Origin of the sequence: Liquorilactobacillus mali KCTC 3596 = DSM 20444 (genome assembly GCF_000260415.1) — a bacterium.
Classification (GTDB): Bacteria; Bacillota; Bacilli; order Lactobacillales; family Lactobacillaceae; genus Liquorilactobacillus; species Liquorilactobacillus mali.
Map to the genome: position 1 here is coordinate 1 of NZ_BACP01000037.1, position 113,137 is coordinate 113,137.

The 113,137-nt window shown below is 35.7% G+C and carries 101 protein-coding genes, 2 tRNA genes and 3 pseudogenes; 35 read left to right on the plus strand and 71 right to left on the minus strand.

Translation table 11 applies throughout. From position 1 onward, the window contains the following. Positions 1–513 precede the first annotated feature (513 nt). Positions 514–693 (minus strand): hypothetical protein, encoded by a 180-nt coding sequence (locus tag GSM_RS06860; protein ID WP_029327386.1) that lies wholly within the window; start codon positions 691–693, stop codon positions 514–516. Between the two features lie 506 nt (positions 694–1,199). Then, the gene (locus GSM_RS06875; RefSeq protein ID WP_315971704.1) at positions 1,200–1,430 is read right to left on the minus strand and encodes an ABC transporter permease; all 231 of its coding nucleotides are present in this window, start codon (positions 1,428–1,430) and stop codon (positions 1,200–1,202) included. 364 nt (positions 1,431–1,794) lie between these two features. On the opposite strand from GSM_RS06875, the gene GSM_RS06880 reads away from it, so the two are divergent. Continuing rightward, positions 1,795–2,301 (plus strand): GNAT family N-acetyltransferase, encoded by a 507-nt coding sequence (locus GSM_RS06880; RefSeq protein ID WP_003690786.1) that lies wholly within the window; start codon positions 1,795–1,797, stop codon positions 2,299–2,301. A gap of 482 nt (positions 2,302–2,783) precedes the next feature. Here GSM_RS06880 and mnmG read toward each other — a convergent pair whose 3' ends face one another. Both mnmG and mnmE read right to left on the minus strand, forming a co-directional pair. Further along, entirely contained in the window at positions 2,784–4,688 is a 1,905-nt protein-coding gene (mnmG, locus tag GSM_RS06885; RefSeq protein ID WP_003690788.1) for a tRNA uridine-5-carboxymethylaminomethyl(34) synthesis enzyme MnmG, read from the minus strand. 29 nt (positions 4,689–4,717) lie between these two features. Continuing rightward, entirely contained in the window at positions 4,718–6,112 is a 1,395-nt protein-coding gene (mnmE, locus tag GSM_RS06890) for a tRNA uridine-5-carboxymethylaminomethyl(34) synthesis GTPase MnmE (protein ID WP_003690789.1), read from the minus strand. Between the two features lie 603 nt (positions 6,113–6,715). On the opposite strand from mnmE, the gene GSM_RS06895 reads away from it, so the two are divergent. The 3 genes from GSM_RS06895 to GSM_RS06905 are packed head-to-tail and all read left to right on the plus strand — an operon-like array spanning position 6,716 to position 9,835. Beyond that, entirely contained in the window at positions 6,716–7,762 is a 1,047-nt protein-coding gene (locus GSM_RS06895) for a branched-chain amino acid aminotransferase (RefSeq protein WP_003690791.1), read from the plus strand. A gap of 40 nt (positions 7,763–7,802) precedes the next feature. Further along, positions 7,803–8,888 (plus strand): PTS sugar transporter subunit IIC, encoded by a 1,086-nt coding sequence (locus GSM_RS06900; RefSeq protein WP_003690792.1) that lies wholly within the window; start codon positions 7,803–7,805, stop codon positions 8,886–8,888. Between the two features lie 29 nt (positions 8,889–8,917). Then, positions 8,918–9,835, plus strand: coding sequence for an L-lactate dehydrogenase (locus GSM_RS06905; RefSeq protein WP_003690794.1), 918 nt, complete (start codon positions 8,918–8,920; stop codon positions 9,833–9,835). 177 nt (positions 9,836–10,012) lie between these two features. Here GSM_RS06905 and GSM_RS06910 read toward each other — a convergent pair whose 3' ends face one another. The 5 genes from GSM_RS06910 to GSM_RS06930 all read right to left on the minus strand — a co-directional run bounded on the left by GSM_RS06910 (position 10,013) and on the right by GSM_RS06930 (position 14,315). After that, positions 10,013–10,471, minus strand: coding sequence for a universal stress protein (locus GSM_RS06910; protein WP_003690795.1), 459 nt, complete (start codon positions 10,469–10,471; stop codon positions 10,013–10,015). A gap of 102 nt (positions 10,472–10,573) precedes the next feature. Beyond that, on the minus strand, positions 10,574–11,518 hold the full coding sequence (locus GSM_RS06915) for a CPBP family intramembrane glutamic endopeptidase (RefSeq protein ID WP_003690797.1): 945 nt from the start codon (positions 11,516–11,518) through the stop codon (positions 10,574–10,576). Between the two features lie 157 nt (positions 11,519–11,675). Beyond that, positions 11,676–12,413: a deoxynucleoside kinase gene (locus GSM_RS06920; protein WP_003690798.1), complete on the minus strand. Its 738-nt coding sequence runs from the start codon at positions 12,411–12,413 to the stop codon at positions 11,676–11,678. Positions 12,414–12,559: 146 nt separating this feature from the next. Next, positions 12,560–13,696: a DUF3114 domain-containing protein gene (locus GSM_RS06925; RefSeq protein ID WP_003690800.1), complete on the minus strand. Its 1,137-nt coding sequence runs from the start codon at positions 13,694–13,696 to the stop codon at positions 12,560–12,562. Positions 13,697–13,727: 31 nt separating this feature from the next. Then, entirely contained in the window at positions 13,728–14,315 is a 588-nt protein-coding gene (locus tag GSM_RS06930; RefSeq protein WP_003690801.1) for a maltose acetyltransferase domain-containing protein, read from the minus strand. 62 nt (positions 14,316–14,377) lie between these two features. Here GSM_RS06930 and GSM_RS06935 point away from each other — a divergent pair, with 62 nt between their 5' ends. After that, positions 14,378–14,950, plus strand: coding sequence for a sugar O-acetyltransferase (locus GSM_RS06935; RefSeq protein WP_003690803.1), 573 nt, complete (start codon positions 14,378–14,380; stop codon positions 14,948–14,950). Here GSM_RS06935 and pepI read toward each other — a convergent pair. Continuing rightward, a complete protein-coding gene (gene pepI / locus GSM_RS06940; protein WP_003690804.1) occupies positions 14,947–15,837 on the minus strand; it encodes a proline iminopeptidase in 891 nt (296 codons plus the stop codon). The two genes, GSM_RS06935 and pepI, sit on opposite strands and share 4 nt — an antisense overlap. A 245-nt stretch (positions 15,838–16,082) precedes the next feature. Between pepI and GSM_RS06945 the strand changes: the two genes are divergently transcribed. Beyond that, the gene (locus GSM_RS06945; protein ID WP_003690806.1) at positions 16,083–17,417 is read left to right on the plus strand and encodes a hypothetical protein; all 1,335 of its coding nucleotides are present in this window, start codon (positions 16,083–16,085) and stop codon (positions 17,415–17,417) included. 224 nt (positions 17,418–17,641) lie between these two features. Here the strand turns inward: GSM_RS06945 and GSM_RS06950 are convergent, their stop codons facing one another. The 3 genes from GSM_RS06950 to GSM_RS06960 all read right to left on the minus strand — a co-directional run bounded on the left by GSM_RS06950 (position 17,642) and on the right by GSM_RS06960 (position 22,244). Then, positions 17,642–19,426, minus strand: coding sequence for an ABC transporter ATP-binding protein (locus GSM_RS06950; protein ID WP_003690808.1), 1,785 nt, complete (start codon positions 19,424–19,426; stop codon positions 17,642–17,644). Beyond that, entirely contained in the window at positions 19,395–21,143 is a 1,749-nt protein-coding gene (locus GSM_RS06955) for an ABC transporter ATP-binding protein (protein ID WP_003690810.1), read from the minus strand. The genes GSM_RS06950 and GSM_RS06955 overlap by 32 nt, the downstream gene beginning before the upstream one ends. Before the next feature lie 234 nt (positions 21,144–21,377). Continuing rightward, positions 21,378–22,244 (minus strand): LysR family transcriptional regulator, encoded by an 867-nt coding sequence (locus GSM_RS06960; protein ID WP_003690811.1) that lies wholly within the window; start codon positions 22,242–22,244, stop codon positions 21,378–21,380. A 175-nt stretch (positions 22,245–22,419) separates the two neighbouring features. On the opposite strand from GSM_RS06960, the gene GSM_RS06965 reads away from it, so the two are divergent. The 4 genes and pseudogenes from GSM_RS06965 (at position 22,420) to GSM_RS06980 (ending at position 27,998) form a co-directional block, all read left to right on the plus strand. Beyond that, the gene (locus tag GSM_RS06965; protein WP_003690812.1) at positions 22,420–23,646 is read left to right on the plus strand and encodes a hypothetical protein; all 1,227 of its coding nucleotides are present in this window, start codon (positions 22,420–22,422) and stop codon (positions 23,644–23,646) included. Continuing rightward, a pseudogene (locus GSM_RS15595) lies at positions 23,646–24,886 on the plus strand (neutral/alkaline non-lysosomal ceramidase N-terminal domain-containing protein). Before GSM_RS06965 ends, GSM_RS15595 begins: the two are co-directional and overlap by 1 nt. 100 nt (positions 24,887–24,986) lie before the next feature. Continuing rightward, entirely contained in the window at positions 24,987–26,945 is a 1,959-nt protein-coding gene (locus GSM_RS06975; RefSeq protein WP_003690815.1) for a beta-glucoside-specific PTS transporter subunit IIABC, read from the plus strand. 27 nt (positions 26,946–26,972) lie between these two features. Then, a complete protein-coding gene (locus tag GSM_RS06980; RefSeq protein ID WP_003690817.1) occupies positions 26,973–27,998 on the plus strand; it encodes an amidohydrolase family protein in 1,026 nt (341 codons plus the stop codon). 264 nt (positions 27,999–28,262) lie between these two features. Here GSM_RS06980 and GSM_RS06985 read toward each other — a convergent pair whose 3' ends face one another. The 9 genes from GSM_RS06985 to yycF all read right to left on the minus strand — a co-directional run bounded on the left by GSM_RS06985 (position 28,263) and on the right by yycF (position 39,452). Next, positions 28,263–29,084, minus strand: coding sequence for a transporter substrate-binding domain-containing protein (locus GSM_RS06985; protein ID WP_034542090.1), 822 nt, complete (start codon positions 29,082–29,084; stop codon positions 28,263–28,265). Between the two features lie 167 nt (positions 29,085–29,251). Beyond that, positions 29,252–30,271: an ornithine cyclodeaminase family protein gene (locus GSM_RS06990; protein ID WP_003690820.1), complete on the minus strand. Its 1,020-nt coding sequence runs from the start codon at positions 30,269–30,271 to the stop codon at positions 29,252–29,254. A 1,174-nt stretch (positions 30,272–31,445) separates the two neighbouring features. After that, positions 31,446–31,925 (minus strand): 23S rRNA (pseudouridine(1915)-N(3))-methyltransferase RlmH, encoded by a 480-nt coding sequence (gene rlmH, locus GSM_RS06995; RefSeq protein ID WP_003690822.1) that lies wholly within the window; start codon positions 31,923–31,925, stop codon positions 31,446–31,448. Between the two features lie 442 nt (positions 31,926–32,367). Further along, positions 32,368–33,687, minus strand: coding sequence for a S1C family serine protease (locus GSM_RS07000; RefSeq protein WP_029327389.1), 1,320 nt, complete (start codon positions 33,685–33,687; stop codon positions 32,368–32,370). A gap of 145 nt (positions 33,688–33,832) precedes the next feature. Then, positions 33,833–34,651, minus strand: a complete 819-nt coding sequence (locus GSM_RS07005) for an MBL fold metallo-hydrolase (protein WP_010077978.1) — start codon at positions 34,649–34,651, stop codon at positions 33,833–33,835. 30 nt (positions 34,652–34,681) lie between these two features. Continuing rightward, positions 34,682–35,491: a two-component system regulatory protein YycI gene (locus GSM_RS07010; protein WP_010077979.1), complete on the minus strand. Its 810-nt coding sequence runs from the start codon at positions 35,489–35,491 to the stop codon at positions 34,682–34,684. A 19-nt stretch (positions 35,492–35,510) separates the two neighbouring features. Then, positions 35,511–36,863 carry a YycH family regulatory protein gene (locus GSM_RS07015; RefSeq protein ID WP_010077980.1) on the minus strand — a complete coding sequence of 451 codons (1,353 nt, stop codon included), beginning with the start codon at positions 36,861–36,863 and terminating at the stop codon, positions 35,511–35,513. After that, complete coding sequence (walK, locus tag GSM_RS07020; protein ID WP_010077981.1) at positions 36,853–38,712, minus strand: cell wall metabolism sensor histidine kinase WalK; 1,860 nt, start codon at positions 38,710–38,712, stop codon at positions 36,853–36,855. The genes GSM_RS07015 and walK overlap by 11 nt, the downstream gene beginning before the upstream one ends. A 29-nt stretch (positions 38,713–38,741) precedes the next feature. Beyond that, a complete protein-coding gene (yycF, locus tag GSM_RS07025) occupies positions 38,742–39,452 on the minus strand; it encodes a response regulator YycF (RefSeq protein ID WP_010077982.1) in 711 nt (236 codons plus the stop codon). 212 nt (positions 39,453–39,664) lie between these two features. On the opposite strand from yycF, the gene GSM_RS07030 reads away from it, so the two are divergent. From GSM_RS07030 to GSM_RS07040, 3 genes are all read left to right on the plus strand, one after another. Continuing rightward, the gene (locus GSM_RS07030) at positions 39,665–40,504 is read left to right on the plus strand and encodes a pyridoxamine kinase (protein ID WP_010077983.1); all 840 of its coding nucleotides are present in this window, start codon (positions 39,665–39,667) and stop codon (positions 40,502–40,504) included. A gap of 11 nt (positions 40,505–40,515) precedes the next feature. After that, positions 40,516–41,067 carry an ECF transporter S component gene (locus GSM_RS07035; RefSeq protein WP_010077984.1) on the plus strand — a complete coding sequence of 184 codons (552 nt, stop codon included), beginning with the start codon at positions 40,516–40,518 and terminating at the stop codon, positions 41,065–41,067. Between the two features lie 89 nt (positions 41,068–41,156). Further along, positions 41,157–41,229 (plus strand) — tRNA-Lys (locus tag GSM_RS07040). A gap of 127 nt (positions 41,230–41,356) precedes the next feature. Here the strand turns inward: GSM_RS07040 and GSM_RS07045 are convergent. The 10 genes from GSM_RS07045 to GSM_RS07090 form a co-directional block, all read right to left on the minus strand. Continuing rightward, on the minus strand, positions 41,357–41,608 hold the full coding sequence (locus GSM_RS07045; protein WP_010077985.1) for a hypothetical protein: 252 nt from the start codon (positions 41,606–41,608) through the stop codon (positions 41,357–41,359). Between the two features lie 284 nt (positions 41,609–41,892). Further along, positions 41,893–43,461, minus strand: coding sequence for a putative polysaccharide biosynthesis protein (locus GSM_RS07050; RefSeq protein WP_029327391.1), 1,569 nt, complete (start codon positions 43,459–43,461; stop codon positions 41,893–41,895). Positions 43,462–43,767: 306 nt separating this feature from the next. Beyond that, a complete protein-coding gene (locus GSM_RS07055) occupies positions 43,768–44,871 on the minus strand; it encodes a dipeptide epimerase (protein ID WP_010077987.1) in 1,104 nt (367 codons plus the stop codon). Next, positions 44,861–45,865: a serine hydrolase domain-containing protein gene (locus tag GSM_RS07060; protein WP_010077988.1), complete on the minus strand. Its 1,005-nt coding sequence runs from the start codon at positions 45,863–45,865 to the stop codon at positions 44,861–44,863. The genes GSM_RS07055 and GSM_RS07060 overlap by 11 nt, the downstream gene beginning before the upstream one ends. 11 nt (positions 45,866–45,876) lie before the next feature. Further along, positions 45,877–46,767, minus strand: a complete 891-nt coding sequence (gene murQ / locus GSM_RS07065; RefSeq protein WP_029327392.1) for an N-acetylmuramic acid 6-phosphate etherase — start codon at positions 46,765–46,767, stop codon at positions 45,877–45,879. Positions 46,768–46,976: 209 nt separating this feature from the next. Next, positions 46,977–47,384 (minus strand): PTS sugar transporter subunit IIA, encoded by a 408-nt coding sequence (locus GSM_RS07070; protein WP_010077990.1) that lies wholly within the window; start codon positions 47,382–47,384, stop codon positions 46,977–46,979. Positions 47,385–47,416: 32 nt separating this feature from the next. Beyond that, positions 47,417–48,232, minus strand: a complete 816-nt coding sequence (locus GSM_RS07075) for a PTS system mannose/fructose/sorbose family transporter subunit IID (RefSeq protein ID WP_010077991.1) — start codon at positions 48,230–48,232, stop codon at positions 47,417–47,419. Then, positions 48,216–49,139 carry a PTS mannose/fructose/sorbose/N-acetylgalactosamine transporter subunit IIC gene (locus tag GSM_RS07080; protein ID WP_010077992.1) on the minus strand — a complete coding sequence of 308 codons (924 nt, stop codon included), beginning with the start codon at positions 49,137–49,139 and terminating at the stop codon, positions 48,216–48,218. The genes GSM_RS07075 and GSM_RS07080 overlap by 17 nt, the downstream gene beginning before the upstream one ends. Before the next feature lie 29 nt (positions 49,140–49,168). Continuing rightward, the gene (locus tag GSM_RS07085; RefSeq protein ID WP_010077993.1) at positions 49,169–49,651 is read right to left on the minus strand and encodes a PTS sugar transporter subunit IIB; all 483 of its coding nucleotides are present in this window, start codon (positions 49,649–49,651) and stop codon (positions 49,169–49,171) included. Positions 49,652–49,895: 244 nt separating this feature from the next. Continuing rightward, positions 49,896–50,762, minus strand: a complete 867-nt coding sequence (locus GSM_RS07090) for a MurR/RpiR family transcriptional regulator (RefSeq protein WP_010077994.1) — start codon at positions 50,760–50,762, stop codon at positions 49,896–49,898. 407 nt (positions 50,763–51,169) lie between these two features. Here GSM_RS07090 and GSM_RS07095 point away from each other — a divergent pair, with 407 nt between their 5' ends. After that, positions 51,170–52,009 (plus strand): aldo/keto reductase, encoded by an 840-nt coding sequence (locus GSM_RS07095; protein ID WP_010077995.1) that lies wholly within the window; start codon positions 51,170–51,172, stop codon positions 52,007–52,009. 246 nt (positions 52,010–52,255) lie between these two features. After that, positions 52,256–52,327: transfer RNA gene (locus GSM_RS07100), tRNA-Asn, on the plus strand. A 164-nt stretch (positions 52,328–52,491) separates the two neighbouring features. Here GSM_RS07100 and GSM_RS07105 read toward each other — a convergent pair. The 6 genes from GSM_RS07105 to GSM_RS07130 form a co-directional block, all read right to left on the minus strand. Further along, a complete protein-coding gene (locus GSM_RS07105; RefSeq protein WP_010077996.1) occupies positions 52,492–54,039 on the minus strand; it encodes a bifunctional metallophosphatase/5'-nucleotidase in 1,548 nt (515 codons plus the stop codon). 14 nt (positions 54,040–54,053) lie between these two features. Next, positions 54,054–55,319, minus strand: a complete 1,266-nt coding sequence (locus tag GSM_RS14110) for an MBL fold metallo-hydrolase (protein ID WP_010077997.1) — start codon at positions 55,317–55,319, stop codon at positions 54,054–54,056. 35 nt (positions 55,320–55,354) lie between these two features. Then, positions 55,355–56,644 carry an ABC transporter substrate-binding protein gene (locus GSM_RS07115; protein ID WP_010077998.1) on the minus strand — a complete coding sequence of 430 codons (1,290 nt, stop codon included), beginning with the start codon at positions 56,642–56,644 and terminating at the stop codon, positions 55,355–55,357. 106 nt (positions 56,645–56,750) lie between these two features. After that, entirely contained in the window at positions 56,751–57,575 is an 825-nt protein-coding gene (locus tag GSM_RS07120; protein WP_010077999.1) for a carbohydrate ABC transporter permease, read from the minus strand. Between the two features lie 12 nt (positions 57,576–57,587). Beyond that, positions 57,588–58,484 carry a carbohydrate ABC transporter permease gene (locus tag GSM_RS07125; RefSeq protein WP_010078000.1) on the minus strand — a complete coding sequence of 299 codons (897 nt, stop codon included), beginning with the start codon at positions 58,482–58,484 and terminating at the stop codon, positions 57,588–57,590. A 12-nt stretch (positions 58,485–58,496) separates the two neighbouring features. Continuing rightward, positions 58,497–59,561, minus strand: a complete 1,065-nt coding sequence (locus GSM_RS07130) for an ABC transporter ATP-binding protein (protein ID WP_010078001.1) — start codon at positions 59,559–59,561, stop codon at positions 58,497–58,499. 560 nt (positions 59,562–60,121) lie between these two features. Between GSM_RS07130 and GSM_RS07135 the strand changes: the two genes are divergently transcribed. Next, positions 60,122–60,622, plus strand: coding sequence for an acyl-CoA thioesterase (locus GSM_RS07135; protein ID WP_010078002.1), 501 nt, complete (start codon positions 60,122–60,124; stop codon positions 60,620–60,622). A 13-nt stretch (positions 60,623–60,635) separates the two neighbouring features. Here GSM_RS07135 and GSM_RS15520 read toward each other — a convergent pair whose 3' ends face one another. From GSM_RS15520 to dnaA, 16 genes are all read right to left on the minus strand, one after another. Then, positions 60,636–60,758 carry a hypothetical protein gene (locus GSM_RS15520; RefSeq protein WP_268869528.1) on the minus strand — a complete coding sequence of 41 codons (123 nt, stop codon included), beginning with the start codon at positions 60,756–60,758 and terminating at the stop codon, positions 60,636–60,638. Positions 60,759–61,017: 259 nt separating this feature from the next. Then, on the minus strand, positions 61,018–62,310 hold the full coding sequence (locus GSM_RS07145; RefSeq protein ID WP_010078003.1) for an adenylosuccinate synthase: 1,293 nt from the start codon (positions 62,308–62,310) through the stop codon (positions 61,018–61,020). Positions 62,311–62,624: 314 nt separating this feature from the next. Continuing rightward, positions 62,625–64,010, minus strand: a complete 1,386-nt coding sequence (dnaB, locus tag GSM_RS07150) for a replicative DNA helicase (RefSeq protein WP_010078004.1) — start codon at positions 64,008–64,010, stop codon at positions 62,625–62,627. 32 nt (positions 64,011–64,042) lie between these two features. Next, positions 64,043–64,492 carry a 50S ribosomal protein L9 gene (rplI, locus tag GSM_RS07155; protein ID WP_010078005.1) on the minus strand — a complete coding sequence of 150 codons (450 nt, stop codon included), beginning with the start codon at positions 64,490–64,492 and terminating at the stop codon, positions 64,043–64,045. Between the two features lie 24 nt (positions 64,493–64,516). Then, positions 64,517–66,520: a DHH family phosphoesterase gene (locus GSM_RS07160; protein WP_010078006.1), complete on the minus strand. Its 2,004-nt coding sequence runs from the start codon at positions 66,518–66,520 to the stop codon at positions 64,517–64,519. A 243-nt stretch (positions 66,521–66,763) separates the two neighbouring features. Continuing rightward, complete coding sequence (pnuC, locus tag GSM_RS07165; protein ID WP_010078007.1) at positions 66,764–67,531, minus strand: nicotinamide riboside transporter PnuC; 768 nt, start codon at positions 67,529–67,531, stop codon at positions 66,764–66,766. Between the two features lie 195 nt (positions 67,532–67,726). Continuing rightward, positions 67,727–67,963 (minus strand): 30S ribosomal protein S18, encoded by a 237-nt coding sequence (rpsR, locus tag GSM_RS07170; protein WP_010078008.1) that lies wholly within the window; start codon positions 67,961–67,963, stop codon positions 67,727–67,729. Between the two features lie 20 nt (positions 67,964–67,983). Further along, a complete protein-coding gene (ssb, locus tag GSM_RS07175; RefSeq protein ID WP_010078009.1) occupies positions 67,984–68,499 on the minus strand; it encodes a single-stranded DNA-binding protein in 516 nt (171 codons plus the stop codon). A 37-nt stretch (positions 68,500–68,536) separates the two neighbouring features. After that, on the minus strand, positions 68,537–68,824 hold the full coding sequence (gene rpsF / locus GSM_RS07180) for a 30S ribosomal protein S6 (protein ID WP_010078010.1): 288 nt from the start codon (positions 68,822–68,824) through the stop codon (positions 68,537–68,539). Between the two features lie 191 nt (positions 68,825–69,015). Further along, positions 69,016–71,490 carry a DNA gyrase subunit A gene (gyrA, locus tag GSM_RS14115; RefSeq protein ID WP_010078011.1) on the minus strand — a complete coding sequence of 825 codons (2,475 nt, stop codon included), beginning with the start codon at positions 71,488–71,490 and terminating at the stop codon, positions 69,016–69,018. Between the two features lie 42 nt (positions 71,491–71,532). Next, complete coding sequence (gyrB, locus tag GSM_RS07190) at positions 71,533–73,482, minus strand: DNA topoisomerase (ATP-hydrolyzing) subunit B (protein WP_010078012.1); 1,950 nt, start codon at positions 73,480–73,482, stop codon at positions 71,533–71,535. A gap of 38 nt (positions 73,483–73,520) precedes the next feature. Then, on the minus strand, positions 73,521–74,645 hold the full coding sequence (gene recF / locus GSM_RS07195; RefSeq protein ID WP_010078013.1) for a DNA replication/repair protein RecF: 1,125 nt from the start codon (positions 74,643–74,645) through the stop codon (positions 73,521–73,523). A gap of 4 nt (positions 74,646–74,649) precedes the next feature. Continuing rightward, complete coding sequence (gene yaaA / locus GSM_RS07200; RefSeq protein WP_010078014.1) at positions 74,650–74,877, minus strand: S4 domain-containing protein YaaA; 228 nt, start codon at positions 74,875–74,877, stop codon at positions 74,650–74,652. Positions 74,878–75,220: 343 nt separating this feature from the next. Then, positions 75,221–76,846, minus strand: coding sequence for a malolactic enzyme (locus GSM_RS07205; protein WP_010078015.1), 1,626 nt, complete (start codon positions 76,844–76,846; stop codon positions 75,221–75,223). Between the two features lie 268 nt (positions 76,847–77,114). Next, a complete protein-coding gene (gene dnaN, locus GSM_RS07210; RefSeq protein WP_010078016.1) occupies positions 77,115–78,251 on the minus strand; it encodes a DNA polymerase III subunit beta in 1,137 nt (378 codons plus the stop codon). Between the two features lie 169 nt (positions 78,252–78,420). Next, positions 78,421–79,773, minus strand: coding sequence for a chromosomal replication initiator protein DnaA (gene dnaA / locus GSM_RS07215; protein WP_010078017.1), 1,353 nt, complete (start codon positions 79,771–79,773; stop codon positions 78,421–78,423). Between the two features lie 509 nt (positions 79,774–80,282). On the opposite strand from dnaA, the gene rpmH reads away from it, so the two are divergent. From rpmH to yidC, 3 genes are all read left to right on the plus strand, one after another. Then, on the plus strand, positions 80,283–80,417 hold the full coding sequence (gene rpmH / locus GSM_RS07220; protein WP_010078018.1) for a 50S ribosomal protein L34: 135 nt from the start codon (positions 80,283–80,285) through the stop codon (positions 80,415–80,417). A gap of 64 nt (positions 80,418–80,481) precedes the next feature. Continuing rightward, the gene (gene rnpA / locus GSM_RS07225) at positions 80,482–80,823 is read left to right on the plus strand and encodes a ribonuclease P protein component (RefSeq protein WP_010078019.1); all 342 of its coding nucleotides are present in this window, start codon (positions 80,482–80,484) and stop codon (positions 80,821–80,823) included. A gap of 22 nt (positions 80,824–80,845) precedes the next feature. Next, complete coding sequence (gene yidC, locus GSM_RS07230) at positions 80,846–81,679, plus strand: membrane protein insertase YidC (protein WP_010078020.1); 834 nt, start codon at positions 80,846–80,848, stop codon at positions 81,677–81,679. 282 nt (positions 81,680–81,961) lie between these two features. Here yidC and GSM_RS07235 read toward each other — a convergent pair whose 3' ends face one another. From GSM_RS07235 to GSM_RS07250, 4 genes are all read right to left on the minus strand, one after another. Then, positions 81,962–83,320: a DHA2 family efflux MFS transporter permease subunit gene (locus GSM_RS07235; RefSeq protein ID WP_010078021.1), complete on the minus strand. Its 1,359-nt coding sequence runs from the start codon at positions 83,318–83,320 to the stop codon at positions 81,962–81,964. An 86-nt stretch (positions 83,321–83,406) separates the two neighbouring features. Beyond that, entirely contained in the window at positions 83,407–83,868 is a 462-nt protein-coding gene (locus GSM_RS07240; protein ID WP_010078022.1) for a MarR family winged helix-turn-helix transcriptional regulator, read from the minus strand. A gap of 216 nt (positions 83,869–84,084) precedes the next feature. Further along, positions 84,085–85,992 (minus strand): M13 family metallopeptidase, encoded by a 1,908-nt coding sequence (locus GSM_RS07245; protein ID WP_010078023.1) that lies wholly within the window; start codon positions 85,990–85,992, stop codon positions 84,085–84,087. Positions 85,993–86,049: 57 nt separating this feature from the next. Then, positions 86,050–86,904, minus strand: coding sequence for an aldo/keto reductase (locus GSM_RS07250; RefSeq protein ID WP_010078024.1), 855 nt, complete (start codon positions 86,902–86,904; stop codon positions 86,050–86,052). A 309-nt stretch (positions 86,905–87,213) separates the two neighbouring features. Between GSM_RS07250 and GSM_RS07255 the strand changes: the two genes are divergently transcribed. After that, a complete protein-coding gene (locus GSM_RS07255; RefSeq protein ID WP_010078025.1) occupies positions 87,214–87,660 on the plus strand; it encodes a MarR family winged helix-turn-helix transcriptional regulator in 447 nt (148 codons plus the stop codon). 238 nt (positions 87,661–87,898) lie between these two features. Here GSM_RS07255 and lrgB read toward each other — a convergent pair whose 3' ends face one another. The 4 genes from lrgB to GSM_RS07275 all read right to left on the minus strand — a co-directional run bounded on the left by lrgB (position 87,899) and on the right by GSM_RS07275 (position 90,597). Beyond that, positions 87,899–88,621, minus strand: coding sequence for an antiholin-like protein LrgB (lrgB, locus tag GSM_RS07260; RefSeq protein WP_010078026.1), 723 nt, complete (start codon positions 88,619–88,621; stop codon positions 87,899–87,901). Next, positions 88,605–89,081 (minus strand): CidA/LrgA family protein, encoded by a 477-nt coding sequence (locus tag GSM_RS14120; protein WP_010078027.1) that lies wholly within the window; start codon positions 89,079–89,081, stop codon positions 88,605–88,607. Before GSM_RS14120 ends, lrgB begins: the two co-directional genes overlap by 17 nt. Positions 89,082–89,204: 123 nt before the next feature. Next, positions 89,205–89,933: a LytR/AlgR family response regulator transcription factor gene (locus tag GSM_RS07270; RefSeq protein ID WP_010078028.1), complete on the minus strand. Its 729-nt coding sequence runs from the start codon at positions 89,931–89,933 to the stop codon at positions 89,205–89,207. Between the two features lie 190 nt (positions 89,934–90,123). Continuing rightward, positions 90,124–90,597: a MerR family transcriptional regulator gene (locus GSM_RS07275; RefSeq protein WP_010078029.1), complete on the minus strand. Its 474-nt coding sequence runs from the start codon at positions 90,595–90,597 to the stop codon at positions 90,124–90,126. A 182-nt stretch (positions 90,598–90,779) separates the two neighbouring features. Here GSM_RS07275 and GSM_RS07280 point away from each other — a divergent pair, with 182 nt between their 5' ends. Both GSM_RS07280 and GSM_RS07285 read left to right on the plus strand, forming a co-directional pair. After that, a complete protein-coding gene (locus GSM_RS07280) occupies positions 90,780–92,264 on the plus strand; it encodes an MDR family MFS transporter (protein WP_010078030.1) in 1,485 nt (494 codons plus the stop codon). Next, positions 92,261–93,007 (plus strand): DUF4811 domain-containing protein, encoded by a 747-nt coding sequence (locus tag GSM_RS07285; RefSeq protein ID WP_010078031.1) that lies wholly within the window; start codon positions 92,261–92,263, stop codon positions 93,005–93,007. Before GSM_RS07280 ends, GSM_RS07285 begins: the two co-directional genes overlap by 4 nt. A 209-nt stretch (positions 93,008–93,216) precedes the next feature. Here the strand turns inward: GSM_RS07285 and GSM_RS07290 are convergent, their stop codons facing one another. Further along, the gene (locus GSM_RS07290; RefSeq protein WP_010078032.1) at positions 93,217–94,950 is read right to left on the minus strand and encodes a sensor histidine kinase; all 1,734 of its coding nucleotides are present in this window, start codon (positions 94,948–94,950) and stop codon (positions 93,217–93,219) included. Between the two features lie 175 nt (positions 94,951–95,125). On the opposite strand from GSM_RS07290, the gene GSM_RS07295 reads away from it, so the two are divergent. The 3 genes from GSM_RS07295 to GSM_RS07305 are packed head-to-tail and all read left to right on the plus strand — an operon-like array spanning position 95,126 to position 96,585. After that, a complete protein-coding gene (locus tag GSM_RS07295; RefSeq protein WP_010078033.1) occupies positions 95,126–95,554 on the plus strand; it encodes a MerR family transcriptional regulator in 429 nt (142 codons plus the stop codon). 18 nt (positions 95,555–95,572) lie between these two features. Next, positions 95,573–95,959: an SMU1112c/YaeR family gloxylase I-like metalloprotein gene (gene gloA2, locus GSM_RS07300; RefSeq protein ID WP_010078034.1), complete on the plus strand. Its 387-nt coding sequence runs from the start codon at positions 95,573–95,575 to the stop codon at positions 95,957–95,959. A 29-nt stretch (positions 95,960–95,988) separates the two neighbouring features. Continuing rightward, entirely contained in the window at positions 95,989–96,585 is a 597-nt protein-coding gene (locus tag GSM_RS07305) for a TetR/AcrR family transcriptional regulator (RefSeq protein WP_010078035.1), read from the plus strand. Positions 96,586–96,672: 87 nt separating this feature from the next. Here GSM_RS07305 and GSM_RS07310 read toward each other — a convergent pair whose 3' ends face one another. After that, positions 96,673–97,041, minus strand: a complete 369-nt coding sequence (locus GSM_RS07310) for a PaaI family thioesterase (RefSeq protein ID WP_010078036.1) — start codon at positions 97,039–97,041, stop codon at positions 96,673–96,675. Between the two features lie 53 nt (positions 97,042–97,094). On the opposite strand from GSM_RS07310, the gene menB reads away from it, so the two are divergent. From menB to nrdI, 3 genes are all read left to right on the plus strand, one after another. Then, positions 97,095–97,916 (plus strand): 1,4-dihydroxy-2-naphthoyl-CoA synthase, encoded by an 822-nt coding sequence (menB, locus tag GSM_RS07315; RefSeq protein WP_010078037.1) that lies wholly within the window; start codon positions 97,095–97,097, stop codon positions 97,914–97,916. 23 nt (positions 97,917–97,939) lie between these two features. Beyond that, entirely contained in the window at positions 97,940–99,382 is a 1,443-nt protein-coding gene (locus GSM_RS07320; protein ID WP_010078038.1) for an o-succinylbenzoate--CoA ligase, read from the plus strand. A 248-nt stretch (positions 99,383–99,630) separates the two neighbouring features. Beyond that, positions 99,631–100,095 carry a class Ib ribonucleoside-diphosphate reductase assembly flavoprotein NrdI gene (gene nrdI, locus GSM_RS07325; protein WP_010078039.1) on the plus strand — a complete coding sequence of 155 codons (465 nt, stop codon included), beginning with the start codon at positions 99,631–99,633 and terminating at the stop codon, positions 100,093–100,095. A 29-nt stretch (positions 100,096–100,124) separates the two neighbouring features. On the opposite strand, the gene GSM_RS07330 is transcribed toward nrdI, so the two are convergent. Next, positions 100,125–100,739, minus strand: coding sequence for a LexA family protein (locus tag GSM_RS07330; protein WP_010078040.1), 615 nt, complete (start codon positions 100,737–100,739; stop codon positions 100,125–100,127). A 173-nt stretch (positions 100,740–100,912) separates the two neighbouring features. On the opposite strand from GSM_RS07330, the gene GSM_RS07335 reads away from it, so the two are divergent. From GSM_RS07335 to GSM_RS14125, 3 genes are all read left to right on the plus strand, one after another. Further along, positions 100,913–101,122, plus strand: coding sequence for a hypothetical protein (locus GSM_RS07335; protein WP_010078041.1), 210 nt, complete (start codon positions 100,913–100,915; stop codon positions 101,120–101,122). Beyond that, positions 101,115–101,480 (plus strand): hypothetical protein, encoded by a 366-nt coding sequence (locus GSM_RS07340; protein ID WP_010078042.1) that lies wholly within the window; start codon positions 101,115–101,117, stop codon positions 101,478–101,480. Before GSM_RS07335 ends, GSM_RS07340 begins: the two co-directional genes overlap by 8 nt. Before the next feature lie 91 nt (positions 101,481–101,571). Next, positions 101,572–104,733, plus strand: coding sequence for a glycoside hydrolase family 70 protein (locus GSM_RS14125; RefSeq protein WP_010078043.1), 3,162 nt, complete (start codon positions 101,572–101,574; stop codon positions 104,731–104,733). 196 nt (positions 104,734–104,929) lie between these two features. Here GSM_RS14125 and GSM_RS07350 read toward each other — a convergent pair whose 3' ends face one another. The 3 genes from GSM_RS07350 to GSM_RS07360 all read right to left on the minus strand — a co-directional run bounded on the left by GSM_RS07350 (position 104,930) and on the right by GSM_RS07360 (position 107,693). Then, positions 104,930–105,520, minus strand: a complete 591-nt coding sequence (locus GSM_RS07350) for an NAD(P)H-dependent oxidoreductase (protein ID WP_010078044.1) — start codon at positions 105,518–105,520, stop codon at positions 104,930–104,932. A 2-nt stretch (positions 105,521–105,522) separates the two neighbouring features. Then, positions 105,523–106,092 (minus strand): TetR/AcrR family transcriptional regulator, encoded by a 570-nt coding sequence (locus tag GSM_RS14130; RefSeq protein ID WP_010078045.1) that lies wholly within the window; start codon positions 106,090–106,092, stop codon positions 105,523–105,525. A 215-nt stretch (positions 106,093–106,307) separates the two neighbouring features. Continuing rightward, positions 106,308–107,693, minus strand: a complete 1,386-nt coding sequence (locus GSM_RS07360) for an FAD-dependent oxidoreductase (protein ID WP_003687188.1) — start codon at positions 107,691–107,693, stop codon at positions 106,308–106,310. A 148-nt stretch (positions 107,694–107,841) separates the two neighbouring features. Between GSM_RS07360 and GSM_RS07365 the strand changes: the two genes are divergently transcribed. Beyond that, entirely contained in the window at positions 107,842–108,522 is a 681-nt protein-coding gene (locus tag GSM_RS07365; RefSeq protein ID WP_003687185.1) for an EAL domain-containing protein, read from the plus strand. 314 nt (positions 108,523–108,836) lie between these two features. On the opposite strand, the gene GSM_RS07370 is transcribed toward GSM_RS07365, so the two are convergent. The 3 genes from GSM_RS07370 to GSM_RS07380 form a co-directional block, all read right to left on the minus strand. Beyond that, positions 108,837–109,601 carry a MerR family transcriptional regulator gene (locus GSM_RS07370; RefSeq protein WP_003687183.1) on the minus strand — a complete coding sequence of 255 codons (765 nt, stop codon included), beginning with the start codon at positions 109,599–109,601 and terminating at the stop codon, positions 108,837–108,839. Positions 109,602–110,063: 462 nt separating this feature from the next. Next, entirely contained in the window at positions 110,064–110,414 is a 351-nt protein-coding gene (locus GSM_RS07375; protein WP_003689561.1) for a hypothetical protein, read from the minus strand. Between the two features lie 11 nt (positions 110,415–110,425). Next, positions 110,426–110,791 carry a TetR/AcrR family transcriptional regulator gene (locus GSM_RS07380; protein ID WP_003689560.1) on the minus strand — a complete coding sequence of 122 codons (366 nt, stop codon included), beginning with the start codon at positions 110,789–110,791 and terminating at the stop codon, positions 110,426–110,428. Positions 110,792–111,258: 467 nt separating this feature from the next. Between GSM_RS07380 and GSM_RS07385 the strand changes: the two genes are divergently transcribed. The 3 genes and pseudogenes from GSM_RS07385 to GSM_RS14135 all read left to right on the plus strand — a co-directional run. Next, complete coding sequence (locus GSM_RS07385) at positions 111,259–111,783, plus strand: GNAT family N-acetyltransferase (protein WP_235720357.1); 525 nt, start codon at positions 111,259–111,261, stop codon at positions 111,781–111,783. Positions 111,784–112,144: 361 nt separating this feature from the next. Next, positions 112,145–112,522: pseudogene (locus GSM_RS07390) on the plus strand (transposase); the annotation flags it as partial. A gap of 179 nt (positions 112,523–112,701) precedes the next feature. After that, positions 112,702–113,137: pseudogene (locus GSM_RS14135) on the plus strand (IS3 family transposase); the annotation flags it as partial.

A 113,137-nucleotide genomic window follows, 5' to 3' on the forward strand; every position in this document is an offset into this window, starting at 1 on the left:
AGATAGAGGTAGTAAGTAATCGCCATAATGAACCTGAACCTAACAACATTGAAAAGTAGTTTTATCAGGTTAAAACCAATTGAGAGAAAAAAGGGCGTGATGCTAAGTATGCTTATTACTATGCATTAAACCTGTTCAGTAGCTTACCATAATGTTGAACATATGTTTTTTAGGTTGACATTTACTATACCTTTCTCAGTTCACATAACCTACCTTATATTGCGTATAAAACAACACCAATAGTGCACTTAAATAAAGGTTACAAATATCGCACCCTGTGTTGGTGAATTAAGTTTCTGAATATTATTTTATTGACTAACTCACGAATAGACGCTGAATAAGCAGTATCATTTAGATTCATTGAAAAACTTACTAATTTAAAATAAAATTGATAGTCTTAATTTCAAAGGTAATAATGACCTATAGCAAAAAAATCTGATGGAATTTTTTGTAAAAATATAGAAATCAAAGTAATTTATTAATAATATTGCAACGCAGTCATTCGTTCTTAATCTAAGCAAAAAGAGCATGCAAAATTATAATTATGTCATATCCTGCAAAAATTAAAAATGCAATTCCTATAATACTTAATATATATCCTATAACCGTTTGTCTTTGTTTTATTTTACTTATTCCAGAGCCTAATAAAATAACTCCTAAAACTATGGCGAACATTAATATGTATAATCCCATAATTGTCTCCTCCTACTGTACTTTCTAAGATCACTCGTAAATATATTTCTTCTCTTTTTTGTCCAAATAAATGTGGGGAATAAAAAACCAAATCAATTTCAAGAATATTTTTATCAATATTCCTAAATACATGATAGCAGGAATTATTATGTTTATTCCAGTACTCAAAATAAATACCTCTGTAAAAATCAATATATTATCTCTTTTCTTAGAAGTGTTATTAGGAATAATTCTCTATTTTGTCAGTCTTTTAGTCTTAAAACCAACAAATTTAAAAGAAATTAAAAAATTCCTTAATGAGTTTACAAAAAATTTGCTAAATAGCACAAAGAAAATCATCTTATTTTGAAGATTAGCACCAACTACAATTGCTACAGTTTTAATTATTTTTTTTGAATGAATCAATGTATTCTCTTCCACGGTTTGTGTCTCTCACTCAATATTCTGATTCTTGTCCCCAAATATATCTTTCTATTGTGTAGTACTTTTACTCACAAAAGTAATTATCAGCGTAAAATATCTATTAGATTACGCTTAGACGCTTGTGTTGCTGGTAATAAACCAAAAATTATACCAACCGTTGAAGAAACTCCAAAAGCAAGCAAGAAGTTACCAAATGTGACGATTGCATGAATATGGTAAGGGATAAAGAAGGATATCAAAGATGAAAGCCCCCAACCAATTAAAAAGCCAATAATCCCACCACTGACAGTAAGGATAATTGATTCAAGTAACATTACTGCCAACAATCTGAAATAATGCTCTTACGTTGACTGGTTGAATGATACTTGAGTTAGAAAAATGTTATTATTTAGATCTTTTGTTTTTTATCCTTCCTTGATAAATATTGTATATCTTAAAAAATGTCCAGTATCTACGTTTTTTCCCCTGTGAAGCTTCCATAGCAAATAATTTAACTTTCGCCATTATACTTATTATTGCTTTTCATAATATTATTAGTTAACATTATGTTTATATTAAATTGGGAAAGAGATGTCCTATGGAAGTTTTATAAGTACTACCTGAACAAGTTTCATAACAATTGCTATTTACTTCGCAATAAAATCTATAGCTAACAATCACTTGTAAAAGAGGAAAACATTGATAATTGAAACTGATAGATTAAATTTAATACCATTGACAGTAGGACAGTACCATCATTGGATAAACAATATCTCAATTTTAGAAAAAGAACTAAGTTGTAGTTATCAAGCTGAGCCACTCGAAGGTATATTTTTAAATATTTTAAAAAAACAACTTATAGTTACCGAAAAAGATGCAAGAAATTATTTATATCACACATTTTGGTTTCTTATTAGAAAAACTGATCGAATTGTCGTTGGCTCCGCCGATTTTAAAGATCTGCCTAACAAACAAGGTGAGGTTGAAATAGGTTACGGATTAGGAAAAAATTTCGAACATAAAGGATATATGACTGAGGCTGCAAAAGCTATGTGCAGTTGGGCATTAACACAAGACAATACTTCTTATGTAATCGCTGAAACAGAGATTGAAAACCTAGCTTCACAAAATGTATTGAAAAGATGTGGCTTCAAACTTTACAAACAGGATAATACGTGCTGGTGGAAATTACAGATGAGGAAATAAGCTTTAATCTGAATGGCTGTTTTCTTTCATTCAACACCCAGAACGGCATGTTACTGAAAAAAATTTTACAAAATCATGAGAACACTCGGTGAATTATTAAATATTGGCTATCTTTGAACACACACTATAGGGCTGGATCATAAGTACCTAAGCAAAAAAATAACCGCCTTAGCTCTGGTCAGCTGGCGGTTATTTTTGTGATAGTCAGTGTATATTTAAGAGAATCTATTCGCACTATAACAAGATAGTTTAAAATTTACTAACGTTTTATTTTTATTGTAGATGCTTAGAACATTTTTATCTTTATTTATCATGTTTAAGGATGTCAGTCAGTCCCTTATTTTAGGCATATCTACTTGATCAACACTAACAATTTGATCATTATCTAAAATGATAATCTGAGTGGCGTAAACAAATAGTTTCCAATTATAATTGGGTGTAATTGCCGTCCAAAATTTTACAAAAGGTGTATCCTTTGTGATCTAAATCTTTGCTATCTTGCCCTGTTCAATATAAATCGCTAAGATCGAAATATCTGCTGGGTTAACTCCACTGATTCGACTAGCTTGTGCCAGTGTTTCAGGACGAATTTTTTCGAATTTTTGCCGAGCTTCTGTAGCAATTCCTTCAATCGCACTATAATCAATTCGATCTGGAATCTTTTTAGCCTCCATCTTTTTGAGTTTCTCAACTTTTTGATTAGCTTTTTTGATGTAACCCTCGTATTTAATTTGAATCTCAACTTGTTCAATTACCCGATTATCAATTTTCTCTGTCGCCTCTGGGATAAACCTAGTTAATTTGGCATAGGTTACTTCTGGGCGGCGCAAGAAATCACTTGCTAATACACCATCCTTCAATGGTGCAGCTCCTTTTTCAGCAAGAAATTCATTAACTTGGTCATTTGGCTTAATTCGATAACTTTCAAGACGTTTTTTTTCAGCTTCGATTGCCGCTTTTTTTGCCTCAAACTTGGTGTAACGCTCATCAGAAATCAACCCAATTTCATGGCCTAATTCAGTCAAACGCATATCTGCATTATCATGACGCAAGATCAAGCGGTACTCTGCACGCGATGTTAATAAGCGATACGGCTCGTTTGTTCCCTTGGTTACCAAATCATCGACCATCACCCCAATGTATGCGTCACTACGTTTAAGAACGACCTCTTCTTTCCCAAGAGCGTGCCGACCTGCATTGATACCTGCTAACATTCCTTGACCAGCAGCTTCTTCATATCCTGAAGTTCCGTTTGTTTGACCAGCCGTGTACAGTCCGCTAACTAGCTTGGTTTCTAGCGTAGGCCTTAACTGATAGGGTGAAACAATATCATATTCAATTGCATAGCCCGGACGCATCATTTCTGCATGCTCAAGTCCTTTAATAGAATGAACCATCTGCTGTTGAATTTCTTCAGGCATCGATGTTGAAAGTCCTTGAACATAAAATTCATCTGTGTTGCGGCCCTCTGGTTCAATAAACAATTGATGACGCGGCTTGTCAGCAAATCTGACAATCTTATCTTCAATCGATGGACAATATCTTGGCCCAACACCTTCAATCACACCCGAAAACATTGGTGCACGATCAAGATTTGCTCGAATCAATTCATGTGTCTTTTCATTAGTGTATGTCAGCCAACAAGATAGCTGATCCTTAGCATCCAAGTAATCATCATCAGAGGTCTCAAAACTAAAATGATTTGGCTCCTTATCACCTGGCTGTTCTTCAGTTGCATTGTATTCGATCGTATTCCCATCAACTCTTGGTGGAGTCCCTGTCTTAAAGCGTTTCAGTTCAAAACCTAATTTCTCCAAATTACCTGATAATTTCATAGAGGGCTGTGTATTATTAGGTCCAGAAGAATACATTAATTCACCAATAATGATCTTCCCACGTGCCGCTGTACCGGTTGTCAAAACGACACTTTTGGCACCGTACCGCGCGCCCGTATTGGTAATCACACCTTTAACAACACCATCTTCAACAATTAAGTCATCGACAATTCCTTGACGCAATGTTAGATTTGGTTCTTTTTCAAGAGTATGTTTCATTTCAATCGAATAAGCACGCTTATCAGCCTGTGCCCTCAAAGCCCTTACGGCCGGACCCTTACCGGTATTCAGCATTCTCATTTGTACATATGTCTTATCAATATTACGACCCATTTCACCGCCAAGTGCATCAAGTTCTCGTACAACAATTCCTTTGGCAGGCCCACCTATAGAAGGATTACATGGCATAAATGCCACCATTTCAAGATTAATTGTCACTAAGAGAGTTTCATTCCCCATCCGAGCTGCAGCTAACGCAGCTTCACAACCTGCATGACCTGCTCCAACCACGATTACATCATAGTCTTTGCCAGCATATTGCTTTACGTCCATTATGATCTCCTATCTTCCATCTAAATTATTTATTTTCCTAAACAAAATTGGCTAAACAATTGTGTCAGCAGTTCGTCTTGATAACTATCTCCTGTAATCTCACCTAACAAGTCCCAGCAATTAGTCATATCAATTTGGATTAAGTCTACTGGCATGTTAGCTTCAATCCCACTTAAAACCGCATCTAATGAATCTTTTGCCTGATTTAAAAGGCCAATATGTCTTGCATTTGTAACCATAATCGTTGTTTGACTATTCTCAATTCCGCCAAAGAACAATTTTGCGATTTTTTCTTCCAACTTATCGATTCCTTCATTCTTTAAAACGGAAACGCTCAATAATTCATCTTTACCAATTTTTTCGGTAAGCTGTGTAAAATCTATTTTTGAAGGCAAATCTACCTTATTCAACAATACAATTCTTTTCTTATTCTCTGTCAGTTTTATCAACTGCTGATCCTCGGCAGTTAAAGGCTCGCTTTGATTCAACACAAGCATCACTAAGTCTGCTTGCTCAATGGCTTTTTTAGAACGCTCGACCCCAATTTTTTCCACCTTATCTGATGTCTCACGGATTCCAGCAGTATCAACTAATTTAAGAGGAACCCCCCTAACATTTACATATTCTTCAATCACATCGCGTGTTGTTCCCGCTACGTCTGTCACAATTGCTTTGTCTTCATGCAGTAAATGATTTAATAGACTAGATTTACCGACATTGGGTTTACCAATAATTGCTGTTGCCAATCCCTCACGCAGAACTTTTCCCTGCTTGGCAGTCTGTAACAGTTGCTTTATCCTTTTTTTTGTATCCTGTGCCTTTTCTTTCAACAATTTTGTTGTCATTTCTTCAACATCATCATATTCTGGATAATCTATATTAACTTCAACTTGTGCTAAAACGTCTAGTATATCTTGGCGCAAATTTCTGATTAAATGTGAGAGATTCCCATCCAGTTGGTTCAATGCAACTTTCATTGACTTGTCTGTCTTAGCTCTAATAAGATCCATAACAGCTTCTGCTTGTGAAAGATCAATCCTACCATGCAAAAAGGCACGTTTAGTAAATTCACCTGGTTCAGCCAATCGAGCACCATTGCTTAATAACAACTGTAGAATTTCGTTAGTTGCAACAATCCCACCATGACAGTTGATTTCGACAACATCTTCGCGTGTAAATGTTTTAGGTGCTTTCATTACCGAAACCATAACCTCATCAATTTCCTGTTTAGTTCTCGGATTAATAATATGTCCATAATTTATAGTATGACTCTTAACTTTAGTTAAGTCTTTGCCAGAAAATACATTTTTTGCAATCTGTAATGCTTCATCTCCACTTAAACGAACGATGGAAATTGCACCTTCACCAGGTGGAGTTGAGATTGCTGCAATCGTGTCGTATTCTGTGATTGTACTTGCTGCCAACTGTCTGTTCCCTCCTTTTAGACAATAAAAAAAGCGCCACTCCACGCCTTGAAAACGTGGATAAAGCACTTTGACTACTTTATCAATTAAGATAAGAATGATTGCCTATAATATACTTTCAATTGTTGAAAAAGTCAATAAGACAATCTTTTTCTCATCTCATGATTACCCCAAACCTCAGTTTTCCAGCGTAATTTGTATGTTTTATTAAACATTTCTGTCATTAAAAATAATAAAATTACATTTTTATTAAAAAAGAGGTTGATTTTTTAATGTCAGCAGTTATAATAAGAAATATCAATTATGAAGTCACGTTATATCAATCAATTATCGAGAGGAGTTAAGCAATATGTCACGCACATTCACTATTTGTAGTAATACCGCCCAGTACCTAGTGAGCCTAGTCATTATTAGCACGCGCGATGTGTTGCTTAATGTCTCGGCTGATTAGATTGTTCAGACATTAGGTCCATCGCGCTAGGATAACTAGGCGATGGATTTTTTTTAAGCACCCACCGCCGAAGTGTATTCTTGGCGGTGAGTGCTTTTTTGTTTTTTAACTTCAAACGACTTTCATGATTCAAAAATTAAGGAGGAATTAAAATGTCACTTTCAACAGCACCAAAAGCAAAGAACCCAGCTGAATTAGATTGGAGCAACCTTGGTTTTACTTACATGAACTTACCTTATCGCTATCGTGCCTACTGGCGTGATGGTGAATGGCGTGATACTGGTCTTACAGAAGAAGCTACAATTACCATCAACGAAGGATCAACATGTCTACACTATGGTCAAGAAGTTTTTGAAGGACTTAAAGCATATCGTTGTAAGGATGGCAGCATCAATCTTTTCCGCCCAGATCAAAACGCACAAAGAATGCAAAACAGTTGTGAAAGACTAATGATGCCTAAGGTTCCTACTGAAATGTTTATAAATGCGCTAAAGGAAGTTGTAAAAGCCAATGAAGAATATATTCCTCCATATGGTACAGGCGCTACACTCTACCTTCGCCCATACATTGTTGGTGTTGGTGGAAACATTGGTGTTCATCCCGCTGAAGAATATATTTTCTCAATCTTTGCCATGCCAGTCGGAAATTACTTCAAGGGTGGCTTGACACCTACAAACTTTGTTGCTTCTGAATATGACCGTGCTGCTCATAAGGGTACTGGAGCAAGCAAGGTCGGTGGTAACTATGCAGCAAGTCTCTTCCCAGGTCAGCTTGCACACGATGCTGGTTTCTCAGATTGTATCTACCTTGATCCAATTAACCATAAGAAGATTGAAGAAGTTGGTTCTGCTAACTTCTTTGGAATCACTAAAGATGGAAAGTTTGTAACACCAAAATCACCATCTATTTTACCAAGTGTAACTAAGTTCTCACTACTGTATCTTGCTGAACATAATTTCGGTATGGAAACAGAACAAGGTGATATCTACATCGATCAACTGGATCATTTTGCTGAAGCTGGCGCTTGTGGTACTGCCGCTGTCATTTCACCCATCGGTGGTTTCCAATATGGGGATAATTTCCACGTATTTTATAGTAAAACAGAAGTTGGTCCTGTTACTCGCAAGCTATATGATGAATTAATCGGTATCCAATTTGGGGATATTGAAGCACCTAAAAACTGGATTCAAAAAGTTTAGAACAGAGTAGGATAAAAAAAGGAATAGGAGTTGTTCAACAATGGAGAATACAAGTACTACAAAATCAACGACAACAGTTAAGGAGTATGTATATCGAATTTCGGCCGCCGTTTCCAATGCCATCTTAGTTACATTAGGTATTGGACTGTTGCTACAGACAATTGCCTCATTTGTTCACTGGAATGCCTTATACCAAGTTGGTGTCATTGCTAATGATTTATTGGCTCCTGCACTTGGTGTTGCAATCGCATCTCAATTAGAGACAACCTCGCTCGTCATTTTTAGTGCTATGATTTCTTCAACGATTGGTGCAAATGCAGTACACTTTACTTCAGCTGCTGTCAATGGAACGACCGCAACTGGTTCATCCTTGATGCAAGCTGCAGGTAGTGCAACTTTCGCAACTGGTCAGCCAGTCAGTGCTGTCTTAGCTGGTTTGATTGCTGCCTTGATTGGTAAATATTTATCCGGTAAGACACCTTTAGATATGATGCTTGTACCTTTCACTGCAACCTTAGTAGGGGGAGTTTGTGGTTTAGGCCTTGCTGCTGTCACTACTCCATTGTTGTTAAACGTTAGTGCATTCATCGCTAAGACGATGCAAGTAAATCCATTAGTTGGTTCAATTTCAATTTCTGTGGTTTGGGCACTCTTCTTGATGACTCCAGCATCATCTGCAGCTTTGGCGATTGCTTTAACGCTTGACCCGATCTCGTCAGCTGCTGCTTTAATCGGAACAACTTCACAGTTTGTCGCTTTCACAGCAATGTCATTCCGTCAAAATAACCTTGGAGCTAATATTGCTCAGGGAGTTATGACACCAAAAGTACAGTTCCCAAATCTTTTGATTAACCCATATTTATTGGTTCCTTCACTGCTTTCAGCGGTTGTCTGTGCTCCGATTGCAACGATTATGTTTGGCTTCCGTTCAACTTATAAATTAGCTGGTTTAGGACTAAACTCTTTTATCGCACCATTAGCTTATGCTGCACAGGGATGGGGACAATTTGCAATCTACATGTTTACGGGGGTTGCATTACCTATGGTCATTTCATTGGTAGCGTACGGTATGATGAAAAAAGCTGGTTTCATTAAAGAAAATCAATTACACTTGGAAATCGTTTAATCAATACTAATTAACAAAGGATGTAGAAAATGAGTAGAAAATATGCAATCATCGGTGTAGGACATGTTGGGGCTGCAATAGCATTCTCACTTGTAGTTCAAGGTTTTGCCGATGAATTAATTCTGATAGATAAAAATGAAAAAAAGGCAAGAGCGGAGCAGCTTGATCTTCAAGATGCAACAGCTCGGCTAGATAGTAGACCCAAAATAAAAATTCAGGATTATGCAGAACTAGCGGATACAGATATTCTTTTTGTTACTGCAGGAAATATTCATGCATTAGATAATGCAAGTGGTAACAGGTGGGCAGAATTTGAATATACTCGTGAAATCGTAAAAGATATCGCACCTAAAATTAAAGCAAGTGGTTTTAACGGTGTTTTGATTGATACAATGAACCCTTGTGATGCAATTACCCAGTATCTGCAAAAGGAAATCGGATTACCTGGATCACAAGTACTCGGAACAGGAACCTTTCTAGATACTGCTCGTATGCAGCGTGTTGTATCAGAGAAATTTAATGTTGATCCTAAAAACGTATCTGGCTTTGTATACGGCGAACATGGTGAGTCTCAATTTGTTGCATGGTCAACAGTTAGTGTCAATGGGCTTCCAATTAAGACTCTTGCTCCAAAAATGAACCTAGATTTAGACGCGCTTGAGGATACCGCACGATCAGGCGGATGGGCTGTCCATTCAGGTAAAGGCTATACTAGTTTCGCAATTGCAACGTGTGCAATTAAACTTAGCCGTGCAGTTCTTGATGATGCACAGTTAATGTGCCCTTGTTCATCTTACAATGTCAAATATAATTCATACGTAGGCCAGCCAGGAATAATTGGTAAAAATGGGGTCGAGGAACTCATTGATATTCCTCTCCCACCTGAAGAAGAACAAAAGCTAGCAACTTCCGCAGCTACCATTAAAGAAAAATTTGCTACAATGTGATTTGTATTTAATTCAGTAATATCGTATCCGAGTTATACAAAAAAGGAGTTTCACAAAACATTTGTGAAACTCCTTTTTGAGTTATATGCAATTTAGTTACTCAAAAAAACATTATCTTTTTTAAAGCTAACTTTCAAAGCTTTTTATCTCTAAACTAAACTATTCTTGTTTTAAAAATCAATTACGAGCCATGAGCACATCGCAAGATGCATTTCTGATAACATAAGATGCAACTGACCCTATCACCAGCCGCTCAAAGAAATTCTTCCCCGTTGAGCCAACTAAAATCAAATCATTGCCATACTCAGGCTGGAAATCATGCACAATGACAAGTTTTGGATTTCCAAAACGTAAATGTACATGTACATTTTCTTCACTAAGCCCATTTTCTTTAACCAGCTTTTGTTTCAAATTAAACATGTATTCCTCATTAGCTTGTTCAATTCTGTAAATCTCGCTACCGTCTAGAGCAATTCCAGCTCCGCCATACTCTAGGGAATTTAAATCCAGAACACGCAAAACATCTAACGAAGAACCTTCATTATTCTTTACTGTTTCTATTGCCTTAGCCAAAGCAATGTCGGAACCCTTAGAACCATCTATTGCTACCAAAACTCGTTTATACTTTTGTACCATTTCAGCCACCTGCCTTTGGTAAAAATACTTCTACCATTATGATAGCCCTTGGATTTATAAACTTCAAGTAATCACACAGAAGTTGTGATTAAATTAACACCTTTATATTTTATCTAATCCTGTGCAAGAAATAATGAAAATTATAATGGTGATTAAAATTAAGATTTTCCTCGTAAATGCGAGTTTCAATTCAGTTCCAGTTGGTTTATTGTTTCTGTACCAGTTGCGTATCTTTCTTCTGAAAAACCATAAAATTGTAATTCCAATAACTCCGCCTATCCAAACCAAAACATTACTGATAATATCAGCTTGCTTGTTGCTGAAGTTCTGTAGAATATAACTAAACATGTCTCCCAACACAAGATTATTAAAAATATGCAGCAATATTGACCATTTGATACCATACGTTAATGCTACATATCCTAAAATCAATCCTACGACAAATGCAAATGGAGTTTGAATAAAGTTACTATGGTACAGTCCAAACATGTAAGCAGAAAGTATAATAGCAAAACCTTGCCCATATTTTTCCAAACTACGTAATAAAAATCCTCTAAAAACAATCTCCTCAGTAACAGGACCAAAAATTCCAGCATATAGCAGCATAGAAATTGTTTGACTGGTGTCTGTAGCTTCTTTTAATTGTTCTGTTGAGCTGTAGCCTATCAGGTTAACAACGTGTTCAAACAGAGAACTATAGACACCTAAAACAATTTGGCTTGTCATTATTATTGTAACCAACGAAAAAAAGACACCTGCCGTCAGTTTTCTTTTGCTTGAAGCAAAAGTTTGTTTCCTCATTTTAGGAGTCATGTTTACAAAAATCACAAAAAGGCCTGCTCCGACTGCAATCAAGTATGGAAGTCCACTATTATTGAAAAAATTATTTACAGCGGCTTCACTTTCTTTTTTTGTAAAGAGGATCGCAAACGATGAAATAAGTGCTGAAAGTTGAAAAACTATGAAATAGATAGAAGTTATCGCAATAGAGCGGCTTACATCTTTTTTTAATACCTTATCTGTGATGTCATTCTTTTTATATTTCAAGTTTTTCACCTTGCCATTCTTATAGTTTTGGATTTTTGCGCAAATTAAAAGATTGTATCTGCATTATCGGCCATCATAATCTATTTTCGTTATTGTCTAACATACTGAATATTGAAAAAGCTGTGTCTCAGAAATAAGTTCTATTTATGCATTATTTTTAAAGAAGCTGTTTCTGATGCATTTCTTTAAAACTATTTAACTGCGCGTCCGTAAGTTTGCCCAACTTATATAGTTTGTTTTCAATTAATTCTAACATCGTAATCCTATCGTTAATATTGTCGACAAAATCAAATTGGTCCCCATCTATTACTAGTAATGGTGAAACAGAGTATGACTCAATCCATTCATCATAATACTTTAAAAGTCGTTTGTAATAATCAACTAAAGAAGGATCATTTTCTACTAATTCATAATCACGGCCTCTTTTATTAATTCTTTTTATCATTGTTTCATATGAAACATGGATCGTGATCATCAAATCTGGTGATTTCTTTTTAGCAGCAAAAGGTAGCTCTTCCATCATATTAGCCAGTAGGCTCTGATATATTTGATATTCCACTTCTGTTGCATTACCCATCTCTGTATTCATCTTCATAAATAACTCATCTTCATAGATTGAGCGGTCTAAAATATTATTATCATCTTTCATAGCTTCCTTAATCATTTTAAATCTTTTATTAAGAAAATATGTCTGCAAGAGATACGCATAAGGGTTAGTTGCTTCTTTGTCCCCTTCTGCCCTTTTTTGAGCTGCAATTTCATTTCCCTTGTAGAATAATGGCAAGACGGGATTGTCCTCAACTGGCTCAAAAAAGGCTTTCGTTCCGAGCTCATTTGCCAATATTTCAGTCATACTTGACTTACCCGATCCAATAATACCTGATAATGTAATCAAAATGATTTATACACCCTTTCTTTGTTAACTTCATTCTATTTCCAAAAAACGACCAATTAATATCATACTAGTCTTTCAAGAAAAAATAAAGAAATGCTTTTAAGCTGCTATCCACAGAGAGTCAGACACTATCAGCACAAAATATTTTAAAAAAATTTCTCTTCTTTCTTTAGAAAGTAGTAAAATCCGGGATTCTTTTTAGGATAGATACTACGGCAATACACAACAAACCTCTGATAAACTTTGTCTTTTTCTCTTACTGAATTCCAAGCATAATAATCCCTGTAACCTTTTTTTACAATATCTGCATACTGGCCTGTATATTGACCACTGCCATCTTTTTTATAATAAGATTTTTCAAATTTCCAATAATAGGAAGTACTTTGCTTTTGGGTCAATCTTCTGCGGACCAACGGATCATGTGGGTGGCTGATATCTAAGTTATTGTGGCTGTCCCTATCAACAAAAAAAGCAAACTTTCTACCGCCCAGTGGTATTCCATAATTAAAGGACTCTGTATTGACGATATTGAATTCTTTAAACGGAGTTTTATTTTGCTCGGTTCCATTGGGCAAAGAGCCATAACCTATCCACTCGCTAACAAAGTTACCTGATTCTAGGTTAATTATAAATTCAGACATTCTTGTTCTACTAGTAACTTGCACCTTCATGTTTTGTGGATACTTGAAATGATCATCACTGCGAAATCTATTGTGGAAATTAGCTGCTGATTTATAATCTAATTTGACAAAACAAAATTTTTTCTCATATTTAAGTAATCTTTCATAATCTGTCTTTCCCTTAAAAAAAGAACGAATGTACTGAATATTGTTGAAATCCAAATAGCTTCGAAAAAGATGAATTTTATTTGCAAGTTCACCCAAATCATCAGTCCTACTATATTTCTTCAAGGCTTTCCCGGGAAATACTTTTTGAACAAGGTTGCGGAAATAACGTAAAAAGCCGCTATGCGGGGGCATGAGTGGATCTAAATGAAAATTATCTCCCAGTTGCAAAAAGCCTGTGTGATCAATACTTGCGCCTAATTGCCACAAGATCAATTCAAGCTTTTGCTGTGCTGTTAACTTTGATTTTCTGAGCATTTTAGTATATAAATTTGAGCCAACAGCATGCAAATTACGGTATATTGTTCCAAAATCATTGCTGGAACTATTCAGCATTACTTGCCACTGCAGTTTCTTATTTATATATTTAATTGCCGACTTATCCCACCTGGCGTGTATCAAATCACTTGAAAGTCTATTGATGTCCACATGATTCACTATCTTTTGCCCCCATTCACATTACCTGAAATTACAACACAAAAGATTTACACGGATTACCACTTGCAATCGTATTGGCAGATATATTATGAGTCACTACACTTCCTGCTTTGATAATCGCTCCTTCGCCAATCTCAACGCCCGGTGTTACAACCACATTGTCCTCAATAATAACATCATCTGCAATTACTATTGGTTGTTCACTGCACCAATGTGCTGCGCGTAATTCAGGATTTTCAGCATGATTAGATGTATATATTCCTACTTGGGCACCAAGTGAAACATTATTGCCTATTTCTACTCTGTTACAATCAATAACTTTTAAATCTCTCCCTGCACTGAAGTAACTTCCTACAGTTAGATTGAATCCAAACTCACACGTAAATCCTAAGTTAAACTCTGCATGGCATCCCAAATGAGCTAGAAGATTCTTCATTATTTCTATCTTTCTCCGTCCATTCCTAAGTTCATTATCATATTTCCTACATTCAAAATATGCATGATTCCTTGCTTTCGAAATTAAAGGATCATAGTCGTAATAGAGTTTCCCAGAATTTGTAATTTGTTTGACGTACTCTATTTCAAAATTGGTTAATGCACTATGTTCACTTAGATCCATCTGGTTATCCTCCTTATTTAGGATATAATTGCATTATATAATAATATACTTGAGGTGAGAAAATGGACGTTGGAAAGATTAAAAGACTAACAACCAATGAAAAAATATTTACTGCATCTAATCCAAAGATTGTTGTGGCTTCCAGATATGCCTTTGAACAATGTTGTTTCTTCAATCAACTAGTTCTTACCAAAAATAGCTATGACTTTTCAATACTAAGACAACTATTCAATGATGTTGGTGTTGATACCTACATTGAACCTAACTTTATGTGTACGTTTGGTTTCAATATCTCTGTAGGTAACAATTTTTTTGCAAACCATGATGTAACAATGTTTGATTTTGCACCGATTACAATTGGTTCTAATGTTAATGTTGCTCCAAAAGTTGGCTTTTATACTGCTAACTATCTTGAAGAACCTTTAGCAAGGAAAGCTAAGAAAATGGTCGCAAAACCAATTACACTTGAAGATGGTGTTTGGGTTGGAGGCTCTGCAATTATTCTTGGTGGAGTGACAGTCGGGGCAAATTCAATTATTGGTGCCGGAAGTGTTGTAACTCATGACATTCCTGCAAATGTTGTCGCAGTAGGGAATCCTGCCAAAATTCTGCGCCCAATCAAACTGGACGACTAGTCATTGTTCTTAAGCCACTCTGTAAGAATCTTCATATACTTTTTATTTTCTTCTACAAACGGCATATGACGAGAATTTGCAAAAAGATGCCATTCCGAATTCGGCAAAGCATCTGCCATTGTTTTTGCGACTAATGGGGTGCTCAAATCATTTATACCACTCACTACTAACGCAGGTATTTTTATCTTTGATAATTTCGCGGTATATTCATAATCACTCAAATTACCCTGTGGTGTATACTCGTTTGGTCCCCATGCGGTTATGTAGGATTCAGTACCGCTTTTTTTAGGGCGCTTCAGTACTTCTTCATGACTTTCTTTTGGATCATCGCTAGCGTATAACTTCATAAAATGTGTATTTGCTTTAAGATATGCAGGATTCTTAAAATCTTGAGTCTCTTCCGCTTTCTTGATAGCTTCTTGTTCATCAGTTGGCAAATACTTTATAAGCCGATGAAGTTCCTTGGCCCATAACTTGGCTGAAGAAAGTGTACTAGAAAGTACGACACTTTTAGCTGCGCTTGCATCCCTGTCACAAAGATACATTACTGCTAACATTCCACCCCACGATTGACCCAAAAGATGGAATTCCTTCAATCCTAAAAAGGTAATTAGATTCTCTAATTCATCCAACCACGTGCCAGCTTTATAACAGTTTCGCTCATCATCTGGAATCGAAGAATATCCACAGCCTAACTGATCATACATTATTAATTGTCTTTGACTCATCTCTGCAATATCATCAAGCATTTCAAAATAATTATGTGTTGAACCTGGTCCACCATGCAGCAAAATTAATGGTGGATTTTTTGTTTTCTTTCCTACTACCCTGTAATAGGTTTGATAATGGCCAAAAGGAACGAATCCTTCACATATATATTTATTCACTATTCTAATCACTTCCTGATTTATTATTTTTTCTTACACATATTACACTTTTTTCGATTCTTTTACACAAAAAATAATTCATCAAAACAAATGAAATGTTTCTAAAATATTAATTCTGACCCGCAACTTTCAATTAACATTTCACAAACAAGTTATACATATTTATTTAACATCCTCCTTTTATAGTTATCAGCAACAACAGCTTTTAAATTCAAACTATAACTATACTAAAAGGAGTCTTAACTATGACAACATCAATCAAACGAAATGCTTATCAGGAATTATTCAATACCCCAAATGGCAAAACCTATCTCGCAGAACTTCCAAAGGTTTCTAAAATCTTCTCTGGCCAATCATTTCTCTATCGTCAGCATGGTACACGTAGTATGGTTATCGATATCCGATTAACCGACGTAATTGACCAGGAGCTCCTTCAGATTGCCGTCAACCGTTCCTTACAACGTTATCCTTATCTAAGCAGTATGTTAGTAAGGGAAGATGCTCATTACAACTTAACACACGATCCATTGCCTCTCATCGTAGCACAACAACATAGCCTACGTGTCCTGGGAAGCAAAGATGTTAATTATCATTTAATCGATATTACTTTTGAACAAAAGCGTCTGTTCGTTTCTTACCATCATGCCCTAGTTGATGGAAGAGGCATAATGCCATTTGTAAGAACTCTACTCTATTACTATATTTCATCTAAAGTTGGCCTCTTATACGGAGTCCCAAAGGTTAACCTAGCCAATGACCCGCTGTCACTTGATGAGATGCAGGAACCCTTCTCTAATCTACCTGAGTTGAAGATCCCCCAAAATTCAATACAGGATCATGGGGAAAATTCCTATAGTTTGCCAGAAAGTCGCGCATTTGATCCTCAAGCAGATAGTTATCGCTTTGAGACAGTGATTGATCAAACTAGTTTCATGACTTTTGCTAAAGCACACAATGCTACCCCTGCAATTGCAATTGGCATCATGCTTGAACAGGCTATACACCGTGCGCATCCCAAAACAACGGATCCTGTAATGGTCAACTTGGCCAGTGATCTACGTTCGGGGATCACCTATCAAAAAACTGCCAGAAACTGCGTTAATAGCATTTCCTTACCCATTAACACGCCGATAACAACCGATTCAGATTTTACCGAAACAGCAACCGCATTTAGAAAACAGATTCAACTGCAAAAAAAGCCCGAATATATTCTTCAGACTATTAACAAAATGCAACAACTTTTTGACACCTTAGACGCACTTGATAGTTTTCAAGAGAAACAAAAGATGATGAGTGCCTTTGATACCAATTTGATTAACACTTTTGTACTCAGTTATAGTGGCCAACTAAGACTGGGTTCATTAGAAAAATACATTGATGAAGTTCACACTTACATGAGCGGAACCAATGGTTTGTCAGTTCAAATGCTTGCTGCTAATCAAAAACTTTTCATTGATATACTTCAGAGTTTCTCTAGCGATATTTACGTGAAAGAGTTCAGAAATATCTTGCAAGAGAATCATATTAAATACAACAGTCTAAATAAAAAGACATTCCAAACTCCGTATTCCTTATTCTGATAAAAAAGAGTTAGAAAATGTGCTCTCCTAATTTGTGGGACTGGATCAAAGAGTCAATTTTTGATCTGGTCCTCTATTGATTTCGGATGAAAGTGTTCCACGAGTCAAAACTCTATTGTGTCGTATTTACTTTGCCCTCACTAGTGATGATCATTTTCTTTGACTCACTTAGACCTATAGTTTCCAGAACTTAATGCATTTCCTCCAATTTTAAAGTACATTTATCAACTAAATTGACTATTGTACAGTCTAGCGTATGCACCATTCTTTTGTAGTAGTTCATCATGTGTTCCACATTCGACAACACGTCCTGCATCAATAACACAAATCTGATCAGCATTGCGAATTGTCGAAAGACGATGTGCAATAACAAAACTAGTCTTATCCTGCATCAAATCGGTCATTGCTTTTTGAACATCAGACTCTGTATTGGAGTCTATTGAGGCTGTTGCTTCATCCAATACCAAAACAGGTGCTTCAGCAATAAATGCACGTGCAATACTGAGCAGTTGGCGCTGACCTTGTGAAATATTATGTGCATTTTCACTTAGAATCGTGTCATAGCCATCTCTCAGCTGCATAATGAAATTATCAGCATTAGCGCGCTTTGCAGCTAAACGTACATCCTCATCAGTCGCATTCATACGACCAAGCCGGATATTCTCTTTAATGGAGAGTGAAAACATAAAAGGTTCTTGCTGAACTACAGTAACTAACCTTCTTAAATTGGACCGTTTAATGCTAGTTACATCATGTTTATCCAACAGTACCCTTCCCTTACTAAGTGGGTATAAATTGGTTAACAGGTTCATAATGGTTGTTTTACCCGCGCCAGTTGGCCCCACTAGTGCAATCACTTGTCCCTGCTTGGCAGAAATGTTAACATCATGCAATATTTGTTGTAAGCCATAGGCAAAATCTACATGTTCAAAAGCAACATTGCCTTTAGTATGTGTCATTGCGAGTGCATGTTTAATATCTTTTTCAGGCTTTTCATCAATTACTTCAAAAACTCGCTCCGCAGACGCTAAGGATAACTGCAGTGTATTGAGTAAATCAAGAATATTATTGATGGGACCAGTGAAATTACGTAAATAGATCAAGAAAGTAAAGATCGTACCGACCGTAATCGTACTACTATGAGTAAGAATAGAAAACGCTCCTGCAGCAGTAATAACAAGGTAAGCCACATTGTTAGTACCATTATTGATGGGACCGATCATACTACTGAAAGCCTGTGCACGAAAGGCCGCTTTTGTATAACGTTCATTAGTTTTGTTAAAGGTTCCCATCGTCTGTGCTTCATGATCAAATAACTGAATTACTTGTTTGCCAGATACTGATTCTTCGATCTGCGTATTAAGTGCTCCAAGTGCATCTTGTTGAGTTACAAAGGCTTTTTGGGTGATTTTCGCCACAATTCGAGTGAAAATATAGGTCATTATCGAACTAAGCAGAACAATTAGTGTTAAGAGTGGTGACAAAAGCAGCATTGCAACCCCCATTCCAACTACGCTAATAATTCCCGTAAACAGTTGTACGAAAGTCTGCATCATTGCAGTATTGATATTATCGACGTCATTTGTCAATCGACTCATAACATCCCCCTTATCATGGGTATCAAAATAACGTAATGGTAACCTTTGTAACTGGGCAAAGATATCGTGACGAATCGCTGCAGATGCTCGTTGAGCTACTTTAATAATAATTGCGTTTTGAAAATAAGTACAAATACTGGCAACAATGTACATTACCGCCATTAAACCACAGATGACAAATAGTGTATGCATCTTGTTAGCGCTGAGAAACTGATCAACAACTATTCCATTTACACGATTTCCTACAATGGTCGCCATCGTAGTAAAAATCGTTAAGAAAAAAACGAGGATTAACTTACCACGTGCAAAAGCAAGGTAATTCAAAATTCTTTTAACAGTCTGTTTCCAATTATTCAGGCTAACTTTCTCTGGGTGCAAATTACGTCCGGGACGATGATGATTCATCTGCATAATATCTTCCTCCTCCCAGTTGTGTTTCAACTAGTTGCGCATAAAATGGTGAGGTTTTGAGCAATTGTGTGTGCGTACCTTGATCGGTCAGTTGCCCATCAGTCATAACCAAGATTTCATCACAGTGCATGATATTTGTTACCCTTTGCGAAATAATGATAGTTGTCCGCCCACTTCGGGTTTCAAGCAGTCGCTTTTGGATTAAAGCATTGGTGGTTTGATCAACCGCACTAGTCGCATCATCCAACACCAATATATCTGGGTCTGGTACAACCGCACGTGCAATATTCAAACGCTGTCGCTGCCCACCAGAAAAATTCTTTCCATTTTGTTCAACTATCGCATCATATTTTCGTGGCAGCTTCTTAATAAATTCGGTTGCATCAGCCACGTTAGCCGCTGAATCAAGTTGTGTTTCACTTGCTTGTACTGCACCAAACGTCAAATTATGCCTGATTGTCCCAGAAAATAGCATAGCATCCTGCATGGCAACTGTAACTTTATGGTGAACAGCTACCAAATCCATGTCTTTAATATCGACTCCACCGATGCGAATTGTTCCTTGATAATTATCGAAACTACGCGTTAGCAAATTGATCAGTGCAGATTTACCACTGCCCGTTGCACCAATAATTCCCAACCATTTACCTTCTGCTATTTTGAAACTGACATCATTCAGGATTGGTCTGCTTTGCTGATAACCGAAAGTAACGTGTGAGAACTCGATACTACTGCCCGATGGTGCATTTGCAATTGTACCAACAGCAACTTCACCTTTCGTTTCATTCAAAACTGCTTGGACACGGGTTGCCGAGGTAATCGCACGTGAAAAAGCAGTAATGATGTTAACTGTCATGACCATTGCATTCGTGATTTGAATCATATAATTGACAAAAGCAATAATCTGTCCGTCGAGAATCGTTCCATTTACTTTCAACTGGCCACCATATGCCAACGCAATTACAACTCCAAGATTCAACATGACCTGAATAATAGGACTTAACGTCACTGTTGCCATCGAAGCACGAATACTACTGTTAAGCAGTTTATCATTAGCCTGCTTGAATTGAGTTAGCTGATGTTTTTCTAAAACAAAAGCTTTGATTGTCTTAATTCCTTGCAAGTTCTCTCTCATAACCCTGTTCATCCCGTCGACCCGCTGCTGCATCTTAGTGTAAAGTGGGATACTGCGACGCATAATAAATAAAAGAAAGATAATTAAAGAAGATATGATCACCAATAAGATCGGAGCTAAATTTGGGCAAACAATCAGTGACATAACGATTCCGCCAAACATAAGCATTGGAGAGCGTACCATTCCACGTGTCAGGATCATCACAAGGTTCTGCATCTGTGTTACGTCATTAGTGATCCGCGTAATTAATGTTGCTGGTGCTAAATTACTTGCTTCCCGCTTATTTAATGCAATCGTTAACATATGAGAACGCAAATGTGCTCCCATTCGGAGTGAAGCATAGTTCCCTAACACACCCGATCCAGCACCTACAAGTACTCCTAGCAAGGCAAATAACAGCATGAGCAATGCTGTATGGACAACATACTGCATGTCTCCTTTTGCCAGTCCATGATCAACAATATCAGACATTAAGGTTGGTTGTTGCAAATCACAAAATACCTCAATTAACATGACCAGTGGTGCTAGGAAAAAGCACCATCGTGACAAACCATGTGTGTGCTGCATTACAATTTTAAACAAAACAACACCTCCGTAAAGTTCACTATATTTCTGTGCTTAAAAATTAAAAAAATTGAAGCAAATCCCCTACCATTTTTCCCTTAACTAAAAAAGAAGTAAACGTCTAGTTATCATTATATCCAATTATTTTTAATTAACCTCGCACAAATCTAATAATATTTGATAATAAAAGCTGTTATTTTTCATTTTTCCTAAACAGTAAAATTTATTATAACTAATTCCTACTAAAACTTTTTAGCGACTATTCTCATTAAAATAGTCAACAAAGCATTTATGGTAATTATTCATTTTAGCATTCTTTAAATAACATAGATTAATATCTGCAATTACGACTGGTTCAATCGGTAAAACTACTAATCCATCGTCTTTATCCACTAGTTTTCCCATCAATAAAGAAATTCCCAACCCTCTTTTGACAAAATTTAAAATATTTTCCACAATCTGATCTGCATAAACAACATTCGGAGTGAACCCATTTTCCTGACAAATATGCATGCAAAGCTCATATGGTCGAGAATCGACTGGTTGAAAAATAAAATTCTCATGAACTAGTTGCCTAATCCTAACACTTTCTTGTCTTGTCAATGGATGATCAAGTGGCAAAACTACTACTAAGCGATCCTCCATATATGATAATTGCGTAAATATTTTGGTATTTTTAACGTCTTTAATAAATGCAAAATCAATCTCTTGCTTTGCTAACATTTGTTCTAAATCTTCTGAAGGTCCCGTCCTTACTTTACACCTAATATGAGTTTTTTTAATAAAGCCTGTAATTAGATCCAAAATATTGTATTCGTTAATTGAAGGAATTCCTCCAATCACAAGGCCCTCATTCTCTGAGTGTAATCTACTGATCTCATCATTTGCTTTCTGAGACAGTTCTTTTATTTTTAGTGCATATTTCAAATAAACTTCACCATATTCAGTTAGTCCAACCTGTCGCGTAGTACGTTCAAATAATTTAACTCCTAAATCAGCCTCTAAAGTCATAATGTGTTTGGAGAACGAAGATTGCGAAATATAACATGTATCTGCTGCTTCTGAAAAGTTTTTGTATTTAGCTAGCGCTAAAAAATTATCAAGGTATTTCAAGTCCAATTAAGGCACCTCCCCGTAAAACTTATAATCAAACAACTATTACAATAGATTTATTCTTTCTGAGAATAAGTATAGTCAGACTTAGAATTGCGTGTCAATAATAAAAAGAACATAATAATATCCAAGGAAGCGCTTTCTTAATTAATATCAGAAGGGACTGATTCTCTTGCCCACTATGCTCAAGGCTGGCTTTGGCAAAAAAGTAATTGACTTCAAAAAAAGTGATTTACCACTTCGTGAATTTTCAAAGAAATTAGATGACTTGTACACCCGTGTAATGTTGGTTGATGGCACTCAGCAACATTTTGCTCTAGTCTCACTAGATTTAACCTCCTTACCGGCAAAAGCGATTAATACCTTTAAAAATATTGTTGCTGAATTAACAAATATTGATGTTACTAATATTTGGATTACTGTGTCGCATACTTTTGCTGCCCCACATCTGCCAAATGCACCTAAATCTGAAACAGATCACAAAAACTATCAATTTATTTTTGATAGGCTAAAGTCAAGCTTGACTGCAAGCTGCGAAGCCGCGCAACTTGATCTACAATCAGTTCAAATTGCCAGTACAATGGTTAACTGCCCTTTAAATGTTAATCGTAATCAGTTAACAGCAGCCGGGTGGTGGTTAGGACGTGACCTTAACGCCTATTCAGACCATCATTTACGTGTATTAGCTTTTAAAAAAGATGATGGAACAGTGAATTTGATCGTTAATTATGACATTCAGCAAAGTGTCTTAGATCATATTACCGACGATGAAGGAAATCGTGTAATTTCTAGTGATTTGATGGGAGTAGGTATTAAAAAATATGAAGATCTGCAGCAAATTGCAATTTTTTTACCTGGGGCTGCCGGAGATCAACGACCATTATTTGTTGGTAACAATAAAAAACCATTTGCTTTTGCTAAAGCTCTACTGAGCGAGCAAAGTGTACTTGTTTATGAAAGCCTGCAAAATGCTGTTCATTCAATTTCAAACTGGCAATTATTTAAAAAATTGCGCTTGCAGACTCAAATAATCTCGGCTCCAACTCAAGTTCAAAAATTATCAACCTTTGAAATTAAACCGACTCATCACTACGATTTTAAATCAACTGGGATGACTATACCCCTAGATGTAACAGCTTTACAACTCAATCAGTATTTAATTATAGGAACACAACCAGAAATGAACAGTAGTTTTGGTGCTGAATGTAGACAGACCTTGGGTTTAGGTGAGGACGTCATGTTAGCCACCCTTGTTAATGGGGGGGCTAAGTATTTGCCAGAAAAACTTGACTACCAACGAACTACCTATCAAGCAATGAATACTAAACTAGCTCAAGGAACAGATGAATTATTTTTAGCAGCTTTTGCTCATTTAGGTAAAAAAATAAATAAGGAGGAAGAATTATAATGCTAGTCGGACATGCAAGGAAAGATATTACTCCTACTCCACCTTTTTATCTGCTTGGTTATAAAACAGAACTTAGAAACCAGCCCGCCAAAGGAATACATGATCACATCTTTATCAACGCTTTATTATTCTGCGATGAAAAAGGTGAGCAAAGTTTTTTAGCCACAGGCGATTTACTTGAAATCGAAGATATTGTAGCAGCAGATATTCGTCAAAAAATTAGTCGACGATTTGGAATTGCATTTGATCACATCATTATTGGTGTTACTCATGATCACCATTCTGTCCGAGATTATCATCGCACTTGGGAATTCGGAAAGTTTAGTCAGAGCTATTATGATTTCTTTGTTAACAGCTTTATTAAAGCTTTTGAAGAATGTCGAGAAACCTTAACTGAAGTCACTGCTCACTATGGGCAACGCGAAATTCTTGGTTATTATAGCAACCGTAATCATCCCAATAAATCAGCTGATAATGTTGTAAGTGTCATTAAATTTACTCAGGAAGATAAACCAGTTGCTGGAATTGTCAATATTGCTGTCCATTCAACTGTTTTAAGTTCCAATAACCAATACTTAACCGCTGACTTAGCTGGCAATCTTTGTACAAAATTAGCCGAAAAATGGGGATTCTTCCCCCTGATGCTCATCGGGTGTGCTGCCGATTCCAGCAATCGCTTTGAACGTCAAGGTCAAGACTTTAATGAACTTGAACGTACCACAAGTGGCTTAGCTTCAGCTATTACACAAATTAAAATTTCTAAAAAATTAAATTAGGTAAAATCAAGTCAGTTACGTTAAGTCATGAAGTTGTAAATGATAAACAACTCTATGATGAAGAATTGGAAAACAAAATCACACAATTGAAAAATGGGACTATCAAGTCTGTTGGTTCACAACCAATTGATGCTGTCATAAAAAAATGTAATGCACAGCTTAAACAACCACAGTTTCACGATTTATTGAGTTTAGGAATCTTAGATATCGGTGATCTTCGTCTATTCATCTTTCCAGGTGAATTAGCAGCTGCAGGTGCAAAACCTTTGCGAGCTTCAACTGATAAAACTGTGTTAACGGCTGGATACTGTAATGGATTCCATTACTATTTCCTGCAAGCTCAAGATTATGGATTATCATTTGAAACTATTGGTAATCCAGTCCCAGCAGGCACTTTTGAAGAAATTATCGCTCAATTTGTGAATGGTAGCCAGATCTTAGACACTTACGAAAAATATAAATAAAAAAATCCTAACGAGTCATGATCGGGACTCCTTTGCCAAAAGTCGATTATTGAAATTAATTTTTAACCGATGAATACAACAATTGAGGGAGTTGTTAAAAATGAATTATAAATCGCTTGCCGAAGATATTCTTAAAAATGTCGGCTCTAAAGGTAATGTTAAAAGTATTACTCACTGTGTAACCAGAATCCGGTTCGTTTTAGGTGATGAATCTAAAGCCAATGATGATGAAATTAAAAATTTAGATGGAGTCTTAGACGTCGTTAAACAAGGTGGCCAATATCAAGTTGTAATTGGTCCAAGTGTTGCTAAAGTTTATGATGAAATATTATCCATTGCTAATTTCTCGGATAGTATCGTTAATGGTGGCGACATGGCAACAAATAATCCCACTGATAACGATAACGAGACCGAGAAAGGTTTATTGGGTAAGGCATTAGGACTAATCAGTTCCATCTTTATTCCAATTCTTGGATTATTGTCCGGCGCCGGTATGATTAAGGCTGTTGTTTCATTATGTACTGTTACTGGTATTATGTCTGAAAAAAGTGGCACTTATTTAATTTTAAATGCCTTAGGCGACACTCTATTCTACTTTTTCCCAGTTGTTATTGGCTGGAGTGCTGCACGCAAATTCGGTTTAAAAGAAATTTATGGTATCACTTTAGGTGCATTTCTAGTTTATCCAACACTTATTTCTGCTGCAAGCAGTCAAACTGTCACAACTATATTTAAAGGTACAATTTTTGCTTTGAAATACAAAATGACCTTCTTAGGTATCCCAGTAGCTCTGCAAACCTATTCTAGTACCGTCATTCCAATCATCATTATAGTGTGGTTTGCTAGCTATGTTTATAAGTATTGCGACAAGGTCATCCCAGATGTTTTAAAAATGGTATTTGTTCCTTTCTTTACTTTATTAATCGCTGGAATTTTGAGTCTCATTATCATCGGCCCAGTTGCCATGATTTTACAAAATATTTTAAGTGATACTGTCCTTTGGTTAGTTGGTTTGAATAAAGCTGTTGCCGGTTTCTTTTTAGGAGCCTTCTGGAGTATCTTAGTAATGTTTGGGCTGCATTGGGCCGTCATTCCATTTTTTGCAATCGATATCGCTCACTATGGTTATGACGTTATCAATCCTCTAATTTTCTCAGGTGCTTTAGCTGTCTTAGGATCATCAATCGGAGTTGCTGTCCGTACAAAAAGTGAGAGTGTCCGTGGGATGTCAGTTGCCGCTGCAATTTCATCATTCTTCGGAATTAACGAACCTGCTTTGTATGGGGTCTTGATTCCACGAAAATGGATCATGATTACATCTTTCACTGGTGCTGGAATTGGTGGAGCAATTGCTGGATTTTCAGGATCTAAACTTTATGCATTTGGAGCAAATGGGCTTTTAGGCTTACCATGCTTCATTAATCCTAAAGGAATTGATAGCGGATTCATTGGACTATGTATTAGTGGCGTCGTTGCTTTTGCCTTTGCACTGGGATCTGCTTTGTTAATTGGTGCTAAAAAAGATGCTGGTAATCGCCCACTCATCAAGAAAAAGTCAGTCAACCACAGCGCTGTTTATGCGCCAGTCAATGGAGAAAGTTTTGATTTAACGACCGTTCATGATGATGTTTTCTCCAAATTAACCTTAGGGGATGGAATTGCAATCAAACCAAATGAAGGCAAGGTCTATGCTCCAATTGATGGAATCATTCGGGTTGCTTATCCCACTGGGCATGCTATTGGCTTGGCTAGCAATGATGGTGAAGAAATCTTAATTCATATTGGAATAGACACCGTCAACCTAGAGGGAAAACATTTCACACTGCACGTTAATCAAGGGCTTCGTGTCATAAAAGGCGATTTGCTTGTTGAATTTGATAAAAAGGCGATTAATGATGCTGGTTACGACTCAACTGTCATGATGGTGGTTACTAAATCCGAGCGTTTAAAGAGCGTCATGCCTACCAAATTTGGACCAGTTACTAAAGATACGAAAGTTTTGGATGTTGAGCTAAACAACAGTTCCAATACTGATCAAGAAGCAGTTATTGCTAAATAATTAATTAAAAAGCGAGGAGAGAATTAGATGATTATTGATGCCAATGTATACTGGTTGCCAGAAAAATTATTTACCAATGAACAATTGCAACAAAGATTTATCCAAGCAGTTAATAGTAGCCATGATTCAAGGGCAATGATTAGCACACTTCCCGATGGTTCTAAAAAAATTGTGATTGAAGAACCTATTGGTCAAAGTAGTCTGGATTATTTTCAAAATGATTATCAACTTGATAAACAGTTGAGTGATATGGACAGCGCTCATGTTGATAAAGCTATTTTAAAGCTCCCTGGCTGTCAAGAATGGCTGACTTTAGATTTATGCAAAATTTTCAATCGAGCCGTTGCTGAACACATTAAGGCCAGTCATGGTCGTATGACTGCTTTAGCAACTGTGCCCCCGTATGGAACCCCAGAAAATTTAGCTGAGTTAGACTACTGTATTACTAAATTAGGTTTAAAAGGGCTCCAATTATCAACACATTATCAAGATGGTTATTTAGACAATCCTGCCTACCGTAGCTTTTTCCAATATGTGGCAGCACACAAAATTCCTGTCTATGTTCATCATTCACCAGTCCCAATTGAATATGAATCAATTAAAGATTACGAAAATTTGCGTCGTTCATATGGTCGCTGTTCTGACCAAGTTATCGCCATCAGCCGGGAAGTTTTCAGCGATCTGTTTGTAGAATTACCAAATTTGAAACTAGCACATTCTATGCTTGGTGGTGGCTATTTTACCTACAAAGAAATGTTATTACCACACGATTCTGGACATGGTCGCTTTAGTACAACCAACACTAACGATATTAAAGCACATTTAGAAAACAATATTTTCTATGAGATTTCCCACGCACAACCATGGGGAAAAGACAATCTTGAAATTGCTTTAAAAGTACTAGGAGAACAAAATGTTATCTATGGTTCTTCATATCCTGTTAAACAAGCTTGGCTGACTCAAGGGCCAGAGTTTATTGAACAATTAAATATTAATTCAGCAATCTGCAACCAGGTTCTCAATACAAACGCAAAAAATTTTTACAATTTATAACGAACTATTTTCGACTAAGAGCACAGTAACACGGAAACTAAAAAGACAGCTAAATAAAATGGAGTGTGACATAAGTCGGTAAAATTTGAGTACTAACAAGAAATTACGAACATAGCGAGTAATTTGCTATGAGTAATTCGAGGTTAGACGGAAAATTTTGACTTATGGAACACGTTTATCTGTAATAAATAGAAGAGCTCGGCTAAAATTTCACTTTTGGCCCAGCTCTTTTCATATTACTAACAACTATCGACTACTTGCACATTATTTATTATTTTTGGCCTGTAAGTCCTGTGCCTTTTTAAACATTTGAGTCAATTCTCCACTCTTTTGTAACTTAGCAATTTCTTTGTTCACTCTCTTCAACAATGCTTTATCAGATTTTCTGATAGCAATATTGAAATAACGTGCCTGCTTAGGAGTTGATAATTTGACTTTTGCAATTGCATACTTTTCTGGATATTGCTTAACATAATTATCGGCAACTTCCCTTTCAACAACAACTCCACTTAATTTTCCCTGCGACAATTCAGTAGTCAGACCTGTTAAAACTCCTTCAGTAACAATATTGCTTCCTTTTAACTGTGATTTAGCAATCGCTGCTTGGGTAGAAGACTGTTGGACTCCTATTGATTTTCCTTTCACATCTGCTACTTTATTAAAGCTGTCAGCATCCTTCTTTTGAACCAGAAGAACATTTCCAACGGTATAATAAGGATTTGAAAAAGCAACAACCTTTTTACGTTGGTTAGTTGCAGCCATTCCTGCTAGAACCATGTCCACTTTATTATTTTTCAATTCTGAAATCAAAGATGGAAACTCTATGTTTTCAATTTTTAACTTGACTCCCAAATTATCAGCAATCTTCTGTGCAACCATCATATCGTAGCCAACAATTTTTTTGTTACCATTTTGCATAACTGGAAACTCAAAGGGTGCATAGTCTGCCGAAGTACCAACGACTAATGTCTTTTTGTCCTGAATACTTTTAACACTATTATCTGTATTTTTATTGCCACAGCCTGCAAGAATAAGCCCCAGTGCCATTACTGCCCCAATTATTCCTAAAATTTTTCTCGTTTTCATTTTTCTAATCGCTCCTTTGAGGTTGGAACCATTTTTGCAGATCAACTTTTTCACTGAAGTTATTTCAATTCTAAGTTTTTTCAACAATTATGACCCCGTTACTTGTTAATATTTATGAAATTTAAAAATTTCGGATTTGCTAACCTCTTAACTAATCTCTCTGTCTTTTAAAGATCCAAGAATTCCAATTCTTTGCCCACATTTTTTTTGAGTGCTTTTTTATAAATATAATCAGCTGTCATGACGTCTTGAATACCCATTCCAATAGAAGAAGCAACAATGATATCATCATCAGACTTCCTAAATTTCTTTTTTCCAGCAATAACATCTCCAATTTCTCCCGAAATAGATTCAGCTGTAACAAGCTCAACTTCTTCACCATAGGCATCATGACGATGATTAAGAGAAATATTACTTCTCTCCACAAAACAATCAATAAAATCAACAACAAAAGCATCAAATGTCTTTTTGACATAACTAGGCTTTAAGTCTTCTTCAAGAACCAATACGGTTGTCCCTTTATTAAACTTGATTTTAGGTAACAGCAACACGCTAGAATTTGCCGCGTTAACTACAATATCAGAATTGGTACAAGCACTTTGTAAATCATCAAATTCTACAAAATCAACATGAGGATATATTTTAGATGCTTCATCAATAAAGTGTTTTCTTGCAGCAGGATTGATATCAACGGCTCTTACTTCTTTAATTTTGGGAAGAACTTTTAAAATCATTATGACACTAGACAATCCTTGTGCACCTGTACCGATGACCGTCACAACTTCGGATGCTTTCTTAGCTAGATACTTTGAAAAGATGGCCATTGTTGCCCCTGTTCTCGCCGAGGTTACGTAAGTACCATCCATAATCGCAAGCGGGCATCCAGAATCTGGATCATTCAAAACTATTGTTCCTATTGTTGCTGGTAAATCGTGCTTCTTAATGTTGTTTTTGTAGACACTAATTACCTTTACACCGGCAACATCTTGCGTAGCCGAAAATGCAGGCATGCAATTAGTATAGCCATCATGGTAAGGATAAAGAGGTGTATGTAACTTAACTGGATTGATTACTTTTTTGTCTGAAAAATCTGCAAAGGCTTGTTCCGATAATTTAATAGCTTCTTCCGCTGTTATTAATGTTTTAGCTTCCTTTTCATTTATAAATAGAATTGAACCTTTTTTCATAGCTTCCTAAACTCCTTTAATATCAAGTTACTTATTTGATAAAAACTAATTCGCTATCGCTTTTAGCTGGCTGCTCTACTTCAAAAATAAAGACAAGCACTTCAAGTTCCAGTTGAGCTAGCTTATCTGAAAGTTTCCCTCTTTCATCGTTGTTGCGGGTGTTTCGTATATGAACAATATGAATTCTCATTTAACCATAATTTAACCACAAACTTTAAATTGTATTTCAAGAACAACCGTCTCAATTCACAGCAGTATACGACTAACAACCATCATCTGTTTACGCAAATCTAACATCTAGTCACCTCATTATTTTTATTTGATATATAATATTAAAAACAAAAGAGAACAAAACGCCTCCGTATAATAAAAAACAAATTAAATCTTAATAAAATGTTAATCAATTTTGGAATGTCATGTCAACGAATATAACATTGTATATATACAAAAAATAATTGCTTTCAAAAGTTTTTGAGATTCTCAATTCCTACAGTAGTGCATAAAAACAAAATGGTATTGTTTACATACTAATAGATATTCTTTATTGACTCAGTAATATTCATTGTTATTTTTTGATGTTTATTTTCTCAAGCTATTTTCGTGCATCTAATTGGTTAAAATCTCCTTTTAGATGAGACATTTTATAACATAAGCTTTTAATTTATATAATTTTATTCTTAACCTTCACCCAATAACTGTTCATGTTACTGCAATTACTATCATTTCAATATGTATTAAGGAGCACATTTATACAGAATAAACATAGGGAGCAGGGTCAAAAGTGAAATTTAAACCTAACTCCGCTACTTATTCCGGATAAACGTGTTCCATAAGTCAAAATTTTCCGTCTAACCTCGAATCACTCATAGCAAATTACTCGCTATGTTCGTAATTTCTTGTTAGTACTCAAATTTTACCGATTTATGTCACACTCCCTATGATATTATGATGTCTTTCATTAAAAGCACTCTCTGAATGTTGCAACCGTTTCTTCTTGAGCACCTGTATATTCTTCTTTAACCATACGGCTGCAATACTTGCTTTAAAGATTTGATAGGCAATTTAATACACGAAACTAACTCTTATCAATTTAGTAATTGTAGTGGTCTAACGAACTAATGCCACGCTAGTCTTTCTTTTCTCAACCAATATCTACCTTTTTACAAAATATGGATCACTTGTGATAAGGACTCCCAATATTAATCATAAATGCACGATAAATCTGTTCCGTCAAAACCAATCTCATCAACTGATGGGGCAATGTAAACCGGCCAAAAGAAATTTCTGCATTTGCCCTACTCATAACATCTTTGCTTACTCCTAGAGAACCACCTATCACAAAAGTAATATCACTCTTCCCATAAGTAGCTAACTTGCTTAATTCTGTTGAAAATTCCTCTGAACTCCTCTCCTTGCCCTCAATAGCTAAAACAAACATGTATTCCTTATCCCTAATCTTATCTAATATTCGACTACCTTCGACTATCTTTACTTGTTCCATTTCTGCCGCACTCAATTTTTCTGGCGCTTTCTCATCATTGACTTCAACAATTTCAAATTTACAAAATTTGCTTAAGCGTTTGGCATATTCTGCAATTCCCTGTTTCAAATACTTCTCTTTCAACTTACCAACAACAACAACTTTTATGTTCATAACTCTCCACCTTTTCACACTTTATCCACATAGTTATCCACTTATCCACAGTTACACAATCAATATACTGGGCCGAACATATTTTCGTCACAATATTTATTTAAATTGAATTTGTCAACCATTAGTGTATTATCCACAAGAAAATTTTATTTACACACTGTTAACTATATGCTATAAATACCATTAAATCAACGTTTATAGAACACATATGATGAACTATAAAAAGATATCAACAGCTTAATGCACAGCTTGTGGATAACTATAAAGAGGCTAAAAATCCTTATTCTATACTATTTTTTTTAGTTCTTAACAACCTCCCCTGAAGTTTCGCACAATCTTATTCACATTACATAATTAATACTTATTTTTTACACAAAAAAAGTATTTCCTCCCTGCGTCTCAAGGATAAATACTTTTTTGAGTAAACTATGAATTATATTTATTAATTTCCAGAATTTGAAGACGTTGTTGTATTTGAATCATTCGCCTCAAGCGTTAATTTAATATTAGCAGTCTTTAATGTACCGTCGTGGTAGTACTGGATCTGCACTGTATCACCTAATTTATGAGAGTAAAGCGCAGTCCGTAAACTAGCCAATCCCTTAACTTTCTTACCACCAAGTGATGTAATAACATCATATTTTTGGATGCCTGCAGCCTTTGCTGGTGAACTGTTGGAAACCTTGATCACAACTACACCGCTAGTTACACTACTTGGTAACTTGAGGGTTGATTTCTGGTCACTGTCAGAAACATAACTTAGATTAATCAATGATATTCCAAGAGCTGGTCGTTTGATCTTACCATCTTTGACAAGCAGATTGATTATTTTTACAACTTCATTACTTGGGATTGCAAAACCCATTCCTTCTACAGTAGTTGAAGAACTCGAAGAACTTGTGCTAGTACCTGTACTTGTCAACTTCATCGAGTTTATTCCCACAACTTGACCAGCTAGGTTCACTAATGGTCCCCCTGAATTACCAGGATTAATAGCTGCGTCCGTCTGAATTACAGTCGTCTGCCCAGTACTCGTTCCATTACTGTCAGTTGTCTCAATAGTTCTCTTCTTAGCAGAAATAATTCCCTGTGTAAGCGATGTTGCATATGTTGATCCTAGTGGTGAACCAATTGCAAGTGCCGTTTGTCCAACACTAATATTATTTGAATTACCAAATGTTGCCACCTGAGTAACATCTGCTGCGTTTATCTTTAGAACTGCCAAATCAGTAACCGAATCATGTCCAACTACTGTAGCTGATAATTTTTTCCCACTATTAAGGAGAACCTTAACTTTATTAGCACCAGATATAACATGATTATTAGTCACAATAAACGCTGTATTACCCGTTTTCTTGTAAATTACACCAGAACCTTCACTCTCTGAGGTAGTTTCACCTGATGAGCTATCACCAAACAAATCATCCAGAGAATTGGAAGAACTACTCGTTGTATATGCCTCTACAGAGACAACCGCATTTTTTATCTTATTGAAAGCTTTCGTAGATTGCGTACTTACGTTTACCTTAATGTTACTGACCTTTGCAGTTCCCTTTGAATTTTCAGCAGTTACTGCTGTATTTTCGTAAGCCTGATATGCAGCATACCCACCAAATGCTATTCCGCCGCCTAAAAGGCCACCAATTAGTGCAACTAAAAAAATTTTCCCAATACGAGGCTGCTTAGGCGGTTGCTTTTTCTGAGAAGATTCATCCTTGATCAATTTGGCATCAATCGTTTCTCTCTCTTCATTTTTATCCATACAAGCAATGTGCTGTCTTACAAAAAACAGCACCCTCCTCCCTTCTCCATGTAGAATACTAGTATCTTATTTACATTCTATCGATAAATTTTGAAAAAATCATGAAATAAGTACTATATTTATTTAAAGCAGCCTGTTTTTGGAATCAAATTTCTACTAATTTCGTTGCTTTTTCCGGATCTGTGTCATAGATTCCAAAATCTTCATTAACACCCAAGTCCTGTTGCTTCATCGCGGTTTCTACAGTCAAGTGTGCTAATTCCTTTACATTATTGTCCTTACTTAAATGCCCCAAGTATATTTGCTTAGTTCGATTGCCAAGCACATCTATCAAAGCTGATGCACCATCATCATTTGATAAATGCCCACGATCACTCAAAATTCGTTGTTTCAAAGACCACGGATAGGCTCCCATTCGCAGCATCTCTGTATCATGATTGCATTCAATCAAATAACCATCGGCATTCTTGATAACTCCCTCAGTACGTTCAGAAACATACCCTGTATCAGTTAGAATTACAAATGAATGTCCATTATGATGAAATTGATAGAATTGAGGCTCTGCAGCGTCATGAGACACACCAAAACTCTCAACATCAAGATCAACGAAAGACTTTGTTTCACCCATCCCGAATAAATGCTTTTGTTCACCGGGGATATTACCTATTTTGTTGGACATTGCATCCCATGTGCCTTTGTTGGCATATACATCCAAATTATACTTTCTTGCTAAAACACCAACACCCTTACAATGATCAGTATGTTCATGCGTAACAAGTAAACTGTCAACATCAGCAATATTTCTTCCAATTGAGGTCATCAGATTCGCAATCTTTTTCCCACTTAACCCCGCATCAACCAAAATTTTTCGCTTTGGAGTTTCGATATAAGTGACATTGCCACTACTTCCGCTAGCCAAAACACTTATCTTCATATCATCTTTTTCTTGGCTCACCAAATCCATACTCCTATCCCTCTATCTTCTAAACACTTTTTAATTTATACTATCTGATTCGTCCATTATTGCACCTGAAAAGGCGTTTATTCTCCTATATTGTACATTACCAGTTGAGTTGCTCTTAACCGCTATTACCCATGTTGGGATATATACAATATTGTTATTCACAGAAAGTAGTCTTGTGTATCCCAAGTTTACCCACTCAACTGAACTATTGCTCATTAATTTATTATACTGGTACAACCAGATAACAGCTCTTTCTTGACTTATTATTGGATGCTCTTGCAAAATATCTACATCATCAAGTATTCCTTGCGAATATCCTATCACATAACCGTTTCTTATATTAAATCTTATTTGGCCATTTGTCATATAAACGGGTGTCCCATGAACAAGCTGAGTATAAACTACAGTACTTTTGGTAGAAAGGCTTTTGTTATATTTATACTTTCTTCCCTCTACAATCTTCGTTTTATCACTAACAATTGCATCAAGCGTATTTTGCGGCTTACTGGTTTTTTTGATCTTTATCGGATTTTCAAATGAGCCCACTATTTTGTGATTCTGATAAGATACAGTTTGGTTTTGTAGTGAACTAATATTTCCTTGAAGGTCATTTCTAGTAGAACTCGAAATATAAAAACCTTCTCCTTTCTTATTAGAGAGCTCCCCGTAAGTAATCTGATCTCCTTTAATACTCCTTAATACTGAGGAAAGTGAATTTTCATTTGTTGATTTTGTTGTTGAAATAACAGCATCGTCTTTTTGTGAATAGGACATGAACAAAAAGATATCCAGTGCTATGAAAGCTATAAAGAAGATCAATTCTATTCTCTTGAAGTTCATATCCTAACTTCCTTTCTAGTTAATTTGTAGATAAAAGATCATCTAACTCACTCCATCGTCCATCTGTGTAGACATAATAAGTAGGTATCATATCAATAACAAGGCTAGAAGATTGATTTTTTTGCCACTTATAAGCAACTCGGATATCCTTTATCTTACTTAGTGCATATCCTTTATTTTCTAGTTCTCGCAAAACCGTGTAGGTTGAAGGCAAATCTTCCTTATACTGACTAGATGGCACCGATACTTGTAAACTATTCAATGAAAAATTATATTCTTTGCCACCAGTACTCATTAGTTTAATCTTGTACGTACCATAATTATCATCACCAATAATTGGAAAACCAGCAATATAGCTTCGATACGTGACTGTCCCATCTTCAGAATTGACCTCATCAAAACGTAAGTTATCTGGAGCTACACCGATTTTATTCAGTTGATTCAGACTCTCCGTTAGGTGTGTATAATAATTCAGCCTTTGTGTCCTTATTTTCCCACTACTTGCCTCATCATAATAGTCTAGGGCAGAATAATTCTCATATTGCACAGCGCCTGTAGTATCATTCAATGTCAATCTGTTATCTGATCCATCTAGATAAATTGTCTTATTCTTTTGTAGCTTGGTTGAAATCGAAGTTTGTCCACTTGGATTCAATAATTCACTCACATACGAGCTTATGTTTGTTTTATTATAAAGGTAGCTGTACTTGGAAAGTTGCACCGAATTAACATAGAAATTAACTATCTTGTTGTTGAGTAAATAATAATCAATTTCTACCTTATTGTTTTCAACGCTATTACTTTTCAAGTAGGTTTGTATCTTTTTTATAGATTTCGCATTATTGACAACGACCTTGCAGACTTTTCTCGATTGGTCATTCATCAAATAAATATAATTACTACCTTCTGTGGGAATCATAATTCTATTGAACTTAAAACTCTGAATACCCTTTATCTTTTGTGAAAAAACCTTATTAAAAATTTTTACAGTTATTGGGCTATTATAGTTTAGCAATAATACATTATTTTGATTTAAAAATGTCAAATAATCAGTCTCATTTTTATAGGACTTCATCGAGGTCGAGACACTATTCCATTTCTTCATGACTTTCCAAACTTTACCAATCAAGTAATCTTCAGAACTTGGAAGCTGATACTGCGCGTCATTCACATTATAAGTAGCCTGCAGCGGCAAGAAAATGTCACTCAAAGTTCTTTTACTAACACTTGTCGTGCTTTCTCCTGTATTAGTGGTTTCCTTAGAATCATGCTGTAACATTGCCGGATTAAACCAGATAAGCGCAGAAAATATGATACTAATCAGAATTGTAATTATCAGACCTGTATGCAATAAAAACTTCCTAACCTTCATCCCACAATTCCCCCTCATATTCTTCATACGGCAGCGAAATATAGAAGGTTGAACCCTTACCTTCAATACTATCAACCCAAATTCTTCCACCATGCATTTCAATAACTTCTTTTGAAATTGCAAGTCCTAACCCGGTTCCACCTTGAGCACGTGATCGAGCCTTATCAACACGGAAAAAGCGATCAAAAATATGAACTACATCCTTCTTAGGAATACCAAGCCCCTGATCTGAAATACTCAAAATAACATGATCATGGGTCTCTAGAAGACGGCAGGTAATTATCCCCCCATCAGGTGAGTACTTAATAGCATTATTTATAATATTATCAACAACTTGCATAAACTTATCAGTGTCAATTTCAACCCATAATTCTCTTTTTGTAAAATCTCGCTTGATTGAATATCTTTTCTTCCCCTCTTCATGTGCATCATCAGATTTCAACATCATATCGAATCTATCCAAAATATAGTTATATAATTCATTTAAATTAACAAGTTCCAATTCAAGTTTAGATGTTCCTGAATCCATTCTAGAAAGGCTTAACAGATCATTAATCATTCTAATCATACGTTGTGTTTCATCTTGTGCAACTTTCAAAAATGACGGTGCAACTTCTGGATCTTTCCATGCTCCATCATTTAGCGCCTCAACGTAGCTTCTCACACTTGTCAGTGGCGTCCGCAACTCATGTGAAACATTAGAAACAAATTCCTTTCTTTCGCGATCAATTCGCTGCTGCTCCGTAATATCATGCAACACACAGACAAGCCCACTAATAAAACCAGATTCTCGCTGAATTAAAGAAAAATAAGCATTTAAAATTTCATCATGATCCTCATCCGATAAGTCAATGATAATTTCGTCTTGATTCTCGAGTAAATCACGTAACGTATACTTATCTCTGATTCCTAAGATATCCAACACTGACTGTCCATCAGCTATATTAGGATCAATATCTAGTGCCTGTGAAGCAGTCTCATTCATGATAATGACATTACCTCGCCGGTCAGTCGCCAAAACCCCATCAGACATGTGAGATAAAACACTATCTAATCTACGGCGTTCTGCTTCAGACGATTCCTGAGCTTCCTCAACCCTGACTGACAGGTTGTTAACAGCTTGCGCCAACTGTCCCAATTCATCAGACCCATAAATTTTGACTTGTCCTGAATAGTCTCCCCGCGCAATTCTTGACGTTTGCTTTTTCATCTCGTCAATTGGGCGCGTTATTGCACTGGAAATAAAAATCGCCAAAATTAATCCTAATCCTGTCGCTATCAATGCCGCAGTAGCAAAGATTATCGTAACTTTGTTGATTGAACTGTACACAGGCTCCAAACTTGCACGTAAATAAACTGCACCTACTAAAGTATTAGTATTTCCAGTTGTACTAAAAAGCGGTGTAATCGAGACATAGTATCTTTTATTATCTGTTCGATCATACGCTGATTTTGCGTACGATCGTTCATTATATAAAACCTGTTTAATATCATTATCTGTCGTTTTTTGTCCCATTGAGTCTTGACTGTTTACATCACTATCGCCACGAATTGTTCCTTTTGTATCAACTACCTGAACTTTTGTAATATTTGAGTTATCTACATCTTCCAATATATCTTTAATACTCGAATTAGCCTTAGTCAGATTACTACGAGAAAGATTGCTGACTAAGGAACTATCAATATAACTTGATAATTCTACCTGCTGCTTGAATGATTTCAAGTCATCCTTTTTTAATTGTTGCACAAAATAAGCACCTACTATTTGAAATGTTATCAACAATAACAGAGCAAAAACTAGTGCTATTTTAAAATGGATAGATTGGAAAAAATGTAGTTTTTTATTCATTATTACTATTACTCCACTGAAAATCTTATTTATTCTGCTTCTGGATTACGTAAATAATAACCCACTCCACGTCGCGTTACTAACCAAATTGGTCGGCTAGGATTGTCTTCGATTTTTTCTCTTAATCTTCGGACAGTTACATCAACGGTTCGAACATCGCCAAAATAATCGTATCCCCAAACAGTTTGCAACAGATGTTCTCTTGTCATGACTTGACCGATATGTTTCGCCAAATAGTAAAGTAATTCAAACTCCCTATGGGTCAGTTCAATCTTTTCATCTCTCTTTGAAACCATATATGCTTCTGGGTGAATTGTTAAATCACCAATAGTAATTTCATTATTCTTTTCTTCTTCATTTTGCGCTGAAGCCGAAGCTGCTGTCTGTCTTCTCAAATTGGCCTTAACACGCGCAACTAACTCACGATTAGAGAATGGTTTCGTAACATAGTCATCGGCCCCCAGTTCTAGTCCTAAAACTTTATCTATTTCTGCATCTTTAGCTGTGACCATTATAATTGGCATATCATATTTTTTCCGAACTTCCCGTGCAACTTCAAGCCCATCCATCTTGGGTAACATAATATCTAACAAAATCAAGTCTGGTACTATCTCTTCAACTTGTTCAACAGCTTCCTGTCCATCAAATGCTGTATAAACGTCAAAGCCTTCCTTTGTCAAATTAAATTTAACTATATCGGAAATTGGTTTCTCATCATCAACTACTAAAATCTTCTTCACTTTGAAGCTCCTTTCCTAAAGCCACTTTCTTTTACGTGGTTTAGAATTTCTAGTTGTTCCAATGTGGATTGCTTTCATTATCAAAAAGGGTACAACCGCTTATATTATAACCTATCGGTTGATTGATGCCAAACACGCATCAGAAATGTTATCACAATTTTAGTTCGTGCTATAATATCGTTAATTTATATATACGTAGATAAGGAGTTAAAATGAAAAAATCAATATTAATTTCACAGGACCTTTCTTGTGCTGGGCAAGTATCCATGGCGATTGCACTGCCGATTCTTGGGGCACTCGGTTTTAACCCTACAGTTTTGCCAACGGCTATCCTCTCAACACATACAGGGGGGTTCGGTAAAAATACCTACTTAGACCTCAGTTCAGAAATGGAAAAAATTATTGCACACTGGGAAACTGTTCCACTCTCTTTCTCTGCAGTATATCTAGGTTATTTAGGCAAAAAGCCGTTAGATGTTCTCCTCAGCAGCATCGATGAACTGGCTGCTGATTCCTTTTTGCTCTTAGATCCCGTGATGGGTGATCATGGAAAATTATACCGTGGATTCGACTTAGACTATGTTCATCAAATGCAGCACCTGGTACAAAAGGCAGATCTCATTACTCCAAACGTAACAGAAGCACAATTATTATTAGGCAAAGAATGCACAACAGGAGCACTTCCCACTACTGCTGCTCTTAACCTAGTCACTGAGCTCAATGAAAAGTACAAAAATAAGCAAATTCTTCTAACAGGAATTCCTAAAACAAATGGAAAAATCGGAATTGTAGGTATCGACACCATTTCCCAGGAAATATGGCAGCTTGAAACAGCAAAAATCGGCTCAAGTTTCTTTGGAACAGGCGATATTTTCGCAAGTGTATTACTTGGAGCACTGCTGCATGGCGATACACTGAAAGCAGCGGCAAGAATGGCTATGCAATTCATCAGTAATACAATTGAAAAAAATATGCAATTTAATCGCTATGATTCCCGTTTTGGTCTTGATTATTCACTCGAATTACCTGTATTATTAAAACAATTAAATTAGGGGGTCAAATGATGCAAAAAAACAAAAATTCTCTTAGAATGATCATTTTGACAGGGTTGTTTGCTGCAATTATATATCTAGGTATTTTTATCTTAAGAATACCTATTCCTGCAATGGTTGGACGACCATTCATTCATTTTGGAAATACACTTACTGTCTTGGCTATTTTATTTTTGGGCCCAAGAAATGGAATTATCGCGGGAATTATCGGTCTCGGCGGTTTTGATGTACTCAATGGGTATGCATTAACATCTTGGTTGACTGTTCTCGAAGTCATTATAGTTGGTTTAACCATAGAAACTGTTTTCAAGTATTTTCACCATAATGACAGTAAACGTAATATTATTATTGTCGCGATTATTGCTGGCGCTATGAAAATAGTTACTTCTTACTGTACGTCAATCGTTGAGGCTTTGATGGTTGGGACGGTATTTAAAACCGCTATTGTTGCATCTTTCTTGAGTCTTCCTGCAACTGTCATCAATTCTATTTCGACTGCAGTCTGTGTGCCTCTACTGTATTTCCTACTACGCAAGGCTTTTTCAGCTGTTAATAAGGATTAAGCAAAAGTGCTTTTATATGTTTTTTTATTTTTCTATTGCATATTCTTTTCACCCATGGTAATATATTTCTTGTTGATGAAGAATATATTGGGTGGCTAGCTCAGCTGGCAGAGCAACGGACTCTTAATCCGTGGGTCCAGGGTTCGATCCCCTGGCCACCCATCGATGAAATATCACCAGTAATCATTGGGTATCAAAAATACCGTGGTTACTGGTTTTTTTGTACCTTGATTATGGATAATTATGCAAGAAATGTCATTTGAATTTAGAAAAAACAATTAATTCTTTTTCACAAGAAAGATATATCAAAATCAATAAGTCTCTTTAAAAACAAACTTAAATCAAAAAAACGAAATAGCTTTTTATGTTTTTTTGACTTCCCTACAAAATAAAAAATGGACACACCGATCAAACCTGCACTGGTCAATACAACTGCTAATGGATTTGTAAGTATACTTAACTTGGCTAAAATAATTGAAACTGTGGAAATCGTTATACATATCCAACCTCCTAGCGATCTTCCCCAAAACTTTCGTGTCATACACTTGCCTCCTCCCTCGAAAAGGGAGTGTGACATAAGTCGGTAAAATTTGAGTACTAACAAGGAATTACGAACATAGCGAGTAATTTGCTATGAGTGATTCGAGGTTAGATGGAAAATTTTGACTTATGGAACACGTTTATCCGGAATAAGTAGCGGAATTAGGTTTAAATTTCACTTTTGACCCAGCCCCTTTCCCACTCAATTTAAGTAAACATGTCCACAAGTCACGCTCTCCTCAAAAATAATGCTTTTCAACTTGAATCATTTAAAAACGCACACTGTTATTCGAAAATTTTATTCCAAAAACCAAACTTTTTTGAAATTCCATAATAAAGCAAACCGGCACATATTCCAAACACTACACTGTACATTAATGCTATTAATTTGGTTTGTGGCATATAAATGCTAGAAATGGCTGCTTGCGCTATCACAATAATGATAAGAAAAATTACATTTAACAGAATACTTGGTACAAAATCTCTAAAATTAATGGAAAACTCTATTCTTATTTTCCTATAGGCCAATATACAAATAACTGCAAAAGCAATATTTGTTGCCATTATAGCCCCGGTGCCCTGCAGCATAAAAACCAACGGAAATTGAAGAACCAGTTTAATTATCAAACCTACCAATAGATATGACATAGCTTTCTTACTGTAATGAAGTGCTTGAAGTACCGTCAGCCCATTGATTGCAACTGCCATAATCAAACTTTGCCAAATATTATAGGTTAGAAACTCAGCTCCGGCTTTACTGAAGAAGAAGAAAATTCCATTAGCCTCGAATGATAGTGCACTAAAAATTGTAGACACAGGAAAGACAATAAAAATCAGATAATTAATGTTATCTGCCAGATAATGTCTTACATCTTTCTTTTGCCCTCCTGCATTAACCGATGCAAGCAAAGGTAGGCTGCTCCCAGCAATTGCTGCGGCTAACGCTGTAATTACCGAAGTTAATTTTGATGGGTTAGCTGAAAAAGCTGTGTATACTTGCTGAGTATACTCTGCTGATAAACCCAGAACACCTTGCATTATCTGTTTGAAAAACAGCTGATCAATTATTTGGCATAAATTTATTCCTGCCCCGACAATTACAAAGGGAATTGATTCATATGCTATCGCCATAAATATTTTTCTTACGTTGGATACCGTAGGAGTTTTGCTATTTTTTAGCTTTACCCTGTATTCTGGTAACTTAACCTTGTAATGAGCAATCAAGTATATATAACTAGCCAGGGCCCCCGCAAAAGCAGCAAATACACTTGCATAAACTGCAATCACATAACCTGTATGAAATATGTATATTAAAATATAACTGGATGTCAAAATAAAAATAACTCTAAAAATTTGTTCCCACAATTGCGAAATACCAAAAGGTTTAAGGTCTTGGTTGCCTTGAAACCATCCGCGAATCACACTCATAGCTGGTAAAATTGCAATTGCTGGAACCATACTTCTAATAGCAATCACCGAATCCCTTTGTGAAACAACCGGACTATTTTTAGCAAAAATTGGAGCAGTTACATATAAAATCAATGCACACAACAAGCCTGAGATACACATTAATCCTAAACCTAATTTGAAAATTTTTTTACTATTTGTAAACTCATTCTTACCGTTATACATTGCAACTTTACGTGCAATTGCCGAAGGAAATCCCGCCATTCCCAATGATAAAAAAATTGCATATATATTATATGTCGAATTAAATAGCGCTTGTGCAGCGTTAATATTTTCTTTTGATCCCATCATGGCTAACCATGGTATTAAGTACAACACACCCAATGCCCTAGAGAACACACTCCCAAAGGATAGCCAAAAAGAGCCTGACAATAATTTTTTATTCATAATTACACCTTAAGGTTTTTTTCGTTACTATCACTAGTTAACGCTCTTCATTTTAATTTCACAAGCTTCTTTTACTCTTTTTATAAATAATTAAAAAATATTGGGTTGGTCAAAAGTTATATTTTGGTCCAACCTTCTGTTTATTCCGGATAAATATGTAGCATAAGTCCAAATTCTCCATCCAACTTCAAATTACTCATAGTAAGGCACATGTTATATTTGTAATTTCATGTTAATGCTCAAATTTTAACGACCTATATCACACTCTCATTTGCTGTGGTGTTTCACATGAAACATCTATTTTTCTTAAAATCCCAATCCAGCCTTTTCAGTCACCCTCAACATATTCTTTTCACTTTCAAATCCGCCCTTTCGCTTACTTCTACTCATAAAAACTGAATCTAAATCAACATATTTAACGTTTCGATGTGCTGTGGCAAATGCAACTGCAGCCGCTATACTTTCTCTTGACTCGATCATGCAACCAATCATGCATTGAATTCCCGCCATCTCGCATAATTGATTGATTCTTTCAGCTTGGCTGATTCCGCCAGTCTTCATTAGCTTAATATTGACCAAATCACAGGCATGATTGGCAATTAATTCTCTTGCATCTTCAAACGTATGAACACTCTCATCTGCCATGACTGGCAATTTGGAACATTGCGTAATTTGCCGCATTCCCGAATAATTATCAGCCTTTACTGGTTGCTCAATAAAGTCAATATTAACACTGTGTTTAGTCCACGTATCAACTGCACTTAATGTTTCACTAACCGTCCATGCCTGATTAATATCAATTCTCAATGAAACTGCGTTTGGAATAACCTTTGCAATATCTAAAATCAACTGAACATCTTCCTCAAAATCATGGTCACCTAATTTAATTTTCAAAGCATTAAACCCCCGTTTCACCAGTTCACATGATTCCTCTACCATTTCACTAAGCGGCGCAAGACTAACCGTATAATCTGTATACAAATTTCGGGGGATTCCTCCCAATAACCGTGAAAGAGACATTTGAAACAGTTGTGCTCTTAAATCATATAAAGCTATTTCAAAAGCTGCCTTTGCGGGAGAATTATCTGCGATAGACTCTCTAATAATTTGTAAAACATAATCCCAATTAGTTATATTCAAACCAATTATTTTCGATTTAATTACATTTTTCATCACATAGGACATGCTTTCCAACGTATCCCCTGTTACCTTATCATTTGGCGTGGCAGAACCCAAACCAACTAATCCATTTTTTAAGATTATCCTAACTCGAACGGCAATCACATATCTCACTTCATGAAGTGCAGTCACAAAGGGGTGCTGCAAATCTTCTTTAATCGTCTCAAACTCTATTCGTTCAATAACACCAGTTTCATCCATAATTCCACCGCATTCTCTATTATTCACCATAAAAAAGCCTAATGACTTCTTTACGAATTTTAATCCATTCTTTTTTTCTTCTAGTCGGATAGATTCTATTAGTTAGGCAAACAAATGATTGCTTGTTTTTTAAATCAAGTGCGATTGAAGTTCCAGTGAATCCTGTATGCCATAATTTTGTAGAATCATTATTCCATGTTTGCCAGCCTAACGTCCTCCCTCCGCCAGAATACTGTCTTAATAAATTAATACTTTGACTGCTTAAAATCTGTTTTCCTTTGAAAGCACCTTCATTTATATACATTGAAGTAAAATTATTCAAATCGCCTAATGTCGAGAAAATTCCCGCATGACCACTTACACCATCCAACAAATAAGCCTTATAGTCATGGACAACACCCTGAATAATCCCGCCTCTTTGTGGCTCATCTTCAGTTGGTATAAAACTCGCCAATGGTCTTTCAGATAAATTATATCCCGTATTTTTCATCAATAGTGGTTCAAAAATATGTTCATTCAAGCTTGTACTCAGTTCTCCATCAACTTGTGCAATTATCCAGCCTAAAATAATAAAGCCTAAATCTGAATAAACAACTTTTTCTCCTGGCGAACTAATTAAGTTTGTTTCTTTTATCCTTTTTATAAGTTCTTCTTTTGTCATTGACCTAGCATCCGTGATGTCAGCCGGTAATCCACTGTTATGCATTAATAAATTAGCTATCGTCACTTGTGGATATTTGAATCCAAATAATATCTCCCCTATTTCTGTATTCAGATCAAGCGTACCACTTTCAATCAATTGCAGAATCCTAGTAGTCGTCCCAACAACCTTAGTTAATGATGCTAAATCATAGATCATCGTACTAGTTAAAGCAATGTCATACTTACCATTTCCTTGCGTACCCAAGTAAAATTCTGAGCTATTCTTTTTATCAGTAATTGCATAAGAAACCCCGTAAATATCTTTGCTCTCTATAGCTTCTTTAATACGTTCTGTGATTAATTCTACACTTTCTTCTACCATCTTTTTCCTCTTTATCTCAGTGCTTCAATTACTTTATTGTCATTCTTAACCAGTAGTTTTTGCGCATCTTCATAATTTAATTCTTTTTTCTGCATGACAATTGCTATCGGGACACTCTGCTTGGCCTCTTTTAACTTTTTCCGTGCTTCTTCATCACTGCATCCGGTTGTTTCTGCAATAATCCTAACAGCCCGCTCAACCAATTTCTCATTAGTTGGCAAAACATTTATCATCAGGTTCTGATACACTTTACCATTTTTAACCATCACACCTGTTGATATCGTATTTAGTACCATTTTCTGTGCACTTCCTGCTTTCATCCTTGTAGAACCTGTCACAACTTCTGGGCCAACCACTGGAGCAATCGTATATTTCGCATGCGCTTCCATCTCGCTATGTGAAACACAAACTAAAGCTACACTCAATGCACCAATCTCATTGGCATAGTCTAATGCACCGATTGCGTAAGGTGTGCGTCCGCTCGCTGCAATTGCAATTACACTATCATATGAATTCAGATTTATTCTTTTCAAATCTTGCCTTGCTAGTTCAATTGAGTCTTCTGCACCTTCTACTGCTTTGTATACAGCTTGCGCACCGCCAGCAATCAATCCGATTGCTTGGTCGGGCTTTAGTCCGTAGGTCGGTACCAACTCTACAGCATCTAATATTCCTAATCGTCCTGAGGTTCCTGCTCCACAGTAGATTAGTCTGCCGCCCATATTAAATTTTTTGCTGATTTCCTCAACTACCTGTGCAATTACTTGATCTTGCGACTTTACAGCTTCTGCAACTTTTTGATTCTCTGCATTAATGAGTTTAACCATCTCTAATACAGGTAAATTATCAAGCTCCATTGTTCTAGGATTACGTAACTCTGTCTCTAGCTCATTTATCTTCATAAGATCACCATTTCTCACTGATTAATTTTATATTATTTACTTCTTATTATAGCGGCAAAAGTTAGTACATTTAAAAAAGACCGGATCAAAAGTTATGTTTTGACCTGGCCCTTAATTGATTAAGTATAAATCTGTCCCCTAAGACAAGCCCTTCGGTTTAGCGGTTTAGCGACTTATATACACACTTTTTCTATACATAAATCATTGACTTAATCTTCGTCATCTTGATCTTCTGCTAATTTTTCTTTAACATTATTGATACCTGAGGTTCCCATCGAAATCAAGTGTGCAACATCAAGTTGCCCAAGCATTTTTTGATTACCATATTCAATAATCATTGGTAAATTTATCCCCGTAAGCACTTCTAAGTTTGGGTACTTTGCCAACAATGCAACTGACACATTCGAAGGAGTTCCGCCTAAAAGATCTAAGCCCAAGATGATATCAGTATCATCTGTTTTTTCAATTTCTTCACTCAGTTCTTTTTCTAAGTCTTTAGGACCCATCTCTTTGGTCAGACTAAAAGTTGCAACATCATCAATCTTCCCAATAATTAGTTCTGCACTAGCTAGGATTGCCTTTGCAAGTGGTCCATGACTGGCTAAAATCAGTTTCACAAAATTCCCTCCTTTGATAAATTAGTGAGTACTTATCCCTTACCTAAAATTCCCAAGGCTGAACAAACAACTGCAACAATGATAACTATAAAGATTGCCTTAGTTGATGTCATTTTCTTTCGTCCAAGTAACCAATAAATCAGTCCGACAAGTAGGCCTGGAACAAGCTTAGGAAGAATCATATCTATTTCATTTTGCAACGTTACAGTTACCTTACCAATATGAGCAACAAATGGTACCTGTATATTAATCAACGTCGCAACTAGCGCACCGACCACATATACACCCAATAAGGTTGCTGCATCTGTCAAAGCATTCAATTGTCCCTGCATTTTGGTTACAAGCGTTGTACCTTCACGATAAGCAAGTGGTAACTGGATCCAGCGAATATACATAATAATAAGGTTTGCTATCAACCATATCACTACTCCAAAAGGATTCCCTTGAACAGCCATGTTTGCAGCAATCGCACCAAGTATCGCAGGAAGCAATGAGGCAAAGATTGAATCACCAATGGCAGCTAATGGTCCCATCAAGCCTGTCTTTAAACCAGAGACTGTTTCTAAGGACTCTGCCCCTTCCTTTGACTCAATTGCCAAATCTATTCCTTGGATAATCGTATTTACCCATGGATTCGTATTGAAAAATTGGTTATGAGTCTTCATTGCCTTTTTCAATTCAGGCGTGTGATCACCGTATAACTTGCGCAGCTGTGGAAGCATTAAAAACAGATACCCTGAACCTTGCATTTTCTCATAGTTCCAACCCAACTGGTTGAAGAATAAATTACGTCTATTTATTTGATTAAAATCCTTTTTAGTTAATTTATAATTAGTCTTCGTCGCCATAGATTTCACCATCCTCACTATCATTCGATTTTTCTTGAGATGAATCTTTATACGAACTTACCAATTCTGTTAACTTTTGCTTCTCAGTATTCCTTTTGTATTCATTTATAGCGAATCCTAGCCCAATCAAGGCAATTGCGACCATTGATACAGAATTAAATGATCCTGCAAATCCCTTTGATACTGTAGACATCGTTGTTCCCAAGGATTGAACATTTGTATACAGTGTGCTGAACAATGCAGTTAATGTAAAACCAAGGATTAAGTATGCAATATGTTTTTTGACTGGTAAGTAGCGCAGTAAAATAGCAAATCCAACAGCAGGTAGTAATGCTCCTGCTGTAGCCAGTCCATTGCTGAGCCACTTCAGATGTGTATCCAAAACTTTAACTGCAGTCGATACGAAGTTACCACCAAACTGTAGGGCTAAGAAGACTGGAATACCACGTGATAAAATCCATGGAAAGACCCCGTATAGATAATTCCGCTCAATTGCTGAGTAATTTTCTTCATCAATCAATCGATCAATCCGATGCTGGAAAAAGGTATTGGTAAAACGACCAAGAATATCAGTTTCGATCATTAATGATGCAACCGGAACCCCAATCGCCGCCACTGCCGTTGAGGCATTCATGCCTGTACTAATTGAAAATGCAGTAGCCAAAATTGTTCCTGAATTAGCATCAATTTTTGATGAACCACCGAATGTCCCTACACCTAAAACCGTTAATTGCAAACTCCCACCAATAATTAATCCCTTGGTAACATCGCCCATAATAGCACCAGTAATCAATCCAGCCCATACTGGCTGAGAAAGGGAGGAAACAATCGTTAATTCATCCCATATTTGATACATTGAGTAAAGTGTTAATAGTAAAACTTGCCAAACCATAATATTTCCATGCATACTTGATTACCTCCTCCCGGTTTGTTTACTTAGAATTTCTTTAATAAATCTATGAAGTTTAAAACAGGATCACTTGGTACCATTTGTGCGGTTACACTTACTCCTAACTTATGTAATTCATTAAAAGCGTCAACATCTGCTTGTACAACATTAATAGAGTTTGTTATTGCCTTTGTTTCATCAGTTTGTGACATATTTCCTACGTTAACGCTTGTGATGGGAACACCTTTTTGTATCATATTAACTAGTACGCGCGGATGCCTTACAAGAATAAACACCTTTTGCGAGTCGTATCTACCTTCATTAATGTTATTAACTGCCTTTTGTTCACTTAGAATACTCAAGTTTACTCCTGTTGGTTTCGCTAATTTAATACCAGCCTTAGCGACATCTGAGCTTGCAACTTCATCATCAATAACCATGATTCTTGTTGCACCTACAACATTAGTCCACATATTCGCAACTTGCCCATGTAATAATCGTCCGTCAATTCTTACTGCAGTAATTGCCATTAGATTCTCACCCCTTCAAAATATTATTCCCTTGCTGCCATGTCTATAATTACAAAACAAAAAACCCGACTTCTGAAAACGAATGAGGCAACAAATCACTTTGGATAATTATTAATTAAAAATCAATAATTATTAGGGACGATTATATCACTTAAAACATCTTTTGAAATAAGGTTTCATAAATGGTGTGTTAATCAATTGTTTTTTGAAATTTTATTTTACTAAATCTAGCGAAAACGTTTTTTTATTTTCGATAATTAAGCTCTTTCTTATACTTCGCAACAATATCGTATGATTTACTAAGTAATTTAACGTTGAAGCTAAAGTTCTGACTTACAAAATAATAAAAAACAATATCTACAGCGGTAAACTGTGCAAGCAATGAACTTGTGGCAGCGATGCGATACTTGCTCTCTCTTGGAAAAGCTGTGTGAATACCTGTTTTTACATAATTATCTAATAAACTATCTCCTCTTCTTGTTAAAGAAACAAGTGGAAAGTTTCTTTCACTTGCATGTATTGCCGCATTTACCACTTCTGGTGATTCACCTGAATTGGATACTAACCAAACCAGAGTATCCGCTTGGTTGCCAACCAACTTTGGCAGTAGTGAATTCAAATTATTTTCGGCAATTGTCAAATATCCTAACCTGCTCCATTTTTGTGCAATATTTTCAGCAACAAGACCTGATGCCCCCACGCCAAAAATAATCATTTGCTTACACTTATTTAACAATTTAACAGCTTCTTTTATCTCTTTTTCATCAATTTGTTCTACCGTTTCACTAATTGATCTTTGAGCATTTGCCAATAGTTTTTGTTTTATTGAATCTAATGCCTCATTCGCCGAAATATCACCATAACTTTTATTCCCCAGACTTCTTTTGGATAAACTAGCAGATAATTCGATTTTTAATGCAGTGAAACTCTCCAACTCTAAATCTTTCACAAGTCTAACGACTGTCGCAGAGCTTGAATCTGCAGCTTGTGCTAATTGTGCAATTTTCATTTTTATTACTTTATTTGGATTTTGTAAAATATACTCTGCAACTTTCCTTTTTGATTTTGAAAGTCGCGGTAAGGAATTTAATATCTCATTTTCAATACCCATGTTCCATCTCTCCTTAATGTATTCTCTAATTTCCGTTTTTTATTACACAACACAAGCACATTTCAGCTTGCCTTATCTTACAATCATTTTAATTTTTTATCAATTGTTTTTAAATATATTAAAAATACCACATCTATATTAATAAAAGTCGAACAAGTTGCCATCGACTATCGTCCACTTGTCAAACATTGAAGACTCAAACCAAATTCTGGTGTTAGAAAAAGACAGAATAATAGAATGCGGTTCATATACATCATTAATATAAAGAAACGGTATATATCATCAGATATATCAAATGTAAGCAGAACAATTATAGATTTGTACTTAGGCAAATTATTTAACCAACCTACCTTCTTTGTAATAAAGTAAAGGTGTACTTAAAATAAATTCGCAGGAGGCAAAATTTTATGAAAATTCCCAATAGATTATTGAATGACGGACATTTAATTCCTAAAATTGGATTTGGTACTTATCAAATTCGTGGTGGTCAAGGAATTGATCAAATACTTTCTGCCATTCAAGATGGTTATCGTCTGTTAGACACCTCAACAAACTATGACAGCGAAGGAATTGTTGGTGAAGCTATTCGCCGCTCTGGAATTCCACGATCCGAATTTTTTGTTACCAGTAAATTGCCCGGGAAATATCATCATTACGAAGATGCTTTGATGATGATTCAAGAGTCTCTTTGCCGCATGGGTTTAGACTATTTTGACCTTTACTTGATTCATTGGCCGCTTCCAAAAAGAAAACTCTATACTGAAGCTTGGCGTGCATTGGTTACAGCTCAAAAAATTGGCCTTTGCCGTTCAATTGGTGTTTCTAATTTTGAACCGGAACATTTAGACAAAATTATTGCTGATACAGGAGTTACACCAGCCATTAACCAAATTGAGGTTCACCCTTATTGGGTCCAAGACAAGATGCTATCAGAGAATACTAAACGCAAAATTGTCACTGAGGCATGGAGTCCACTTGGACGAGGTAATCGTACACTTAAAGAAAAAATAATTACGGATTTGGCTGAAAAATACCAAAAAAATGTTGGCCAAATTGTTTTAAGATGGCATGTACAACGTGGTATTATTCCAATTCCCAAATCAAGCAACCTTCTCCATCAACGAGAAAATGCAGATATTTTTGATTTTGAACTAACATCAGAAGAAATTACTGCAATTAATAGTTTGTCTCATGTTGATGGAAGGATAGATAATCAAGATCCAAATGAATATGAGGAATTTGATTAAGTTTATCAAGAACTAACCTAGAGAGAATGGTATGCGTGCTTTACAATTAATACGTAGAGCTGTGTGTATTGTTCTCTTTTTCATTCATATTTAACTTTTTTTTGCTTCGCAATGCCATTAAAATCAAGCCATTATTCATTTTCAAAAGATAGTTGCCTCAAAATCTAACGAAAATGTAATTTTTTGTCAAAAGTATATTTACTTATTAATCATAATATGATATAAATATATACATGCTAATAATATTGCTCAGTAGTTCAGTGGTAGAATAATTGACTGTTAATCAAGAGGTCGTAGGTTCGAACCCTACCTGAGCAGCTAACCTAAAGTATCTTGCTGATTTGGCAAGGTGCTTTTTTTCTACGCTGAATCAGTAATTATTAATTAAATTGCGATTATAAAAAGTACAGCATCGGGTATTAAACTCTACACCTAATGCTGTACTTTTTCGTCTCTTGATACTAACCGATGATTTCTTTCATTTACAATAAAACGTTATAGTCATTCTTTGGTAAGTTTTTTGGTGATATTTTTTTATTCTGCGTCAATACTTGCACTATCACCTCTGATACCTCAAACTCACTTTCACTGATTATTTTACTAGCATCAAACATCTGGTAATCTCCACCGCCCATTGCTCGATACTTACTCAAACCAATCTTTAAAGTATCTTCTGGAACAATTTTATGACCTTGGTAACAAAGATTTGTAATTCTCTTTCCTTGAGGTTGGCTCACATTTATTGTATAGTCAATTCCCCCGTAAACATCATAATTAAAGTCAGGAATGCGTTGTCTGCCATTTTTTGTTGCTACAACTATTCTTCCCTCCTCTTCATCCCAATACATTGCTGTTTGTTCAAGCGCCGCTAGTAAATCTTTTCCTGTTACTTCAAGAACTGCAAAAGTATTAGAAAATGGATAATTAGCTTTTATATCTCGCATGGTAACCATCTGTGCAAAACCTGGTTGTTGATTATTAAATATCGAACTGGCTACAATCTCGACCCCAGTAGCCTCTCTCACAAAATAGTTCATTAGATCAATAAATGGATGTCCATGCAGTCTGGCCGACGCAACATCAGTCAATTTGAAGCCCTTGTCAAGAACACCAACACTTTTGTCTAACCACTCTTCTGTGTCCTTATTATCAGACTCCAATAAATTTATAACGGTGTTATTTGGGTCAATGCCTCTCGTTGAAAGTAATTTTGCTGTTTTCTTAGTAATTACACTATCTTTATACTCTAGTTCAATTGCACCAACAACTTCACCAGCATAACCTGGCTGAATCACAGGTATCTCATTATAGAAAGTTGCAATTTTACGATGTTGATGTCCAGTGATCAAAGCATCAATTCCCGCAATTTTACTTAATTCGTAGGCCTCGTTTTCACCTGTTAATTCTTCTGTTGCAACACCATTTTCATTGGCTTCAAAACCTCCATGATAGGCAACTATTACTATATCAGCAATTTTTCTCAATCTTGGGATATACTCTTTAGCTGTCTGAACTGCTGATTTAAAATAGAGTCCATGAATATTTTCCTGAGTTTCCCAATGAGGAATATACTGGGTTGTCAATCCAAGAATTGCAACCCGAACTCCTTTTTCTTCAAAAATCTCATATGCTTTTCCCATATAAGGTTTACTATCATCATCCAAAATATTCGCACATAAAATTGGGTGCTTGCGATAACTATTAATTTTCTCTTGATACTTTCGACCATAATTAAATTCATGATTACCAAGAATTGCTGCATCATATTTAATTATGTTCTCAGCTTGTACCAATTCCTTTACTTGATAGTTACCTTTGCGAAAAAGAAAATCAACTAATGCCGAACCTTGAATAAAATCACCATTGTCGATTACCAATACCAAATCTTCACTCGCACTGTTTTTTCGTACATTTTCGATCACACTTGCACACTTCGCAAAACCAATATCTTGGTTTTCATGACGTTTTAAATATGTTGTTGGATACATATATCCATGGATATCACTTGTTACTAAAATTTTAATTTGCATATACTACATTACACCTACTTAAAACGATAAATTTCTGTATAACTTGGCCTTAAAAACTGTAATCCACTATTTTTCAGTGCATTTACGGCAGCATCCGGATCAAACGAATGCCAAAAAGCCGTTTTCTTTGCAGCAACAGTTCTAGCTACCTCACAAATTTCTGCTTTTGTAGCATGCCCTGATACTCCAATATCAATAAGCTCGATTCTTTTATTTTCTAAAAAGCTCTTTAGCGTCTGATAATGTGGATCATAATCTCCAAGTGGCGCTCCATTGCAATGCAAATAAATAAATTTATTGAAATTCATAAGAATGTCTAAGTTTTCAAAGCTATTTTGTAAACAAAAATGATTAAGATTATTCATAATTGTTAGCAATGATACTGGTATTAACCCAGCAATACCTTTCAATCCTAAATTACCATCATCTAACACAAAAATTGGTTCTTCTAATGAAAATTCACTTATCACATGTGCGTATTGCGGCTCCCAGACAATTGGTCTATTCAAATGATTAGCTACTTTATTCATCTGTAACAATCGCTCGATATCTCTGGAATATGGATTGATAACAGTTAGATTCTTGTGCTTATTTAAAATCCTCTTGAAGTCTTCTAGACACTTTGATTCCACGTTAACTTCATTATCTCCCTGTCCATTCAAGCTGTTATCATCCTCAAAACTAAAGCTTGTTGCCTCCAACATTAGCAAATCCAAATTACGCTGCTTAAACAAATTCATCCATTTATCAACTGCTGATCTATGCGAACCACTCAACCTCACATCCCCAGATTGACCAAACGCATGTTTTCCATCTTCGATTAAAAATGCAGCTGCTCCCAAAATATCATGATCACTTTGATAAGCCGTAACTGTTAAGTCACCAATTTTTACAGGAACTTCAAAATCAAAAATCTTAAAATTTACATTAAGCGCCAATCCTAATCCTTGTTTTACAAGACTTCGATATAATTTATATGAAGGCCGTGATAGATAAACAGGAATATCACTTTTGAGATATGCCAATGCCGAAGTATGATCCAAATGCAGATGTGTAATAAAAATTGCCTCATCTTTATACTCTTTGATCTGTTCTTGCTTATCACCAAAAAGCTCAGGTACATCAGGAAGTACGTGTTTTTCAATCAACGACTGTGAAGTCCCTATCTTAAAATCTACTGCCATTCCAAAGTCTGTAATTACTCTTGAACTTTGAGTACTTATTTCTGCAATATTTGCTCCAATTGTATTTAGTCCATTTAGGAACCTAATATTCGTCATTTCTTATTTTTCACTTCCCTTGTTGCAACGCTTCATCAGTTATTCTTATTATCTGATATTATTTTTTTAGCTTGTTTAGCCAAATTTGTGAGCGCATCTTTTGCAGGCGTTTGCTTTGTCAGCATACTATCAAAAGCATTTAATTCATCTGTATAGTATTCGTTATAACCTACAAAACTCTTTGTTGAAAATGAGTCTGGAAGTGATTCCACAGCAGCTTTTGCCCTTTTATTGCTCTTTAAAAATGCTTGATATTCTTTTGACTTAACCGCCGATTTTGTTAATGGAACATAACCCGTTAACATGGCCCATTTAGTCGTAGCCTTAGAAGTTAATAGGTACTTCATAAATGCATAAGCACCCTGTTTTTGTTCTTGACTTGCACCTTTAAATAACACAATGTCATTGCCGGCTACTTCTGTACCTGATTTACCTTCATATGATGGAACTACCGCTGTTGTCCAGTTTAGAGATGAAGGAGCAACTTGTTTAATTGCTGTCATCCCAGCAGAGGAACCGATATAAAACGCTGATTTACCATTTACAAAACTATTCGTCCAATAAATGTCTGATCCCGCCGATTTAGCAGTGCCATCTTTAATCATATCAAGTACAAAGTTTGCAGCAGTAATAGCTTTTGAACTTGAAAGCTTAACTTTACCTGCGCTTGTGATTGGAGTTACTCCAGCCGCATGTAATAGTCCTTCCCACTCCATTTGGAAACTTTGATCAAAACCATAAGCATAGATTCCGTGTTCCTTTAGTACTTCTCCATCTTTACGCATTTGTTCCCATGTTTTAGGAATTTCTAAATTATATTTTTTTAAAATATCTTCGTTAACATACATTACCCTTGTCGATTTAGAAAACGGAATTGAATAATAACTGTTCCCTATCTTTGAACCACTAAGGAATGCAGAGTAAATATCCTTTTTTTGGCTTGCGGACATGCCTTTATACATTGCATTCAAATTTTCAATGAATCCGTTGTTTTTATAGTCTGGCAAACTAGTATATGATGCCATACCTAAAACTGGCAAACTGTTAGATTTAGCCGCTGCCATAACTTTTTGATTTAATTTGTCATATGTTTCTTGTGAAGTTGCAACAACCTTATATTTTTTTTGCGAATTATTGAAATCAGTGATAACTTTATTCAGATTCTTTTCATATGGCCCCGCTAATCCTGTCCAAAAACTGATTTTTACTGGTGTTTTCGTAGTTCCCTGATCGCTTGTACTAGCTTTTTTTGAACCACATGCTGTTAAAAAAACACATAAGGTACTTATCATTGCTAAAATTGCAATTATCCTACTTTTTTTCATTTTTTCTCCACCTTTCCTTTCATAGTAAAACACCCCCACTAACTACTTTGCTAAAAATTACTATAAGCATTCCCCCTTTCAGGGTTCTCTGTTTATTAACTAATATTTAACCTTTTAAGCCCGACCGAGTAACTCCAGCTATAATATATTTTTGCAAAAAAACATATATGACAATCATTGGTATCACAATAATTGTTGATGCTGCCATCAATAGCTGATATTGAGTTCCTGCATCAGTGGTAAATGCACTAAGACCAACAGGGAGTGTTCTCATTTTATCTGAATTGGTGGCAATCATTGGCCACATAAAAGAGTTCCAGCTTCCAATCATCTCCAAGGTTGCCAATGCTACAATTGTTGATTTTGATAGTGGCACAATTATTCGCCATAGAAAATACCAATCACTAGTTCCATCAATTTTTGCGGCATAATATAGCTCATCTGGGATAGTCATAAAAGTTTGTCGTAGCGTAAAAACCGCGAAGAAACTAGCTAACCAAGGAACAATTAAAGCCGCATATGTGTTGATCATCCCTAATTTTGAAAGAGTTACAAAATTAGGGATGATTAACATCTCACTGGGTACCATCATTGTCGCCATGCAAAGAATAAAAATTGTTTTTTTGCCATAAAATTCCAGCCTAGCAAACGCAAAGGCTCCTAGAATCGTGGTAATTATTTGACCGATAGTAGTTACAATCATCACGAAAGTACTATTCAGAAAATATCTTAGAAAAGGAGCCGCATTCCACGCCTTAATAAAATTACCCCATTGTGGATTTTGTGGAATTAAAGTTGGCGGAATCTTAGCAGTTTCGGATCCAGTTTTTAAAGCCGTTACTATCATCCATAAGAAAGGAACAATCATTATTATTCCACCTAAGGTTAAAATGAAATATAACAATATTTTACTGATACTCTTTTTTGTCATTTGCCCTCTCCCCTACACGTAATGGACATGCCGCTTGCTATACCAAACCTGAATTACTGTGATGATCAGCGTCAACGTAAAAAGAACCACTCCTGCGGCTGCAGCTATCCCGTATTTCCATTCTGTATAGAATTTTTCGTACAGATAAAAAACAAGTGTCAGTGTTGACTTACCCGGCCCTGGATTTCCTCCAAATAATACAAAGATTTGATCAAATACTTTAAACCCACTTATTATGCTGGTAACAGAAACAAGAAATGTCATTGGTGACAAAAGTGGAATTGTGATATATCTGAATCTCTGCCAGGTATTTGCTCCATCAATTTGCGCTACTTGCTCATATCTTTTGTCAATATTGCTTAATCCTGCTAAAAATAAAATTATGTTAAATCCTAATCCTTGCCAGATTGTCATAATTATCAAAGCTGTCATTGCCCAGTGTGGATCATTGAGCCAATCAATCGGTTTTATTCCGAATATTCCCAAAAAAGCGTCTAGTAATCCATACTGCGAGTTATAGATCCATTGCCAAATCAACGAAATAGCTACCGTACTAGTTACAAACGGTAAGAAATATACGGTCTTAAAGAAACCTGCAGCAAAATTTATTTTATTCAACAAAATAGCTATGACAAGAGCGATTATCACTGACAAGGGAACAACACCGACAACAAAAATAATTGTATTTTTTAAAGCTTCAATAAAATCAGGATCTGTCCATATGGTTACAAAGTTAGAAAGACCAACTTCACTAACCTTATTTGTATAAAAGTTATATTTCGTATAAAAACTCATTGCGAAAGACATTACAATCGGATAAAGATAGAATGTACCAATAATTATCAACATTGGGGATAAATACAAAAAGGCAATTAGCGTCGTTTTTGCTGATGGTTTTTGTTTGATCACAAGTTGTACCTCCTAAACTGATGTAGCGTTCCAAATGACCTCTTTATCACTGTTAGCAATAAACACTCCATTTGTCCTCAACGTAAATTCAAGTATTTGTTGTTTTTCTAACAAATCACGTTCTTTAAAACCCGTTACCATTAACTCTTGCCCTTGAACATCTAGCCTAACAAACATTTCATGTCCATATCTTTGAACTGATACTACTTTTCCTTGTAGCTTTACACCAAGATGTTCTTGATGATCTCTAATGGGCACAATACTTTCTGCTCGTATTAACAGTGTCTCCGCTTTTTCATTAATAGTCATAGGTATAATTGGGGAGAAGTCCTGCCTTAATATGCTAAATGGTATTTTATTAATAACTGGATTTCCTATGAAACTCGCCACAAACAAATTATCTGGATAATCATAAATGGTGTTCGGATCAGCAAATTGTTGTATTTGTCCATTATCTAAAACCATAATGTAATCTGAAATATGCATCGCTTCATCTTGATCGTGAGTTACAAAGACAGTTGTTACTCCAGTTTGCTTTTGTATTCTTCTAATTTCTTCACGCATCTCTACACGTAAACGAGCATCTAAATTAGATAAGGGTTCATCTAACAATAAAATACTTGGTTCCTTAGCCAGTGCTCTTGCAATTGCTACACGCTGCTGTTGTCCTCCTGAAAGTTCTCCGGGATATTTAGTAAGCTCATTCTCAACATGTACTAACCGTGCAAGATTCTCACCGCGTTCGTTTCGCTTCTTTTTGTCTATTTTCTTCATTTTTAGAGGAAAGCAAATATTTTCTAAAACTGTCATGTGTGGGTATAAGGCATAATTCTGGAAAACCATCCCTACTTTTCGTGCTAGCGCATCTTTTTTAGTAACATCTTGCTCACCAAAAAATATTTTTCCAGCTGTTGGCTGTAGCAACCCGCTTATTAAATTCAATGTTGTTGATTTGCCACATCCACTCGGACCTAGCAGACAAGTCAACTTACCTTTGGGAATAACAAAGCGCAAATCATGTAATACTTCATTTTTATGTTCATATGCTAATGAGACATTTTCAAATTTAACATCCATTGTGTCGCTCCTTTCAGGTTTCTGGGTTATCACCTAAATTACCCCAGGAGATGAAGTATACACTTTCTACTTTTGGCTATCTCTCATTATTTTGTAAATTTTTCGTATAGCATAGGTAAAATTAAAGAAAACAATATGTTTACATAATAAAAAGAACTACTTCTACCTTCTAAGAAATACATTCAAAGTTAAAATTTTCACTCTAGCTTTGGAGTGCATCTCATTTCACGAAGTAATTCTTTTTATTCAACGTTCCACATGAAACATTTTGACGTTCGTGGTTGTTTTAATATCTTTACCTGGTAAAACTTTACTTTATTTATACAGTATGTATAGAAATTATGCTCTTTTCGTTCTCTGATAAGCAGTTCGAAACCTATAAAAAACAAGGTGGAAAGTTCTTGAAATTCAAGAATTTTTCACCTTGTTTTTTATTCCCTTAAATTGGTAAATAACAAAATTTTCATATTATAGACTACCGCCCTATATAAAACTGGGTTGAATTATTTTCTAAATTGAGTGAAGATATTACTATATTAAATTTAAAAGAGGTTATTTCATTGACTAACAAATCTTCCATATATTGCTCTCAAACTATTACAACAACTGAACATCGCGTCTTAACAAACGATTTAAACGAACACAAGACCGTCTTTGGAGGACGCCTTCTCGAGCTTCTTGACGGAACAGCGTCAATATCAGCAGCAAGAACTGCTCACAACAGCACGGTCACTGCTGCCATCAATCAATTTAACTTCATTGCTCCATTAAAACTAGATGATGCATTAATCATCAAGAGTTATGTAAGCGGCATTGGTAATAGTTCAATTGAAGTTTTCGCAAAAATCATTGGTGAACATCTAAATTCTGGAGAACGCTTCTTGGTAGCAACTTCTTTTTTAACGTTTGTCGTTACTAATAAAAAAATCAAACTCCCAACTCTTATACCACAATCTCCAGAAGAAATCACAGTTTGTAACTCATATTCTCAACGACGCGCTGAACACAAGAAGGAGACATTCGCTTTTAAAACGATCACTGACTCCCTTTCACTAGATTAACCAAAATAAGTAATTAAATATCTGATTCCTGTTTCTTAACAACCTGAATTAGAAAAGCAACAGCTTCTTCATATGTACAAGCTCGTTGTTTCATTACTTCTTTAATTGTCGACTCTGTATCAACTTTATAAACCATTTTTATAACCCCTCAATCAAACTGATATTCATTATTTCACTCTTAATATTCTATACCGTTTAAAACAAAAAAACGAGAACAAAGTATTTCCAGGTAAAATAATTTTAACTGCTTTTTAAGCAGTATAAGCAGCTGATAATTAATCTTTGAACCTTAACTTATGAGCTTTAATAACAAAATAAAAAGCAAAAGCCTATGACAGGGTTTTAACTGTGTACAAGGCTTTTGCTTTTTTATTGTTCTATCTATTTACTTTAAATTATATTTTTGCCCAAATATTATCCAATACATTTGTCTGTTTACGATCTGGCCCAACTGAAAAAGTTGAGATTTTTACTCCAACCAACTCTTCAATGCGGTGGATATATTTTCTTACATTCTCAGGTAGATCCTCGAGTCTCTTACATTGCGTAATGTCCTCACTCCAACCCGGTAATGTTTCATATACTGGTTTGCACTGAGCTAATTGTTTCAAACTAGCTGGATAATGATAAATCCGTTTTCCATCTAACTCATACGCTGTACAAATCTTTATCTCATCTAACCCCGTCAACACATCCACACAGTTCAAGCATAAATTAGTCAATCCTGAAACTCGTTTTGCATGACGCATTACAACACTGTCAAACCATCCAATTCTACGTGGTCTCTTTGTAACAGTTCCATATTCGTGGCCTGCTTCACGGATAAAGTCACCAGTATCATTAGCTAGCTCTGTAGGAAATGGACCATCACCAACACGAGAAGTATATGCTTTGCACACACCAACGACCTTATCAATCTTTGAAGGACCCACGCCACTACCAATTGTTACACCACCAGCAACAGGATTTGAAGATGTTACAAAAGGATACGTACCTTGATCAATATCTAGCATTACCCCTTGTGCACCTTCAAACAACACGCGTTTCCCACTATCTAAAGCATCGTTCAAAACAACAGATGTATCAGTAACATTATCTTTAAATTGTTGACCATATTCGTAGTATTGTTCAAATATATCTTCAAACTTCAAAGGTTCAACTTCATAAAATTTAACAAATTCTCGATTTTTTTCTTCAAGATTATGACGTAACTTTTCCTCAAAGATTTCTTTATCCAAGAGATCAGCAACACGAATACCTACACGTGCTGCTTTATCCATATAAGCTGGTCCGATTCCTTTATTTGTTGTCCCAATCTTTTGATCTTTCTTTGCCTTTTCTTGCAAACCATCCAAAAGAATATGATAAGGTAAAATAACATGTGCACGATCAGAAATACGCAAATTAGAAGTTGAAATCCCTCGTTCTTTTAAATATGCTAACTCTTCAACTAATGACTTAGGATTTAATACAACACCATTACCTATCACACTAATCTTTGATTCATAGAATATGCCTGATGGAATCAAGCGTAACTTGTACGTTTCTCCATTAAAAACAATCGTATGACCTGCATTATCTCCACCTTGGTATCTTGCTATAACTTCTGCATTACGACTCAGAAAATCTGTAATCTTTCCTTTTCCTTCATCGCCCCATTGACTACCCACAACAACTACTGATGACATTTTTTTCACCTCATAAAATGATTTGAATATCTTACTTTTGTACCATCAACCTCGATAATTGTATCAGTAGCAGTCCTATATTTCAAGTAAATTCCGAATATTATTATCACTAAACATTGTTGATTACATTAATAACGAACTTTAACTCCATAAAAACATAAATTTTTAAGTGCTAATTCATAATTACAAATGGAATCCTTTCCTAATTTATGGATAATTCAGACCAATATTATACACAAAAAAGAAGATAACCTCAAATTAATTGGCAATCTTCCTATCGATACATACACTCCATAATCATTTTCTTATAATTACTACCCTTGCGTTGGAATATAAGATACCGATGAAAATTTATTATATGATTTCACAAATAACAATTTAACTGTTCCACGGGCTCCAGAACGGTTTTTTTCGATAATAACCTCAACTTCACCAACATCTTGTGCAGCTTCATCTCGTTTTTCATCTTCATCACCGTCTGATTCTGATCGCTCATAATAATCATCACGATATAAAAAGGCAACAATATCTGCATCCTGTTCAATTGAACCTGATTCTCTTATATCAGATAAGACTGGTCTTTTATCCTGCCTTTGTTCAACACCACGTGATAACTGCGATAAAGCAATAATGGGTACAGATAGTTCCTTAGCTAACTTCTTTAACTGTCGCGAAATCTCTGAGACTTCTTGTTGTCGGCTTTCTTTATTAGAACCCTCAATTAACTGCAAATAATCTACTACAATTAACCCTAGATCTCCTTTTTCTTTCGCCAACCTTCGACATTTCGCTCGAATTTCTGCCATTTTAATACCAGGAGTATCATCAATATAAATAGAAGCCTGTGACAAGGAACCCATAGCCACAACTAACTTTTGCCACTCATCATCTTCGAGCTGCCCCGTTCTTAAATGGTTAGCATTGATACTACCCTCAGCACACAGCATTCTATTAACCAATGATTCAGCACTCATTTCTAATGAAAAAATGGCTACTGTACTATCCGTTTTTGTTCCGATATTTTGTGCAATATTTAAAGCAAAAGCAGTCTTACCAACAGCTGGTCGCGCAGCCAAAATAATTAGGTTATCCGGTTGCAATCCAGCAGTCATCTTATCAAGATCAGGATATCCAGTTGGTAAACCCGTTACTTCCTCATCTTGCTGATAAAGTCTATCAATTTCCTCCATAGTGCTATTTAGCACATCATTGATTGGCTTAAAGCCAGTTCGGTTTCTGCGTTCAGAAACTTCCATAATTTGACGTTCAGCATCATCTAATAATGATGGGACGTCATCATCTTGCGAATAAGTTTGCGTAACAATATTGGTAGCAGTTGCTATCAGTCTTCTCAACAATGCTTTTTCTTCGACGATTTTTGCGTAATATGCAACATTTGCCGCCGTTGGAACAGCTGCAGCAAGCTCAGCAATATATGCAACCCCGCCAACGTCGTCAACTTGTTGGTTCGAAGTTAAATAGTTATTAATTGTAATAACATCAATGACCTCATCTTGGTTATTCAAATCAATCATTGCTTGAAAGATGATTTGATGCGCTCTTTTGTAGAAGTCTTCTGGTTGTAAATATTCCATTGCTTCTATAAGAGCCTCTGAACGCAAAAAGACTGCACCCAAAACGGCTTGTTCAGCCCCTACATTCTGAGGAGGCAAATGATCAATCAACTCTTCATTGCTCATAATCCATTCACCTTTCACCTGTTAAAATTAATTTATTGTTCTGTAATGTGTACTCTAATTTTTGCCGTAACCTTGTTGTGCAGCTTAACTGGAATATTGGTGTACCCAAGTGTCTTGATTGGTTCATTAAGCTCCATCTTTCTCTTATCAATCTTCAAGGAATACTGTTGGACGAGTGCTTGAGCCACTTGCTTGCTTGTAATTGAACCAAATAAACGTCCATCCTCACCTGCTTTAGCCTTCATTTCGACAACCATTTCACCAGACTCTAGTTTTTGCTTCAAATCTTTTGCTTCCGCAAAAACTTCGGCTTCTCGCTTTTCTTCCGCTTTTTGTTGCCCTTTAAGCTGACTCATTGCTTGAGCAGTTGCCACCTTGGCCTTGTTTCCCTTAATCAAGAAATTTGCATAACCATCTGGAATTTCTTTAATTTCCCCGCGTCTGCCTTTACCTCTTACATCCTGTAAAAAAATAACTTTCATAACTTAAACCTCCAAAAATTAATACTAGCTGTTTTCTTCAATTGCTCTTAATAATTCTTCTTTTGCGACATCAATCGAGACATCCTTTAATTGCGTTGCGGCATTCGAAAGGTGTCCGCCGCCACCAAGCTCTTCCATCACAACTTGGACGTTTGCCTTACCATTACTCCGTGCAGATATCCCTATCTTCTCATCAGAACGTCTAGTGACGACATATGATGCTTCTACACCACTTACATTCAGTAACGCATCAGCAGCCTGTGCAGCAATAACTGAATCATATATCTTATCTTTTTCACCAACACAAAGTGCGACCCTATTACCGATAAATTCTACACGATCGATTAAATGATTTCTTTGCAAGAAATTGTCAACTTTTTCTTTCATAAAGTGCTGTGCCATCGCCGAATCAGCACCAACTGAACGTAAATAACTTGCTGCATCAAACGTTCTTGTTCCCGTACGCAAAGTAAATGACTTTGTATCAATTATTATTCCGGTCAACATTGCAGTGGCCTCTATCTTATTAATAGGCTCGCTGTCACGCGACTGGTATTCAAACATTTCTGTGATTAACTCACACGTCGAAGATGCGTATGGTTCAATATAAACTAAAATAGGATTTTCTGGAAATTCCTCACCACGCCTATGATGATCAATCACCATCATTCGATTAGCCAACTTTTTATATAACTCTGGACTAGTCGAGATTGAAGGTTTGGAATGATCAACCATTATTAATAAACTCTGCTTCGTTGCTTTTTCAAGAGCCTCCTCAACTGAAATAACTGTTCCCTTTATTTCAGGATACTGTGAGAGTTCATCCATTAATCTAGTTACATCTGAATGTAATTTTTCGTTATCAAGGACAATCCAACATTTTTTTTGGTTCATAGCGGCTATTCTACGTAATCCTAAACATGCACCGATTGAGTCCATGTCAGGATATTTATGTCCCATAACAAAAACCTGATCTGTTTGACTCATGAGTTCTTGCAAGGCTTGAGCTATCATTCTAGCTCTAACTCTAGTCCTTTTCTCCATTGGATTTGTTTTTCCGCCATAAAAACGTGCCTGACCTTCAGGAGCTTTGACCACAACTTGGTCTCCACCCCTTCCTAAAGCAAGGTCCAAGTTATTCTGTGCAGCTTTCGAGAGAAGTGCCAAATCATCTTCACCGTAAGAAATTCCCATACTCAGAGTTAGAGGAAGATTTTGTTTGGATGTCCTCTCACGAATCCTATCCAAAATTTTAAATCTGTCCTTTTCTAATTTTTCTAAGACACTTGTATAGGCTAAGATAAAGAAATGATCATCATCTATTCTCTTTAAATACATCTGATACTTTTTTGCCCAATTTGAAAGTTCATTTGTTACATAATTACTGATATTTGAAACATTCTTGTCATTCATCGTCTGGGTCACTTCATCATAGTTATCAATAAAGATCTGCCCAATTACCACATCAGTATCTTTGTCATGCTGCTCAATTTTTGCATAACGCGTAATATCCATTAAGTATACTGCATGAATATCATTTTCGATTAACATTTGGAATCGATAATCACCCCACGAAACTTCGACGGGTTTTTTCTCTGCAACATATTTCTTTACCACTGTTGCCAATTCCTTATCCACAGCGGATAAAGCTTTACCTAGTATTTCTTCCTGACCAAAATACTTCTGCAGATAAGGATTGACCCATTCAATCTCATTTTCTCCATTCAAAAACATAATCCCAACTGGCATCTTTATTAAGGACTCTTGTTCTCCTCTTTTTATCCGATATGACAAGTCCGAAATATATTCAGTGGTATCCTCAGTAATTGCTTTCAAAACAAAAAAAGAAACAATACTAGTTATTAAAACGAGTATAACTATTATGATCCCTAGAACCCAACTGACTACAAATGATATTGCCACACAAAACAGAGATATCATTAATATGAATATCGCAATAATCCGCAATTTTTCATTTTTCATGAATGAAGGGAAATGCAAAAAATCCCTTGAAAAAAGCTGTTTCAAAATGTTCCCCCCATTCCTAGAAGTATTTTCAAAATTAAATTAAATCTCATAAAAAATCTTACTGCTTGAAAACACACACTGCTCTGTACACTTTGTTCCCTATTTTATCACAAACACAACTGAGATACACATTCCAAGAGAAATGAACTTGTTATACTGATCAATTATTGATTTCAAATAAAAAAAAGAAAATGACAATAACTTTACTTTGCCATAATCCCTTTTTTTCATTATAAAAATGTTTTATTTAATTTGTGCTGTAGTTTTGAACCAGCCACGTTTACTAAAGAATGCGTACATATCATTTAAGAAAAATATTCCATAACTGAAAATAAGTGCAAAGTTACCATCACCCTGCATCATCGTTTGCATCCACAATGCGATTGTGAAAACAGAGCTTATGGTCCAAACAAAGTACTGTTCACGTTTGCGATTTAACTCTAATAAAGATCCAGTAATAGCCATAGCCAAGTTCAAACTATCTAAAAAGACACGCGGATCATTAGTCATGCTAAAGATATAATAGATAACACCCCACGCCACAATAAAGAATAAAATATAATAAATCCAATCTTTGATGTTCTCAAATTTTTCGGCTTGAATATCATCATTCCATTTTGGATCAAGAATACAAAAAATATCAAGAAAAATTAAATATCCAATCTGTTCCCAAGCTGTTGCATAATTTCCAGCCATGAAACCGACGCTTGCTATACAGACAGCACTTAATGCTCCGGCCCAACCTTGAATCCCTGATCGGTTAGAAATACCTATGACGCAGGCAACCGACAAATTCCCTCCGATAAATGATAGAATCGATTGCGTAGGAGCACTACTAAATGATTGCAATAATGAAAATACTTGTAATACAAAATTAAATAAAAGAAGGCCATAACTCAACTTACCCCAGCCTTTGCACTGATTTAATAACCAGCTAAAATAATTACTCCTAAAAACATTCTTCGAATACTTCGGTAAATTTGATAAAACATCCACATAACGATTAAACATATTTCCATCCCTTTTTAGTAGTTTTAACATCTTTTTGTTGAAAAAAAGATCTGAGAATATTTTACCACACTCTCAGATCCATTCATACTATATATTGAATTAATTTTAACGCAACACACTATATATTGTTTTATTTTTGAATATAGTGCCTTTTCTTCACAAAAAAAAGATGCGGACCAGCCACATCTTTAATTTTTAATCTTCAGTTACGAATGGTAAAAGACCCATAATACGTGCACGCTTGATTGCAATTGTCAAACGACGTTGGTTCTTTGCGCTAGTTCCAGTTACTCGACGAGGTAAAATCTTACCACGCTCAGAAACAAAGCGTTTCAAAAGATCAGTATCTTTATAATCAATATAATCAATATGGTTTGCTGCAATAAAGTCTACCTTACGGCGACGACGGCCACCTCTACGTTGTTGTGCCATTGTTTTCCCTCCTTGCTATCCTAAAATGGCAAGTCATCATCTGAGATATCAATCTGTTGCCCGTTGCCGGCAAACGGATCAGCATCATTTGTGTTACTAGATGAATTATTATTGTTCATCATATTACCAAATGGGTTATCTCCTGAATTTGACTTTGCTCCTTGCGAAGGACTAGAACTTTGTGAGTTATTATTACTTTGCTGACGTTCAGATTGTGAACGTGATTCAAGTAATGAGAAGCTATCAACAATAACTTCTGTAACATAGACCCTATTTCCCTGTTGGTTCTCATAAGACCTAGTTTGAATACGTCCCTCTACACCTATTAAAGATCCCTTATGTGTAAAATTCGCAAAATTTTCCGCAGCCTTGCGCCAAATGACACAATTAATAAAATCTGCCTCACGTTCACCTTGCTGGTTCGTGAATTGGCGATTTACAGCGACGGTAAATGTTGCAACAGCGGCACCGCTAGAGGTATAACGCAAATCAGGATCTCTTGTTAATCGACCTACAAGTATAGCTCTATTAATCAAAGTTCTACTCCCCCTCTATAAATATTTATTTTCTTAATTAAGCTTCACGTTTAACGATCATATGACGTAAGATTGCATCATTGATCTTTGCAAGACGATCAAATTCATCGATTGCTACGGCACCATCAGCTTTAACATTTACAATATGGTATGTTCCTTCTGTAAAACCACCGATTTCGTATGCAAAACGACGCTTAGACCAGTCTTTTGAATTTACGATTTCAGCACCATTATCCTTTAAGATACTGTCGAAACGATCAACCAATGTAGCCTTAGCAGCTTCATCAATTGCTGGGCTGATAATATAAGTAATTTCGTATGTCATGACTGTTTACACCTCCTTATGGACTTTTGGTTCTTAATTCTGTTAAGAACAAGGAAAGTAATCTAATGCTATTTCTAGTTAGATACTAACGAACAAACATTATATCATTTATAAAATAATATTACAAGGTACTTAAATCCCTATCACTGCCCATATTATTAAATACGCAAAATTTTTGATTCTGTCAAATATTATTTTTGTTCTTCTTGTTCCTCTTGTTCCTCTTCGTCAAGTTCTTCTGGTGCAACTTTGGCCATTGTTGAAACAAAGGCACCTTCCTCAACTCTGATAAGATGGACACCTAATGTTGCCCTTCCAGTTTCAGAAACACTGTCAATATTAAATCTGATCATAACACCCTTATTTGTGATTAGCATAATGTCTTCAGTACCATTAACCGTTGTTAGGCCGGCAACTGGTCCATTCTTTTCAGTTACATTAGAGGTTTTTATTCCCTTACCTCCTCGACCTTTTATTGGGTATTCTGAAGCTAATGTTTGTTTACCGAAACCATTCTCACTAATTACAAAAACATGACTGTCTGGGTATAGAATATCTGCACCAACTACATAATCATTTTCTCTTAAGCGAATTCCTCTGACACCTGCCGCCAATCTTCCCATTGATCTGACATCTTTTTCAGAGAAACTAACAGCATATCCCAAATGCGTTCCGATTATAATATTTTTGTTCCCGTCAGTAATCAGGACACTAATTAATTCATCGTTTTCTTTTAGCGTAATTGCCCTTAAGCCATTACTTCTAATATTTGAAAATTCACTAACTGCTGTACGCTTCGAAATTCCTAATCGTGTAGTAAAGAATAAGTATAGTTCCTTTGTCTTCATATCGCGGGAAATATTTATGACTGCCTGTACTTTTTCACCTGAATCTATACCAAGCAAATTGATAACCGGTATTCCCTTTGCAGTACGTCCATACTCAGGAATTTCGTAACCCTTCATCCGATAGACTTTCCCCATATTCGTAAAGAACAAAAGCTCATCGTGTGTAGAAGTATTAACCAAGTGTTCAATGAAGTCATCATCATGGACTCCCATTCCTTGGACACCTCTACCTCCTCGGCGTTGTGCCTTAAATTCACTCGTTGCTACTCGCTTGATATAGCCATTATGGGTGAGTGCTATCACAACATCCTCTTCTTCAATTAGATCTTCATCTTCAATGCTGAGTACTTCTCCAACTAATAATTCGGTCCTGCGCTTATCGCCATATTTTTCTTGGATTTCTAGCAGCTCCTGATAGATAATCTCATCAATTCTTTCAGTGTGTGTAAGAATATCTTTATAGTCCGCGATAGCTTCAAGAAGTTTGTTATACTCGTCTTCTATCTTCTCGCGTTCCAAGCCTGTTAAACGAACTAAACGCATATCCAAAATAGCTTGCGCTTGCTTGTCAGATAACTGATAGCCTTCAATCAGCTTAGCCTTAGCAACTTCTCCACTCTTAGAACTACGAATAATGTGAATAATCTCATCAATGTGATCAAGCGCTATTCTTAAACCTTCCAAAATATGCGCTCTTGCTTGGGCTTTCTTTAACTCAAATTCAGTTCTGCGCCTGATAACTATCTCCTGGTGTTCAAGATAATACTTTAAGATTTGTTTTAGGCTAAGAATTTTAGGCGTTCCCTTAACAATTGCAAGCATATTAAAGCCAAAAGTAGTTTGCATCAATGTCAATTTATATAAATTATTCAAAACAACAGACGCACTCATGTCTCGTCTAACATCTATCGAAATTCGCATTCCTTCTCGATCAGATTCATCACGAATATCCGTAATTCCTTCAATCTTTTTATCGCGCGCCAACTCCGCAATTCTTTCAATCAGCTTTGCCTTGTTGACCATGTATGGCAACTCATTAATAATTATTTGTTCACGGCCGTTCGCTGACTCTTCAATTTCAACCTTGGCTCTAATTGTAACAGTTCCCCTACCCGTTTCGTAAGCTTTGCGAATTCCAGATTTACCTAGAACAATCCCACCTGTAGGAAAATCAGGACCTTTTATTGCTTCCATCAAATCAGCCGTTGTTGCTTCAGGATTCTTCATTAAAATATGTAATCCAGAAATTACTTCTGCCAAGTTATGCGGTGGGATATTAGTAGTCATCCCTACCGCAATTCCTGTAGCACCGTTGACCAATAGGTTTGGAAATCTTGCTGGGAGCACCACAGGTTCTCTTTCTGATCCATCATAATTTTCTGTAAAATCAATGGTGTTTTTATTAATATCACGCAACATTTCTGTAGCTATTTTACTCATGCGTGCTTCTGTGTAACGCATTGCAGCGGCACCATCACCATCGACGGACCCAAAATTACCGTGTCCATCAACAAGCATATATCTATAACTGAAGTCTTGCGCCATTCTGACCATTGACTCGTAGATTGCAGAATCACCATGAGGATGGTACTTCCCCATGACATCCCCTACAATTCTTGCAGACTTTTTATACGGCTTATCAGGAGTTACCCCTAACTCATTCATACCGTATAAGATTCTGCGATGGACTGGTTTTAATCCATCACGCACATCTGGCAATGCACGAGCAACAATAACACTCATCGCATACTCCATAAAAGATTTTCGCATAATTCCAGACAAATCAGAATCTTTAATTCTATTTGGAAGATCTACCAACGTCTATCCCTCCTAATTTCTCAAATATTTCCGAGGAAATATCTATACATCCAAGTTATCGACAAAGGTTGCGTTTGCTTCAATAAATTCACGTCTCGGCTCAACCTTGTCCCCCATCAACATTTCAAATACTCCGTTTGCTTCTTCGGCATCCTCAAGTTTAACTCTTAACAAACGTCTATTTTCTGGATTCATAGTTGTTTCCCATAGCTGCTCGGCATCCATTTCACCCAAACCTTTGTATCGCTGAATAACTGGTTTTGGTGATGGTGGCAACTGTCCTAAGACTTCATCAAGTTCAGCATCTGTATCAATATACCTAATTAATTTTCCTTGCCGTACTTGATACAACGGCGGCTGAGCAATATAAACGAATCCCTTGTCGATCATAGGCCGCATAAATCTGTAGAAAAGCGTTAATAACAAGGTACGAATATGTGCACCATCGACATCGGCATCTGTCATTATTATCAACTTATGATAATTAGCTTTTTCAACATTAAATTCTTGACCGAAGCCTGTCCCCAAAGCTGTGAATAGCGACCTAATCTCTTCATTAGCTAGAATTCTATCCAAAGTTGCTTTTTCAACATTCAAAATCTTACCTCGAATAGGTAAAATTGCTTGTGTTAATCTTGAACGGCCTTGTTTTGCTGAACCGCCAGCAGAATCACCCTCGACTATAAATAATTCTGAAATTTCAGGATCCTTGCTTGTATTATCGGCCAACTTCCCAGGTAAATTACTGATTTCCAAACCATTCTTTTTTCTAGTAACTTCTCGCGCACGTTTTGCAGCAATTCTTGCCTTGGAAGCCAATAATCCCTTATCTACGACCCTTCTAGCAATTGCTGGGTTTTCCATCATAAATTTAGAAAAATGTTCAGCAAACATCCTATCCGTAACTGTTCTTGCATCAGAATTGCCTAATTTGGTTTTTGTCTGTCCCTCAAACTGTGGATCTGGGTGTTTAATGCTGACAACAGCTGTTAACCCTTCACGCACATCTTCACCAGAAAGGTTGTCTTCATTTTCCTTCATCCTACCGCTCTTGCGTGCGTAGTCGTTAATCACCCTAGTTAATGCCGTCTTAAATCCAGCTTCATGAGTTCCACCTTCATATGTGTGAATATTATTGGCAAACGTCATCAAATTAGAATGGAAGTCATCGGTATATTGCAAAGCTACTTCAACTGTAATCCCCTTCTGCTCGCCTTCCACATAGATGGGTTCTTCAAATAAGACGTTTTTTCCTTTGTTTAAAAATTCAACATAATGCTTAATTCCACCAACATAATGAAATTCTTTTGTTTTAGGACTTTCAACACGCTTATCTGTGATCGTAATTTTTAATCCCTTGTTTAAGAATGCAAGTTCTCTAATTCTTGTAGTTAATATCTTGCTATCATAAACAGTTGTTTCCACAAAAATATCTGGATCTGGTAAGAAATGAACTTTCGTACCATGTTCATGCTCACCACATTCACCAATGATCCTCATCTCATGATTTACTTTTCCACGTTTAAAATCAATTGCATAGATTTTACCGTTTTTCTTAACTTCAACGTTAAGGGTAGTAGACAAAGCATTTACTACAGAGGCCCCAACTCCATGAAGACCACCTGAGACTTTATATCCACCACCGCCAAACTTTCCGCCGGCATGCAAAATAGTATAAACTGTCTCAAGTGCTGGTCTGCCTGTTTTTGCCTGTATATCTACAGGTATCCCTCTACCATTATCAACAACAGTTATACTATTATCACTCTCAATAGTTACATTAATTTCATCAGCAAAGCCTGCCAATGCTTCATCAATACCATTATCAATGATTTCCCATACCAAATGGTGTAGTCCTTGTGAACTTGTTGAACCAATGTACATTCCCGGACGTTTTCTTACAGCTTCGAGTCCTTCCAGCACTTGGATTTGACTAGCATCATATTTTTTGGCCTGCTCTTCTTTGACCTCTTCCATTTCCTTATCTGTCAACTTTAATCCCCTCCAGCTATTCATCTACAAAGATGTCATTATCTAAATTCTTCCGCTGTTATCTTTCCCGCGTTAATCCTGAATATCTTAGGATCTTTTATTAACTTTCTTGTTATTTCACTCATACTAGGTGTTGTTAAGAAAGTTTGAACTCTATCCTGGATTGCCCGCAATAATTGCGTTTGTCGAGCTCCATCAAGTTCCGATAAGACATCATCCAACAATAAAATCGGATATTCATCCGTTTCATTTTTCATTACATCAATCTCTGCTAACTTTACGGCCAGTGCGGTCGTCCTCTGCTGTCCCTGCGAACCAAAAACTTGAACATTTTTCTTGTTAATCAAAAATTGAACATCATCTCTATGCGGCCCATACAAGGTTGAACCTTGAAATATTTCTTTTTTTTGATTACTTTGATACAACTTCTTTAAGTCGGCATACAATTGTTTAACATCTTTTTTATAAACATTTTCTATACTAGTTTCATATTTGAAATTGAGTTCCTCTTTTTGTTCCGTTATTTGCGCTTGAACAATTTGGGCATACTCCTCAAGTTCACTTAAAAAAATAATGCGCTTTGCAATAATTTCTGCTCCAAATGCTGCAAGCTGATCAGAAAGAACTTCTAACAAAACTAAATCTTTTGCTTGTTTCAGCTGAAGTTGCTTCAAATAATGATTTCTTTGTTTTAAAAGTACGCGATACTGACTCAAATTATATAAATAATGCGCATCAATTTGCCCAAACTCCATATCAATAAATTTTCGCCTCACCGCTGGTGATCCTTTGACAATTGCTAAGTCCTCTGGAGCAAATAAAATAACATTCATTTGGCCGATATATTGCGATAACTTCGCTTGTTCCAGGTGATTTACTTTTGCCTTTTTCCCTTTTTTCCCCAAAAAAAGTTCGAGTTTCAGCTTGCTTAGTTTTCGTTCCAATGTTCCTTGAATTAAAGCTTCATCTTCTGCAAAATTCACCAGTTCTCGCTCATTATTTGTTCGGTGACTTCTTGCCATTGCTAAAACATAGATTGCTTCAAGGAGATTCGTCTTTCCTTGTGCGTTCTCACCAATCAATACATTAATTTGCGGTGAAAACTCTAAATCCACATCACAATAGTTGCGAAAATTTTTCAGTAACAATTCTTTTAAGTACATAGGCTCACTTGGCCTGTTTAGAACGCATTGAAAATTTACCTACTGAAGGGATGTTAACTTGATCACCCGCATAAAGTTTTCGGCCTCTTCGATTATCCTGCTCTCCGTTGACCCAAACTTCATTTTCTTGCAAAAACCATTTAGCCTGTCCACCGGAATCGATTATTGAGGCTATTTTGAGCATTTGCCCCAAAGTAATATACTCAGTTTTTAGAAGAATCTCATTATCCAACAGATTTCACCAACTTCCTCATTTAACCTTAATTATAAACTTTTTTATAACAAATAACAATCATATAAGGGCCTATTATGCAGTATAAGCTATTTTAAGGCCTGTTAATATAAAGAGACTATATCTGGCTTAAAACCCACAGATTTGTATTTTTCGGCTTTTTAGGACTATTTCGAGCGAAACAAAAAAGAGTTAGGTCAAAAATTAAATTTTGACCCAGCTCCTAATTGATTCTGTATAAACGTACCCCATAAGCCAAAATTCTCCACCTAATGTCGAAATACGTACTATTTTTGTAATTCTGTGTTAGTATTCAAATTTTCATCGGCTTATATTTTCTTTTTTAGTATTCAGGAGCCCACTTCATATCAGCAACAGCCTTTTTTGCGTCGGTAATTTCTTCACGGTTTAATCCTTGCGAAACCACACTTTCAGCAGTTGCTTCAGCTATGATTTGTGAGAATTCTGTAAGTTGTGAAACTGGTGGCAATACTGCTGCACCAGCTGCATCTGCATCAACTAATCCACCAAGTGCATGAATTGCTGCTGAAATTGTTTCTTGTGTTAAACGCTTTGCTGTAGAAGCAACCAAACCGAAACCTAATCCTGGATAAATCAAGGCATTGTTTCCTTGTCCAATATGATAAGTGACACCATTATATTCAACATCTGCTGCAGGAATTCCAGTTGAGATAAGTGCTCTCCCATCAGTCCATTTAATCAAATCTGCTGCCTTAGCTTCTGCTAACTTGGTAGGATTTGAAAGTGGGAAGATAAGCGGGCGTTCTGTATGTGCAGCCATTTCTTTGACGATTTCTTCTGTAAATGTTCCCGGTTGAGTAGATGTACCAACCATAACAGAAGGATGTACTGCTTTAACAACTGCTGCTAGATTTGTTAATTCATCTGCATTTGCAAATTCCGAACGATCACGTGTAAATGCTTTTTGAGCAGGCGTCAAATCAGGAGTGTCGTTGAATAAAAGACCCTGCTTATCAACTAAGTAGAAGTGTCTGCGTGCTTCTTCTTCCGTTAGTCCTTCTTGAACAAGTTCAGTAAAGATTTGGTTGGCGATACCCATCCCAGCTGTGCCTGCACCGAATGTTAAAAATTTTTGATCCTTTAGTTCTTGTTTCGAGATTTTCATGGCACCAATCGCTGCCGCTAAGACAATCATCCCAGTTCCTTGAATATCATCATTGAAAGTTGCAATTTTGTCCTTGTAACTATCTAAAATAACCTGTGCATTTGCACGGCCAAAATCTTCAAAATGAAGAAGTGATTCAGGGAACACTTTTTGTTGTGCTTCTACAAATTTATCGATGAAATCTAAGAAAGGTTTACCAGCGACACGTTCGTGACGGTTTCCTAGATACATAGGATCATCAATTAATTTTTGGTTGTTTGTACCTGAATCAATACTTACTGGCAATACTTGAGCTGGATTGATTCCTGCTGCAGCTGTATAAACCATCAATTTACCTACCGCGATGTCAACACCGTTGACCCCCCAGTCACCCATACCCAAAATACCTTCAGCATCTGTAACGACGATTAAACGAATATCACGGCCGTCAGAAGCATTCTTTAATGTATCTTCAACATCCTCAGGATGGTCAATCGACAAAAATGCTGCTTGTTGCGGATTCGTGTAGATTTCGTTGTATTGTTCAATTGAATCAGCAACAACTGGATCATAGACAACAGGCATAAATTCAACAACATGCTGGTCCATCAGATGATAAAATAATGTAACATTTTCATTAAAAAGATTCATCAGGAAAATTCTTTTTTCAAGAAGACTTGGTTTACTTTGGAATTGAGCGTAAGCTTGCGCTGTTTGCTCTTCAATTGTTTGAACTTTGCTTGGCAGAATTCCCACCAAGCCTAATTTTTCACGTTCTTCTCTTGTAAAAGCCGTTCCCTTATTTAAAAAGGGATTACGCAATATTTCATAACTTTTTAACATAGATCAACTCTCCTTATTTTGACTATTTTTTATTGTTCACATATGCACATATTTAATATACGTGTGCACTTCAAATATAGTCAAAATCTAAATCAATTATAAATAAATATTATATGTAGTGACGCAGACTATTAATTTTTATCATATTTGCAGCAAAAATAGGATAATTTTAACTTATGAAACACATTTATACAGAATAAGGGGCTAGGTCAAAAAATAACTCTTGGCCTAGCCCCTTATTCTTCATGAAATTTTTGTTTATTTCATTTTAGTATGTTCTAACCGGCGTAATCAGCTGGATAAAATGTTCTTGATCTTCACTAGGCACCAATGTAAATGGTCGCAAAGGAGCATTAAATGAAATTGTAATCGTACTTTGTCCAAAAGATCTTAGTGCATCTTTCATGTAGTCAGGATTGAATGAAATTTCGATATCATTACCTGACAGCCTTTGAAATTTCAATTCTTCTTCAACATTACCTATTTCAGGTGAATTACTGTAAATTGTTGCCTTTTGATTTTCAGTATCCAGTGCTAATTTTACCACATTGTTTTGACCAGCATGGGATAATAGCGAAGCTCTTTCGATTGAAGCAAGAAATTCACTTGCATTAAAGTCAATCTCAGTATCAGAATTTTTTGGAATCAAACGATCTGTGTCCGGATAATTTCCTTCAAGCAGGCGTGAATAAAAGGTCGTGTTGTTGAACTTAAACAACACTTGATTTTCAGATATCCTTACTTCAACTTGAGCTGCGTCTTCTCCGATCATCTTCGATAACTCACTGAGTGATTTACCAGGGACGATGATGTCGTAAGAAACATTGTCTGCTGCTATTGCAATTTTACGTTGGCTTAGACGATGACTATCTGTTGCAACTGCAGATAACTGACCATTTTTAATAGTTAAATGAATACCTGTAAGAATTGGGCGACTTTCCTGCGTTGAAACAGCAATAACAGTTTGTCCTATTATCTGTTTTAAAACATCACTTTCAAGATTTAAAGTATCTTCTGTTGTGATTTCTGGTAAATGAGGATAGTTTTCTGCATTTAGCCCCTTAATTGAAAATGATGCATTTCCTGATAGAATTTCTGTTTGGTAATTTTCAGTTACTTCTAAGGTAAGAACATCTTCAGGTAGTTTCTTTATAATTTCGCTAAATATTCTTGCAGTTAGAACAACTTGTCCAGGTTCTTCAACTTGTAATTGTGCTTTATCGTCATCAGCAGGAATAAATGTTTCAATTGAGATATCGGCATCACTACCTGTAAGAGTCAGACCCTTTGCTTCTAGTTTCAATTTTAATCCTGTCAATATAGGTATCGTTGTCTTTGTCGAAATAGCTCTTTGGACATCTGTCAGACTTTTAATAAATTCAAGTCGATTTACTGTAAATTTCATGAAGTGCCTCCTAAGTGTATATATATTAATTATAAAAGAAAATAGTAATAGTAGTAGGGCCTGTTGATTCTGTGGAAAACTAAAGAATGGCTAGAAATCTAAAAGATATACACATGTGCATATCTTGTGTATAAGTACGCTTTTTGTTCACAGTAATTCACAATTACGCTTATTTTTTTAATTTGCCTTTTAAGTCATTAACTTCACGTTGTAATTCTGTATCGGTACTCAATGCGCCTGAAATCTTCTCGTGAGCATGGATTACGGTTGTATGATCTTTCCCTCCAAATTCATGACCAATCTTAGGTAGAGAAGCATCTGTAAGTTCACGCGCAAGATACATAGCTATTTGGCGAGGAATTACAATGTTTTTAACTCTTTTCTTTCCCTTTAGATCACTGATGGATATGTGGTAGTACTTTGCCACTTTGTCTTGGATAACTGAGATAGAAATTTCATTTGACTTTCCATTAAGTTTTAAGTTCTTCAAGGCATCAGCCGCCAAACTAGTTGAGATTGGGAGATGGGTCATTGAAGAATAGGCTTGTACGCGAACTAATGCGCCTTCCAATTCACGAATATTTGAATCAATTTGGCCAGCAATATAGCTTAACGTATCATCAGGAATAGCCAAATCATCAGCATCAGCTTTGTTGCGAAGAATTGCAATTCTGGTTTCAAGGTCAGGGGGTGTTATATCAACGGATAACCCCCACTTAAAGCGTGATACAAGTCTTTTTTGCAGCTTAGGAATTTCATTTGGTAAGCGATCTGACGAAAGAACAATTTGTTTTTTGTCATCATATAATGCATTGAAGGTATGAAAGAACTCTTCTTGCGTTCCTTCTTTATCGGCAAAAAATTGAATATCATCTACTAAAAGTAAGTCAACACTGCGGTATTCTTTTCGAAATTCCTCCTGACGTTTCGTTTGAATTGAATTAATGAAGTCATTGGCGAAAGCCTCGCTGGTGACGTATTTGACTGTTGCTTGCGGATTATTAGCCAACATTTGGTGACCAATCGCGTGCATTAAATGGGTTTTGCCTAAGCCAACACCACCGAAAAAGAAAAGTGGGTTGTAAAGAGCACCAGGTTCTTCTGCGACTACAAGTGCTGCGGCATGTGCCATTTGGTTACCCTTTCCAATAACGAAAGTATCAAAAGTATACTTTTCATTTAGTTTAGTCTCACGCATAAAAGTTGGGCGTGAATCAACCTTAGTATTGTTTTGAGCTCTATTAGTGGAAAAATTTGAAGAAAGTGGATTGGGTTCCTCAGGTAACTTGGCGATCACCGTGATTGTCTGACCAATCGAGTCAGCAACGAGAGTGACAACTTGTTTGCTTAAGTTTGCTTTCCAATAATCTTTATGTAAGGCAGTCGGGACTTCGATAACAAGCGTTTGAGATGAAAAAGCTATCGGCTTGACGGCTTTTAGCCAAGTGTTATAGCTGATCGTAGATAATTTTGTTTTGAATTCATCACAAATGTATTGCCATAAGGTTTCAAGATCAGGCACATAGATACCTCCTTTGTTGTAACGTTCATTATAATAGTCTAGCATTTTTTTAAAAAGTTTTCCACAGGTATGTACAAAAGAAAGGAACAAAAGACACAGACTGTAAATTGTTTATCCACAAGGTGAAAAATGAAAATAACTATTTATTATTTTCATGACTTATCCACAGTAGACTTGCGAGTAACTTTTGTTGCTACGGCAGTGTTTTAAATAGTTTTCAACAGTTTGAAGTTTACCTGTGGATAATCTGTAAACAGAATGTGTATTGGTGTAAAACTTTGTTAAACGCTCTGTGGAAATAAAATAGGGCAAAAAAAGAAATCCACAGGAAATAAGCTTTTCCTATTGTTTTTGTGGATAACTTTGAAGAGTACTTTTTCAAAATAACTTTAACCCGTGAATAATCTATGATAAGATGTCTTGAGTAGATAGGTCTTGACAAAAACTGTTTTTTTTAGTAGTATTTTTGGTATCATTGTTAAGTGTCTATCAAGGAGGTGGAAAATCTAATGAAGAGAACATACCAACCTAAGAAACGTCATCGTCAAAGAGTTCATGGCTTCCGTAAACGTATGAGTACAAGTAACGGTCGCGCTGTTTTAGCACGTAGACGTCGTAAAGGTAGAAAAGTATTGTCTGCATAGGCCACTGACCGTCAGTGGTCTTTTATTTTGATGTAGATTTTTAGACGACACATGGAGATGGATTATGCGAAAATCATACCGTGTCAAAAAAGAAGCAGATTTTCAAAAGGTATTCATGCAAGGGAAATCTGTTGCAAATAGACAATTTGTTGTTTATGTAATTGATAAACCGGATCAGTTGCATTTTAGGGTAGGGATATCTGTAGGAAAGAGAATTGGGAATTCAGTAGCACGTAATTGGGTTAAGCGAAGAATTAGGCAGAGCTTAACAGAACTAAAACCTAATTTACGGCAAGATTGTGATTTTATAATCATTGCTCGTCCGCCAATTTCTGGCGTGTCGATGGCTGATACCAAGAAGAATTTAATGCATGTCCTACGTCTAGCTCATGTTTTGCTGAAATAGCTTGTGAAGTGAGGGGAATGTAGTGAAGAGAACAAAACGTATTCTCACGTTATTATGTGTCGTGGGACTGGTTTTTATTTTAAGTGGTTGTAGTACGTCGACAGTAACTCAGAATAGCTCTGGTATATGGGATCATTACATAATTTGGAGCTTTGTCCAAGCAATCATGTTTTTAAGTAAGGTTTTTGGTAATAGTTACGGGCTAGGTATAATTTTGTTTACAATCATTATTCGTGTCATTCTTTTGCCGCTTATGTTTTATCAAATGAAAAGCATGAGAAAAACTACAGAATTACAACCGCAGTTGAAAGCACTGCAAAGTAAATATTCTACAAAAGATATGGAAACGCAGAATAAATTACGTGCAGAACAGCAGAAATTATACGCTGAAGCTGGCGTCAATCCAGTTGCTGGTTGTCTGCCAATGGTAATACAGATGCCAATCTTAATTGCGTTATATCAGGCTATTTTGAGATCCGAAGTTTTGAAAAGTGGAACATTTTTATGGATGAAGCTTGGAGATAAGGATCCATATTTTGTTTTACCTATCTTAGCTGCAATATTTACATTCTTAACTTCTAAGCTGAGCATGATGTCACAGCCAGAACAAAATGGGATGACAACTGCGATGACGTATGGAATGCCAATATTTATCTTAATAACTGCAATCTCCTTACCATCAGCGTTATCACTATATTGGGTGATAGGAAATGCCTTTTCAGCGGGACAGACACTGTTAATAAGTAATCCATTTAAAATTAATCGTGAACGTGAAGAAAAGAAAAAAGTTGAAAAAGAAAAAAAGAGAGCTATAGAAAAAGCAAAACGAAGAGCTTATAAGAGTAAAAGAAAATAAGCTTCGATTTTAAGGTGTTAAGCTAAAAATAGTTTTCCAAATTTATGAGATGACTAAAAAAACACTCACATATTTACGGGTGTTTTTTTTGTTTTTCTGAGAAAATTAGCAATGAGCTCGATATAAAGTTTATAACATCATTTCTATTAGATTAGATACAACTAACCCTTTAAGAAAAACTACTTTATAAGGTTATAAGTGTTTTTATGATTTTCAAAATAAATTCTTTTAACTTCAGGATCTACTTTTTGAACCTAAAGTTTTAATTGTGCGATTAAACTGTTACGAACGAATATTAGTTTTATGCATTTTAAGAAAAAATGTAGGAATAAACATCAATATAATTCCTAGCAAACTTACCAAAAAGCCTATTTGAAATGCTTTCATCATATGACTAGCGTGGTTATTAATTACTACTGAAACAACAGTAGCAATTAAGGCTGTTCCAAATCCAGAACCAAATTGTTCTAACATATTTCCTGCAACACCAGCCTCAGCCAAGTATTTCTCTGGTAACCCATTGTACATTTCGGCACTAAAGGGAACTTTAATTGAACCAAAGGTTAAACCACGTAAGAATAAAATGGTTTCTACAATCCACATACTGGTTGAGGAGCCAATAAAGATTAATGGTATTGTTGTCACAGTTAGTCCAAGAATGCTGATTTGTAACAGATTTTTTGCTCCCAATAAATGCAACCATTTACCAAGTACTGGACGAGTAATGAGCATTGCAATTCCTTGCGGTAATAGTGCTAAACTTGCTTCAATGGCGGTAAAACTTCGACCTTCTTGGAAGTATAGTGGCAATATAAACATTGGTCCTAGTACAGTAGCATTGTATAAAAAAGAACCAATATTGGACGCAGTAAACTGTTTATATTTAAATAAATTTAGCGGTAAAACGGATTGATGTTTGCGTATAGTATCGTAAATGAAATATGCAATTGTTACAGCGACACCAATTAGTGCCCATACTGTGCTTTGTTCTGAAAGTCCGTATAATAGGCTGGCCGTTAAACCTGCCAATAGCAATGACCCTAATAAATCAAATTTATTATTTTCATTGAAGGGTGAGAATGACGGTACATACTTAGCCATCAAGACTGTAGCAACTACGGTAATAAAAATGTTAATATCAAATAACCATTTCCATGACCAATTTTGTACGATAAAGCCACCTATAATTGGTCCGAATATTGGACCTAACATCATTGGGGTAGTAACAATTCCAATAACACGTCCCACATTTTCACGACCTGCAATTTTTACAAGTAAAGTTTTCATAAGTGCTGTAATAATACCAGCCGCTATTCCTTGTATCACACGTAAACCAATAAATGCTTGTACATTATTTGACAGTGTGATTAGAAATGAAACTACCCCAAAAGATAGTGTAGCGATAATCATAATCTTTTTACCATCAAAGTGATTTAATAAAAAACTCGAAAATGGAATTGTCACCGCGAGCGCAAGAGTATAACCGGTCACTCCCCACTGCAACACATTTAAAGTTGTATTAAAAACTTGAGTCATAGTTTGTACAGCCATATTCATCATGTTCATATCTAACATTGGTGCAATGGCACCCAAAGAAATTGCCCAAGCAGCAGCTAATAAAGATTTTGGTAATTTTTTCAAAATTAAGCCCCCCTATTTTGTTTCCTTGTAAACAAAATAAGTGTACGCTGTTTTTGTTTCCTTGTAAACAAAAAATGCAATCTGTTCTAAGATTGCATTTTTAGATCTTCCATATAAGCATTGTAAGTAGCTAAGAATTCTAGCATATCATCAAGTGTAGATTCTGAAACATGGTCAAAAACTTGCTTGTCACGTCGGTAAAAATCCTCATGTAATTTTCGATGTTTAGCATCAACAGCAACACCTTTTTTTGTTAGCTCAAAGTAAATTTCTTTTTTATTATTAGGGTGCTGATAAATCCTAATTAGCTCTTTTGCTTGCATTTTTTTGGTGATTTTACTGATCGCTCCACGTGTCATATGATATTTTTTAGCAATTTTAGTAACATTTGCATCTTTCATGTTTGCCATTAATTCAATGATCTCTATTTCTGAAAGAGTCAATCCTGCTAATTTTTGTTTTACGATAGGCATATTATAGGCGCTAATTTTATTGAATAAATCCGCCATATCGGTTATAAGTTGTCTTTGTTTATCTTCTTTTGTCATGAATACATTGTATTGAATTTTTGTTTCCTATGCAAGTATTAGATATTTAAAATCAATTGGATTTGCGGAATAATCTGAATTTTGCAATCAAAACATAAAAGTTAAAAAGAGATTACGTAAATTATGGGATTTGTATAGAAAATTTTATTAGGCGAATCAAAAAAAGAAATCAAATCAACTTTAGATTTGACTTCTTTTTTAGAGGTATCAGTAGTTCTACCAGATTAAGACCCGTTTTTCTTCTGGAAGATACATCCCATCTCCTGGGGAGATATTGAATGTTGAATAAAAATCAGCCAAGTTTTGAGGTTGGATGTTTGCTCGCAATTCATGAGGTGCATGTACATCAATATTAAGCAATAATTTCTGTCTTTCTAATGATGACTTAAGACACCATACTCTAGCCCAGTTGAAGAAGAATTCTTTGAGGTTCACATCCTTTTCTTTTTTTGCAGCCTCAAGAGCACAACTCAGACCACCAACATCGGCAATGTTTTCTGAGACAACTAACTTACCATTTACTTTGCCAGCAGGGGTCTCAAGACCGTCAAATTCAGCAATCATCTCATCAGCTAGTTTTTGGAAATGCTCTAGGTCAGAGTCGCTCCACCAATTATTTAAATTACCGAATTCATCGAAATGAGAACCATTATTATCGAAAGCATGCGAGATTTCATGGGCGATAACCGCACCAATTCCACCGAAGTTCTCACTTGATGATTGACTTAAGCTGTAAAAGGGTGCCTGTAAAATCGCAGCAGGAAAGACAATGATGTTGTAAGAAGGATGATAATAGGCATTGACAGTAGATGCGCTCATTTCCCATTCAGTGCGATCTACGGGTTTCTTCCACTTGTTGTAGTGGTCAATGATTGATAAACGAGTGAACTTAAGAGTATTGCTGAATAATTCGTTTCCCTCAACAATAAATTTCTTGTAAATTTCTTTCAATTTGTCGGGATATCCTACTTGAATGCCAAGCTTTTCTAATTTTAGGATAGCCTTCTTACGTGTTTTTTCTCCCAGCCAATCATTGTCTTGTAGACGTTCTTTGTAGACATTAATCATTTTTTTAACCATGTTGGTCACATCCGCCTTTGCTTCTGGTCCGAAATACTTATGGGCATAATATAGACCAACGACCTGGCTGTAGACATTAACAGACTTATAAAAAGCACTCTTTTGTGGTGACATAGGCTCTTTGCTTCCAGAGATAGCTCTAGAGTATTCACCAGAGATAACTCTTGCTTCATCAGAAACTGAAGAACTCACGGATAACAGGGTCCGAGAAAGGAGCCAGCTGCGCATATTATCGAAGGTTTCAGGCTTAATGATTTTGTCAAAAGCTTCGTAAAACTTTGGCTCAGCAACAATAACTTGATCAGGATCATCATGAATCAGTGCTTCTATATATTTTTTCAAATTAACATTATCACTAAATTTCAGGAAATCAACAAAATCATACTTGTTGTAACTCTTTACGTAGTCTGCTAACTCGGTACTGTCTTTTACATAAGGTACAATTGACCTATCAAAAGCAAGTGTTCCCGCAATTATCTTATTAGTAGCATCTTCAGTGTAGCCAGCAAGTTTAAAAAGTTTCGCCAGCATTTTAGTATAGATGTCAAGGAGTGCCTTTGAAGACTCATTACCATCTTCATAATAAGTTTTATCCGGCAAAATCAAACTGGGAACATCCGCAGTGAGCGCATAAGCAGTCGTGTTTTTCATATCAGGTTCAAGATAAATTGAAAAGGGCATCGGATAATCTGCTAGAGTTAATGAGCCCAATTGTTTTTCCCAAGATTCAAAAGAGTCAAGCTTCTCAATCACTGATAAGTAATCTTTGACTGGCTTAAAACCATCAGCATCTCTTTTTTTAAAGTCAGAAGTTAAAGCATAGAACTTTATAAATTCCTTTAAATAAGGATCTGTTACTTGATCAGGATCTGCCAACATCTTTCCAAAATCAGACATTAATATTTTTTCAATGTTATCTGCTAAATCTGCAAAACCGCCAGTAGATGATTTATCTGAAGGAATTTTGGCAGTTTTCAGCCATTCACCGTTCACTGCTTGGTAAAGATTGTCTTTAATTAAGTCTTTATTTACTGTTTTTGTCATAAATACGCTTCCTTTTTTCAAACTGAATAAAAAATCCGAACCCAAAGATAATTTAATCTAGAATTCAGCTGTATCGGGATCTGAGACATAGCCAACAATACCTTTCAAACTGTCAATTGTAGATATATCAGATGCAGACAAGTCAAAATCAAATAAATGAGAATTTTCTTCGATTCGATCTTCATGAATTGATTTAGGCAGAGGTAAGAAACCATGCTGTAAAGACCAACGAAGACAGATCTGTGCAACTGTCCTGTTATTTTTTTCAGCAAGTTCTTTTATTGTCTCATCTGTAAAAATCTTTCCTGTACCCAAGGGACTGTAAGCTTCTAGCAAAATGTCCTCACTCTTACAATACTCGATGAGTTGTGCATTGTAATCCCCAGGACAGATCCTAATCTGATTGACCATTGGCTTAACTGTCTGTGTCTCTTTCAAAATATCAAAATGATGTTTTTTAAAATTGGAAACACCAATAGCTTTTAATTTTCCTGCCTTATATGAGTCTTCTAAGGCGCGCCAAGTATCTTGTAGATGTTTTTCCCAATCGGTATCACGAAACATCTTGGGATTTGGCCAATGAATCAAAAAAAGATCTAGGCTTGAAACTTGAAGATCTTTCAACGATTTTTCAATAGCTGCAGTCGCTTTTTCATAACTGTGAGCAGAATTAGATAGCTTACTTGTTATGAAAAGACTATTGCGGGAAACGCCGCTTTCTTTAATAGCTGCTCCAATACTTTTTTCATTTCCATACATTTCAGCAGTATCAATATGGCGATACCCTGAGGATAGTGCAGATTTCACGGCTACTTTTGCAATTGCTCCATCAGGTGTTTGCCATGTGCCAAAGCCAACAATTGGTATCTTTATACCGTTATTTAAAGTATAGGTATCTATCAAACTTTTCATCGAAAAACCTCGCTTCCAAGTATTTATAAACTACTAGTACCATTTTACTACATTACCGGATAATATGGTAAGTTGTGAAACAACTTCGAAATAAAGCAAGAAAGTTAAACGCTTTATTTTACAACTATCATGAAATAAAATGCTATAATAAAAAAGGTAGTGGCAGACACAGTTTTTTGGAAAATTTGGGTAAACAGTTTATAAAAGTCTGCTAATAGGATTTTATTTTTTTACTAAAAAAAACATCGGAATTGTGAGTGTTTAATTGTATAATGAATAACGATATCTTGCGGAAGAAGGAGAATGATGATGGGATTAGATCATAAGCCAGCTAAATTAGACGACGAGCTTTGTTTTGCTATTTATACAGCACAAAAGATCTATAATAAGTTTTATGCTAGTGCACTGAAGGAATACAAGTTAACATATCCACAGTATATTACCCTTTTAACATTGTGGGAGAATGGTGAGCCTATGATGATTAAGGAGATTGGGGCAAAGTTGAGCCTTGACAATGGGACCTTAACACCCTTATTAAAGAGAATGGAAAAAGATGGCTGGATAGAACGCAAACACAGCGAAGAAGATGGGCGTCGAGTTTATATTACTTTGTCAAAAAAAGGTAAGAATAAGAAGTATGAGATTAAAGGTAAGTTAACTTCGTGTTTTGCGAATGTTGACATGACATCACAAGAATATAAAAACGATGTATCTTTGATAAAGAGCATTGGTAGGAGAATTGATCCTGAAAATTAATGATTTTTGAACTTTCAGATGTAATCACTGAACACTTTGAGGACATTGGTTAAGTTTTTAAAGCAGAAGGAACATATTCGATAATCTGATTAAGAAAAATTATGCGTGAAAAAGGCGTGCCGTGTGCACAAGTAATACCCCCAAAGTTTTTACTTTAACTTTGGGGGTATTACTTGATAAGTTGCTTTGTGGAAAGTCACTTTCTAATACTTTAAATTGAGGCTTTCTAATTAAAAAATCACAAAAAAATATGTGAAACTATAGGTACTAATAAATCAACAACTGCACCAATCACAACGACTGCAATGGCTGCCATTGAGCCTTCTACAGAGCCCAATTCAAGTGCAAAAGCAGCACCAATTGTGTGGCCGGAAGTACCTAGTCCAAGTCCAGCGCCAATCGGCTCAGAGCCTAAGTGAAAGATTTTAAAGAGGTACTTCCCAAGAGCATAGATAATGACGGCATTTAAAATGCAAGCCATTGCAGTGATTGATGCATTGCCGCCAATTGCAGTAGAGATAGGCAATGCAATTGCGGTAGTTGCTGCTTGAGGAAGCATTGATGCAATGCTGGTATGACTAAGTCCAATAAGTTTTGAAAAAACGATAATCAATACTAAGGAAAGTGTCGTTCCAATCAATAAACCAGCTAAAATATCTTTCCAATATTTTTTTACAATATCGTTTCTTTTGTATAAGGGAATTGCAAATGCAATAGTTGCGGGGCTTAAAAACCAGAAAAGGATATCTCCTCCAGGCTTGTAAGCTTTTTGATAAAAGGTGGCAATATTTATATTTAGAAATTTCGAGAGTGCGAATAGTATAAAAATACCCAATACCATTGCAACAAATAATGGCTGAAATAAGAAGAAACCTTTAAATTTCTTGAATAGTTGCTGACCTATCAGATATACGAATAGTGAAAGAAAGATTCCAAAAAAGAGGTTAGTAAACATTGTCATGACGATCATCTCCATTCGTTAATTGGGCTTTTTCAGTGTATATTTTCTTTGTGAGTACTCTGCGTTGCTTAGTTCTTTCTTGTCGAGTGTGCAAGAAAATAAAGAAACGGGTCGTATATGCTGTGACAACTAACAAAATGATTGTTGAGAAAAAGACGACCAACACAAGTTGCACACCAGCAGTTTTCATTATGTCTAAGTTAGCTGCAAGGGAAATACCGGATGGTACAAAAAGAAAGCCAATGATGCTGATGAGAAATGCACCTAGAGATTCAACCCACTCAATTTTGATAATTTTAAAGGTTAAGAGGGAATATAAGATTATTAGACCAATAACTGGGGTGGGAACAGGCGTTGATGCCGGGAATAGGCTAGAGATAATGTTTGAGACAAAGAGAATTGCTGAGTATATGCCCATCTGTAATAGAATAGGAGCTCCATTCTTTTTTGAATTCATCATAAATCATCCTCCTTTAATTATTTTCAAAGCAAGGATAACGTAAGATGATACAAAAAAGTCTATTTATTGGGTTAAATGTAAAAAAAGGGAGTGAACTGCTTATTTGATGGGATGAACGAAGCGCTACATATTTAGGATAGATTTTAAGCTCTTTAAATAAGACCGACCTACTGGTATGCGCTGCTTGTTAGTTAATATTAGTATAAAGTTATGATTGAACCAAGGCTGAACTTCAACAATATTATTAATATTAACGATGGAACTGCGGTGAACCTGTACAAAGTTTCGTTGGTCCAAGTATTCACGAAGCCATGAGAGAGTTTCATGTGAAACGTAAGTGTTGTCCTTTGTGTAAATTGATAGAAGTCCATTTTCAGTGACTGCTGAAACGACTTCATTACTTTTTATTACAACCGTACGATCTTCTGTTGGAATCGAAATAAACCGATTCTTGTCGGAGATTGTAGTTTCTTTTTTTGGTTCAGCTCTACTTAAAATAGCCACTTGAGCTTTCTTAATTGCTTGGTTGATTCTGGTTTGTTCAAACGGTTTTAAAATATAGTCAATTGCATTGATGTCAAAAGCTTGAACAGCATAATTTGAATAAGCCGTAGCGAAAATTACAAGAGGAGAGACAGCTAATTGATTAAGTTCATTGGCTAACTTGAAGCCATTTTCGTTATTTAAAGAGATATCTAGAAACAGCAAATCAACTTTTTTATTTAAGATAATATCAAGTGCTTCTTGGATACTTTCCGCTTGATATGTAGTTGTTACAGCAATGTTTTGTTTTAAAAGAAATTCCAACTCGTTGCGAGCAAGAGGTTCGTCATCAATAATAAGCACGTTCATTTTATTTTCCTCCAGAAGACGGTAATGGTAAATACAGGTTAATTATACAGCAAAGTCGACTGGTGGCGAAAACTGGGTGACTTTATACATAGAAAAAAAGACACTGAAGTGTTAGAAATCAGTGAATATACTAGTTAGAAATTATAAACACATCGCTTAATTTTGGGAGTGATAATTATAAAGCAACACACTATACGAAATCTTTTAGAATAAGTTTTGTATTTGCATTTTTTTGAATAACTGCATAAACATGTTTGCCTGGTACACCATCTATTGAGCCTAGATCTAGCTCATAACCGTTCTGGACAACAGTAACATCTAATATTCTTTCTTTTAAAAATTGTTTTACAGCTTTGCTTAAAAGACTGTGTGCATCTGTTTTCTGTACGGCCGCATTCAAAGTATAGCCATCATTAATAAAAGATTGAATCATGGATACTTTTAAAAAGGTAAAATGACTATACTTTCGATGGCGATGATCACATTTTTTAGAATCATCTTTACTTTCTTCAGATTTTATATATCCTTTTTCTTCCCAATAGCGTAGTTGACGTTGTGAGACCCCCGTTGCTTTTGATATTTCACCAATCCCTAAAAGAAAATGTTCATGTTTCAGGATGTCCTTGAACCTATCAACATAAATATTATTTTGTGCACTATCCATAAATAGTCCCCTTTGTAAGTTTATATTCAATAATTGTAACTTTTATTACTTATTTGTCAATTAATTTGACAAAGAAAAAAGATGAGTATATGATTTAAAAAAGTAAGGTCTGTATTTTTTTCATATAAAGAAAATTAATACTTGAAATTGTTAAATATTTGGCAAAAGGGAGAGAACTTAAATTGGATAAAGCAATTGATCAAAACGGAAATCCATATAGTCGAGTACTTTTCGTGACTCTATTATTGGTTGGTTCGTTTTGTACAGTACTAAATCAAACTATCTTAACGACAGCGTTTCCGACTCTTATGAAGAGTTTTGATATCAACACATCCACCGTTCAATGGTTGTCATCAGGTTTCATGATGGTCAGTGGTGTAATGATACCAATTAGCGCTTGGCTTACAACGAGAATAAATTCTAAAATATTGTATCAAAGTGCAATGTTTGTTTTTTTGTTAGGAACAATAATTTGTTATACAGCACCTAATTTTGGATTCTTATTAACTGGTAGACTGGTACAGGCTCTGGGGGTTGGTGTGACAATGCCGCTATTACAGACTTTGATGTTAACGATTTTTCCCGCTAATAAACGTGGGGCGGCGATGGGAATGGCTGGACTGGTTATCGGTGTGGCACCTGCTATCGGTCCAACGCTTTCAGGTTGGGTTATTGACAATTATAATTGGAGAGCATTATTTGGAATTTTAATTCCAATTTCTGCAATTGTATTTATTGCTGGTTTCTGGCTGATGAAGAGTGTTTTACCAACACACAAAATTAAACTAGATTGGTTTTCGGCTATGCTCTCAACAATCGGATTTGGTAGCTTACTTTATGGTTTCTCTGAAGTGGGTGTAAAAGGTTGGGGAAGCGCAGTGGTTATAATTGGAATCGTTGTTGGTGTACTTTTTGTTGTAACCTTTGGTATCCGCCAAATACGTCTTGAAAAACCATTTTTAGATTTAAGAGTGCTGAAAAATCCTGAATTTTCAATCGCTGCACTCCTATGTTCTGTTTTGATGATGGCAATGATTGGTGTTGAAATGGTGTTACCATTATACTTGCAGACTGTTAGAGGTGAAAGTGCTTTTCACTCTGGGCTTACATTATTACCAGGCGCCTTGATGATGGGAATTTTGAGTCCAATCGCAGGCCGTGCCTTTGATAGGATTGGAGCAAAACGTTTAGCGATTACAGGTCTATTCTTATTAACGGCAGGGACAATTCCATTTATGTTTGTTACGAAGGCTACACCGTTAATCTATATAATTTCATTTTACGCAATCCGAATGGCAGGGATAGCGATGTCAATGATGACAGTGACAACTTCTGGGATGAACGCATTACCTGTTAAGATGATGAGTAATGGGACAGCTGTGAATAATACGATTAGACAGGTGGCTGCTTCAGTGGGTACAGCTATTTTAATTAGCATTTTATCAAATGTTACAAGTAACGATATGCCAGCCAAAGCAATGCTTAAATCTGATCCGTTGGCCTACAAAAACGCTGCTTTTTCAGCAACCTTAGGCGGATACCATGCTGCATTTATCGTGGCTTTAGGTTTCAGCGCAATTGGACTACTAGTTGCTTTCTTTGTAAGCAGTAGTACCCCAAATGAAATGTTGCGTAAAAAGCAAACCGTTGGGGGTGACAAACAATGATAGTTTTTAGTTTAATCATTTGTGCCATTCTATTATTTGTTTCAATGATCAGCATTGATAAAGCTTTCTTAAGGAGTACTCTAAGTATTATTTTTGCTTTAGGTTTGATAGTTTCGATGATTTTTATGATTGAAAATGATAGACATCATCTTGGAATGCGTAAAGTGGAGTCTGTCAAGACCAGCAAATTAGTTTCTGCAGCCTCTTCAAAACAAATTAATTTGTTGTTGTATCAAACTGTTGGTACTTCGGGCAAAGAAAAGGTCTATATTTATAAAACTAAGACAAACCAGAAAAAAGTAACTACAACTAATCCAGATCCCGCGAAGACACAAAATAAAGTTAAGAACACAACTGGAACTGCAAAGCTTGTAACAAAAACGCTTAGATGGGAATATAAAAATAGTTTCTACAAATTTTGGTTTGGAATCTCAGGTAATGGGCACAAATTTATTCGAAGTTATAATACTTTTAAAATAAATGATAATTGGGCAGTTCTCAGTACGCAACAGGCTAAGAAATTACAAAAATTAGCTAAGAGCGAGAATCAAACCAAACTCCAAGCTAAAGCCAAGGCATATGTTGAGGAACAAGTTAAAGAGAAATTAACTTCAGCCATGACTAAAAATCCAACAATGTCAACACAAGAGCAAGGAGCATTGACTGCTAAAGTTAGTCTACAGGCTCAAAAAGATTTTAAGAAACAAATGATGCAAGAGCTAATTAACGAAGCAAAAAAGTAAATATATTTTATTAGATTTTTGACAAAGTAAAACGCCCGAGAATTGTGAGATATAACTAACAATTTTTGGGCGTTTTTTACTATAACAAAGAATATTAGTGAATTTAGAATCTAAATAACATCTGATCTTTATAATAATGCACAAATTCTGGTTTTTATGAAAGAATGTATCTCATTTTGTCGATGGTGATGCTATTTTGGACAACCAAGTTATATAGCAGCAGTACCATAATTTGGAATATTAATTTGAATTATTGTGCCCTTCTCTGAACTTGTAATCTGTAAATGACTCTCATTTCCATACAAACCAATTAGCCGTCTATTCAAATTAACTAGTGCTGTTCCGGTTCCTGTACTTGATTCGATTGTTTCTTGCCCTAAACGCGAAAGCAATTCTGGGTCAATTCCAACTCCATTATCTTCAACAATGATAACTACATTTTGTTTTGTTTCACGAACGATTATTGTAATCTTGTTACCACTTTTTCTAATCGGAAATGCATGTCTAATTGAATTTTCGACTAGAACTTGAATACAAAATGGTGGAACTTTAGTTTGCAGACTTGCGGAAATTTTGTAATCAATTATATATTTTTCAGGAAACCTAGTTTGTTCAAGTGAAAGATATGAATTTACATGTTTTTTTTCTTGTTCTAAGGGAATTTCCGTTTCTGAGATGCCTTGCAAACTTGAACGAAAAAAGGTACTTAACTGCATTAAGGAGCTTCGAGCTTGTTCAACATTTGTCCGCATGAGTGCACTGACAGTATTGATAGCATTGAAAAAAAAGTGTGGATTTATTTGAGCTTGTAAGGCTTTTATTTCAGCATCACTAATTAATTTTGACTGCTCTTCAGCCATTCCTAAAGCTAGTTGTCCGGAAAAGATTGATGCGAGACCGGTAGCCAGATTCTCTTCAACTGGTGTTAGGCTTTCAGCTTTATTGAAGTACATTTTAAGTGCGCCAATGGTTTTATTATTAACCTTTAGAGGAAGTACTATCGCAGATGCTAAGGGACAGTTTTCGTGTGGACAACCTATCTCATTGCGGTGATAGGCATACATGGTTTCGCCACTAGAAATTACGTGTTTTGATAAATCTGTTAAGACTGCTTGGCCTGCAAGATGATGGTCTTCCCCAGAACCAATGTGTGCAAGGACATTCACTCTATCTGTAATACCAACAGCATCAAAATTTGTGAATTTTTTAATGATTTTGCAAACTTGTTGAGCAGAATTGATATTAAGACCTTGTCTGAAATATGGAAGGGTTTCATTTGTCAGATTTAATACGTTATGAGTTTGTACGGCCATTAATTGTTGTTCATTTGAAAGATAAGCGTTCAATATTGAGATGAATACTGAGACACCAATGCTGTTGAGCAAACACATGGGAATTATAATTAGTTTAACAAGATCTAAGCCACTGAAAACAGCAACGAAAGCCATTTGGATAAGTTCGGCAAATAGTCCAAGAAGTGCCGCACTGAAAAATGACGGATAAAAGTTATTTTGACGGAATTTTTTCGACAAAATTCCAATACAAAGTCCAACTAGAGTGGAGCTGATAATGTAAAAGAAGTCAGAGAAATTTCCCTGAATTACACGGTGTATCCCACCTAAGAAACCTACAATACCTCCAACAAAGGGACCACCAATTATTCCTGCAACTGTAATTACAAGTGTACGGGTATTTGCGATAGAATCAGATTGGGGCAAACCGGTTAGAAAGGGAGCCTGAATCAAGGTATTGTCCTTTGTTATCTCTACACCAGTTAGGTTAGATATTATAGCAAAAATTGTAAAAATTATAATTAGCGAAATTTTGGCTTTACGTGTTCTTTTATCGATAAGTTTACGAAAGAAAGGAACATTAACTAATAAAAATGCTAAAACAAGTATTATTCCAAGCCGTTGGAGTAACAGGATAAATAATGTGAACATTAAGTAAACTCCCTTCATATGAATGACGAAATCACAAAGCAATTTTAACATACAGAAATATTTTAATCTATTAGTTGTCAAAAATGCATAGTTGTATAATTGATTGACAATTTAAGTAATTTAGTTAGAATTAATCTAAACTATAACGGTATGATTTACGAAGGATGAAGTAGAAATGATGAAGGAAAAATTTTCACTAAAAGCAGAGTTGGTGATAGGTATAGGTGATTTGAGTAAACTGACAGGGGTTTCAACACGCCAACTACGTTACTGGGAAGAACGGGGATACATAGAAGCATCTGCTATAGAAAAAAATATTACTCGAAAATATAATTTTGAAGTTTTCTACAAGGTACAAGCCATCAAGAAGTACCTAGATGAAGGATTTACACTTGCTAAAGCTGCAGAACAAGCTGACTGGCGAAAAAAACAAGTTATAATTTGTAAGAAATTTGTTAATGCTACTTTTGTAGATGTTTCAATAGCAGATGATAAAAAGTTATTTGGTAAGATCGATATGGGGTATGTTGATAAGGAAAAAACACAGCATCTATATGGAATCGTGGATGAAAAAGGCAGCTATTTTGAAATAAATAAAGAATAATTTGGAAGGTGAACTTGAATGAATTTCGAAAGTATTCATCATGTTGCAATAATCTGTCATGATAGGGAGAAAGCACTTAGTTTTTACGTTGAAAAGCTGGGTTTTAAGATTATTTCAGATTATAAAAGAATTGAAAAAAACGATGAAAAGATTGATGTTGAAAAGGAAAACCTACGGCTAGAATTATTTATTAAACCAGATGCTCCTAAGCGTCTATCGTATCCAGTTGGCGAAGGAACAGGTTTAAGACACTTAGCTTTTAAAGTTAAGAATATTGAATCAATTGTCGAAGAGCTGGAGACACAGAAAATCAGAGTTGAGAAAATAAGAAGAGATGACTTTACAGGTGAGAAAATGACATTTTTCTTTGATCCGGATGGATTACCTTTGGAGCTCCATGAATGATATTTCCCTGGAAATGAAAGGAGAAAAAAGTGGCAGGAACGAAGAATAATCAGAGGGTAATCCAAACCAAATTAATAATTAGACAGACTTTTCTTAAACTGCTAAAGCAGAGAAGATTTGAGGAAGTTACTGTAACTGACATTTGTAAGGATGCAAAAATTACTAGAGGAACATTTTATCGCTACTATCAAAGTACATTCGTGTTGATGGATCAGCTTAAGGGTAACTTAGCCAAAGAGATAATAGCCCTGATCAAAGAACGATTCGATGAATCTGATTGGGACATTTTACCAATAATATTTGAAGTACTGAAAAAAAGTGATCCTGAAGTTGTTAAGGTAGCGCTAAACAAGAAAAATGGCAGTCAATGTATAAGTAGAATATTTGCAAGTCTCAAAGAGGCAATTAGACCAACCGTGATGCAGGAAATAGAAATGTTAACCAATGATGACTTTGACTATCTTTATGCTTATGTTACCGCTGGGATTTCCGGGATTCTGATACTTTGGGTGGAAAAAGGCATGAATCCAGATACAAGTGTAATCGAAAGAAGTGTACTTTCAATAATTAATAGAAGTCGGTTTGAAATGGCAAAAGAAATGCCAAACATTCGGGGAATAAGATGATGGTAAGCTCGGGTAAATAGTGATTCCGTAAGACTTAATTTTAACTTTCAGCATAGATTTATGCTAAAATTATGAACGTACAAAATATTATTTTTTAAGGAATGTTGTTGTGACAGTGCTGTAACTGGTCTTGATTTTTTCAGGATAGCTGATAGTCGTAACAGCTAAAACTTGTATTTTTGTTCCAATTTTTATGGGTTCAGCAATAGCTTCAATTCTTCCCTCTTTTACAGCTGAGAGATGATTTGTATTGATATTAACACCAACAGCTACAAATCCTGCTGGGGCGTTTAAATTTGCTAGCATACTAGCTGCTGTTTCGGCAAGAACCGCATTGATGCCACCATGCAGCAAACCATACGGTTGCTTATGTATTTTATCAACCTCGAGAGAGAGGACAACTTGTTGTTTGGATGTTTTAACAGTTTTAATGTGTAAGTATTCAAGAAGATTCATTTGAAGTGCCTCCAATATTAATTTATTCTATTGTAACAGAAAGGACTACAAAGATGACAACTAGGGAATGGACTAATGTTAAGAATTATCAGGAAATAATTTTTGAAAGAACTGGCAAGATTGCTAAATTAACAATGAATAGGCCAGAAAAGCACAATGCATTCACACCACTGACTATTGAGGAGTTAATTGATGCTTTCACAATTTGTCGTGATGACAGTACAATTGGTGTAATTATTTTAACAGGTGCTGGAGACAAAGCTTTCAGTTCAGGTGGGGACCAGAGTATTCGTGGGAATGGTGGATATGTTGGTTCTGATAAAATTGCTAGATTAAACGTACTTGATTTACAACATCTGATTAGAATAATTCCTAAACCAGTTATTGCGATGGTCAAGGGATGGTCAGTTGGTGGCGGTAATATTTTACAACTAGTCTGCGATTTGACGATTGCTGCTGACAATGCAATGTTTGGACAAACTGGACCAAAGGTGGGCAGCTTTGATGCTGGCTATGGATCAGGATATCTAGCGCGGGTAATTGGGCATAAGCGTGCAAAGGAAGTTTGGTTTATGAACCACTGGTATACGGCTGATGAAGCATATGCAATGAACTGGATTAACAAGGTCGTGCCCTTGGATCAGGTAGAAGAAGTAACCCTTGAATGGTGCGATGAAATACTTACCAAGTCACCCACTGCTTTGCGTTTTATAAAAGCAGCAATGAATGCGGATACGGATGGTTTAGCTGGTATTCAACAGTTGGCAGGGGATGCTACAATGCTCTTCTACACCACGGATGAAGGAAAAGAAGGACGAGATGCTTTCAATGAGAAGAGAAAACCTGATTTTGATCAATTTCCAAAATTCCCTTAACATTTGAAAGGGGAGTCTTTAGTTTGGAAAATTGGTTAAATAAACAAGCAGCACTTGTTCCTGATAAAACGGCGCTAATTTTTAAGGATCAAAGCTGGTCTTTTCAGCAATTGAGAGAAGAAACTTGGGTACTTAATGGTAAATTACAAAATGTAGTTGGCGATTTACATGGTAGGATTGGACTTTTGGCTGCCAATACTTTTGATAGCTACCTTACCATCTTAGCATTACAAGATTTAGGGGTAGAGATAGTCTTACTTAACTTTAGATTAAGCTTGTTTGAACTATCTAAGCAGATTAATATTGCTAAAATCAACCAGGTTTTGGTGGATGATTCTTTGCAAGACAGAAATAAAGAGCTGGGAAAGTTAGCAAAGGTTGCTGATGTCAAGTGTTGGAAGCTGTCACAAATTAAACGGCTTGCCGAGCATGAACCTAATGTGGCAAAAGAATATGAAGACAAGCGGGTAACAACAATCATGTTTACCTCGGGGACAACTGGCAATCCGCATGGGGTGTTGCAAACATTCAAAAATCATTTCTTTTCAGCAGTAGGTTCTGCTATTAATCTAGGTTTGCAGGCTAATGATATGTGGCTATGTGCAGTTCCACTCTTTCATATTAGCGGTCTCTCAATAATGATGCGTAGCTTAATTTATGGGATGCCAGTGTTATTAATCGAACATTTTGAAGAGAAGCAAGTAACACGGCTGCTGCAAGAAAAGCAAGTTACTTTGATGTCCGTGGTACCACAGATGTTAAAACGGTTATTGGCATTGTTTCCTGTCGAAGGTTACAATCAGAATTTTAGATGTTTTCTTTTGGGCGGTGCGGCAATTGATGAGAAGACGCTAAGACAATGTATTGCTTTGAATTTGCCTGTTATTCAATCTTATGGCATGACGGAAACTTGTTCGCAGGTTGTTGCGCTGAGCTTTAGTGATGCGTTGAGCGCAGTAGGCTCGGTTGGAAAACCGCTTTTTCCTGTACAACTTAGAATCAATGAGAGAACAAAGGAAATTGAAATCAAAGCACCTAGCGTAGTACCCGGATATTTGGGTAATACAGTTGCCTATGAGAAAAAAATAACAAAAGATGGCTGGTTTAAGACCGGTGATATTGGACACTATGATAAAGCAAAATTTTTATTTGTTGAAGGAAGAAAGGGCGAGATGTTAATCTCTGGAGGAGAGAATATTTTCCCAGATGAGATTGAAAATGCATACGCTGGTTTTCCAGCAATTACCGAATTTGCAGTTTGCGGCGTCCCCGACGATAAGTGGGGAGAAGTTCCAGTTGGATTTTATGTCAGTCGTCAAATTATTTCAGAAAATGAACTGATTGAATATGGTAAGAAAAAATTGGCTCATTTTAAAATTCCTAAGTATTTTGTGAGAGTAGAGAGCTTGCCACGAACAGCTAGTGGTAAGGTAAAACGTTATGAATTAGCAAAAAAATTAAGGTAATTAATATATTAAGGTTCCACCATAATTCTAGGTATTGATACTAGGATAAAGGGGAACCTTTTTAATTGGGGAAAAATAACTGGAATTTGAGCAGTAGAAAAATGAAAAATTGAAATCTTCACCCGCGAATAAAGGAACGATTTTTTTTTGCATAAATGTAATAGAAACACCAAGATTTCACATTTTTATCCCATATATATTGTGTTACAATATAATTCATATACTATATATGGAGGAGAAAGGTATTCATGAATAAACAAATAAATATTATTTATATCAGTCTTAGCGGGAATACTAAAGCTTTTATTGGAAAATTAATGCAGTATTTTGCAGCACAAGGAGTTACAGTGAATGCACTTAATGTAAAAGAGTTTCCGGAATTTACTAAATTGAAAAAACCCTTTGTTACCTTTTTACCTACCTTTTTAAAAGGTGGCAATGGAGTCGATAATGGATATACTGAGATTTTAACAACAATTCTGGGTGATTACTTGGCTTATGAGAATAATTACCGGCATTGTTACGGAATTATTGGTAGCGGTAACCGTAATTTTAATAAACAGTTTGCATTAACAGCAAAGCAGTATGCAAGCCGTTTTGGATTCCCTATGATTGCTGAATTTGAATTACGCGGTACAAAGAATGATGTATCACGGATAGCGCAAAAAATTACAGCACAGCAAGAAATATTTGAAAAACAGAAACAAGAGTAAAAGTTTGAATACACTAATATTCTTTTTAATTAGAGCTTCGATACGTAACGCAAAGCCTTGCCCAAAATACGAATGGGATTTTCGCCACTTGAAACAATTGGTTGATATTCAGGGTTATCTGGTATCAAAAGAATTATGTTTTTTGAGTGCTTAATTCTTTTCAAGGTTGCTTCATTCTCATTTGTTAGTAAAACAGCCGCAATTTCACCATCTTCAACGTCAGGCTGTTGCCGAATTAATACATTAGCTCCGTCCGGAATTGTTGGGGTCATTGAACGACCCTTCGCTCGTAAGTAAAAGAGTTTACCATTGGGCAGAGTTTCCTTAGGTTCCTCTATATAACTATCAATATTTTCTTCGGCCATAATTGGATCCCCGCAGGCAATCACCCCTAAAACAGGAATTTTAACCGTTCTAGTGATTGGATGAAGATTACTGGGCACGCCTAATAATTCCTCAGGTGTTACTCCAAGGGCTTTGGCAAATTGACCTATCCGGTTTAAAGGAAATGACCGTGTTTTATTGAAATATTTAGAAACGGCTGATTTGGCCATTTTAGTTCGACGAGCAACCTCGCTAATGGATAGGCTTTGCTCATGGCTTAACCTGATAATCGTTTCGATCACCTCAGTATTGTTTTTCATCTGGACACCTCCTGAAAATAATTATTTTGTAGATACATTATATCATTGTTCTTTAATGGGGACAATGATATTTTTTTGCTCTCGTGTTTGACAATAAAGAACGAAAGGGTTAATCTGACTGTGTTCTTTATTGAGAACGAAAAATGCAACTAATTTTTAAGGTGGTGGTCTACATGAACAGGAAAACATACTGGTATGCATTATATCGTGGTGACGAGTTTGTTGATGTTGGGACACTTAGAGAGTTGGCGGTACGGCACCATACTTCGGTTAAAACACTACGTTTTAAAGCAACTCCGACATATGCAGCTAGGACAGATTATGCGGATACAGTCAGGGTCTACAAACTGGGTAATTTTTTGGGGGGTGAAGAAAATGATTAAGAGAACATTTTCGCGTTTATGTACATTATGGGAGACAAATCGGCATCAACTTAATTTTTGGATTTCTTTAATTGCTTTTGGCGGAATAATCATGCTGATGGTTGCTAAATGGATATGGCATATAACTATTTCTGCGGCTGATATCTCGGTAATAATTAGTGCAATTGGCTCATTAATTATTTTAATCGGCAATATTTTGAATAATCAGATCTTAATTTCAACTGGAAGCAAGTTACAGGATCCTCAATTTAAACAAGCTTTGGAAGATGCTAACCAGACCATTGAATTGTTAACCAAAGAACTTACAGCTGTAAAGCAGCGACAAGCTGGAGGAACAAAACAAATAAAAAGAAAATAGATTTTTTTTGAAATTAGATCGAACATATGTTTGATTATACGAAAATCCGGGCTTAAGATAATGACAACCTAAAGGAAAGGAAGTTTTTTAGATGGATCAAATAACAGTAGAAAGGCCAAAACATATTTATGATGGTGAAGGCCCGAAAGTTAAAAAGGCTGCTCGATTAGGCTCTTTTGAGAGAATTTTTGGCAGTTTGGGAATTCCAGTAGTTTTAGGAGGTGAATATGTAAACGTTAATGATACGTGGTTTTTTGTTGATGATCAGGGAAATAAGATTAAAGGATTAAATTTGATTGATGGTAATTTACAGTATTTCGATCAAACCTCAGGCGCACAAATCAAAGGCGAGTATGTAAAAAGCAGTGCAACGACTTTTTATTTTGATAAAAGTTCAGGAAACGCCATTCCGTATATTTTAGAAGAAAATGGTAAAAAAACTGCTTATCAGGCAAATGGTCAACCAGCGGGCTCAGGCTTTTTCACCGATCAAAATAAGATGATTTATTACTTTGATAAGAATGGTTCTTTTGTAACAGGAATGCAAAATATTGATGAAAAAGTTTATTACTTTGACGAGGATGGTTATCTGATTAAAGATCAGATAGAAACAGTCAAAGGTAAAGCATATTATTCTGAAGCTGGAACTGGAAAAGTTAAACGGCTAGTTTCACAGCATATACCAAAGCAGGTTAATTCAAGCAAAGCTGTTAACAGTTTTGCAACTCACAATAATGTAAAAACAAGGAGTATCGAAAGTTTTGAGACGCTAGATGGTTATTTAACTGCCGATTCTTGGTACCGTCCTAAAGAAATATTACTTGGTGGTAAAACTTGGAGAAAATCTAAATCTGAGGATTTCCGGCCACTCCTGATGGCTTGGTGGCCAAGTAAGAGTATTCAGTCAGATTATGTAAACTATATGATTGAACGTGGAATTGTGGAAAGTAATCATGTATTTTCAACAACTGATAGCTGGTTGATACTCAATGGTGCGGTGCAGACTATTCAAATTGCTTTAGAAAAAGACATAACTTTGACAAAGTCTACCAATTGGCTACGACAGTTAATGCATAGTTTTATTAAAACAGAATCAATTTGGAATAAATCAACAGAAGATGTCAGTTCAGATGGATTACAGTCTTTACAAGGTGGATTTTTAGCATACCAGAATAGCCAAAGGACTCCTAAAGCAAACTCTGATTATCGCATTTTAGGCTACGTTCCGTCATATATTAAAGATCATGAAAATAAAGGTTCCGAATTCTTGTTAGCTAATGATATTGATAATTCTAATCCAATTGTTCAAGCAGAAGAGTTGAATTGGATTCATTATTTGATGAACTTTGGTTCAATTACTGCAAATGATTCATCTGCAAATTTTGATGGTATTCGTGTTGATGCTGTCGATAATGTTGATGCAGATCTACTAAGTATTGCAGCTGATTACTTCAAGGATGTTTATCATGTCAATGAAAATGAACAAACAGCGAATGCTCATTTATCAATTTTAGAAGATTGGGGCGGTGATGATCCACAGTATATATATGATCAAGGTGCTAATCAACTAACGATGGATGATTATTTTGTCGGGCAAATGAACTCTTCTCTAGAAAATATGCCAGGTTCGAATGATACAATGGAGCGTTTTTTACAATGGTATTTGATTGACCGTTCTGAAGATAGTACTGATAATACAGCAATTCCGAATTACACATTTGTTAGAGCCCATGATTCTAATTCACAAGATCAAATCCAAACGGCTGTTCAGGCTGCAACTGGTGGTGAATATGGTGATTTTACATGGGATCAACTTGATCAAGGTTTGAAGCTATATTATGAAGACCAAGCATCAACTTCTAAGCAATATAATCGTTATAATATGCCCAGTGCTTATGCACTGCTGCTAACGAATAAAGATACAGTTCCGCGCATCTACTATGGGGATATGTATCTTGAAGGTGGACAATATATGGCTGATAAGACGATTTACTATGATACAATCGCTAACTTATTGACAAGTCGTGTTAAATACGTTGCAGGTGGTCAGACGATGGCGGTTGATAGTAATGATATTTTAACCAGTGTTCGTTTCGGAAAAGGTGCAATGACGGTTGACGACAGGGGTACGGCAGAAACGCGGACGGAAGGTGTCGGAGTCATTGTTAGCAACAATACTAGCCTGAGTTTAAAAGACGACGAACAGGTAGTATTGCATATGGGAGCAGCCCATTGTAATCAAACCTACCGCGCAGCTGTTCTAACTACAACAGACGGAGTTGTTAATTATACTTCTGATGAGGGTGCACCAATTGCATATACTGATGATAATGGGGATTTGATTTTTACAAATCATGATTTACTAGTTAATGGTAAGGATGAGGATAATACAAGTGTTCAAGGTTATGCTAATCCTGAAGTTACAGGTTATTTAGCAGTTTGGGTACCTGTTGGTGCAACAGCTGAGCAAGATGTACGCACGGCGGCAACAACAACGGCGTCAACCGATGGTAAAGTATTTCACTCAAATGCGGCACTAGATTCAAATGTTATTTTTGAAGGATTCTCAAACTTTATTTTCTATCCTGATTCACATGATAATAATACAAATGTAATTATCGCCAAAAATACGTCTTTATTCAAAGCCTTAGGTTTTACAAGTTTTGAATTGGCACCACAATACCGATCAAGTGGTGACAAGACATTCTTGGACTCAAGAATTGATAATGGCTATGCTTTCACTGATCGTTATGATCTCGGTTTTGGAACACCAACAAAATATGGTACAGTAGACGATTTACGAAATGCTATTAAGGCGTTGCATGTGGCCGGTATTCAGGTGATTGCTGATTGGGTACCAGATCAGATTTACAACCTGCCTGTTGAAGAGTTAGTAACAGTTAATCGGACGGATGAAGAAGGAAATCAATTAGCAAACTCGGAGATACATGAGATGCTGTATGTTGCCAATACCATTGGTGGCGGAAAATATCAAAAGAAGTATGGTGGTGAATTCCTAGACTTATTGGAAGTTGAACATCCAGATTTATTTAATAGTGTTCAAGTATCGACAGGTAAAACAATTGATTCAAGTGTCAAAGTTGATCAATGGATGGCAAAATACTTCAATGGGACAAATATTTTAGATCGTGGAATCGGCTATGTTTTACGTAATGACGACAATGAATATTTCTTTGTGGGCGAATCTAATCCAGTCCAACAAAAATTATTGCCAGGTAAACTAGAGATTTAAAATTTAATTGAATAATATGGATTAGTCTTTAAAAAAATAGAAGGATTGGGTCAAAAGTTAATTTAGACCTGACTCTTCTATTGTTTTAATTTCATATAAACATATTCTGTAAATCAGTACAGATGACCTATAAGTTTTTATTAGGTGAGAATATTAAATTAAGAAAAAATCTACAAAAGGTCAAAAACTTTGAATCTTAGAATTGAAAAGGATAGTTTTTGATTCTTTTCAAATATTCTTCCCTTTTGTTGTAGGTTGAATTAGTTACATTACCAAAATTTATCCAGGTTCCTCGTTTAATTCCAAGTTGTTTTAGTGTTTTAGAAATAAAGATTTTCTTGATGCCATTACCCATAAACAGCCTAAAATAAAAAGTAGGAGAAGTAGAAGTCGTTAAGACATAAGCGTGAGATAGGTTGGTTAGACAACCATGTATGCCATATTTAGAAACAGTATGTGAAAGCCCTTCGCCTTCTTTCATAACTTTATCAATAAATCCTTTCAACATTCCAGGGATGCTGTTCCACCAAATTGGTGTTACAAAAATAATGCCTTGTGCATTTTTTAGGAGCTCAAGGTACTGTGCAACTAGGGGGTCATGCGTTCCTCCTGTGTGGAATAAACGAAGTTCTTCTAAATCGTAAAATGGCTGAAAGTTATCTTGGTAAAGATCGATAATTTTATATGGAATCTTTTTTTGCATTAGATTATGTTCAATAGACTCTAAAACAGCGTGATTTAGACTCTTTTGATACGGATGACAGTAGATAATTAGGATATTATTCATCTTTATTTAGCTCCTTTAATTAATTCGGTTAGAGTATGTTCAATTAATGAATCATCTTTGACGACCACATGATTTTTAATCAATATGGCATATCCTTGAATAAATGACCAAATTTGAATAAATAAAGTTTCACTAGTTTCTTGTAAGGCTTCTTGACTAACAAGATCATCAATTAATTTCAGTGTCAGCTTTAACAGTGAAAGAGAACTTTTGTTGCTTGAATAGACTGAATAAGCATTTAGAACCTCTGTATTAAAGAATAAAAAATCAGCCAATTTTGGTTCGCTTATAACAAAGTCGATGAGATTGCTTCCTAAAAGACATAGGGCTTTTTGAGGATGATCCTCTTGTTTAATAATTTGAGGATAGATTTGGCTGTAAACTTGTTGCGATATTCGTTGTGCTGCTTCTAAAAATAAAGAATCTTTATTTTTGAAATGTTTATAAAATGAACCAGTAGTCAGATTCAAAGCTTTTACTACGTTTCGTACCGAGAAATCTTGAATATATTCATAACGTAACTTGTGAATCGCAGTCTCAATAATTTTCTCTTTTGTGTCATTTTTATTCATAAATAAGCTCCTTCTCCCCTCAGGATAACACTGTTACCTTTTGAAGAAAAGACATATCGATAATTACCCTTATATCTTTCGAAAATTCCTTTTTACGTTGAAAGATATGATTATTTATATAGGTGAATGGGGTAGTGGGGATGAAAAAAGTACCTCACAATCATTAGACTCTTTGTCTAACAATTATGAAGCACTTCAGGGTGGGATGGCTTATTTCAATATAAATAAGTATATCTTGGTTGGGAGAATCCTGCCTGCCATTCCTGTTCAACTGCTTTTTGTGCAATGAGATTGAGATAATTAAACGGGCGGCTGTAGTTTGGCTGAAAAAACATATCGACAAATGAAAGATCATCGATAGTGTTCCTGTTTTGAATTGCAACTGAAACAACATTTACTGCCAATGTAATATCATGTTTACTGGCTAACTGCAGTCCTAGTATCTTGCGGTTATCGCGATCATAGACTAAGGTCAACATTACTGGTTCTTTATCAGGCATATATTTTGGACGCCAATTATCGGTATATGAGACACTGAACGCATTCAGTCCCTGTCGTTTGGCATTTGCTAGAGTCAAACCAGTGGTTGCAAAATTATGATCAAATAATTTTAATGCTGATGTAGCTTGTGTACCCATATAGGGTGATGAATGGCCATATATGTTGCGGGCAACTAAAAGCCCCTGTCGGACGGCATTTGTTCCTAAGGGAAAATAGATGTCCTTATTTGTAGGATTGAAATGAGTCACGGTACAATCTCCAGCAGCATAAACATCGGGATCTGAGGTTTGAAGATAACTATTGACTAGGAGGGCACCATGTCTCTCAACTGCTAATTGTCCTGTAAAGAGTCTTGTGTTAGGAACGAACCCTGTACAAACAATGGCCATATCTTCGGTAAAGTTACCATTAGAAGTTATTAGACGAACGGTTGAATCAGATTCATCCGTAAAATCAGAAACATCTGAATTCAAATGAACCGTGATACCATGTTCTTTAAGTAAGTCTGCAATCATATCTGAGGTTTGGATATCGAAGTAATTATTGAGTATTTGTCCCTGTGACTGAAAAATATCGACTTTGTGTCCGTGTCTCTTTGTAACTAGGCTTTCTGCTAGTTCTACTCCAACATAACCCGCACCGACAATTGCGATTTTTTGACTTTCTTGTGTTAATTCGTAGATTTTTTTAGATTGTAGGTAGCTTTTGCATACTAAAACTCTTCGATTATCGATTCCTGTTATTGCGGGTAGACGAACATTGGCACCGGTTGTTACTATCAACTTATCGTAAGTGTCATTAATGATATTTCCCGTATTCATATCTACTGCACGAAGTTGATGCTTTTTGGTATCTACACTCAAAACGTTATGCATTTCTCTGACTGTTGCACCCAGTTGGCGAATTTCTTTAGGAGAAGAGATGAAAATATCTGCTAAATCTTTGACTTGATTTTTTAAATATAAAAAAATACCGTCAGATGAAAATGAAAAATTGTTATTTCTTTCATAGATGGTTAGTGTAGTTTCTGGATGATTTTTTAATATTTCCCTTGCAGCTGCCAGACCGGCGTGGGTACAGCCAATGATTATTACTTTCATTACAATCCCCCCTCGTATTGTATACTATAATTAAGTATAATTTATTATCGTTTTACATTTTAACAATTATTTTTAAAAAATAATAGAAAGACAGCATTAAATAATTGTTTATAAAAATTATTCTTTGGGAAGATGAGGAGTGATCCAAATGTATCGATTTTATGTTCAACCTCAACAAAATGTATATACTCGTTCACTAATTGGTTATGAGATGTTGTTTCGTAAATATGACTGTAACGGATGGCATTTACCCCAAGACTTTGCCTCAATTCCGTTTGAAGAACAAATTAATTTATTAAAAAAAGTGGGAACAGATCTCAAATTGAAGGTCGAGTCTTTGTCTTTTAACCTTAACCGTGAACAATTTACTAGTCAAACGATGACAAACATATTGATTGAGACCCAAAAACAAATTTATCCTGCAACGTTAATCGTTGAATTAACGGAAGATCAAGGAAATCAAAATATTAGGACCGAAGAAATCAAGCAATATGCAAAGCAATATCTTAAGTATGGGATAGAGTTGAGTATAGATGATGTCAGCAGTGGAGACAATATTTACGAAAAAATCGCTCCACTTTTAGATATTACTTCAGAGATTAAGTTTCCAATGCAAAATCTGTGCAGTGAGCACCGAGAATCAGAGATTCCAGGACAGTTGTTGTTTTGGCGGAAAATAGCACGGAATTTTGGGTTAAGATTGATTGTTGAAGGGATTGAGAGTGCAGGGGATGATGAACTATTAAATGAACTAGATCTTCCCTTGCGTCAAGGATATTTTTATGAAAAACCGCATCTTTTCAGATTGATAGGTGATCCCAAATTATAAGTAGCTCTGATGTAAAAATAAAAGTTTCCTAGGAACAGTTTTAGGAGGCCATTATCTACAATAAATACTAAATTTAATATTACTGGTAATCCTTAATATTTCATCAATTTGGTATGTTGTCGTACAGCTTATTTTAATAGTTCTCATCTTTTTTGGATTTCTACTGAAAAAATTATTGCTAAGAACAGATACATAAGAGGACTGAAACATAAAAAAGCCGCAATTATGATAATCGCGACTTTTTTTTATTGAATGGTAATACATCACATGCTAAAAAAACTAGGAATTAAATCTATGGTTACTGCTGGATTAGGCTAAGCATAATAATCAATTATTTCTTTTAGCGTTTTAGCCGCTCCTTTTTTACCAGTACCCTCTTCGTAATATTTGGTAAAACGTTTATCAGAGATATACATGGCTGCCAAATTTCTATGTGCTTCAGGTGAATACTGTTCCTTTGACCAATGCACAAGTAAAAATTCTTTGTGTAAATCAAAAAGACGTTTTGCAGCTGGCAGTTTAAAATCATGTGTACCTACTAATGCCTTAAGTTTTGTTAAAATTTGATTGGTCAATTCCTCAAGATGTATCATATCGGTTTCCGATAGGGAATTAAACTTTCGGTTGCTGTCGTCAATGGTTGTTTCACCGTATTTATTTCGAATTTCTTTACCATATTGTATCTCATTGTCATCAATTGCTTTTGCCTTAAAGGCCGCAAATTTTTCTGTATCACTCATTACGGATGCTCCTTTCATTGTCGCAAGTGTTTCATCTAAATTGACAAGCAAATCTGACAATCGGTGTTGCTCAGCAATAATCTTCTTACGTTGGTCACATAAGGCCTGATATTGTATGGCTCCAGAATCTTCTAAAATTTTTTTAATTTGATTCAGTGGCAAATCGAACAATCTTAAAAACATAATCTTCTGGAGCTGGTTAACTTCAGCTTCATCATAATAACGATAATTGTTTTCTGGATCTCTTCGTGCTTCTAAAAGGCCTTTTTTATCATAGAAGCGCAATGTTCTCGTTGAAATGCCTGCTAGTTTTGCTAATTCTGTTATCGAATAAGTCATGATTGTGTCGCCTCACTTGCAAAATAAAGTATAAACTTTGACGTAGAGTAAAGGTCAAGTACTTACTGCAAAATAATAAAATAAAAATATATGACAATCAAATAACTCCTATGAATAGGTAAGCAATGATTCTCTCCCTGATTTTTTTCTATAGTCGGACATATAGATTTGTTTCCTGTTGTAACAATCCTCCGTCATTAGATTTTAATTATGAAACACAAGGGGTGGAGGTTATATTTCCATTTAAACTCTTTAAATATGACAGTTTAGCAATTTTAAAGGGGTTGGGCCAAAAATGAAATTTTAACCTAGCCCCTCTATTTATTCCGGATAAACGTGTTCCATAAATCAAAATTTTCCGTCTAACCTTGAATCACTCATAGCAAGTTACTCGCTATGTTTGTAATTTCTTGTTAGTACTCAAATTTTACTGACTTATGTCACACTCCCTTTAGTTAATCTTTAATTAATACTATTGTTAATTAAATCGACAACGTTTTCTGGATTATCAACACCTAAAATTAAACGGGTATACTTTTCATTTTTTAACTGAATGACTACTGGTTTATTTCCTCTTTTAATATTAAAAAAGCTTTCTTTTCCAATTTTTTTAAAACTTCCAGACCAATATCCCGGAAGAGTCGTTCCAGGAAATTTTATCCCCTTGCTTTCATTTAAAATCCCTGTATCAATAGAAGCTCCAACTACATTTTGTAAGGAAACTTCTATTCTTTCCTTCAATGAAGCCAATTTATTTATTCCTTGTGGTATTACCAATAATTTGTTATTTTTTATTTCTACTTTATTTTGCATACTAAGCTCCCTTATTCTATTAATCCACTATGTTTTAATAGCTCTAAGCCAATTTTTTCTGCTATTTTTTCGTTTTGATGTTCTACATACCACGCTTGGACAATATCATATACTTTTTTATTTCTAGATGTTACTTCTAGCATTGCTACTATAAGAAGTCCCCATTTTAATTGATTATTACTCCTTTCCAAACTTAATTTGAGCGCGGAAATAAACATACCTTGCTTACTTCCAAATGTTGCATACAAGCTACCTCTAAGTAGCCCCGTACATTCAACAATGTCATCTAGTGATGTTCCATTATAGCCTTTTTTTATAAATATTTGTCCAATCTGAGAAAGAACATCGTCTGTATTAAAGCTTTTTTTTCTTCCCATGAGTGAATTATATATTTATTTGACTAAACGGTCAAGTAAATATATAACCAGTGCATTTTAGGGTCCATAATTACCGAATACTCCTTCAACAACTACGATTAAGTTATTGAAGGGGTATTTATAAAAAGATCCTTTAATTTAATTTGCATAAATTTATTAGGATCAAATATTTCGTTTCATGAATTTAATTGTGATTATGAGACACCAAATTAAGCGAAAAGGCCACTTAAAATATCACCAGACTGTGCAAGTGTAACTTTTTTGTTGAAGCTTTTTAAACTGGATAAAAATTAATGCTAGTGGCTTTCAAAATGTCAATCAAGGAGGATTAGGTAAACAAAATGATTATTATTAAAAAATTTTTTCTACGGTTTCAAAGGAAATCAGTATTTTTTGAATAGATAAATATGATAAACTGTAGCTTATACTTTTATCAGATGTTTATTTTAACTCAAAAGGAGAACGCGATGATGAAAAACTTTCAAAAACCAATCTCAATTCGTATTGCAAAGCGTAATGACATTCCTCGACTAACAGAGATTTACAATCAAGCTATTATGGTAGGAGGAATTACTGCAGATTTGGACCCTGTAAGTATAGATCAGCGTACTAATTGGTTTAATGAGCATAGTGATGATTTACGACATCCAATAATGGTGGCAGTTGATAATAACAATGAAGTTATCGGTTATGGATATTTGAGCTATTATAGGCCAAGACGTGGCGTAAATGAGGTGGCTGAGGTTTCTTATTACTTTGATATTGACTATTTGGGTCGTGGATATGGTTCAGCAATGTTGTCCGAATTAATTTCTTATGCAAAGTCACATAAAATTCGGGTACTTCTGGCGATACTACACAAAAATAATGTTCGTTCTATTGCGCTTCTGAAAAAATTTGGTTTTGAAATATGGGGTGAATTACCACGTATGACACATGACGATCACGATAATTACTACGATCAAGCTATTTTTGGAACTAACCTAGAATAGAAACGGGGCTGGGTCAAAAGTGAAATTTAAACCTATCTCCGCTGCTTATTCCGGATAAATGTGTTCCATAAGTCAAAATTTTCCGTCTAACCTCGAATCACTCACAGCAAATTACTCAAATTTTACCGACTTATGTCACACTCCCTTTTTAGTTATCCATGGTAAACAAAACACAAGTTGGATTAATAGTCTTGTAGTCACCTGACTTACTGATTGGCTAGCTCGGAACACTCAAGTTAAAGTAGGCAATCTCTAGCCTTCCAAAAAAACCCCTAACGACTGTCGCTCCTATCCTAGTATTTGGTACACAAATATTTAGACATTTGTGCCATAATAAAATGACTAGGATAGGAGTTTTTATATGAAACGATATACTGATGATTTTAAAGCCAGCATTATTAAAATGCACACCGAGGAAAAGAGATCAGTTCGTTCTCTTTCAGAAGAATATGCAGTGTCTCCTGCATCAATTCATAACTGGATTAAAGATGCAAAATCTGTTGAACTTGATGATGGAACTGAAGTTACTTCTAAAGAATTTAAAAAATTACAAAAAGAGAACCAACGTCTCAAGGAGGAATTGGAGATTTTAAAAGCTGCGGCGGTGTTACTGGGAAAGCATTAGGGCGAGTTAAAACTCTTGTTTTCGTTAAGATTCAGTTATCCTATCACCGCCTATCCTTAATACTTTCAACTTTAAGATTAGCTCGCAGCACCTATTACCATTGGTTGAACTATCTACCTAGGGGCTGGGCCAAAAGTGAAATTTTAGCCTAGCTCTTCTATTTATTACGGATAAACGTGTTCCATAAGTCAAAATTTTCCGTCTAACCTCGAATTACTCATAGCAAATTACTCACTATGTTCGTAATTTTTTGTTAGTACTCAAATTTTACCGACTTATGTCACACTCCCCATTATTTAAAAGAAATCATTCGAAAAATTTGGGAAGAAAACTATCGCGCTTATGGTTATCCAAAAATCAAACTAGCATTAAATAGACTGGGAATTATAGTTGGTGTCAAACCGATTTTTCGGCTAATGCAAGAAATGAAGATTCACTCTCTCATGTATCGACGTTTTAAAAAGCCTGGTACTCATGTTGATTATTTACAACGTCCCAATCTGATTAAAAACAAGCCAAAAGCTAGTACTTGGCGAGCTGATATTACTTATCTTGATCTACGACCTGGAACTTGGGTATATCTTAGTTCAGTGTATGAGCCAAAGGTTCATAAAATACTAGCATATAAAATAGGACGACAGATGAATGCCAAACTAGTAGTAGATATAGTTGACCAAGCACTTGAACATCATAAAAGGCCAGCATATTTTCATTCAGATATGGGTTCAC

Excerpts from the sequence above, each read along its gene's own strand:
- GSM_RS06860 (WP_029327386.1), bottom strand. The coding sequence starts at position 693 with ATGGGATTATACATATTAATGTTCGCCATAGTTTTAGGAGTTATTTTA.
- GSM_RS06875 (WP_315971704.1), bottom strand. The coding sequence starts at position 1,430 with ATGTTACTTGAATCAATTATCCTTACTGTCAGTGGTGGGATTATTGGC.
- mnmG (WP_003690788.1), bottom strand. The coding sequence starts at position 4,688 with ATGGACGTAAAGCAATATGCTGGCAAAGACTATGATGTAATCGTGGTT.
- GSM_RS06895 (WP_003690791.1), top strand. The coding sequence starts at position 6,716 with ATGTCACTTTCAACAGCACCAAAAGCAAAGAACCCAGCTGAATTAGAT.
- GSM_RS06900 (WP_003690792.1), top strand. The coding sequence starts at position 7,803 with ATGGAGAATACAAGTACTACAAAATCAACGACAACAGTTAAGGAGTAT.
- GSM_RS06905 (WP_003690794.1), top strand. The coding sequence starts at position 8,918 with ATGAGTAGAAAATATGCAATCATCGGTGTAGGACATGTTGGGGCTGCA.
- GSM_RS06910 (WP_003690795.1), bottom strand. The coding sequence starts at position 10,471 with ATGGTACAAAAGTATAAACGAGTTTTGGTAGCAATAGATGGTTCTAAG.
- GSM_RS06930 (WP_003690801.1), bottom strand. The coding sequence starts at position 14,315 with ATGGATCTAAGTGAACATAGTGCATTAACCAATTTTGAAATAGAGTAC.
- GSM_RS06935 (WP_003690803.1), top strand. The coding sequence starts at position 14,378 with ATGGACGTTGGAAAGATTAAAAGACTAACAACCAATGAAAAAATATTT.
- GSM_RS06945 (WP_003690806.1), top strand. The coding sequence starts at position 16,083 with ATGACAACATCAATCAAACGAAATGCTTATCAGGAATTATTCAATACC.
- GSM_RS06950 (WP_003690808.1), bottom strand. The coding sequence starts at position 19,426 with ATGCAGATGAATCATCATCGTCCCGGACGTAATTTGCACCCAGAGAAA.
- GSM_RS06965 (WP_003690812.1), top strand. The coding sequence starts at position 22,420 with ATGCTCAAGGCTGGCTTTGGCAAAAAAGTAATTGACTTCAAAAAAAGT.
- GSM_RS06975 (WP_003690815.1), top strand. The coding sequence starts at position 24,987 with ATGAATTATAAATCGCTTGCCGAAGATATTCTTAAAAATGTCGGCTCT.
- GSM_RS06980 (WP_003690817.1), top strand. The coding sequence starts at position 26,973 with ATGATTATTGATGCCAATGTATACTGGTTGCCAGAAAAATTATTTACC.
- GSM_RS06985 (WP_034542090.1), bottom strand. The coding sequence starts at position 29,084 with ATGAAAACGAGAAAAATTTTAGGAATAATTGGGGCAGTAATGGCACTG.
- GSM_RS06990 (WP_003690820.1), bottom strand. The coding sequence starts at position 30,271 with ATGAAAAAAGGTTCAATTCTATTTATAAATGAAAAGGAAGCTAAAACA.
- rlmH (WP_003690822.1), bottom strand. The coding sequence starts at position 31,925 with ATGAACATAAAAGTTGTTGTTGTTGGTAAGTTGAAAGAGAAGTATTTG.
- GSM_RS07000 (WP_029327389.1), bottom strand. The coding sequence starts at position 33,687 with ATGGATAAAAATGAAGAGAGAGAAACGATTGATGCCAAATTGATCAAG.
- GSM_RS07005 (WP_010077978.1), bottom strand. The coding sequence starts at position 34,651 with ATGGATTTGGTGAGCCAAGAAAAAGATGATATGAAGATAAGTGTTTTG.
- GSM_RS07010 (WP_010077979.1), bottom strand. The coding sequence starts at position 35,491 with ATGAACTTCAAGAGAATAGAATTGATCTTCTTTATAGCTTTCATAGCA.
- GSM_RS07015 (WP_010077980.1), bottom strand. The coding sequence starts at position 36,863 with ATGAAGGTTAGGAAGTTTTTATTGCATACAGGTCTGATAATTACAATT.
- walK (WP_010077981.1), bottom strand. The coding sequence starts at position 38,712 with ATGAATAAAAAACTACATTTTTTCCAATCTATCCATTTTAAAATAGCA.
- GSM_RS07030 (WP_010077983.1), top strand. The coding sequence starts at position 39,665 with ATGAAAAAATCAATATTAATTTCACAGGACCTTTCTTGTGCTGGGCAA.
- GSM_RS07035 (WP_010077984.1), top strand. The coding sequence starts at position 40,516 with ATGCAAAAAAACAAAAATTCTCTTAGAATGATCATTTTGACAGGGTTG.
- GSM_RS07045 (WP_010077985.1), bottom strand. The coding sequence starts at position 41,608 with ATGACACGAAAGTTTTGGGGAAGATCGCTAGGAGGTTGGATATGTATA.
- GSM_RS07050 (WP_029327391.1), bottom strand. The coding sequence starts at position 43,461 with ATGAATAAAAAATTATTGTCAGGCTCTTTTTGGCTATCCTTTGGGAGT.
- GSM_RS07055 (WP_010077987.1), bottom strand. The coding sequence starts at position 44,871 with ATGGTGAATAATAGAGAATGCGGTGGAATTATGGATGAAACTGGTGTT.
- GSM_RS07060 (WP_010077988.1), bottom strand. The coding sequence starts at position 45,865 with ATGGTAGAAGAAAGTGTAGAATTAATCACAGAACGTATTAAAGAAGCT.
- murQ (WP_029327392.1), bottom strand. The coding sequence starts at position 46,767 with ATGAAGATAAATGAGCTAGAGACAGAGTTACGTAATCCTAGAACAATG.
- GSM_RS07075 (WP_010077991.1), bottom strand. The coding sequence starts at position 48,232 with ATGGCGACGAAGACTAATTATAAATTAACTAAAAAGGATTTTAATCAA.
- GSM_RS07080 (WP_010077992.1), bottom strand. The coding sequence starts at position 49,139 with ATGCATGGAAATATTATGGTTTGGCAAGTTTTACTATTAACACTTTAC.
- GSM_RS07085 (WP_010077993.1), bottom strand. The coding sequence starts at position 49,651 with ATGGCAATTACTGCAGTAAGAATTGACGGACGATTATTACATGGGCAA.
- GSM_RS07090 (WP_010077994.1), bottom strand. The coding sequence starts at position 50,762 with ATGGGTATTGAAAATGAGATATTAAATTCCTTACCGCGACTTTCAAAA.
- GSM_RS07095 (WP_010077995.1), top strand. The coding sequence starts at position 51,170 with ATGAAAATTCCCAATAGATTATTGAATGACGGACATTTAATTCCTAAA.
- GSM_RS07105 (WP_010077996.1), bottom strand. The coding sequence starts at position 54,039 with ATGCAAATTAAAATTTTAGTAACAAGTGATATCCATGGATATATGTAT.
- GSM_RS14110 (WP_010077997.1), bottom strand. The coding sequence starts at position 55,319 with ATGACGAATATTAGGTTCCTAAATGGACTAAATACAATTGGAGCAAAT.
- GSM_RS07115 (WP_010077998.1), bottom strand. The coding sequence starts at position 56,644 with ATGAAAAAAAGTAGGATAATTGCAATTTTAGCAATGATAAGTACCTTA.
- GSM_RS07120 (WP_010077999.1), bottom strand. The coding sequence starts at position 57,575 with ATGACAAAAAAGAGTATCAGTAAAATATTGTTATATTTCATTTTAACC.
- GSM_RS07130 (WP_010078001.1), bottom strand. The coding sequence starts at position 59,561 with ATGGATGTTAAATTTGAAAATGTCTCATTAGCATATGAACATAAAAAT.
- GSM_RS15520 (WP_268869528.1), bottom strand. The coding sequence starts at position 60,758 with ATGGTTTATAAAGTTGATACAGAGTCGACAATTAAAGAAGTAATGAAA.
- GSM_RS07145 (WP_010078003.1), bottom strand. The coding sequence starts at position 62,310 with ATGTCATCAGTAGTTGTTGTGGGTAGTCAATGGGGCGATGAAGGAAAA.
- dnaB (WP_010078004.1), bottom strand. The coding sequence starts at position 64,010 with ATGAGCAATGAAGAGTTGATTGATCATTTGCCTCCTCAGAATGTAGGG.
- rplI (WP_010078005.1), bottom strand. The coding sequence starts at position 64,492 with ATGAAAGTTATTTTTTTACAGGATGTAAGAGGTAAAGGCAGACGCGGG.
- pnuC (WP_010078007.1), bottom strand. The coding sequence starts at position 67,531 with ATGTTTAATCGTTATGTGGATGTTTTATCAAATTTACCGAAGTATTCG.
- rpsR (WP_010078008.1), bottom strand. The coding sequence starts at position 67,963 with ATGGCACAACAACGTAGAGGTGGCCGTCGTCGCCGTAAGGTAGACTTT.
- rpsF (WP_010078010.1), bottom strand. The coding sequence starts at position 68,824 with ATGACATACGAAATTACTTATATTATCAGCCCAGCAATTGATGAAGCT.
- recF (WP_010078013.1), bottom strand. The coding sequence starts at position 74,645 with ATGTACTTAAAAGAATTGTTACTGAAAAATTTTCGCAACTATTGTGAT.
- GSM_RS07205 (WP_010078015.1), bottom strand. The coding sequence starts at position 76,846 with ATGTTAAAAAGTTATGAAATATTGCGTAATCCCTTTTTAAATAAGGGA.
- dnaN (WP_010078016.1), bottom strand. The coding sequence starts at position 78,251 with ATGAAATTTACAGTAAATCGACTTGAATTTATTAAAAGTCTGACAGAT.
- rpmH (WP_010078018.1), top strand. The coding sequence starts at position 80,283 with ATGAAGAGAACATACCAACCTAAGAAACGTCATCGTCAAAGAGTTCAT.
- rnpA (WP_010078019.1), top strand. The coding sequence starts at position 80,482 with ATGCGAAAATCATACCGTGTCAAAAAAGAAGCAGATTTTCAAAAGGTA.
- GSM_RS07240 (WP_010078022.1), bottom strand. The coding sequence starts at position 83,868 with ATGACAAAAGAAGATAAACAAAGACAACTTATAACCGATATGGCGGAT.
- GSM_RS07245 (WP_010078023.1), bottom strand. The coding sequence starts at position 85,992 with ATGACAAAAACAGTAAATAAAGACTTAATTAAAGACAATCTTTACCAA.
- GSM_RS07250 (WP_010078024.1), bottom strand. The coding sequence starts at position 86,904 with ATGAAAAGTTTGATAGATACCTATACTTTAAATAACGGTATAAAGATA.
- GSM_RS07255 (WP_010078025.1), top strand. The coding sequence starts at position 87,214 with ATGGGATTAGATCATAAGCCAGCTAAATTAGACGACGAGCTTTGTTTT.
- lrgB (WP_010078026.1), bottom strand. The coding sequence starts at position 88,621 with ATGACAATGTTTACTAACCTCTTTTTTGGAATCTTTCTTTCACTATTC.
- GSM_RS14120 (WP_010078027.1), bottom strand. The coding sequence starts at position 89,081 with ATGATGAATTCAAAAAAGAATGGAGCTCCTATTCTATTACAGATGGGC.
- GSM_RS07270 (WP_010078028.1), bottom strand. The coding sequence starts at position 89,933 with ATGAACGTGCTTATTATTGATGACGAACCTCTTGCTCGCAACGAGTTG.
- GSM_RS07275 (WP_010078029.1), bottom strand. The coding sequence starts at position 90,597 with ATGGATAGTGCACAAAATAATATTTATGTTGATAGGTTCAAGGACATC.
- GSM_RS07285 (WP_010078031.1), top strand. The coding sequence starts at position 92,261 with ATGATAGTTTTTAGTTTAATCATTTGTGCCATTCTATTATTTGTTTCA.
- GSM_RS07290 (WP_010078032.1), bottom strand. The coding sequence starts at position 94,950 with ATGTTCACATTATTTATCCTGTTACTCCAACGGCTTGGAATAATACTT.
- GSM_RS07295 (WP_010078033.1), top strand. The coding sequence starts at position 95,126 with ATGATGAAGGAAAAATTTTCACTAAAAGCAGAGTTGGTGATAGGTATA.
- gloA2 (WP_010078034.1), top strand. The coding sequence starts at position 95,573 with ATGAATTTCGAAAGTATTCATCATGTTGCAATAATCTGTCATGATAGG.
- GSM_RS07310 (WP_010078036.1), bottom strand. The coding sequence starts at position 97,041 with ATGAATCTTCTTGAATACTTACACATTAAAACTGTTAAAACATCCAAA.
- menB (WP_010078037.1), top strand. The coding sequence starts at position 97,095 with ATGACAACTAGGGAATGGACTAATGTTAAGAATTATCAGGAAATAATT.
- nrdI (WP_010078039.1), top strand. The coding sequence starts at position 99,631 with ATGAATAAACAAATAAATATTATTTATATCAGTCTTAGCGGGAATACT.
- GSM_RS07330 (WP_010078040.1), bottom strand. The coding sequence starts at position 100,739 with ATGAAAAACAATACTGAGGTGATCGAAACGATTATCAGGTTAAGCCAT.
- GSM_RS07335 (WP_010078041.1), top strand. The coding sequence starts at position 100,913 with ATGAACAGGAAAACATACTGGTATGCATTATATCGTGGTGACGAGTTT.
- GSM_RS07340 (WP_010078042.1), top strand. The coding sequence starts at position 101,115 with ATGATTAAGAGAACATTTTCGCGTTTATGTACATTATGGGAGACAAAT.
- GSM_RS14125 (WP_010078043.1), top strand. The coding sequence starts at position 101,572 with ATGGATCAAATAACAGTAGAAAGGCCAAAACATATTTATGATGGTGAA.
- GSM_RS07350 (WP_010078044.1), bottom strand. The coding sequence starts at position 105,520 with ATGAATAATATCCTAATTATCTACTGTCATCCGTATCAAAAGAGTCTA.
- GSM_RS14130 (WP_010078045.1), bottom strand. The coding sequence starts at position 106,092 with ATGAATAAAAATGACACAAAAGAGAAAATTATTGAGACTGCGATTCAC.
- GSM_RS07360 (WP_003687188.1), bottom strand. The coding sequence starts at position 107,693 with ATGAAAGTAATAATCATTGGCTGTACCCACGCCGGTCTGGCAGCTGCA.
- GSM_RS07365 (WP_003687185.1), top strand. The coding sequence starts at position 107,842 with ATGTATCGATTTTATGTTCAACCTCAACAAAATGTATATACTCGTTCA.
- GSM_RS07370 (WP_003687183.1), bottom strand. The coding sequence starts at position 109,601 with ATGACTTATTCGATAACAGAATTAGCAAAACTAGCAGGCATTTCAACG.
- GSM_RS07375 (WP_003689561.1), bottom strand. The coding sequence starts at position 110,414 with ATGCAAAATAAAGTAGAAATAAAAAATAACAAATTATTGGTAATACCA.
- GSM_RS07380 (WP_003689560.1), bottom strand. The coding sequence starts at position 110,791 with ATGGGAAGAAAAAAAAGCTTTAATACAGACGATGTTCTTTCTCAGATT.
- GSM_RS07385 (WP_235720357.1), top strand. The coding sequence starts at position 111,259 with ATGATGAAAAACTTTCAAAAACCAATCTCAATTCGTATTGCAAAGCGT.